This window comes from Streptomyces sp. NBRC 109706 (genome assembly GCF_000974485.1).
Classification (GTDB): Bacteria; Actinomycetota; Actinomycetes; order Streptomycetales; family Streptomycetaceae; genus Streptomyces.
Window position 1 is genome coordinate 1 of record NZ_BBOM01000016.1, and the last position, 115,343, is coordinate 115,343.

The 115,343-nt window shown below is 70.3% G+C and carries 22 protein-coding genes (1 of these 22 running past the window's edge); 16 read left to right on the forward strand and 6 right to left on the reverse strand.

The window, feature by feature from the left end:
- Nucleotides 1-10 precede the first annotated feature (10 nt).
- The 4 genes from AOM46_RS35735 (at nucleotide 11) to AOM46_RS30865 (ending at nucleotide 90,727) form a co-directional block, all read left to right on the forward strand.
- The gene (locus AOM46_RS35735) at nucleotides 11-28,147 is read left to right on the forward strand and encodes a type I polyketide synthase (protein ID WP_267887835.1); all 28,137 of its coding nucleotides are present in this window, start codon (nucleotides 11-13) and stop codon (nucleotides 28,145-28,147) included.
- 36 nt (nucleotides 28,148-28,183) lie between these two features.
- A complete protein-coding gene (locus tag AOM46_RS35740) occupies nucleotides 28,184-56,968 on the forward strand; it encodes a type I polyketide synthase (RefSeq protein WP_062218132.1) in 28,785 nt (9,594 codons plus the stop codon).
- Nucleotides 56,958-90,122: a type I polyketide synthase gene (locus tag AOM46_RS35745; protein ID WP_062218136.1), complete on the forward strand. Its 33,165-nt coding sequence runs from the start codon at nucleotides 56,958-56,960 to the stop codon at nucleotides 90,120-90,122. The genes AOM46_RS35740 and AOM46_RS35745 overlap by 11 nt, the downstream gene beginning before the upstream one ends.
- A 74-nt stretch (nucleotides 90,123-90,196) precedes the next feature.
- Nucleotides 90,197-90,727, forward strand: coding sequence for a DUF1707 domain-containing protein (locus tag AOM46_RS30865; RefSeq protein ID WP_062218140.1), 531 nt, complete (start codon nucleotides 90,197-90,199; stop codon nucleotides 90,725-90,727).
- A 28-nt stretch (nucleotides 90,728-90,755) separates the two neighbouring features.
- On the opposite strand, the gene AOM46_RS30870 is transcribed toward AOM46_RS30865, so the two are convergent.
- Nucleotides 90,756-91,520: an AfsR/SARP family transcriptional regulator gene (locus AOM46_RS30870; RefSeq protein WP_062218143.1), complete on the reverse strand. Its 765-nt coding sequence runs from the start codon at nucleotides 91,518-91,520 to the stop codon at nucleotides 90,756-90,758.
- A gap of 192 nt (nucleotides 91,521-91,712) precedes the next feature.
- Complete coding sequence (locus tag AOM46_RS30875; RefSeq protein ID WP_078857365.1) at nucleotides 91,713-93,353, reverse strand: acyl-CoA carboxylase subunit beta; 1,641 nt, start codon at nucleotides 93,351-93,353, stop codon at nucleotides 91,713-91,715.
- A 149-nt stretch (nucleotides 93,354-93,502) separates the two neighbouring features.
- Between AOM46_RS30875 and AOM46_RS30880 the strand changes: the two genes are divergently transcribed.
- From AOM46_RS30880 to AOM46_RS30890, 3 genes are read left to right on the forward strand one after another with little or no spacing between them, the layout of a single operon-like run.
- On the forward strand, nucleotides 93,503-94,507 hold the full coding sequence (locus AOM46_RS30880) for a beta-ketoacyl-ACP synthase III (protein WP_062218146.1): 1,005 nt from the start codon (nucleotides 93,503-93,505) through the stop codon (nucleotides 94,505-94,507).
- Between the two features lie 59 nt (nucleotides 94,508-94,566).
- Nucleotides 94,567-94,809, forward strand: coding sequence for an acyl carrier protein (locus tag AOM46_RS30885; RefSeq protein ID WP_062218148.1), 243 nt, complete (start codon nucleotides 94,567-94,569; stop codon nucleotides 94,807-94,809).
- Nucleotides 94,806-96,026 (forward strand): beta-ketoacyl synthase, encoded by a 1,221-nt coding sequence (locus AOM46_RS30890; protein WP_062218151.1) that lies wholly within the window; start codon nucleotides 94,806-94,808, stop codon nucleotides 96,024-96,026. The genes AOM46_RS30885 and AOM46_RS30890 overlap by 4 nt, the downstream gene beginning before the upstream one ends.
- Nucleotides 96,027-96,047: 21 nt before the next feature.
- Here AOM46_RS30890 and AOM46_RS30895 read toward each other — a convergent pair whose 3' ends face one another.
- Nucleotides 96,048-96,770 carry a TetR/AcrR family transcriptional regulator gene (locus AOM46_RS30895; RefSeq protein ID WP_107080231.1) on the reverse strand — a complete coding sequence of 241 codons (723 nt, stop codon included), beginning with the start codon at nucleotides 96,768-96,770 and terminating at the stop codon, nucleotides 96,048-96,050.
- Between the two features lie 266 nt (nucleotides 96,771-97,036).
- On the opposite strand from AOM46_RS30895, the gene AOM46_RS30900 reads away from it, so the two are divergent.
- Nucleotides 97,037-98,125: a zinc-binding dehydrogenase gene (locus tag AOM46_RS30900; protein WP_062218154.1), complete on the forward strand. Its 1,089-nt coding sequence runs from the start codon at nucleotides 97,037-97,039 to the stop codon at nucleotides 98,123-98,125.
- Nucleotides 98,126-98,197: 72 nt separating this feature from the next.
- On the opposite strand, the gene AOM46_RS35030 is transcribed toward AOM46_RS30900, so the two are convergent.
- From AOM46_RS35030 to AOM46_RS30915, 3 genes are all read right to left on the reverse strand, one after another.
- Nucleotides 98,198-99,718 (reverse strand): serine/threonine-protein kinase, encoded by a 1,521-nt coding sequence (locus tag AOM46_RS35030; RefSeq protein ID WP_062218156.1) that lies wholly within the window; start codon nucleotides 99,716-99,718, stop codon nucleotides 98,198-98,200.
- A gap of 126 nt (nucleotides 99,719-99,844) precedes the next feature.
- The gene (locus AOM46_RS30910) at nucleotides 99,845-101,242 is read right to left on the reverse strand and encodes a sulfatase (protein WP_062218158.1); all 1,398 of its coding nucleotides are present in this window, start codon (nucleotides 101,240-101,242) and stop codon (nucleotides 99,845-99,847) included.
- A 366-nt stretch (nucleotides 101,243-101,608) separates the two neighbouring features.
- Nucleotides 101,609-102,262, reverse strand: a complete 654-nt coding sequence (locus AOM46_RS30915) for a pyridoxal 5'-phosphate synthase (RefSeq protein WP_062218160.1) — start codon at nucleotides 102,260-102,262, stop codon at nucleotides 101,609-101,611.
- Nucleotides 102,263-102,848: 586 nt separating this feature from the next.
- Between AOM46_RS30915 and AOM46_RS30920 the strand changes: the two genes are divergently transcribed.
- The 8 genes from AOM46_RS30920 to AOM46_RS30955 form a co-directional block, all read left to right on the forward strand.
- Nucleotides 102,849-104,198: an SUMF1/EgtB/PvdO family nonheme iron enzyme gene (locus AOM46_RS30920; RefSeq protein ID WP_062218163.1), complete on the forward strand. Its 1,350-nt coding sequence runs from the start codon at nucleotides 102,849-102,851 to the stop codon at nucleotides 104,196-104,198.
- Nucleotides 104,195-104,959 (forward strand): class II aldolase/adducin family protein, encoded by a 765-nt coding sequence (locus AOM46_RS30925; protein ID WP_067226744.1) that lies wholly within the window; start codon nucleotides 104,195-104,197, stop codon nucleotides 104,957-104,959. The genes AOM46_RS30920 and AOM46_RS30925 overlap by 4 nt, the downstream gene beginning before the upstream one ends.
- Complete coding sequence (locus tag AOM46_RS30930; protein WP_062218166.1) at nucleotides 104,956-106,047, forward strand: LLM class flavin-dependent oxidoreductase; 1,092 nt, start codon at nucleotides 104,956-104,958, stop codon at nucleotides 106,045-106,047. Before AOM46_RS30925 ends, AOM46_RS30930 begins: the two co-directional genes overlap by 4 nt.
- Before the next feature lie 301 nt (nucleotides 106,048-106,348).
- A complete protein-coding gene (locus AOM46_RS30935) occupies nucleotides 106,349-107,086 on the forward strand; it encodes a bifunctional 2-polyprenyl-6-hydroxyphenol methylase/3-demethylubiquinol 3-O-methyltransferase UbiG (protein ID WP_062218170.1) in 738 nt (245 codons plus the stop codon).
- Between the two features lie 3 nt (nucleotides 107,087-107,089).
- The gene (locus AOM46_RS30940; RefSeq protein WP_062218173.1) at nucleotides 107,090-108,322 is read left to right on the forward strand and encodes a PLP-dependent aminotransferase family protein; all 1,233 of its coding nucleotides are present in this window, start codon (nucleotides 107,090-107,092) and stop codon (nucleotides 108,320-108,322) included.
- On the forward strand, nucleotides 108,319-108,819 hold the full coding sequence (locus AOM46_RS30945; protein ID WP_062218176.1) for a pyridoxamine 5'-phosphate oxidase family protein: 501 nt from the start codon (nucleotides 108,319-108,321) through the stop codon (nucleotides 108,817-108,819). Before AOM46_RS30940 ends, AOM46_RS30945 begins: the two co-directional genes overlap by 4 nt.
- Entirely contained in the window at nucleotides 108,816-110,078 is a 1,263-nt protein-coding gene (locus AOM46_RS30950; protein ID WP_062218179.1) for an MFS transporter, read from the forward strand. The genes AOM46_RS30945 and AOM46_RS30950 overlap by 4 nt, the downstream gene beginning before the upstream one ends.
- Nucleotides 110,079-110,117: 39 nt before the next feature.
- Nucleotides 110,118-115,343 carry the 5' portion of a non-ribosomal peptide synthetase gene (locus AOM46_RS30955; protein ID WP_062218182.1) on the forward strand. The gene runs 4,977 nt beyond the window's last position, so the window shows 5,226 of its 10,203 coding nt (coding positions 1-5,226); the start codon lies at nucleotides 110,118-110,120; its stop codon lies beyond the right edge, outside the window.

The following is a 115,343-nucleotide window of genomic DNA, read 5'->3' on the forward strand; positions in this document are numbered from 1 at the left end:
GTGGTCGTTGGTGGATGTGTTGCGGGGGGTGGAGGGTGCGCCGGGGTTGGATCGGGATGATGTGGTGCAGCCGGTTTTGTTTGCGGTGATGGTGTCGTTGGCGGCGTTGTGGCGTTCGGTGGGTGTGGTGCCGGTGGCGGTGGTGGGGCATTCGCAGGGTGAGGTTGCGGCGGCTTATGTGGCGGGTGGTTTGTCGTTGGTGGATGCGGCGCGGATTGTGGCGTTGCGGAGTCGGTTGGTGCGGGGGTTGGCGGGTTCGGGTGGGATGGTGTCGGTGGCGTTGCCGGTGGTGGATGTTGAGTTGCGTTTGGTGGGTTGGTCGGGTCGGGTTGGGGTTGCGGCGGTGAATGGTCCGTCGGCGACGATTGTTTCTGGTGATGTGGATGCGTTGGATGAGTTGTTGGCTGTTCTTGAGTCTGATGGGGTTCGGGCTCGTCGGCTTCCGGTTGGTTATGCGTCGCATTCGGCTCATGTGGATGTGTTGCGGGGGGAGTTGGTTGATGAGCTTGGGGGGATTGCGCCGAGGCGTTCTGGTGGGGTGGCGTTTTATTCGACGGTGACGGGTGGGTTGTTGGATACGGGGGAGTTGGATGCGGGGTATTGGTTCCGTAATTTGCGGGAGCCGGTGCGGTTTGAACCGGTGGTGCGGGCGTTGCGTGAGGCGGGGCATGGTGTGTTTTTGGAGGCCAGTGCTCATCCGGTGTTGACGACGGCCGTGACGGATACGTTGGAGTCGATGGGGCGGCCGGGTGCCGCGTTGGCAACGCTGCGTCGGGATCATGGTGATCACCGTCAGTTCGTCACCGCGATGGCGACGGCCTGGACGCATGGCGTTTCCGTCGACTGGACGAGCCTCTTCCCCGCACGGACCCGCCGCGTCCCGCTTCCCACCTACCCCTTCCAACGCGAGCGCTACTGGCTCCCCCCGACCCAGGCCGGCGCCGGCGCCGGTGCCCTCGGCGTGGACGGCACGGAGCATCCGCTGCTCGGCGCGATGGTCGACATCGCCGAGGACGGGACGCTCGTCCTCACCGGCCGGCTGGCGCCCGGGGCCCAGCCATGGCTGGCCGACCACGTGCTTCTCGGCCGCGTCGTGCTGCCCGGCTCCGCGCTGATCGACCTCGCGCTCTATGCCGGCCGCCAGTGCGGACACCCCTATATCGACGAACTCACGCTGCAGACACCGCTGGTCGTCCCCGAGCACGAGCCGCTCCAGCTACAGATCGTGGTACTGCCGCCCGACGACGCCGGCCGGCGGCCCCTCACCGTGCACTCCCGCCGCGTCACCGATGCCGAGCAACTGCCGTGGGCCTGGCATGCCACGGGTGCCCTCCGCATCACCGGCCCCGCCCGCACACCCCAGCCGGCCGCCACCACCTGGCCGCCCCCGGGCGCGACGGCGATCCCACTCGACGGCGCCTACGCCCGGCTAGCGGAGCTCGGCTACGCCTACGGCCCCGCGTTCCAGGGGCTGCGTGCCTGCTGGCGGCACGGCGACGAGCTGTACGCCGAGGCCGCCCTGCCCGACGCCGACCCGGCGGGGACCGCAGGATTCGAACTCCACCCGGCCCTGCTCGACGCCGCGTTGCACGCCCTGCTGCCCCTCGACGGCCGACGGACCGACGACACCCGGCTGGCGTTCAGCTTCAACGGCGTTCAGCTGTATGCGACCCGGGCGACCGTCGTCCGCGCCCATATCGGCGCCCCCGATCGCGACGGCGCGGTCACCGTCGAGCTCACCGACCCGTCGGGCGAGGCGGTGGCGACCATCGCATCGCTGGTGCTGCGCCCCGTCGATCCACGGCAGCTCGCCGACGCGGCGACCAGCCCCGACCCGCTATGGCGGCTGGAGTGGCTGACGCTCCCCGACACCGCGCCGGCCGCGCCCGGCGGCGAAAGGGCGTTCATCGGCGAACCCGCCGCCCCCGCACGGCACTACCGCGACCTCGCCACCCTGCGGGCCGCCCTCACCGCCGGCGAACCAGCCCCCGAAGCGGTCGCCCTGCACCTCACCGAAGACGACGGACAAGGGGACGGCGGCCCGGTCGCCGGCGCGCACCGCGCCGCCCGCGAGGCGCTGACCCTGATCCAGGACTGGCTCGCCGACCAGCACCTGACCGAAACCCGGCTCGTCCTCCTCACCCATGGCGCCGTCGCCGTCGACGGCGACGAGCACATCCACGATCTGCCCGCCGCCACGGCCCGCGGACTGATCCGCACCGCCCAGGCCGAACACCCCGGGCGGTTCACGCTCGTCGACATCGACGACGCCACCACCACCGACCGGGCCCTGGCCGCCGCGCTCACCCGGAACGAGCCGCAGCTCGCGCTGCGCGGCGACCGCGTGTTGGCCCCCCGCATCACCCGCGTCACCACCACCGCCACCCGGCCGAGCCCCGTCGATGCCGACGGCACCGTGCTGATCACCGGCGGCACCGGCGCCATCGGCCGGCTCATCGCCCGCCACCTCGTCGTCACACATGGCGCCCGCCACCTCGTGCTCGCCAGCCGCAGCGGCGCGGACGCCAACGGCATCGCCGACCTCACCGCCGAACTCGCCGCCCTGGGCGCCGATATCACCGTCGCCGTCTGCGATGTCGCCGACCCGCCGGCCCTCCGGGCGCTGCTCGACGCCATCCCCGCCGCGCACCCGCTGCGCGTGGTGATCCACGCCGCCGGCGTCGTCGACGACGCCCCGATCGACGCGCTCACCCCCGACCAGCTCGCCACCGTGCTGCGCCCCAAGGCCGACGCGGCCTGGCAGCTGCACCGACTCACCGCCGATCTCGACCTCGCGGCGTTTGTCCTCGTCTCCTCGCTGGCCAGCACCATCGGCACCCCGGGGCAGGGCAGCTATGGCGCGGCCAACACCTTCCTCGACGCGCTCGCCCAACACCGGCACGCCCTCGGCCTGCCCACGGTCTCGCTGCTGTCCGGGCTCTGGGACGACGCCGGCATGGGCGGCCGGCTCGGTGACGCCGACCGGGCCAGACTGGTGCGCACCGGACTCGCGCCCATGACCCCCGACCAGGCGCTGGCCCTCTTCGACGCGGCGCTGCCCGCCGGCGAACCGCTCCTCGCGCCCGCCCGGTTGAGCCTGCCGGAGCTACGCGCCGCCGCACAGAACCAACCGGACGCCGTCCCCGCGCCGCTGCGCGATCTCGTCCCCGCGCCGCAACGCAGGACCGCCGCCCCGGAGGCGCTGAGCGACCTCGGCCGCGACCTGGCGGCGCTACCGGCGGCGGAACGACACCGCACCCTGCTTGAGCTGGTCCTCGCCCATGCCGCCGCCGTGCTCAGCCGCGCCGACTCCCGCGCCCTGGACGCCGGCCGCGCCTTCAAGGACCTCGGCTTCGACTCCCTTATCGCCGTCGAGTTCCGCAACCGGATCAACGCCGCGACCGGCCTGCGGCTGCCCAGCACGATCGCCTTCGACTACCCCACGCCGGACGCCCTCGCCGAACAACTGGCCGCGCGGCTGCTGCACCGGCCGGCGGAGACCGCCGAGGCGGCCACGCCCACGACGACCCGCACCGACGAACCCATCGCCATCATCGCCATGGCCTGCCGCTACCCGGGCGGCGTCGCCTCGCCCGAAGACCTCTGGCGGCTCGTCACCGAGCAGGGCGACGTCATCTCGCCCCTGCCCGACAACCGCGGCTGGGACCTCGACGGCCTCTACCATCCCGACCCCGACGAACCCGGCAGCTCCTACGCCCGGGAGGGCGGATTCCTCGTCGACGCCGACCAGTTCGACCCGGCGTTCTTCGGCATCTCGCCGCGTGAGGCCCTGGCCATGGACCCGCAGCAGCGGGTGCTGCTGGAAACCGCCTGGGAGACGTTGGAACGGGCCGGTATCGACCCGACGACCCTGCGCGGCAGCCGCACCGGCGTCTTCGCCGGCGCCGCCACCCAGGAGTACGGCCCGCGCCTGGACCAGCCGCTGCCCGGCCACGAGGGGCACCGGCTGATCGGCGGCCTGGGCAGCGTCGCGTCCGGCCGCGTCGCCTATGCCCTCGGCCTTGAGGGCCCCGCGGTCACCATCGACACCGCCTGCTCCTCGTCGCTGGTCGCGACGCATCTGGCGACCCAGGCCCTGACCAACGGCGACTGCGATCTGGCGCTCGCCGGCGGCGTGACCGTGATGGCGGGCCCCGGGCTGTTTGTCGAGTTCAGCCGCCAGCGTGCCCTCTCCCAGGACGGCCGGTGCCGGGCGTTCGGCGCGGACGCCGACGGCTTCGGCCTCGGCGAGGGCGTCGGCCTGGTGCTGCTGGAGCGGCTTTCGGACGCACAACGCAACGGGCACCAGGTGCTGGCCGTGGTGCGCGGCAGCGCGGTGAACCAGGACGGCGCGTCCAACGGCCTGTCGGCGCCGAACGGCCCCTCGCAGCAGCGCGTCATCCAACAGGCCCTGGTCAACGCCCGGTTGACGACAGCGGATGTCGACGCGGTGGAGGCCCATGGCACGGGCACCCGCCTGGGCGACCCGATCGAGGCCCAGGCGCTGCTGGCGACCTATGGCCAGGAGCGGGGCGAGGACGGCGAGCCGCTGTGGATCGGGTCCATCAAGTCCAACATCGGGCACGCCCAGGCCGCTTCCGGCGTGGCCGGCGTCATCAAGATGGTGATGGCGCTGCGGCACGGCGCCCTGCCGGCGACCCTGCACGCCGACGAACCCTCGCCACAGGTGGACTGGTCGACAGGCGCGGTGGAGGTGCTGACGGGGTCCCGGGAGTGGCCCGAGGTGGACCGGCCGCGTAGGGCCGCCGTCTCATCCTTTGGGATCAGTGGGACCAACGCACATGTGATTTTGGAGCAGGGGCCGGAGGTTGCGGCGGTTGGTGGGGGCGGTGCTGTTGGGGGTGTGACGGCGTGGGTGGTGTCGGCGAAGTCGGAGGGGGCGTTGCGGGGGCAGTTGGAGCGGTTGCGGTCGTTTGTGGCCGAGAGGCCCGAGTTGAGTCCGGTGGATGTGGGGTGGTCGTTGGCGATGGGGCGGGCTGGGTTGGAGCATCGTGCGGTGGTGGTGGGTGCGGGGCGGGATGAGTTGTTGGCGGGGTTGTCGGGGGCTGCTGTTGGTGTTGCTGGTTCTGGTGGTGTGGTGTGGGTGTTTCCTGGTCAGGGTTCGCAGTGGGTGGGGATGGCGCGGGGGTTGTGGGAGTCCTCTGAGGTGTTTCGGGAGCGGTTGCTGGAGTGTGAGGCGGCGCTTTCTGAGCATGTGGACTGGTCGTTGTCCGAGGTGCTGCTCGACGGTGATGACGATGTGGTGCGGGTTGATGTGGTGCAGCCGGTGTTGTGGGCGGTGATGGTGTCGTTGGCCGAGGTGTGGCGTTCCGCCGGTGTGGTGCCTTCGGCAGTGGTGGGGCACTCACAGGGCGAGATCGCCGCGGCGTGCGTGGCCGGCTGGCTGTCGCTTGAGGACGCTGCCCGGGTGGTGGCATTGCGCTCCAAGGCGCTGGTGGCGGTTGCGGGTGGGGGTGGGATGGTGTCGGTGGCCGCCGGCCGGGAGACCGTCGACGACCTGACCGCAAACAGTCCAGGCCTCTCCGTTGCTGCGGTGAACGGGCCGTCGTCCACGGTGGTTTCGGGCGAGATCGAGGCCCTGGAGGCACTGCTGGTCGAATGCGAGGAGCGCGGGATCCGTGCCCGACGCATCGCCGTGGACTACGCCTCGCACTCCTCCCAGATGGAGCAGCTGCGCGAGCGGATCCTCACCGACCTCGCCCCCGTCTCCCCGTCCATCGGCCAGATCCCGATGCTCTCCACGTTGACCGGCGCCCCGGTCGACGGCGGCCTGGGCGCCGGGTACTGGTTCGACAATCTCCGCTCCACCGTTCGGTTCGAGGACGCCATCCGCACCCTGCTGGGACAGGGCGCCGGCACCTTTATCGAGGTCTCCGCCCACCCCGTACTGACCGTCGGCATCGAGGAGACCATCGACGACGTTCAGGCCGCCGCCGTCGCGCTCGGCACCCTGCGCCGCGACGAAGGAGGGAAGCGCCGCCTGCTGGCCTCCCTCGGCGAGGCATGGCAGGCAGGCGTCGACGTCGACTGGTCCACCGTCCTCACCGGCCGCCGGGTACCGCTGCCGACCTACGCCTTCCAACATCAGCGCTACTGGCTCGACGCGCCCGCCCCCTCGGCCCCCGGCGCCGCCCAGCCGGCCGACCCGACCGAGTCCAGGTTCTGGGACGCCGTCGAACGTGAAGACCTCGGCGAACTCGCCGACACCCTGCAACTCTCCGACGCACCACAGCTGTTGGGCTCGGTCGTGCCGGCGCTGGCGTCCTGGCGTCGGGAACGTCGTCAACGTTCCGTCATCGACACCTGGCGCTACCAGGTCACCTGGACGCCGTTGACCGATCTGCCGACGACGGGGTCGCTCTCCGGCAGCTGGCTCGTCGCCGTCCCCGCCGCCGACGCCGAGTCGGCGCGCTCCGTTGTCACCGCGCTCCGGCACGCCGGCGCCGAGGTCGTCGAACTGCCCATCGACCCCCGGGACACCGACCCCGTCGCGCTCGCCGCCCGCATCCGCGAAGCGTCCGAGCACACCCCGGCGGGCGTGCTCAACCTCACCGCGCTCGCCGACGAGGGGCTGCCGACGGCCGCGCTGCCGACCGGAGTCGCCGCCACCCTGACCCTGGTGCGGGCCCTCGACAGCGCGGGACTCGAAGCCCCCCTGTGGACCGCCACCCGCGCCGCCGTCTCCACCGGCCGCTCCGACCGGCCGGACGCCCCCGTACAGGCGCAGCTGTGGGGCCTGGGCCGGGTCGTCGCGCTTGAGCATCCGCGCCTGTGGGCCGGGCTGATCGACCTGCCCGGCACCGTCGACACACGGACCGGCGGCCGGCTCGCCGCGCTCCTCGCCGGCGGCACCCGCGAGGACCAGATCGCGCTGCGCGCCTCCGGCGCCTACGCCCGCCGGCTGCGGCGCGCGCCGCTGGGGGAGCGGACAGCGGAACGGTGGCAGCCGGGCGGCACCGTGCTGGTCACCGGGGCCGACGGCCAACTCGGCGCGCAGGCCGCCCGCTGGGCCGCCGACCGGCACCCGGCACGGCTGCTGCTGGCCAGCGACCACGGGCCGAACGACCCGGCCACGGCCCGACTCGCCGCCGAACTGGCCGGCATCGGCGTCCCCGTGTCGGCCGTCGCCTGCCGCCTGACGGACCCGCACGCCGTCGAGCGGCTGCTCGCCACGGCGACGGCCCAAGAGCCGCTGTCCGCCGTGGTGTTCACCGCCGATGTGCCGGCCACCGACCCCGTCGCCGAAACAGAGCCCGAAGCGTTCCACCAGGCCCTGGCGGGCCGGGTACTGGGCGCCACCAACCTGCACCACGCACTCGGCGACACCCCGTTGGACGCCTTTGTCCTCTTCTCCTCCGTCGCCGGCACCTGGGGCGGAGCCGGCCAGGGCGCCTACGCCGCCGCCAACGCCTACCTGGACGCGCTCGCCGAGTACCGCCGCTCCCGCGATCTGCCGGCCAGCAGCGTCGCCTGGGGCCCCTGGGACGACGGCGGCCCCGTGCCCGAAGGACACGGCCTCGACCATCTGCACCGGCGGGGACTGATCGCGATGCCACCCGCCATGGCGCGCGCCGCCCTGGATCGGGCCATCGACCACGCAGACGACCAGATCGCGGTCGTCGACATCGCCTGGCCCGCCTTCGTCGCCACCTTCACCTCGACCCGGCCCAGCCCCCTCCTCGCCGACCTGCCCGATCTGCGCCCCACACCGGAGCCGCGGCCCCGGCAGGCCGAGCCCGACCTGGCCCGCCGCGCCGCGTCGCTGACCGCCGCCGAACGCGAACACGAGATGCTCACCGTGGTCCGCGCCCAGGTCGCCGCCGTCCTGGGCCACTCCGACCCGGAAAGCATCGAACCGGGCCGCGCCTTCAAGGACCTCGGCTTCGACTCGCTGACCGCCGTCGAACTCGGCAAACGACTGCGCACCGCGACCGGCGTCCCGGTGCCCACCACTGCCGTCTTCGACTACCCGAGCGTGCGGATCCTGGCCCGCCATCTCGCGCGCGGCCTCACCGGCACCGCCGCCCCGACGGCCGTCGCCACCCCGCTCGACGACGACCCGATCGTCATCGTCGGCATGAGCTGCCGCTTCCCCGGCGGAGCCAACGACCCCAAGCGGCTGTGGCAGCTGCTGTGCGACGGCGACGACGCCATCACCGACTTCCCCGCCGACCGGGGCTGGGACATCGACGCCCTCTACGACCCCGACCCGGACCGGCAGGGCACCACCTACACCCGCCGGGGCGGATTCCTCACCGACGCCGGGGACTTCGACGCCGAACTCTTCGGCATCTCCCCCCGCGAAGCCCTGGCCATGGACCCGCAGCAGCGGCTGCTGCTGGAGGCCGCCTGGGAGGCGTTCGAAGACGTCGGCATCGACCCCGCCGCGATCAAGGGAGCCCCGGGCGGCGTCTTCATGGGCGTCACCGCCTCCGGCTACGGCCGCGCCACCCGGCTGCCCGACGGCATCGAAGGGCATGTCCTCACCGGCACCGCCACCAGCGTCGCGTCCGGCCGCCTCGCCTACACCTTCGGACTCGAAGGCCCGGCCGTCACCGTCGACACCGCCTGCTCCTCGTCCCTGGTCGCCATGCACCTCGCCAGCCAGGCGCTGCGCAACGGCGAATGCACCCTCGCCCTGGCCGGCGGCGCCACCGTGATGGCCACCCCCGACGCGTTCGTCGAGTTCAGCCGACAGCGCGGACTGGCCGTCGACGGACGCTGCAAACCGTTCTCCGCCTCGGCGGACGGCACCAGCTGGGCCGAAGGCGTCGGCGTCCTGGTGCTGGAACGCCTCTCCGACGCGCGCCGCCAGGGACACCGGATCTGGGCCACGCTGCGCGGCAGCGCCATCAACCAGGACGGCGCCTCCAACGGGCTCACCGCCCCCAACGGGCCGGCGCAGCAACGCGTCGTCATGCAGGCCCTGGCGAACGCCCGACTCGCCCCGAGCGATGTGGACGCCGTCGAGGCACACGGCACGGGCACCGCCCTCGGCGACCCGATCGAGGCCCAGGCGCTGCTCGCCACCTACGGCCAGGACCGGGGCGACGCCGAACCCCTGTGGCTCGGCTCCCTCAAGTCGAACATCGGCCACACCCAGGCCGCCGCCGGCGTCGCCGGCGTCATCAAGATGGTGCTGGCCATGCACCACGGCATGCTGCCCCGCACCCTCCACCTGCAGGAACCCACCGACCACGTCGACTGGTCCGCCGGCACCGTCGTGCCCCTGGCGGAGCACCGGGCCTGGCCCCCGAACGACCGGCCGCGCCGCGCCGGCGTGTCCTCGTTCGGCGTCAGCGGCACCAACGCCCACATCATCCTCGAACAGGCCCCACCCACCCCCGCCGGCACCGGCCCCGCGCCCGCCGCCGATCACGAGACGACCCCCTGGCTGGTCTCCGCGGCCGGCCCCGCCGCGCTCCGCGCCCAGGCCGCCAGGCTCCACGCGTTCGCCGCCGACAACGACCAACCACCCCACGGCGACCGCGACATCCACGACATCGCCTACTCGCTGGCCGCCACCCGCACCGGACTCGCCCACCGCGCCGTCGTACTCGCCGACGACCGGGACACCCTGCTCGCCGGCCTCGACGCGATCGCCACCGGCCGACCCGACCCCACCGTCGTCACCGGTACCACCGGACACGGCCGACTGGCCCTGCTGTTCTCCGGTCAGGGCTCCCAACGCCCCGGCATGGGCCGCGAACTGTACCGGGCGTTCCCCGTCTTCGCCGACGCGCTCGACGCCGTCTGCGCCCGCATCGACCCGCACCTCGGCCACCCGCTGCGCGAGGTCCTGTTCGCCGAACCGGGCGACGAGGCGGCGACCCTGCTCGACCAGACCGCCTACACCCAGACCGCGCTGTTCGCCCTCGAAGTCGCGCTCTTCCGGCTGCTGGAATCCTGGGGCATCCGCCCCGACTACCTCCTCGGCCACTCCATCGGCGAACTCGCCGCCGCCCATGTCGCCGACGTCCTCTCACTCGACGACGCCTGCACCCTGGTCACCGCCCGCAGCCAACTGATGGCCGACCTGCCGCCCGGCGGCGCCATGCTCGCCGTCGCCGCCTCCGAAGCCGAAGCGGCCGAAGCCCTCGCCGCCTACGAGGGACGCGTCGACATCGCCGCCCTCAACGGCCCGTCCGCCCTGGTGATGTCCGGCGACGAGGACGCCATCGCCGAACTCGCCGCCCGCTGGACCCTCTCCGGCCGCAAGGCGACCCGGCTGCGGGTCTCACACGCCTTCCACTCCGCCCGGATGAACCCGATGCTCGAACGGTTCGCCGAGGTCGCCTCCACCGTGACCTTCGGACCACCGAGCATCCCCATCGTGTCCAACCTGACCGGCGCCCCCGTCTCCGTCGAGGAGATCCGCTCCACCGCCTACTGGGTGCGGCACGTACGGCACGCCGTCCGGTTCGCCGACGGCGTGTCCTGGCTCGCCGGACACGGCACCACCCGGTTCCTGGAGATCGGGCCCAGCGCCGTGCTGAGCGCCATGGCCCAACACACCCTCGCCGAACGCGCCGACACCGACACCGAAACCGACGGCGTGATCGTCGCCCCCGCCCTGCGCGGCGACCGGCCTGAGGTCACCGCCCTGCTGCACGCCGTCGCGACCGGCTGGACCCACGGCACCGAACTCGACTGGGCCACGGTCCTCGCCGACCGGGGCGGCGCCCGCGTCGACCTCCCCTCCTACGCGTTCCAACGCGACCGCTACTGGCTGCGGCCCGCCCCCACCACCGGCACACCGGGACAGCTGGCCACCGGCCACGCCCTGCTCGCCGGAGCCGTCCCCCTGGCCGACGACGACGGCCTGGTCCTCACCGGCGACCTGTCCCTGTCCGCCCAACCCTGGCTCGACGACCACCGGGTCCTCGACACCGCGATCCTGCCCGGCACCGGATTCGTCGAACTCGCCCTGCGCGCCGCTCGCGAGGCCGGCAGCGGCACCATCAGCGAACTGACCCTGCAGGCACCCCTGCCCATCCCCGCGACCGGCCGCGTCCGCATCCAGGTCCGGGTCAGCCGCCCCACCGACACCGGCGACCGCGAAGTGTCGATCCACTCCCAACCCGACAACGGCGACGGCAACTGGCTGCGCCACGCCACCGGCCAGCTCACCACCGAAACCGAAGCGGCCCCCTTCGACCTGTCGGCCTGGCCACCGCCCGACGCCCAACCCGTCGACCTCGACGGCTACTACGACACCACCCTCACCGGCGCCGGCTACCACTACGGACCGGTGTTCCGCGGCCTGCGCCGCGCCTGGCGCGCCACCGACGCCGTCTACGCCGAGGTCGCCCTGCCGGCGAGCGCCGCACCCGACGCCGCCGGATTCGACCTGCACCCCGCGCTTCTCGACGCCGCCATGCACGCCACAACCATCGGCGGCTTCCTCGACGAAACCGGGCCCACCCCCCTGCCGTTCCTGTGGTCCGGCATCACCCTCCTCGCCACCGGCGCCTCCGCACTCCGCGTACGACTGACCGGCGCCGGACCCGACGCCCTGTCCATCCAGGCCGCCGACAGCACCGGCCGCCCCGTAGCCGACGTGCGGTCCCTCACCCTGCGCCCCGCACAAACCCACCGGCCGGCCACCGGCCACGCCACCAACCCGTCGCTGTTCACCGTCGAATGGACCACCCTCCCCACCGGCAACGGCACACCGGCCGACGTGACGCTCCTGCCCGAAGGACCGGCCACCAAGGACCTCGACGAGACCACCGCCGACCTCGTCGTCTGCCGCATCGACCCGATCGACGGCGACCCCGCCGCCGACGTGCACACGACCACCGCCGCCGTCCTCGGACTGATCCAGCGCTGGCTCGCCACCGCACCGCCGGCCACCTCCCGGCTGGTCCTCGCCACCCGAGGCGCCATGGCCACCGGACCCGGCGACCACGGCACCGACCTCGTCGGCGCCACCATCTGGGGACTGGCCCGCACCGCACAGTCCGAGAACCCCGAACGCCTCGTCCTCCTCGACACCGAAGACCCCGTCGACGACCAGCTCGACTGGGCCGCCGTCCGCGCCGCCGTCGACCACGGCGAACACCAACTCGCCCTGCGCGGCGGCGAACTGCGCGCCCCTCGACTGCACCGCGCACCCGCCCCCGACGGACTGCCGCTCCCCGCCGGCGCACCGGCCTGGCGCCTGGACACCACCGGGCCCGGCACCCTGGAGAACCTGGCCCTGCTGCCCGCCGACACCCTGCCGCTGGAACCCGACCAGGTCCGCGTCGCCGTCCGCGCGGCCGGCCTCAACTTCCGCGACGTCCTCATCGGCCTGGGCATGTACCCGGAACCCGCCCCCATGGGCGCCGAAGCGGCCGGCATCGTCACCGACGTCGGCCCCGACGTCACCGACCTCGCCCCCGGCGACCGCGTCTTCGGCCTCTTCCCCGCCGGCCTCGGCAACCTCGCCACCACCCCACGGGCCCAACTCGCCCGCATCCCCCACGGCTGGACCTTCACCCAGGCCGCGACCGTGCCCGTCGCCTTTGTCACCGCTTACTACGGGCTGGTCGACATCGCCGCCGCCCAGGCCGGCGAGAAGGTCCTCGTCCACGCCGCGACCGGCGGCGTCGGCACCGCCGCCGTCCAACTCGCCCACCACCTCGGGCTTGAGGTCTTCGGCACCGCCAGCCCCACCAAATGGGACGCACTCCGCGCCGCCGGCCTCGACGACCACCACATCGCGTCCTCCCGCACCACCGACTTCGAAGCCACGTTCCGCACCGCCACCGCCCAACGCGGCGTCGACATCGTCCTCAACTCGCTCACCGGCGACTTCCTCGACGCCTCCCTCCGCCTGCTCGCCCCCGGCGGCCGATTCGCCGAAATCGGCAAGGCCGACCCACGCGACCCCGACCAGGTAGCCGCCGACCACCCCGGCGTCCGCTACCGTTCCTTCGACCCCTCCGAGGCCGGCCCCCAACGCCTCGGCCAGATCCTCACCGAAATCCTCGCCCTCTTCGACCGAGGCGCCCTACGACTGCCCCCGGCCACGGCCTGGGACATCCGCGACGCCGTCGCCGCGTTCCGCCACATCAGCCAGGCCCGCCACATCGGCAAGAACGTCGTCACCATCCCCACCACCCCCGACCCCGACGGCACCATCCTCATCACCGGCGGCACCGGCACCCTCGGCGCCCAACTCGCCCGCCACCTCGCGACCCGACACGGCGCCCGCCACCTGCTGCTCCTCAGCCGACGCGGCCCCGCCACCCCCGGCGCGACCCAACTCGTCGACGACCTCGCCCAACTCGGCGCCCACACCACCGTCAAGGCCGTCGACACCGCCGACCGCACCGCCCTCGCCGCCGCCCTCGCCGACATCCCGACCGCCCACCCCCTCACCGCCGTGGTCCACGCCGCCGGCGTCGCCGAGGACGGCGTCCTCGAAACACTCGACGCCCAACGGCTGCACAGCGCCCTGCGCCCCAAGGTCGACGCCGCCATCAACCTGCACGAACTCACCGCAGGACACGACCTCGCCGCGTTCGTGCTCTACTCCTCCGTAGCCGCCCAACTCGGCCCCGCCGGCCAGGGCGGCTACACCGCCGCCAACAGCTTCCTCGACGCCCTCGCCCGACACCGACGCGCCCACGGACTACCCGCCGTGGCACTCGCCTGGGGCCTGTGGGCCGACGCCAGCGGCGTCACCAGCCGCATGACCGACGTCGACCTCACCCGCGCCGCCCGCCTCGGCGCCCCCCTGTCCGCCGAACGCGGCCTCACCCTCTTCGACGAGGCCAGCACCACCCACCGACCCCATATCGTCCCCGCCAACCTCGACGTCAAAGCCCTCAACTCCACGGCCACCCCCGTCCCCCCGATCCTGACCGACCTGGCCGGCCCCACCCCACGACGCGCCGTCAACACCCCGGCCACCGACGCCCCGTCCCTCACCCACCGCCTCGCCGGCCTCCCACGCGACGAACAGATCCCGCTGATCGTCGACGTCATCCGCGCCCAGGTCGCGTTCGTCCTCGGCCACGCCTCCGCCGAGGCGATCGAACCCCGCCGCGCCTTCAAGGACCTCGGCTTCGACTCCCTCACCTCCGTCGAACTCCGCAACCGCCTCGCCGCCGCCACGGGCCTGCGGCTCCCCGCCACCCTCGTCTTCGACCATCCGGCCCCGGCCGTCCTCGCCGAACACCTCCTCGGCGAACTCGTCGGCCGCCTCGCCACCACGGCGACACCAGCCACCCCGACGACGACACCCGCGAAGCCCGGAGTGGCCGACGACCCCATCGCCATCGTCGGCATGAGCTGCCGCTACCCCGGCCACGCGGACAGCGCCGAACAACTGTGGCAACTCCTCGCCGGCGGCACCGACGCGATGACCGCGTTCCCCACCGACCGAGGCTGGGAAGCGGCCATCGCCGACGCCCGCTTCGCCCTGCGCGGCGGCTTCCTCGACACGGCGACCCGCTTCGACGCCGGCCTGTTCGGCATCAGCCCCCACGAGGCCCTGGCCATGGACCCGCAACAACGCCTGGCCCTCGAAACCGTCTGGGAAGCCTTCGAGGACGCGGGCATCGACTCCACCACCCTCTGGGGCACACCGGCCGGCGTGTTCCTCGGCGCCGGCTCCAGCCACTACGGCGTCGGCACCGACCTCCCGCCCGAGGCCGCCGGACATCTCGTCTCCGGCTCCGCCACCAGCGTCATCTCCGGCCGCGTCGCCTACACCTTCGGCCTTGAGGGCCCGGCGGTGACCGTGGACACGGCATGCTCGTCGTCCCTGGTCGCCATGCACCTGGCCGCGCAGGCGCTGCGTGCCGGGGAGTGCGAACTGGCCGTCGCCGGCGGCGTCACGGTCCTGACCACCCCGGATATCTTCACCGAGTTCCAGGTGCTGGGCGGCGTCGCCGCCGACGGGCGCTGCAAGTCCTTCGCGGCGGCAGCCGACGGAACGGGCTGGTCCGAGGGCGCCGGCATGCTGGTCCTGGAACGCCTCTCGGACGCGCGCCGCAACGGTCACCAGGTGCTTGCCGTGGTGCGCGGCAGCGCGATCAACCAGGATGGCGCGTCCAACGGCCTGACGGCCCCGAGCGGCCCCTCGCAGCAGCGCGTCATCCGACAGGCCCTGGCCAACGCTCAGTTGACGACGGCGGATGTCGACGCGGTGGAGGCGCATGGGACGGGGACGCGGCTCGGTGACCCGATCGAGGCGCAGGCGCTGCTGGCGACGTATGGGCAGGGGCGGGACCAGGACAGCCCGCTGTGGTTGGGGTCGATCAAGTCGAACATCGGTCATACGCAGGCGGCTGCGGGTGTGGCGGGTGTGATCAAGATGGTGATGGCGCTGCGGCACGGGATGCTGCCCGCCACGGTGCATGTGGATGAGCCGTCGCCGCAGGTGGACTGGTCGGCGGGTGCGGTGTCGTTGTTGACGGGGGCTCGGGAGTGGCCCGAGGTTGATCGGCCCCGGCGCGCGGCTGTGTCGTCGTTTGGGATGTCCGGCACCAATGCGCATGTGATCTTGGAGCAGGGGCCGGAGGTTGCGGCGGTTGATGGCGGTGGTGCTGTTGGGGGTGTGACGGCGTGGGTGGTGTCGGCGAAGTCGGAGGGGGCGTTGCGGGGGCAGTTGGAGCGGTTGCGGTCGTTTGTGGCCGAGAGGCCTGAGTTGAGTCCTGTGGATGTGGGGTGGTCGTTGGCGATGGGGCGGGCTGGGTTGGAGCATCGTGCGGTGGTGGTGGGTGCGGGGCGGGATGAGTTGTTGGCGGGGTTGTCGGGGGCTTCTTCGGTGGCGGCGGGTTCGGGTGGTGTGGTGTGGGTGTTTCCTGGTCAGGGTTCGCAGTGGGTGGGGATGGCGCGGGGGTTGTGGGAGTCCTCGGAGGTGTTCCGGGAGCGGCTGATCGAGTGCGAGGCGGCGTTGGCGCCGTTTGTGGACTGGTCGTTGACCGGGGTGCTGCTCGACGGTGATGACGGTGTGGTGCGGGTTGATGTGGTGCAGCCGGTGTTGTGGGCGGTGATGGTGTCGTTGGCCGAGGTGTGGCGTTCCGCCGGTGTGGTGCCTTCGGCGGTGGTGGGGCATTCGCAGGGGGAGATCGCCGCGGCGTGTGTGGCCGGTTGGTTGTCGCTTGGGGACGCTGCGCGGGTGGTGGCGTTGCGGTCGCGGGCGTTGGTGGCGGTTGCGGGTGGTGGTGGGATGGTGTCGGTGGCCGCCGGCAGGGAGACCGTCGACGACCTGACCGCAAACAGTCCAGGCCTCTCCGTTGCGGCGGTGAACGGGCCGTCGTCCACGGTGGTTTCGGGCGAAGTGGAGGCCCTGGAGGCACTGCTGGCCGAGTGCGAGGAGCGCGGGATCCGTGCCCGCCGCATCGCCGTGGACTATGCCTCGCACTCGGCGCAGATGGAGCAGCTGCGCGAGCGGATCCTCACCGACCTCGCCCCCGTCTCCCCGTCCATCGGCCAGATCCCGATGCTCTCCACCCTCACCGGCGCCCCCGTCGACGGCGGCCTGGATGCCGCCTACTGGTTCGACAATCTGCGTTCCACGGTTCGGTTCGAGGACGCCATCCGCACTCTGCTGGGACAGGGCGCCGGCACCTTTATCGAGGTCTCCGCCCACCCCGTGCTGACCGTCGGCATCGAGGAGACCATCGACGACGTTCAGGCCGCCGCCGTCGCGCTCGGCACCCTGCGCCGCGGCGAAGGCGGAATGCGCCAACTGCTGGCCTCGCTCGGCGAGGCATGGCAGGCCGGGGTCGACGTCGACTGGTCCACCGTCCTCACCGGCCGCCGGGTACCGCTGCCGACCTACGCCTTCCAACATCAGCACTACTGGCTCCGCCCCCGCACCGGCCCCGGAGACGTCACAGCGGCCGGCCTGATCGGAGCGGACCACCCCCTGCTGGGCGCGTCCGTCACCCTGGCAACCGCCGAAGACCTGGTGCTCACCGGCAGGCTCTCCCTGGCCGCGCAGCCCTGGCTGGCCGACCACACACTCCACGGCCGCGTGGTGGTCCCCGGAACCGCCTTCGTCGAACTCGCCCTCCGCGCCGGACACGAGGTCGGCTACCGCGAACTCCGTGAACTGACCCTGCACCAGCCCCTGTTGCCGTCCCCGACCGGCGGCACCCGGATCCAGGTACGCGTCGAAGCCCCCGGACCCGACGGGGATCGCGGCGTCTCCATCCACGCCCAGCAGGACACCGCCGACAGCTGGACCCTGCACGCCGACGGCGTTCTCGCCCATCCTGTTGACGTCGCCGCCCCCGAAGCCCCGACCCGTGACGTGCTCGACCTCGCCACCTGGCCGCCGCCCAACGCCGCACCGATCGATCTCGACGGGTTCTACCCGTCGCTGACCGAAGCCGGCTACGGCTATGGACCGACCTTCCAGGGCCTGCACCGGGCCTGGCACGCCGGAGACGACATCCTCGCCGAGGTGCGACTGCCCGCCACCGCCAGCGCGGACGCCGCCCGCTTCGGACTGCACCCCGCCCTGCTGGACGCCGCACTCCATGTACTCGGCATCGGCGGCCTCCTCCAGGACCCGCATGCCACACCCGTACCGTTCTCCTGGTCAGGAGTGTCCCTCCAGGCAACCGGCGCATCCGTCCTGCGCGTCAGGCTGTCGGCCACCGGCCCCGACACCGTGTCACTCGGGATCGCCGACGGCACCGGCGCACCCCTGGCGCGGATCCGCTCGCTGACCGTGCGCCCCTCGACCACCGCAGACACCGGGCCCACCATCGGCGACGCACTCTTCGCCATCGCCTGGCAACCCCTCCCGACCAGCCACGCCACCGCCAGCGACACCCGCTGGCAGCTCGAAGACCTCACCGCCTCCGACCCGGCCGCCCCCGCCTCGACCGCCGACCGCGCCCGCACCCTGACCGTCCGCGCGTTGGGCGTCATCCAGCAGCGGCTCCGCGACGAAAACGCGCAGTCCACCCCACTGATCCTGCTGACCCACTCCGCCGTGGCCACCGGCAGCGGCGACGCACCGACCGACCCGGCCGCCGCCGCCGTATGGGGCCTGACGCGGAGCGCGGTGACCGAACACCCCGGCCGCTTCGTTCTGCTCGACACCGACGACCCGGCCGCGCCACTGCCCGACCGGGAACGAATCGCCCACGCCCTGGCGGATGGCGAAACCCAACTGGCCGTGCGCGGCGGCGAGATCCTCGTACCGCGCGTGGTCCGCACGACACCGGCCGAACGCCAGGCCGCGCCAGGACCCGAAGGTCTCCGGGGAACCGTCCTGATCACCGGCGGCACCGGCGTCCTCGGCAGCCTGGTGGCAAAGCGACTCGCACGCGACCCCGCGGCACCGCGACTCCTCCTGCTCAGCCGCCGGGGCCCCGACGCCCCCGGCGCGGCCGACCTCGCGGCCACCCTCCGCGAAACCGGCACCGACGTCTCCATCGTGGCCTGCGATGTCGCCGACCGGGCCGCCCTGGCCGACGCGCTGGCCGCCATCCCGCACGACGCCCCACTGACCGGGGTGATCCACACCGCCGGAACACTCGACGACGGCACGATCGAATCGCTGACCCCACAGCGCGTCGAGACCGCACTGCGCGCCAAGGCCGACGGCGCGCTCAACCTCCACGAACTCACCGCCGACGCCGACCTCGGCCTGTTCGTCCTCTACTCGTCCGCCGCCGCCACCTTCGGCGCCGCAGGCCAGGCCGGCTACGCAGCCGCGAACGCGTTCCTGGACGCCCTCGCCCACCGACGCCACGCCGAAGGCCGCCCCGGCATAGCGCTCGCCTGGGGGCTGTGGCAGCAGGCCACCGGCCTGACCGGACACCTGACCGCCAGCGAAGCGGCCAAGGCGGCCGAACTGACCGGCGCGCTGTCCACCGAGGACGGCATGGCACTCTTCGACGTCGCCCGCGCCTCGAACCGCCCACACCTGCTGCCCATCCGGCTGAACACGGCGGCCACCGACGACGTCGACACACCGCCTCTGCTCCGCGCCCTCACCCCCCGCCGACTGCGCCGCGCCACCGACGCCGCCACAGCCGACACCTGGACCCGGCGGTTGGCCGAACTCCCCGACGCCGAACGCACCCGAGCCGTCCTCGAACTCGTCCGGACCGAAATCGCCGGAGTCCTCGGCCACTCCGGGCCCCAGGACGTCGAACCCGGACGCCCCTTCAAGGAACTCGGCTTCGACTCACTCCTCGCCGTACGCCTGCGGAACCGCCTCCAAGCCGCGACCGGCCTGCGTCTGCCGGCCACCCTCGTGTTCGACCACCCCACCGCCCTGGTCCTCGCCGAACACCTGACCAGCCAGATCGTCGGCAACCGGCCCACCGCGGCGGCCCCCACCACCGCCGCCGCCACCACCGACGATCAGATCGCCATCGTCGGCATGGCCTGCCGCCTCCCCGGCGGAGTCACCTCAGCCGACGACCTGTGGCAACTGGTAAGCGGCGGCACCGACGCGATGTCCCCGTTCCCCACCGACCGAGGCTGGGACGAAGCCCTGCGGCGCGCACCGTTCACCCCCGTCGGCGGATTCGTCCCCGACGCCGACCGGTTCGACGCCGAACTCTTCGGCATCTCCCCCCGCGAAGCCCTCGCCATGGACCCCCAGCAGCGGCTGCTCCTGGAAACCGCCTGGGAGACGCTGGAATCGGCCGGCATCGATCCCACCTCCCTGCGCGGCAGCCAGACCGGCGTCTACGCCGGCGTGATGTACCACGACTACGCCGCCGCCGGCATGGGCCGATTCCCGGACGGCGTCGAAACCTTCCTCGGCACCGGCAACGCGGGCAGCGTGCTCTCCGGCCGCGTCGCCTACGCCTTCGGCCTCGAAGGACCGGCGATCACGGTCGACACGGCATGCTCCTCCTCGCTCGTGGCCCTCCACTCGGCGATCCAGGCACTGCGCGCCGGAGAATGCTCACTGGCCCTCGCCGGCGGCGTGACCGTCCTGGCGACGCCCGAGATCTTCACCGAGTTCGACCGACAGGACAACCTCGCCTCGGACGGCCGCTGCAAGTCCTTCGCCGCCTCGGCGGACGGCACCGGCATGTCCGAGGGCGTCGGCCTGCTGTTGGTGGAGCGGCTTTCGGACGCGCGGCGGAACGGCCACCAGGTGCTGGCGGTGGTGCGGGGTTCGGCGGTGAATCAGGACGGCGCGTCGAACGGTTTGACGGCGCCGAATGGTCCCTCCCAACAGCGGGTGATTCGGCAGGCGTTGGCGAATGCGCGGTTGACGGGTGCGGATGTGGATGTGGTGGAGGCGCATGGGACGGGGACGCGTCTTGGGGATCCGATTGAGGCGCAGGCGTTGTTGGCGACGTATGGGCAGGATCGGGGTGAGGGTGGGGAACCGTTGTGGTTGGGGTCGGTGAAGTCGAACATCGGTCATACGCAGGCGGCTGCGGGTGTGGCGGGTGTGATCAAGATGGTGTTGGCGTTGCGGCATGGGGTGTTGCCGGCGACGTTGCATGTGGACGAGCCCTCGCCGCAGGTGGACTGGTCCGAGGGCGATGTTGCGTTGTTGACGGAGGCGCGTTCCTGGCCCGAGGTGGGTCGCCCGCGGCGGGCGGCGGTGTCGTCGTTCGGGATCAGCGGGACCAATGCGCACGTCATTCTGGAGCAGGCGCCGCAGCCCGAACCCGAGCCGGTTACCGAATCCGCGGTTGGTTGGCCGGGGTTGGTGCCGTGGGTGGTGTCGGCGAAGTCCGAGGCCGGGTTGCGGGCTCAGGTGGCCCGGTTGCGGTCGTTCGTCGCCGAGCGTCCCGAGCTGGACGCGGTGGATGTGGGTTGGACGTTGGCGACAAGGCGGGCTGGGCTGGAGCATCGGGTCGTCCTGGCCGGCGATGGAGACGTGCTCGCCACCGGCACCGCAAGCGAAGGCCGCACCGCGTTCCTCTTCACCGGCCAGGGATCACAACGCGCGGGGATGGGCCTGGGCCTTTATGAGGCGTTCCCGGTCTACGCCGAGGCGTTCGACGCGGTCTGCGCCCGGTTGGACGCGCGGTTGGAGCGTTCGCTGCGTGAGGTCCTGACCGATGGGGTGGGGCTGGATCAGACAGGCTGGGCGCAGGCGGGCCTGTTCGCTCTCGAAGTCGCGCTCTATCGCCTGGTCGAGTCCTGGGGCGTGACCCCGGATGTGTTGCTGGGCCACTCGTTGGGTGAGATCACGGCCGCGCATGTGTCCGGGGTTCTGTCGCTGGACGATGCGTGTGTGTTGGTTGCCGAGCGCGGTCGGTTGATGCAGGCCCTGCCCGCCGGTGGTGGAATGCTCGCCGTCCAGGCCACCGAGGCCGATGTTGCCGACTCCGGGCTTGACCTCGCCGCCGTCAACGGCCCGAACTCCGTGGTGCTTTCGGGTGCTGTTGAGGCGATTCGGGTGTGTGTGGCGAGGTGTTTGGAGCGGGGGTGGCGGATCAGTGTTCTGTCGGTGTCGCATGCGTTCCATTCGGCGTTGATGGAGCCGATGTTGGATGAGTTCGCCGCTGTTTTGGCTGGGTTGACGTTTAACCCGGCTCGGATTCCGATCGTTTCGAATCTGACGGGGGCGGTTGCTGAGTCTGGGCAGCTGCAACAGCCCGAGTACTGGCTGAGGCAGGTGCGTGAGACGGTTCGTTTCGCCGATGGGGCCGCGACGCTCGACGCCATGGGGGTGACGCGGTATGTGGAGCTGGGGCCCGCCGGAGTGCTGTCGGGGATGGCCCAGGAGACTGTTGCGGATGCGGTGTTCGTGCCCGTGCTGCGTAAGGATCGGGATGAGGTGGATGCTGCTCTGACTGCGGTAAGTCGGTTGTGGGCGGTGGGTGTTGGGGTGGATTGGTCGGCGTTGTTGGTTGGTGGTCGTGGGGTGGGTCTGCCGACGTATGCGTTCCAGCGTGAGCGGTTCTGGCCGGAGTCGGCTTCCGGGTCCCTTGGCGGCGGTTTGGTTGATGCGGCGTTCTGGGATGCGGTGGAGCGTGGGGACACGCGGGAGTTGGCCGGTTTGGAGTCGGCGTTGCCGGCGTTGTCCGCCTGGCGTCAACGTCATCAGGAACAGACGGCGTTGGACTCGTGGCGTTACCGGATCACCTGGAAACCGTTGGACGGTCTTCCCCCATCGTCAACGTTGACCGGCGTATGGGCGCTGGTGGGTTCGGACGATGCCGAGGTGTCGGCCGCGCTGACCGGTGCGGGCGCGACGGTGGTGAGTGTCCCGGCCGAGGAGGTGTCGGTGCTGCCCGAGGTGGTGGGCGTGGTGTTGGTGGCTGGTGATGTGGCTGAGGTGTTGGGCGTGGTGCAGGTGTTGGGTGGGGTGTCGGCGCCGTTGTGGGTGGTGACGCGGGGTGCGGTGTCGGTGGGTGGTTCGGATCGGTTGGCCAATCCCGACCAGGCGGGGGTGTGGGGTCTGGGCCGGGTCGCGGCCCTGGAAATGCCCGGCCGTTGGGGCGGTTTGGTCGATCTGCCGGCCGAGCGGGACGCGCGGGCCGGTGCTCGTCTTGTCGGCGTCCTGGCTGCGGGCGTCGCCGGTGAGGACCAGGTCGCGGTGCGTGCGGCCGGAGTGTATGGCCGCCGTCTGGTTCAGGCGATGCCGGCCGAGGCCGTGGACGAGGCATGGAACCCGGCCCCCTCCGGGACGGTTCTGATCACCGGTGGTACCGGGGCCCTGGGCTCGGAAGTGGCGCGGTGGTTGGCGGGTCGGGGTGTGCCGCATCTGGTGTTGACCGGTCGCCGGGGTGTTGCGCCGGAGGGGTTGGTTGAGGAGTTGGCTGAACTTGGTACTCGGACGACGGTCGTTGCGTGTGATGTTGCGGACCGGGACGCTCTTGCCGCAGCGATCGACGGTATTCCGGCGGAGTGGCCGTTGAGTGGTGTCGTGCATGCGGCCGGGGTGTTGGATGATGCGATGTTGGATGGTTTGTCGGGGGAGCGGTTGGCGTCGGTGTGGGGGCCGAAGGTCGGTGGGTTGCGCAATTTGGATGCGTTGACGGTCGGGCTTCCTGTTGAGTGGTTGGTGGTGTTCTCCTCGATGGCGGGCACGGTGGGGAGTGCGGGGCAGGGGAACTATGCGGCGGCGAATGCGGCGGTCGATGCGTGGGTGCAGGAGCGGCGTCAGCGTGGTCTGCCGGCGGTGTCGATCGCTTGGGGCCCGTGGGCCGAGGGAGGAATGGCAACAGACGATGTGGTGATGCGTCGCCTCCGGCGCGGTGGCGTACGGCCGTTGGATGTCGAGTTGGCGCTGCGGGTCTTTGCCGAGGCTGTTCGGCATGGTGGTGTGGATATGACGGTGGCGGATATCGACTGGGAACGGTTCGCCCCGGCCTTTGCCTCCGCGCGCCCCAGCCGTCTGCTGGCCGAACTCCCGGCAGCCGCAATGGTGTCGTCGGCGCTGCTCGCAGAAAACGGCGAGGAGTCGGGACTGCGACAGCGGCTTGCGTCAATTCCGGTCGGGCAGTGGCAGCAGGTTCTGTTTGATGTGGTGCGGGAGCAGGCTGCTTCGGTTTTGGGGCATGGGAGTGGGCAGGTTGTTGAGCCGGGGCGGGCGTTTCGGGATCTGGGTTTTGATTCGTTGATGGCTGTGGAGTTGCGTAATCTTCTGTCGGCGCGGACGGGGCTGGGGTTGCCGACGTCGCTGGTTTTTGATTATCCGACGCCTATGGTGTTGGCCGCTTATTTGTCGGCGGAGCTGGCGGGCGATGTTGGTGTTGGTGTTGTGGTGGCGTCCGAGGTGGGGGTTTCGGCCGCCGTGGCTGTGGATGAGCCGTTGGCGATTGTGGGGATGGCGTGCCGGTTCCCGGGTGGGGTTGGGTCGCCGGAGGAGTTGTGGGATCTGGTGGATGGCGCGGTGGATGGTATGTCGGTGTTCCCGACGGATCGCGGCTGGCCGGCGGATGTTCCCGGTGGTGTGGGCGCGTTTATTGCGGACGTGGATGGCTTCGATGCGGGGTTGTTTGGGATTTCGCCGCGTGAGGCTCTGTCGATGGATCCGCAGCAGCGGCTACTGCTGGAGGCGGCGTGGGAGGCGTTTGAGTCGGCGGGGATGGATCCGCGTTCGTTGCGGGGTCGGAGTGTGGGGGTTTTCGCGGGGACAAATGGTCAGGACTATACGCACCTGTTGGCTGCGTCTGGGGAGCGGGGTGAGGGGCATGCGGCCACGGGTAATGCGGCGGCGGTGTTGTCCGGCCGGGTCTCCTATGCGTTCGGGTTGGAAGGTCCTGCGGTGACGGTGGATACGGCGTGTTCGTCGTCGTTGGTCGCGTTGCATTGGGCGGGGCAGGCATTGCGGTCGGGTGAGTGCGAACTCGCTCTGGCCGGCGGGGTGACGGTGATGGCGACGCCTGGTGCGTTTGTGGAGTTCGATCGCCAGGACGGGTTGGCCGGGGACGGTCGGTGCAAGGCGTTCGCGGCGGCGGCGGATGGCACGGGGTGGGGTGAGGGTGTCGGGATGCTGCTGGTGGAACGGCTGTCGGACGCGCGCCGTAATGGGCACCAGGTGCTTGCGGTGGTGCGGGGGAGTGCGGTGAACCAGGACGGCGCGTCGAATGGTCTGACCGCGCCGAACGGCCCCTCCCAACAGCGCGTCATCCGCCAGGCGTTGGCGAACGCCCGCCTCACCAGCGCCGATGTGGACGCGGTCGAGGCCCATGGCACGGGGACCCGGCTTGGTGACCCGATCGAGGCGCAGGCGTTGTTGGCGACCTATGGGCAGGATCGGGACCAGGACAGTCCGCTCTGGCTCGGTTCCATCAAGTCGAACATCGGTCATACGCAGGCGGCCGCGGGTGTGGCGGGTGTGATCAAGATGGTGTTGGCGTTGCGGCATGGGGTGTTGCCGGCGACGTTGCATGTGGATGAGCCGTCCCCGCAGGTGGATTGGTCGGCGGGCGCCGTGGAACTGCTGACGCGGGCGCGTGCGTGGCCGGAGGTGGATCGGCCGCGTCGGGCGGGTGTGTCGTCGTTCGGGATCAGTGGGACGAACGCGCACGTCATCCTGGAGCAGGCGCCCGAGCCGGAACCGGTTACCGAACTCACGCGTCAGCGGCCGGGGTTGGTGCCGTGGGTGGTGTCGGCGAAGTCCGAGGCCGGGTTGCGGGCGCAGGTCGCACGGTTGCGGTCGTTCGTCGACGCGCGGCCCGAGCTGAACGCGGTCGACATCGGCTGGTCGTTGGCGACGACCCGGGCCGCTTTGGAGCATCGCACGGTACTGTCCGGCGACGGGGATGTGCTGGCTTCCGGAGCCACGACCGAGGGCCGAACCGCGTTCCTCTTCACCGGCCAGGGATCCCAACGCCCCGGCATGGGCCTCGGCCTGTACGAGACGTTCCCGGTGTTCGCCGAGGCGTTTGACGCGGTCTGCGCGCGGTTCGACGTTCGGCAGAGCCGTCCCCTGCGTGCGGTGCTGACCGATGGCGCCGATCTGGACCAGACCGCATGGGCCCAGACCGGCCTGTTCGCCCTCGAAGTCGCCCTCTACCGCCTGGTCGAATCCTGGGGCGTCATCCCCGACGTCCTCCTGGGCCACTCGTTGGGTGAGATCACGGCCGCGCACGTCGCCGGGATCCTGTCCCTGGACGATGCCTGCACGTTGGTCGCGGAGCGCGGACGGTTGATGCAGGCGCTGCCCGCTGGTGGTGGGATGCTCGCCGTCGAGGCGACCGAGGCCGATGTCACCGACTCGGGCCTGGATATCGCCGCCGTCAACGGCCCGAACTCCGTGGTCCTCTCCGGCGATATCGACGCGATCAACCACTACGCGGTCGAATGCGCCCAGCACGAGCGGCGGTTCAACATCCTGACCGTGTCGCACGCGTTCCATTCCGCCCTGATGGAACCGATGCTGGAGGAGTTCGCCACTGTCCTGACCGGGTTGACGTTCAACCCGGCCCGCATTCCGATCGTTTCCAACCTGACCGGCGCCATAGCCGAGCCCGGCGCCATAGCCGAGCCCGGCGCCATAGCCGAGCCCGGCGCCATGCAGCAGCCCGAGTACTGGCTCCAGCAGGTCCGTGGGACGGTCCGTTTCGCCGACGGCGTCGCCGCCACGGCTGAGTTGGGCGTGACCCGTTACCTCGAACTCGGCCCGGACGGTGTGCTGTCCGGTATGGCCCAGGACACCGTCACCGACGCCACCTTCGCCGCCCTCCTGCGCAAGGACCGCGACGAGACCGACACCGCCCTCACCGCCCTCAGTCGCCTGTGGACCACCGGCGCCGCCATCGACTGGCCAGCCATGTTCACCGGCTGGGGCGGCCGCCGGGTCAGCCTGCCGACCTACGCCTTCCAACACGAACGCTACTGGCCCCAGCTGCCGATGCGGGAAGTCCAGGATGCGTGGCGTTACCGGATTACCTGGAAGCTGTTGGCCGAGCTGCCGTCGGCGAGGTTGTCGGGTACGTGGGCAGTGGTCGGTTCGGGGGACGCCGAAGTGACTGCGGCGTTGGCGGATGCCGGTGCGACGGTGGTGAGTGTTTCGGTTGAGGAGGTGTTGGGGCTGCCCGAGGTGGTGGGCGTGGTGTTGGTGGCTGGTGATGTGGCTGAGGTGTTGGGCGTGGTCCAGGTGTTGGGTGGGGTGTCGGCGCCGTTGTGGGTGGTGACGCGGGGTGCGGTGTCGGTGGGTGGTTCGGATCGGTTGGTCAATCCTGACCTGGCGGGGGTGTGGGGTCTGGGTCGGGTTGCGGCGTTGGAGGTGCCGGATCGTTGGGGCGGCTTGGTCGATCTGCCGGCCGAGTTGGATGGGCGGGTGGGTGCTCGGTTTGTTGGGGTTCTGGCTGCGGGCGTCGCCGGTGAGGACCAGGTCGCGGTGCGTGGGGCTGGAGTGTATGGCCGCCGTCTGGTTCAGGCGATGCCGGCCGAGGCCGTGGACGAGTCATGGAACCCGGCTCCCTCCGGGACGGTTCTGATCACCGGGGGTACCGGGGCCCTGGGCTCCGAGGTGGCGCGGTGGTTGGCGGGTCGGGGTGTGCCGCATTTGGTGTTGACCGGTCGCCGGGGTGTTGCGCCGGAGGGGTTGGTTGAGGAGTTGGCTGAACTTGGTACTCGGACGACGGTTGTTGCTTGTGATGTTGCGGACCGGGACGCTCTTGCCGCAGCGATCGACGGTATTCCGGCGGAGTGGCCGTTGAGTGGTGTCGTGCATGCGGCTGGGGTGTTGGATGATGCGATGTTGGATGGTTTGTCGGGGGAGCGGTTGGCGTCGGTGTGGGGGCCGAAGGTTGATGGGTTGCGCAATTTGGATGTGTTGACGGTCGGGCTTCCTGTTGAGTGGTTGGTGGTGTTCTCCTCGATGGCGGGCACGGTGGGCAATCCCGGGCAGGGGAACTATGCGGCGGCGAATGCGGCGGTCGATGCGTGGGTGCAGGAGCGGCGTCAGCGTGGTCTGCCGGCGGTGTCGATCGCTTGGGGCCCGTGGGCGGAGGGCATGGCCGGGGATGCCTCGGTCGTGCAACGCCTACAGCGCGGTGGCATACGACCGTTGGACGCCGAGTTGGCGCTGCGGGTCTTCGCCGAGGCGGTTCGGCATGGTGGTGTGGATATGACGGTGGCGGATATCGACTGGGAACGGTTCGCCCCGGCCTTTGCCTCCGCACGCCCCAGCCGTCTACTGGCCGAACTCCCCGAAGCCACCCTCACACCGGAGACCCCGGGCCAGGGCACCGAAGCCGGGCTGCGCGCACAACTGGCCGCACTCCCGGTCGGGCAGTGGCAGCAGCTTCTGCTGGATCTGGTCCGGACGGAGGCCGCCTCGTTGCTCGGCCACACCGGAGTGCAGGCCGTCGAACCGGGCCGCGCGTTCAGGGAGTTGGGCTTTGACTCGTTGATGGCGGTCGAACTGCGCAACCTGCTGGCCGCCCAGACCGGGCTGTCCTTGCCGGCCTCGCTCGTCTTCGACTACCCCACGCCCGATTCCCTCGTCGACCATCTCCGCGCGGAGCTGACCCCCGACGAAACGCGGCCGACGGCCTCGATAGCCGAGGAACTCGACCGCCTTGAAACCAGCCTGCTGATGTTGTCCCGCGCCGAAGGCGAACGGGTTGATGTCGCGGGTCGGTTGCAGACCCTTCTGGCGACCTGGCGGAAGGGCACGGCCACCGATGACGAGGAAGCAGTTGCCGACGACGCGCTGGACCAGGCGGCCAGCGCCGACGAAGTGCTGCAGCTGATCCAGAAGGAATTCGGGGGCCCGCAGTGAACAGCGTCCAGACACCTCCCGTGAAGGGTGACGGCCATGGTGGATGAGGCACAGCTCCTCAAGCAGCTGAAGTGGATGACCACCGAACTGCGCCAGGCCCAGCGCTCGTTGCGGCAGGCCGAGGAACGCGACCACGAGCCGATCGCCATCGTCGGCGTCAGCTGCCGCTTCCCTGGCGGTGTCCAAACCCCGGACGAGCTGTGGCAGTTGGTCCGTGACGGTGTCGACGGCATCGGGGACTTCCCGACCAATCGAGGCTGGAGCGACGAATTCGACGGCGACTTCGCCCGCCAGGGCGGATTCCTCCACGACGCCGACCGGTTCGACGCGGCGCTGTTCGGGATCTCGCCGCGCGAGGCGCTTGCCATGGACCCGCAACAGCGTCTGTTGATGGAGTCGGCCTGGGAGGTCATCGAGTCCGCCGGGATCGACCCACAGTCGTTGCGGCGCACCCGGACCGGGGTGTACGTCGGCACCAACGGCCAGGACTACGCGACCCTGGCGAACGCCGACGATATGGACGGATACGGCGCCACCGGAGCCAGCGCCAGCGTGATCTCCGGCCGTGTGGCGTATGCCTTCGGTCTTGAGGGCCCGGCGGTGACGGTGGACACGGCGTGCTCGTCGTCCCTGGTGGCACTGCATCTGGCCGCGCAGGCGCTGCGCGCCGGGGAGTGCGAGCTGGCGCTGGTCGGCGGTGTGACGGTGATGACCACCCCGGCGGCGTTCACGGAGTTCGCCCGCCAGGACGGGCTGGCCGGCGACGGCCGTTGCAAGGCGTTCTCAGCCTCGGCCGACGGCACGGGCTGGGGCGAGGGCATCGGCCTGCTGCTGGTCGAGCGGCTTTCGGACGCGCAGCGCAATGGTCACCAGGTGCTGGCCGTGGTGCGCGGCAGCGCGGTGAACCAGGATGGCGCGTCCAACGGTTTGACGGCGCCGAACGGTCCCTCGCAGCAGCGCGTCATCCGGCAGGCGCTGACCAACGCTCGCCTCACCACCGCCGATGTGGACGCGGTGGAGGCGCATGGGACGGGGACGCGGCTCGGTGATCCGATCGAGGCGCAGGCGTTGTTGGCGACGTATGGGCAGGGGCGGGGTGAGGGTGGCGAGCCGTTGTGGTTGGGGTCGGTGAAGTCGAACATTGGTCATACGCAGGCGGCTGCGGGTGTGGCGGGTGTGATCAAGATGGTGTTGGCGTTGCGGCATGGGGTGTTGCCGGCGACGTTGCATGTGGATGATCCTTCGCCGCAGGTGGACTGGTCGGCGGGCGCGGTCGCGTTGTTGACGGGGTCCCGGGACTGGCCTGAGGTGGACCGGCCGCGTAGGGCCGCCGTCTCATCCTTTGGGATCAGTGGGACCAATGCGCATGTGATTTTGGAGCAGGGCCCGGAGGTTGCGGCGGTTGGTGGGGGCGGTGCTGGTGGGGGTGTGACGGCGTGGGTGGTGTCGGCGAAGTCGGAGGGTGCGTTGCGGGGGCAGTTGGAGCGGTTGCGGTCGTTTGTGGCCGAGAGGCCCGAGTTGAGTCCTGTGGATGTGGGGTGGTCGTTGGCGATGGGGCGGGCTGGGTTGGAGCATCGTGCGGTGGTGGTGGGTGCGGGGCGGGATGAGTTGTTGGCGGGGTTGTCGGGGGCTTCTTCGGTGGCGGCGGGTTCTGGTGGTGTGGTGTGGGTGTTTCCTGGTCAGGGTTCGCAGTGGGTGGGGATGGCGCGGGGGTTGTGGGAGTCCTCTGAGGTGTTCCGGGAGCGGTTGCTGGAGTGTGAGGCGGCGCTTTCTGAGCATGTGGACTGGTCGTTGTCCGAGGTGTTGTTGAGCGGTGACGACGATGTGGTGCGGGTTGATGTGGTGCAGCCGGTGTTGTGGGCGGTGATGGTGTCGTTGGCCGAGGTGTGGCGTTCCGCCGGTGTGGTGCCTTCGGCGGTGGTGGGGCATTCGCAGGGCGAGATCGCGGCGGCGTGCGTGGGGGGTTGGTTGTCGCTTGAGGACGCTGCGCGGGTGGTGGCGTTGCGGTCGCGGGCGTTGGTGGCGGTTGCGGGTGGTGGTGGGATGGTGTCGGTGGCCGCCGGCCGGGAGACCGTCGACGACCTGACTGCGGACAGTTCTGGGCTTTCCGTTGCGGCGGTGAACGGGCCGTCGTCCACGGTGGTTTCGGGCGAGGTGGAGGCCCTGGAGGCACTGCTGGCGGAGTGCGAGGTGCGCGGGATCCGTGCCCGCCGCATCGCCGTGGACTACGCCTCGCACTCGGCGCAGATGGAGCAGCTGCGGGAGCGGATCCTCACCGATCTCGCGCCCGTTTCCCCGTCCATCGGCCAGATCCCGATGCTCTCCACGTTGACCGGCGCCCCCGTCGACGGTGGCCTGGATGCCGGGTACTGGTTCGACAATCTCCGCTCGACCGTTCGGTTCGAGGACGCCATCCGCACCCTGCTGACCCAGGGCGCGCGCACCTTTATCGAGGTCTCCGCCCACCCCGTGCTGACCGTCGGCATCGAGGAGACCATCGACGATGTTCAGGCCGCCGCCGTCGCGCTCGGCACCCTGCGCCGCGACGAAGGAGGGAAGCGTCGCCTGCTGGCATCCTTCGGCGAGGCATGGCAGGCAGGCGTCGACGTCGACTGGTCCACCGTCCTCACCGGCCGCCGGGTACCGCTGCCGACCTACGCCTTCCAGCGGGAGCGGTTCTGGCCACGATCGTTGCCGGGCGGGGGCGGCGAGTTCGGCATCGGGCATGCGTTGCTGGGGACGGCTGTCTCGTTGGCCGAGGGCGATGGGGCGGTGTTGACCGGCCGGTTGTCGGTGAACGGGCAGCCGTGGCTGGCCGATCATATGGTGTCCGGGCGGCTGGTGGTGCCGGGCACGGCGTTGGTGGAGATGGTGTTGCGGGCGGGCCAGGAGGTCGGTTGCGGTCTGCTCCGCGAGCTGGTGTTGCGGGCGCCACTGGTGTTGCCGGAGGCCGGCGGGGTGCAGGTGCAGGTGCGTGTCGAGGGCCCGGACGGGGCCGGCGACCGGCCGGTCCACGTTCATGCGCGGATCGACGGCACGGAAGAGTGGGTGCTGCACGCGTCCGGGCAACTGGCGGCCTCGGAGGCCGAGTCGGCCGACTTCGACCTGACCGTATGGCCGCCACAGGGCGCGGCCGCGCTGGACGTCGACGGGTTCTATGACGAACTGGCCGGCGCGGGATTCGGCTATGGCCCGATGTTCCAGGGCGTGCGCGCGGCCTGGCGCGACGAGTCCGGTGTGTACGCGGAAATCGACTTCTCCGAATCGGTCGACGGCTTCGGCATTCACCCGGCCTTGCTGGACGCGGCGTTGCACCCGGCCAACCTCCTGGCCGACGGGTCCGGTGCGTCCGATGAGCCGGCGGCGCAGGGGCCACGGTTGCCATTCGCCTGGTCGGGCGTGGAACTGTTCGCGGTCGGGGCGACGGTGTTGCGGGTGGCGATCCGCACGGAGGGCGAGGGCATCGTCGTGCGGGCGGCCGACGGTGCGGGTGCGCCGGTGGCGATCGTCCGCTCGCTGGTCTCCCGGCCGGTGTCCGCAGAGCAGTTGTCGTCGGCCGGGCGTGGCGACGATGCGCTGTTCTCGATCGAGTGGACCGCGTTGCCGCCCCGCGCCGCCTCTGCCGACGAGGCCGAGTTCGCCACCCTGCTGGCCGGCGAGGGTCCGGTGGAGCGGGTGCTGGGCGAGGTGCTGCGCGGGGTGCAGGAGTGGTTGGCGGACGAGAGTTCGTTCGGTTCGCGGCTGGCCGTGGTGACCCGGGGCGCGGTCCCAGCGAGCCCCGGCGGTGCAGTCGACGTCGTGGGCGCGGCGGTATGGGGTCTGGTGCGCTCCGCGCAGTCGGAACATCCGGACCGGATCGTGCTGGTGGACGCCGACCCCACGACCGACGACCCGGACCTGGCCCTGCTGGCCGGCGTGGACGAACCGCAGGTCGCGATCCGTGGCGGCGAGGTGCTGGTGCCCCGGCTGACCCGGGCGGTGAGCGGCGGGTTGACGCTGCCGTCGCGGAACTGGCAACTGCTGCCGGGCGCGGACGGCACCCTGGAGTCCCTGCATGTCGAGACCGCCGATGAGCCGCCGCTGGAGGCCGGACAGGTACGGGTCGCCGTTCGGGCGGCCGGGGTGAACTTCCGCGATGTGCTTCTCGGGCTGGGGATGTATCCGGAGCCGGGCGTGATGGGTGCGGAAGCCGCCGGCGTCGTCGTGGAGGTCGGCCAGGACGTTGCCGATCTGAACGTCGGGGACCGGGTCTTCGGGTTCTTCAACGGTGGGTTCGCCGCCCAGGCGGTGACCGATCGACGTCTGCTGGTGCGGGTGCCGGCCGGCTGGTCCTGGGCGCAGGCCGCGTCGCTGCCGGTGGTGTTCGCCACGGCCTGGTACGGGCTGCGCGACCTGGCCGGCACTACCACGGGCGAGTCGGTGCTGATCCATGCGGCGGCCGGTGGCGTGGGCATGGCAGCGGTGCAGCTGGCCCGGCACTGGGGCCTGGAGATCTACGCCACGGCCAGCCCCGGCAAATGGCCCACCGTGATCGACAACGGCGTCGACCCGGCACGGATCGCGTCCTCCCGCGACCTCGCCTTCGAGGAACAGATCCGCGCGGCGACCGGCGGCCGGGGCGTGGACGTCGTCCTCAACTCCCTGGCCGGCGAGTTCGTCGACGCGTCACTGCGACTGCTGCGGCCGGGCGGGCGCTTCGTCGAAATGGGCAAGACCGATGTGCGCACAGATCTTGAGGTGCCGTACTTCGCCTTCGCCCTGCCCGACGCCGGCCCGGAGCGCATGGGCCGGATCCTGGCCGAGGTCGTGGCGCTGTTCGAGCGCGGCGTCCTGGAGCCGCTGCCCTTGACGGCGTGGGATGTCCGCGAAGCCGTCGCGGCCTGGCGGTTCATGGCCCAGGCCAGACACGTGGGCAAGAACGTTCTGTCCGTTCCGGCGCCCCCGAACCGGGACGGCACGGTGCTGATCACCGGCGGCACCGGAACCCTCGGTGGCCTCCTGGCCCGCCACCTCGCCGCCGAACACGGCGTCCGCCGCCTGCTGTTGCTCTCCCGACAGGGCCCGGACGCCCCCGGCGCCACGGATCTCACCGCCGAACTCGCCACCCTGGGCGCGGCCGCGCAGGTCGTGGCCTGCGACGCCGCCGATCGCGACGCCCTGGCCGCGGTACTCACGGACATCCCCGACGACGCGCCGTTGACGGGCGTGGTCCACGCCGCCGGCGTGCTGGACGACGGCGTGTTCACCGCCCTCACCCCGCAGCGCCTGGAGACGGTGCTGCGGGCGAAGGCCACCGCCGCGGTCAACCTGGACGAGTTGACGCGCGACGCGGACCTCGCCCTGTTTGTGCTCTACTCGTCGGCCACGGCGACGTTCGGCACGCCGGGCCAGGCGAACTACGCGGCGGCGAACGCGTTCCTTGACGCCCTGGCCGCCCGGCGCCGCGCGGCGGGCCTGCCTGGTCTCTCCCTGGCCTGGGACATGTGGCAGCAGGCCAGCACGATGACCGGTCATCTGCAGGATGACCGGCTCGCGCGAGGGCTGTCGACGGAGCAGGGCCTCGCGCTGTTCGACGCGGCCCTCACCCGTCCGGCGGCACATCTGGTGCCGATCAACCTCGACCTGGCCTCGTTGCGGACGGCCGGCGAGGTGCCGGCGCTGCTACGCGGCCTGGTCACCGGCCGGGTGCGGCGCGGCATCGCGCAGACGTCGGGGACTGGCCTGGCCCTGGCGCAGCGGCTGCGGGCGGCCCCCGAGGCGCAACGTGCGCAGATGCTGCTCGAACTGGTGCGGAGCAGCGCGGCGACGGTGCTCGGACATGTCTCGGCCGACGCGGTCGGTGAGCGGCAGGCGTTCAAGGAGCTGGGCTTCGACTCACTCACCGCCGTCGAACTGCGCAACCGACTCAATACCGCGACCGGGCTGCGGCTTCCCGCGACGCTGGTCTTCGACTACCCCAACCCCACCGCCCTCACCGACCACCTGCTGTCGCAGTTCTTCGGCGAGTCCGAGGCGCTGCCGGAATCGCCCCGCCCCGTCACCACCGCCGGAACCGACGAGCCGATCGCGATCGTCGCGATGGCCTGCCGATTCCCCGGCGGCGTCGCCAACCCCGACCAGCTGTGGGAGCTGGTCGCCGACGGAGTCGACACCATGGTGCCGTTCCCCACGGATCGGGGCTGGCCCACCAACCTCGCCAGCCAGGTCGCCGGGGTGGGCGGATTCGTTCACGAAGCGGACGGGTTCGACGCCGATCTGTTCGGGATCTCGCCGCGCGAGGCCCTGGCCATGGATCCGCAGCAGCGGCTGGCGCTGGAATCGGCCTGGGAGACATTCGAGGCGGCGGGCCTGGACCCCCGGTCGTTGCGGGGCCGGAGCATCGGCGTCTTCGCCGGCGCGGCCTCGTCGGGATACGGCATGAACGCGCGGCTGCCAGAGGGCGCCGACGGTCACCAGGTGACCGGCAGCACGACAAGCGTGATCTCCGGCCGCATCGCCTACTCCTTCGGGCTCGAAGGCCCGGCGGTGACGGTGGACACGGCGTGCTCGTCGTCGCTGGTGGCCATGCATCTTGCCGCGCAGGCGCTGCGCGCGGGGGAGTGCGAGCTGGCGTTGGCCGGCGCCGTGACGGTGATGGTTACGCCGGGCATGATCGCGGAGTTCGACCGGCAGGACGGGCTGGCCGCCGACGGCCGCTGCAAGGCGTTCGCCGCCTCGGCGGACGGTACGGGTTGGGGCGAGGGCGTCGGTCTGGTGCTGCTGGAGCGGCTTTCGGACGCGCGCCGCAACGGGCACCAGGTGTTGGCGGTGGTGCGGGGTTCGGCCATCAACCAGGATGGCGCGTCCAATGGTTTGACGGCGCCGAACGGTCCCTCGCAGCAGCGGGTGATTCGCCAGGCATTGGCGAATGCGCGGTTGACGGGTGCGGACGTTGACGTGGTGGAGGCGCATGGGACGGGGACGCGGCTCGGTGATCCGATCGAGGCGCAGGCGTTGTTGGCGACGTATGGGCAGGGGCGGGGTGAGGGGGGGGAACCGTTGTGGTTGGGGTCGGTGAAGTCGAACATCGGTCATACGCAGGCGGCTGCGGGTGTGGCGGGTGTGATCAAGATGGTGTTGGCGTTGCGGCATGGGGTGTTGCCGGCGACGTTGCATGTGGATGAGCCGTCGCCGCAGGTGGACTGGTCGGCGGGTGCGGTGTCGTTGTTGACGGGGTCCCGGGCGTGGCCCGAGGTGGACCGGCCTCGGCGGGCGGGGGTGTCGTCGTTTGGGATCAGTGGGACCAACGCGCATGTGATTTTGGAGCAGGCGCCTGAGGTCGCGGTGGTGGATGAGGAGCGGCCTGTTGGGGGTGTGACGGCGTGGGTGGTGTCGGCGAAGTCCGAGGGGGCGTTGCGGGGGCAGTTGGAGCGGTTGCGGTCGTTTGTGGGCGCAAAGCCCGAGTTGAGTCCGGTGGATGTGGGGTGGTCGTTGGCGATGGGGCGGGCTGGGTTGGAGCATCGTGCGGTGGTGGTGGGTGCGGGGCGGGATGAGTTGTTGGCGGGGTTGTCGGGGGCTGCTGTTGGTGTTGCTGGTTCGGGTGGTGTGGTGTGGGTGTTTCCTGGTCAGGGTTCGCAGTGGGTGGGGATGGCGCGGGGGTTGTGGGAGTCCTCTGAGGTGTTTCGGGAGCGGCTGATCGAGTGCGAGGCGGCGCTGTCCGAACATGTGGACTGGTCGTTGACCGGGGTGCTGCTCGACGGTGACGACGATGTGGTGCGGGTTGATGTGGTGCAGCCGGTGTTGTGGGCGGTGATGGTGTCGTTGGCCGAGGTGTGGCGTTCCGCCGGTGTGGTGCCTTCGGCGGTGGTGGGGCATTCGCAGGGCGAGATCGCCGCGGCGTGTGTGGCCGGTTGGCTGTCGCTTGAGGACGCTGCCCGGGTGGTGGCGTTGCGCTCCAAGGCGTTGGTGGCGGTTGCGGGTGGGGGTGGTGGTGGGATGGTGTCGGTGGCCGCCGGCCGGGAGACCGTCGACGACCTGACCTCGGGCAGTCCTGGGCTTTCCGTCGCTGCGGTGAACGGGCCGTCGTCCACGGTGGTTTCGGGCGAGGTCGATGCCCTGGAGGCACTGCTGGTCGAGTGCGAGCGGCGCGGGATCCGTGCCCGCCGCATCGCCGTGGACTATGCCTCGCACTCCTCCCAGATGGAGCAGCTGCGGGAGCGGATCCTCACCGACCTCGCCCCTGTTTCCCCGTCCATCGGCCGGATTCCGATGCTCTCCACGTTGACCGGCGCCCCGGTCGATGGTGGTTTGGGCGCCGGGTACTGGTTCGACAATCTGCGCTCGACCGTTCGGTTCGAGGACGCCATCCGCACTCTGCTGGGACAGGGCGCGCGCACCTTTATCGAGGTCTCCGCCCACCCCGTGCTGACCGTCGGTATCGAGGAGACCGCCCAGGCGTCCGACACCCGTGCCGTCGTCCTGGGCACGCTGCGCCGTGACGAGGGTGGGATGCGCCGCCTGCTGGCCTCCTTCGGCGAGGCGTGGCAGGCCGGGGTCGACGTCGACTGGTCCACCGTCCTGACCGGCCGCCGGGTTCCGTTGCCGACCTACGCCTTCCAGCATCAGCGCTACTGGCTGGAGGCCCCGGCTCCCGGCACCGTGCAGGAGGTGGATGTGGTCGAGTCCCGGTTCTGGGACGCGGTCGAGCGTGAAGACCTCGGCGAACTCGCCGACACCCTGCAACTCTCCGACGCCCCACAGCTGTTGGGTTCGGTGGTGCCGGCGTTGGCGTCCTGGCGGCGGGAACGACGTCAACGTTCCGTTATCGATGCCTGGCGCTACCGGGTGGTGTGGAAGCCACTGCAGACACCGCCCCCAGCGTCGCTTGAAGGCACCTGGCTGATGGCCGGCGGCGTCGACGAGGATGTGGTCACGGCCCTGGCCGAGGCGGGCGCCCGGACGGTGACCCTCCCGACCGACACGGCCTGGGATCGCGCCGGCCTTGTGGAGCGGATCGCCGCCCTGCCCGAGGTGCGCGGTGTGGTGGCGATGCCCGCCGACAGCACGGGGGTGGTGGATCGACTCGCGGCCCTGGTGGGGTTGGTGCGGGCGCTGGGCGATGCCGAGGTGGACGCGCCGTTGTGGCTGCTCACCCGGGGCGCGATATCGGTGGGTGCCTCCGACCGCCTCACCGACCCGACGGCGGCGGCGCTATGGGGTCTGGGCCGGGTGGCCGCTCTGGAGTATCCACGCCGCTGGGGCGGCATGATCGACCTGCCCACCGAGTTGGACGCCCGCACGGCCGCACGACTGGCCGGAATCCTCACCGCCCGAGACGACAGTGGCGGGGAGGACCAGATCGCGGTACGCGGTTCCGGCCTCTACGGCCGACGGATGGTCCGCGCCCTACCGACCACCGTCGAGCCCGAACCATGGCAACCGTCCGGCACGGTCCTGATCACCGGCGGCACCGGCGCCTTGGGCACGGTAGTAGCCCGCTGGCTGGCCGGCCGCGGGGTACCGCATCTGGTCCTGACCAGCCGCTCCGGGACAGCACCCGACGGACTCGTCACCGAGCTGGAAACGCTGGGCACCCAGGTCACCGTGACCGCCTGCGATGTCACCGACCGCACCACCCTCGCCACCGTCATCGCCGACATCCCCGAGCAATGGCCACTACACGGCATCGTCCACGCCGCCGGCATCGGCGACGCACAACTGCTGGAACACACCGACCGGGAGAGCGTTACTGCGATTGCGGGTGCGAAGATCGAGGGCACGCTGAACCTTGATCAGTTGACCGCCGAGCTGCCGCTGGAGCTTTTCCTGGTGTTCTCCTCGGGCGCCGCCGTATGGGGCGGCGCCGGTCAGGGCGCCTACGCCGCCGGCAACGCGTTCCTGGACGCCTGGATCCAGCACCGCCACGACAGGGGCCTGCCCGGCACCTCCATCGCCTGGGGCCCCTGGGATGACGCCGGCCTGGCTGTCCAGGGTGACACCCAGGAGGTGCTGCGCCGGCGCGGACTGTCGCCCATGGAACCGGCGTTGGCCATCCAGACGCTTGCGATCGCGATCGACGCCGGAGAGTCGGGCCTGGCGGTCGCGGACGTCGAGTGGTCGACGTTCGCGAACTCGTTCACCGCCGTCCGGTCGAGCCCACTGCTCGCCGAACTACCGGAAGCACAGAGCGCGTTGGCGGCGGCCGGGGACGACGACGCCGGCTCGGCGGGACTGCCTCAGCAGCTCGCGACGGTGCCGGCGACCGAGCGGCGGCATCTGCTGCTCGATGTGGTGCGCACCCATGCGGCGGCGGTGCTGGGGCACGCGGGCGCTGACGCCGTCGAGCCGGGCCGGGCGTTCCGGGAGCTGGGCTTTGACTCGTTGATGGCCGTTGAGGTACGCAACCGTTTGCAAACGGCTACCGGCCTACGTCTCCCGACCACGCTGGTGTTCGACCACCCGACGCCGCTCGCGATGGTGGACTTCCTCCTGGCCGAGCTGTCGGACGGTGAACTCGACGACGCACCGTCGGAGGCGGAGTCGACCCCCGTCGCTGTCGACGAGCCGATCGCGATCGTCGGCATGGCCTGCCGCTTCCCCGGCGGAGTGACCTCGCCGGAGACCCTGTGGGAACTGGTGGACGTGGCGGCGGACGCCGTCGGGCCTTTCCCGGACGATCGCGGGTGGCCCCGGTCGATGGCCGGCTGGGGCGGGTTCCTGCCGAACGCGGACGAGTTCGACGCCGATCTGTTCGGGATCTCGCCGCGTGAGGCGTTGGCGATGGATCCGCAGCAGCGGCTGCTGCTGGAGGCCGCATGGGAGACGTTCGAGTCCGCCGCCGTTGATCCGCGCGCGCTGCGTGGATCGACCACGGGCGTGTTCGTGGGCGGCAGCGTGTCCGGATACGGCACCGGCACGCAAGCCCCGGACGATGGCGACGGGCATCTGCTGACCGGGAACGCGACAAGCGTGATGTCGGGCCGAGTGGCCTATACGTTCGGTCTCGAAGGACCGGCGGTCACCGTCGACACGGCATGTTCGTCGTCGCTGGTGGCGCTGCATCTGGCGGCCCAGGCCCTGCGGTCCGGCGAGTGCGAGCTGGCGTTGGCCGGCGGAGTGACGGTGATGGCGACGCCGGGCGCGTTCGCGGAGTTCGAGCGGCAAGGCGGACTGGCGTCGGACGGCCGCTGCAAGTCCTTCGCGGCGGCGGCGGACGGCATGGGCTGGGGCGAGGGCATCGGCCTGCTGCTGGTCGAGCGGCTTTCGGACGCGCAGCGCAACGGTCACCAGGTGCTGGCCGTGGTGCGCGGCAGCGCCGTCAACCAGGACGGCGCGTCGAACGGACTGACGGCGCCCAGCAGCCCGTCCCAGCAGCGGGTGATCCGCCAGGCCCTGGCCAACGCCCGGCTGACGACCGCGGATGTCGACGCGGTGGAAGCCCATGGCACCGGGACGCGGCTCGGTGATCCGATCGAGGCGCAGGCGCTGTTGGCGACCTATGGCCAGGGGCGTGGCGAGGATGGCGAGCCGCTGTGGTTGGGGTCCATTAAGTCGAACATTGGTCATACGCAGGCGGCTGCGGGTGTGGCGGGTGTGATCAAGATGGTGTTGGCGTTGCGGCATGGGGTGTTGCCGGCGACGTTGCATGTGGATGAGCCGTCGCCGCAGGTGGACTGGTCGGCGGGTGCGGTGTCGTTGTTGACGGGGTCCCGGGAGTGGCCTGAGGTGGGTCGGCCTCGGCGGGCGGCGGTGTCGTCGTTCGGGATCAGTGGGACGAATGCGCATGTGATTCTGGAGCAGGCGCCCGAGTCTGAGCCTGTCACTGAACTCGCGGTTGGTTGGTCGGGGTTGGTGCCGTGGGTGGTGTCGGCGAAGTCCGAGGCCGGGCTGCGGGGGCAGGTCGCGCGGTTGCGGTCGTTTGTCGCCGACCGCCCGGAGTTGGACGCGGTGGATGTGGGGTGGTCGCTGGCCACGACGCGGGCCGCGTTGGAGCATCGAGTCGTCCTGTCGGGCGACGGGGATGTTCTCGCGACAGGTGCGGTGACCGAGGGTCGGACGGCGTTCCTCTTCACGGGGCAGGGTTCGCAACGCGCCGGCATGGGCCTGGGGTTGTATGCGGCGTTCCCGGTGTTTGCCGAGGCGTTTGACGCGGTGTGTGCGCGGTTGGATATGCGGTGGGAGCGTCCGCTGCGTGAGGTTCTGACCGATGGTGTTGGCCTTGACGAGACGGGGTGGGCGCAGGCGGGTCTGTTCGCTCTCGAAGTCGCCGCGTTCCGGCTGGTGGAGTCCTGGGGGGTGGTCCCGGATGTGTTGCTGGGGCACTCGTTGGGTGAGATCGTGGCCGCCCATGCCGCGGGGGTCCTTGATCTGGATGATGCGTGTGTGTTGGTGGCGGAGCGCGGTCGGTTGATGCAGGCGTTGCCGTCGGGTGGCGGGATGCTGGCCGTCCAGGCCACCGAGGCCGATGTCGCCGACTCAGGGCTTGACCTCGCCGCCGTCAACGGCCCGAACTCCGTGGTGCTCTCCGGCAACAGCGACGCGATCGAGCGCTACGCCGCCGAATGCGCCGAGCGCGGCTGGCGGTTCACCATCCTGACCGTCTCGCACGCGTTCCACTCGGCCCTGATGGAACCGATGCTGGACGAATTCGCTTCGGTCCTCAACGGCCTGACGTTCAACCCCGCGCGCATTCCGATCGTTTCGAACCTGACCGGCACCGTCGCCGAACCTGGACAGTTGCAGCAGCCGGAGTACTGGCTGCGCCAGGTCCGTCACACGGTCCGCTTCGCCGACGCGGCCGCCGCCACGGCGGAGCTTGGGGCGACCCGTTACCTCGAACTGGGCCCCGACGGTGTGCTGTCCGGCATGGTCCAGGAGACCGTTGCCGACGCGACGTTCGCTCCACTCCTCCGCAGGGACCGGGACGAGACCGACACCGCCGTCACCGCGCTCGGGCGCCTGTGGACGGCCGGCGTCAATGTCAACTGGCTTGGGCTGTTCGAGGGTTGGGGCGGGCGGATCGTCCAGCTGCCGACCTATGCGTTCCAGCGGGAGCGTTACTGGCCGGAGTCCCTGAACGCCGCCGCCACAGGTGGCGACTCGGTCGACTCGGCGTTCTGGGATGCGGTGGAACGCGGGGACACAGAAGAGCTGGCCGGGCTTGAGTCGGCGTTGCCGGCGTTGTCCGCGTGGCGGCGGCGTCACCGGGAGCAGTCGACGCTGGATTCATGGCGCTACCGGATCGTGTGGAAGCCGCTGGACGGCCTGCCTTCGTCGTCGTTGACCGGTGTGTGGGCGGTGGTGGGCTCGGGAGACGCGGAGGTGTCGGCGGCGTTGTCCGCCGCGGGCGCCACCGTGGCGAACGTTCCGGCCGAGGAGGTTTCTTCTCTGCCCGAGGTGGCGGGCGTGGTGTTGGTCGCCTCCGGGTGGGTGGAGACCTTGGCGGTGGTCCAGGCGTTGGGCGAGGTGTCGGCGCCGCTGTGGGTGCTGACACGCGGCGCGGTATCCGTGGGCGGTTCGGACCGGTTGGCGGACCCGGAGCTGGCGTTGGTCTGGGGCCTGGGCCGGGTCGCGGCGCTGGAGCTCCCGGGGCGCTGGGGCGGACTCGTCGACGTCCCGGCCGAGTTGGACGCTCGCGCGGCTGCCCGACTCGCCAATGTCCTCGCCGCTGGTGTTGAGGATCAGGTGGCGGTGCGTGGGTCGGGGGTTTATGGGCGGCGTTTGGTTGGGGCGTTGCCTGTTGTGGTGGGTGGGGAGTGGCGGTCGTCGGGGACGGTGTTGGTGACGGGTGGTACGGGGGCGTTGGGTGGTCGGGTGGCGCGGTGGTTGGCGGGGCGGGGTGTTTCTCATGTGGTGTTGACGAGTCGGAGTGGTGTGGCGCCGCATGGTCTGGTCGAGGAGCTGGCCGAACTGGGCTGCCGGGCTACGGTCGTTGCTTGCGATGTTGCCGACCGGGATGCTCTTGCCGTGGTGATCGCGGGTATCCCTGCCCGGTGGCCGTTGACGGGTGTGGTGCATGCGGCTGGTCTTGATGTTCCGGGGCCGTTGGAGGAGGCGACGCCTGAGGCGTTCGCCTCGGTGTTGCGGGCCAAGGTGGATGGGACGAGGTATCTGGACGAGTTGACGGCGGGGCTGTCGCTCGATCTCTTTGTGGTGTTCTCCTCGATCGCCGCGACCTGGGGGAGTGGCGGTCAGGGCGCCTACGCCGCCGGTAACGCGTTCCTTGATGCCTGGGTGCAGCACCGTCGGGACCGTGGTCTCGCCGGCACCTCGGTTGCCTGGGGTCCGTGGGCCGAGGCCGGGATGGTGACCCTGGGCGACGCGGAGGCATATCTGCGCCGGCGCGGACTGATCCCGATGGACCCGGCCATGGCGATCCGCGCCCTGGCCCAGGCGGTCGACGGCCGGGAAACCTGCGTCACCGTCGCCGATACGGACTGGTCGGTCTTCACCTCGGCCTTCACCTCGGTACGTCCCAGCCCTCTGCTGTCCGACCTCCCCGAGGCGCCGGACACCCTCAAGACCACCTCGAACAGCGATGCCGGGTCCGGGCTGGGCCAGCAGCTCCTGGACTCTCCCGCCCCCGAACGAGCCCGCGTTCTGCTGGATCTGGTACGCGAGCAGGCCGCCTCGGTGCTCGGCCATTCCGGTGCGGAGTCAGTCGAAGCCGGCCGGGCGTTCCGGGACCTGGGGTTCGACTCGCTGATGGCCGTCGAACTGCGCAACCTGCTCACCGCGCACACCGGTCTGACGCTGCCGGCGACGCTGGTCTTCGACTACCCGACGCCGCGAGTCCTGACCGACTATCTGCTGTCGCAACTGCTCGGTGCGGTGCGGCCGGCGAGCCTGCTGCCGGCCCGGGCGGGCGGCGCCACCGATGAGCCGATCGCCATCGTCGGCATGGCCTGCCGCTACCCCGGCGGAGTGACCTCGCCGGAACAGCTGTGGGACCTGGTCGCCCACGGGATGGACGGGGTGTCCGCGTTCCCGACGGATCGCGACTGGCCGGCGGATGTCGCCGGAATCGCGGGCGGCCTGGGCGGATTCATCCATGACGCGGACGAGTTCGACGCGGCCCTCTTCGGGATCTCGCCGCGTGAGGCGCTGGCCATGGATCCGCAGCAGCGCCTGCTGCTGGAGGCGGCCTGGGAGACCTTCGAATCGGCCGGCATGGATCCGCAGTCGCTACGCGGCAGCAGCATGGGTGTGTTCGCCGGCGCCTCCTCGTCCGGATATGGACACGGTGGTGTGGCGGGTTCCGACGGTCATCTGCTGACCGGCATGGCCAGCAGCGTGATCTCAGGGCGCCTCGCCTATGTCTTCGGCCTTGAGGGCCCGGCGGTCACCGTCGATACCGCCTGCTCGTCCTCGCTGGTGGCGCTGCATCTGGCCGCGCAGGCCCTGCGTTCGGGCGAATGTGATCTGGCGTTGGCCGGTGGCGTCACCGTGATGGTCACCCCGGGCGCGTTCGCCGAGTTCGACCGTCAGGACGGGCTGGCCCCCGACGGCCGCTGCAAGTCCTTCGCGGCAGCGGCCGACGGCACCGGCTGGGCCGAGGGCGTCGGCCTGCTGCTGGTGGAACGGCTCTCCGAAGCGCAGCGCAACGGGCACCGGGTGCTGGCCGTGGTGCGCGGCAGCGCGGTCAACCAGGACGGTGCGTCGAACGGTTTGACCGCGCCGAACGGGCCCTCCCAGCAGCGGGTGATCCGCCAGGCCCTGGCCAACGCCCAGCTGACGACCACGGATGTCGATGTCGTGGAGGCCCATGGGACCGGAACGCGGCTGGGCGATCCGATCGAGGCACAGGCACTGTTGGCCACCTACGGTCAAACCCGGGACCAGGACGATCCGTTGTGGCTCGGTTCCATCAAGTCGAACATCGGCCACACGCAGGCCGCCGCCGGCGTGGCCGGCATCATCAAGATGGTGCTGGCCATGCGGCACGGTCTGATGCCCCCCACCCTGCATGTGGACGAGCCTTCGCCGGCGGTGGACTGGTCGGCGGGTGCGGTTGCGTTGTTGAGGGAGGCGCGGGAGTGGCCTGAGGTGGGTCGGCCTCGGCGGGCGGCGGTGTCGTCGTTCGGGATCAGTGGGACGAACGCGCATGTGATTCTGGAGCAGGCGCCTGAGCCTGAGCCTGTCAGTGAACTCTCGGTTGGTTGGCCGGGGTTGGTGCCGTGGGTGGTGTCGGCGAAGTCGGCGGCTGGGGTGCGGGGGCAGGTGGCGCGGTTGCGGTCGTTTGTCGCCGAGCGGCCGGCGTTGGACGCGGTGGATGTGGGGTGGTCGTTGGCGACGACGCGGGCCGCGTTGGAGCATCGGGTTGTGCTGGCGGGTGATGGGGATGTGCTGGCCACGGGTGTGGCGGGCGAGGGTCGGACGGCGTTCCTGTTTACGGGTCAGGGTGCGCAACGCGCCGGCATGGGCCTGGGGTTGTATGCGGCGTTCCCGGTGTTTGCCGAGGCGTTTGACGCGGTGTGTGCGCGGTTGGATATGCGGTGGGAGCGTCCGCTGCGTGAGGTTCTGACCGATGGTGTTGGCCTTGACGAGACGGGGTGGGCGCAGGCGGGTCTGTTCGCTCTCGAAGTCGCCGCGTTCCGGTTGGTGGAGTCGTGGGGTGTCACGCCGGATGTGTTGTTGGGGCACTCGTTGGGTGAGATCACCGCCGCCCATGTCGCGGGGGTCCTTGATCTGGACGATGCGTGTGTGCTGGTCGCGGAGCGCGGTCGGCTGATGCAGGCGTTGCCGTCGGGTGGCGGGATGGTGGCGGTCCAGGCCACGGAGGCCGAGGTCGTCGACTCGGGGCTGGACCTCGCCGCCGTCAATGGCCCGAACTCCGTGGTGCTCTCCGGTGCCAGCGAGGCGATCGAGCGCTACGCCGCCGAATGCGCCGGCCGGGGCCGGCGGTTCAACGTTCTGACCGTCTCGCATGCGTTCCATTCGGCCCTGATGGAACCGATGCTGGACGAATTCGCTTCGGTCCTGAACGGCCTGACGTTCAACCCGGCCCGGATTCCGATCGTTTCGAACCTGACCGGCACCGTCGCCGAGCCAGGCCAGCTGCAGCAGCCCGAGTACTGGCTCAGGCAGGTCCGTGAAACGGTCCGGTTCGCCGACGCGGCCGCCGCCACCGCCGAACTGAGCGTGACCCGCTACCTCGAACTCGGCCCCGACGGCGTGCTGTCCGGCATGGTCCAGGAGACCGTTGCCGACGCCACGTTCGCCCCCCTCCTCCGCAAGGACCGGGACGAGACCGACACCGCCCTGACCGCTATCAGTCGCCTCTGGGCCACCGGCGTCCACATCGACTGGCCGGCCGTGTTCGCCAACTGGGGTGGCCGGGCCGTCGAGTTGCCGACGTATGCCTTCCAACGTGCGCGGTACTGGCCGGAGCCGGCCGCCGAGACCGTCGGTGGCGATATGACCGAGACCAGGTTCTGGGACGCGGTCGAACGCGAAGACCTCGAACAGCTGGCCACCGAGCTGGAACTACGCGAAGCCCCGCCCGCGCTCGGCGATATGCTCCCGGTGCTGTCGACCTGGCGACGACGGCGACGTGAGCGCTCCGAGGTCGACTCCTGGCGCTACCAGGTCACTTGGAAGCCGCTCACCGATCTTCCGCCCACCAGGTCCCTGTCGGGGACCTGGGCCGTGGTCGGTGCGGAAGGGACGGATGTGGTCGCGGCGCTGACCGGCGCCGGCGCCTCCGTGATCGGCGTGCCCCTCGATGGCGACTGGACCGGGGGACAGGCGGTAGCGGAACGCCTTGCCGGCGGCGTCGAAGACCTGTCCGGTGTTCTGCTGCTGACCGACGAGGCCGAGGCCCTGCCGCCGACACCCCACGGGATCCCGGCGCCCCTCGCGGTCGTGTGGTCGCTGCTGCGGGCCCTGAACGGTTTCGCCGACCGCACTGTTCCGCTCTGGGTGACGACCCGAGGCGGTGTGTCGGTCGGGCGGTGGGACCCGCTGCGGAGCCCGATCCAGGCGGCGGTATGGGGTCTGGGCCGGGCCGCGGCGCTCGAAGTACCGGGCCGCTGGGGAGGCATGATCGACCTACCGGCCGAACTGGACACCAGGGCCGGGACCCGCCTGGCCGGACTGCTCGCCGCTGGTGTTGAGGATCAGGTGGCGGTGCGTGGGTCGGGGGTCTATGGGCGGCGTTTGGTTGGGGCGTTGCCTGTTGTGGTGGGTGGGGAGTGGCGGTCGTCGGGGACGGTGTTGGTGACGGGTGGTACGGGGGCGTTGGGTGGTCGGGTGGCGCGGTGGTTGGCGGGGCGGGGTGTTTCTCATGTGGTGTTGACGAGTCGGAGTGGTGTGGCGCCGCATGGTCTGGTCGAGGAGCTGGCCGAACTGGGCTGCCGGGCTACGGTCGTTGCTTGCGATGTTGCCGACCGGGATGCTCTTGCCGTGGTGATCGCGGGTATCCCTGCCCGGTGGCCGTTGTCGGGTGTGGTGCATGCGGCTGGTCTTGATGTTCCGGGGCCGTTGGAGGAGGCGACGCCTGAGGCGTTCGCCTCGGTGTTGCGGGCCAAGGTGGATGGGACGAGGTATCTGGACGAGTTGACGGAGGGGCTGTCGCTCGATCTCTTTGTGGTGTTCTCCTCGATCGCCGCCGTATGGGGCGGCGCGGGACAGAGCGCCTACGCCGCGGGCAACGCGTTCCTGGACGCATGGGTGCAGCAACGCCGCGACCGTGGTCTCGCCGGCACCTCGGTTGCCTGGGGTCCGTGGGCCGAGGCCGGGATGGTGACCCTGGGCGACGCGGAGGCATATCTCCGCCGGCGCGGACTGAACCCGATGGACCCGGCGCTTGCGATGCGGGCGCTGGCGGAAGCCGTCGACGGAGGGCTTGACCCCCTGACGGTGGCGGACGTGGACTGGCCCACCTTTGTCTCCGCGTTCACCTCGGCCCGCGCCAGTCGGCTCTTCGCCGAGCTGCCCGAGACCGAGCGGACCGACGAGCCCGTCGGCGATTCCGCCGACGAGGCCCAGCCCTGGCGCGCCGAACTGGCGGCCGCGTCCGAGACGCGCCAACAGGAGATCCTGCTGGATCTGGTACGCGAGCAGGCCGCCTCGGTGCTCGGCCATTCCGGTGCGGAGTCAGTCGAAGCCGGCCGGGCGTTCCGGGACCTGGGGTTCGACTCGCTGATGGCCGTCGAACTGCGCAACATGCTCACCGCCCGCACCGGTCTGACGCTGCCCGCGACGCTGGTCTTCGACTACCCCACGCCCCGAGCCCTGGCCGGGTACTTCCGCTCACAGCTGCTCGGTGCGGCGCGGCCGGCGAGCCTGCTGCCGGCCCGGGTGGGCGCTGCCACCGATGAGCCGATCGCGATCGTCGGGATGGCCTGCCGCTACCCGGGCGGGGCCGGATCGCCGGAGCAGCTGTGGGACCTGGTCGCCGACGGAGTGGACGGCATGTCGGCGTTCCCGACGGATCGCGGCTGGCCGGCGGATGTCGCCGCGATCGCCGGTGGCCTGGGCGGATTCATCCATGACGCGGACGAGTTCGACGCGGCCCTCTTCGGGATCTCGCCGCGTGAGGCGCTGGCCATGGATCCGCAGCAGCGGCTGCTGCTGGAGGCCGCGTGGGAGACCTTCGAATCGGCCGGCATGGATCCGCAGTCGCTACGCGGCCGGAACGTGGGTGTGTTCGCCGGCGCCTCCTCGTCCGGATACGGGCTGGGCGGCGTGCCGGGCTCCGACGGTCATCTGCTGACCGGCATGGCCAGCAGTGTGATCTCGGGCCGCCTCGCCTATGTCTTCGGCCTTGAGGGCCCCGCCGTCACGGTCGACACCGCCTGCTCCTCGTCGCTGGTCGCGATGCACCTGGCCGCACAGGCCCTGCACACCGGCGAGTGCGATATGGCGCTGGCCGGTGGCGTCACCGTGATGGCCACGCCGGGGGCGTTCCTTGAGTTCGACCGGCAGGGCGGCGTGGCCGGCGACGGCCGGTGCAAGGCGTTCGCGGCGTCGGCCGACGGCACCGGCTGGGCCGAGGGCGTCGGCGTGCTGATCCTGGAGCGGCTGTCGGACGCGCGACGTAACGGGCACCAGGTGCTGGCGGTGATGCGGGGCAGCGCGATCAACCAGGACGGCGCGTCCAACGGACTGACCGCGCCGAACGGCCCCTCGCAGCAACGCGTGATCCAGCAGGCGCTCGCCAACGCCCGGTTGACGGGCGCCGATGTCGACGCGGTGGAGGCGCATGGGACGGGCACCAGTCTCGGGGATCCGATCGAGGCACAGGCGCTGTTGGCGACCTATGGGCAGGAGCGCGGCGAGGACGGCGAGTCCCTGTGGTTGGGGTCGGTGAAGTCGAACATCGGTCATACGCAGGCGGCCGCGGGTGTGGCCGGGGTGATCAAGATGATCATGGCGATGCGGCACGGAGTGCTGCCGGCGACCCTGCATGTGGACGAGCCCTCCCCCCAGGTGGACTGGTCGACGGGGGCGGTCGCGTTGTTGACGGAGGCCCGGGAGTGGCCTGAGGTGGATCGTCCACGGCGCGCTGCGGTGTCGTCGTTCGGGATGTCCGGTACGAACGCGCATGTGATTCTGGAGCAGCCGCCGGCGGTCTCGCCGGATGCCGAGGCGCCGCCTGTCGGGGATACGACGGCGTGGGTGGTGTCGGCGAAGTCCGCTGAGGGCCTACGGGAGCAGCTGGAGCGGTTGCGGTCGTTCGCGGCTGAGAACCCCGAGCTGAGCCCGGCGGATGTGGGGTGGTCGCTGGCGACGGGGCGGGCCGCGTTGGAGCACCGTGCGGTGGTGGTGGGTGCGGATCGGGACGAGCTGCTGGCCGGGCTGTCCGGGGCTTCCGGGGTGGCGGCGGGTTCCGGCGGTGTGGTGTGGGTGTTCCCTGGTCAGGGCTCCCAGTGGGCGGGGATGGCACGGGAGTTGTGGGACTCCTCCGAGGCGTTCCGGGCGCGGCTCGCCGAGTGCGAGGCGGCGTTGTCCCTGTATGTGGACTGGTCGCTGACCGAGGTGCTGCTCAACGACGGGGACCTGGCACGGGTTGACGTGGTGCAGCCGGTGCTGTGGGCGGTGATGGTGGCGCTGGCCGAGGTGTGGCGTTCCGCCGGTGTGGTGCCGTCGGCGGTGGTCGGCCATTCACAGGGCGAGATCGCGGCGGCCTGTGTGGCCGGCTGGCTGTCGCTTGAGGACGCTGCCCGGGTGGTCGCCCTGCGCTCCAAGGCGTTGCTGGCGGTCGCGGGCGGCGGCGGGATGGTGTCGGTGGCCGCCGGCCGGGAGACGGTCGAGGAGCTGACGGCCGACAGTCCCGGGCTTTCCGTCGCTGCGGTCAACGGCCCGTCGTCCACGGTGGTTTCGGGGGACGGCGATGCCCTGGACGCGCTGATCGCCGAGTGCCGTCGGCGCGGGATCCGCGCCCGAAGGATCGCGGTGGACTATGCCTCGCACTCCCCCCAGATGGAGGAGTTGCGCGAGCGAATCCTCACCGATCTCGCGCCGCTGTCCCCGGCCACCGGCACGATCCCGATGCTCTCGACACTCACCGGCGTCCCCGTCGACGGCGGACTGAACGCCGCGTACTGGTTCGACAACCTGCGCTCGACGGTGCGGTTCGAGGACGCCGTCCGCTCCCTGCTGGACCAGGGGATGCGCACGTTTATCGAGGTGAGCGCGCATCCGGTGCTGACGGTCGGTGTCGAGGAGACCATCGAGGCCGTTCAGGCCGAGGCCGTCGCGTTCGGCACGTTGCGGCGTGACGAGGGCGGGCTGCGTCGGGTACTCGCCTCCTTCGGCGAGGCGTGGAAGGCCGGCGTCGACGTCGACTGGTCGACGGTACTCACCGGCCGCCGGGTCCCGTTGCCGACCTATGCGTTCCAACACCGGCGCTACTGGCCGCAGTCGCTGCCCGGCGGGGGCGGTGAGTTCGGCACCGGGCATGCGCTGCTGGGTTCGGTGGTGGCGCTGGCCGAGGGCGATGCGGTGGTGTTGACGGGACGGCTGTCGACGGACGCGCAGCCGTGGCTGGCCGATCATGTGGTGCTGGACCATGTCGTGGTCCCGGGCACGGCGTTGGTGGAGATGGCGTTGCGGGCGGGCCAGGAGGTCGGCTGCGGTCTGCTGCGCGAGCTGGTGCTGCAGACGCCCATGGTGCTGTCGGACCCCGGCGGGGTGCGGGTGCAGGTGCGTGTCGAGGGCGTGGACGATGCGGGTGATCGGCCGGTGTATGTCCATGCCCGCGCCGAGGGCACCGACGAGTGGCAGCTGCACGCGACGGGTTCGCTGGCGGAGCAGATCACCTCGGAGGCGGACTTCGACCTGAGCGTCTGGCCGCCGCAGGGCGCGGTCGCCATCGACGTCGACGGGTTCTATGACGCCTTGGCGGACGACGCGGGCGTCGGCTACGGCCCGATGTTCCAGGGGGTGCGGGCGGCCTGGCGTGACGAGTCGGGGGTGTATGCCGATGTGCTGCTGCCGGATTCCGGCGTGGGCGCGGTGGACGCCTTCGGTATCCATCCGGCGTTGCTCGACGCCGCGCTTCATCCGGCGGGGTTCGTTCTTGGGGACGTTGAGGTTTCCGGGCCGAGGTTGCCGTTCGCGTGGTCGGGTGTGGAGTTGTTTGCGGTGGGGGCGACGGTGTTGCGGGTGGCGATTCGTTCGGTGGGTGAGGGTGTTGTTGTGGAGGCGGCGGATGGTGCTGGTGTTCCGGTGGCGGTGGTGCGTTCGTTGATGTTGCGGTCGGTGTCGGCGGGGCAGCTGTCGTCGGCCGGGCGGGTCGATGATGCGCTGTTCGCGGTGGAGTGGAGTGCGTTGCCCTCGGTCGTTGTTCATGCCGAGCCGACGGACTTCTCCCTGCTGGTGGTGGGTGATGGTTCGGTGGAGCAGGTGCTTGGTGGGGTGTTGCGTGGGGTGCAGGAGTGGTTGGTGGACGAGGGGTCGTTTGGTTCGCGGTTGGCGGTGGTGACGCGGGGTGCCGTGGCTGTGGGGTCGGATGAGGTTGGGGATGTGGTGGGTGCGGCGGTGTGGGGTTTGGTGCGGTCGGCGCAGTCGGAGCATCCGGATCGGATTGTGTTGGTGGATGCTGATCCGGCGGCTACCGAGGACTTCGATCTGGCGTTGTTGGCCGGTTTGGATGAGCCTCAGGTCGCTGTTCGTGGTGGGCAGGTGTGGGTGCCGAGGTTGGCCCGAGCGGTGGGTGTGGAACACGCGGTGCCGTCGGTTGTGGGTGGCACGGTGTTGATTACCGGTGGGACGGGGACGTTGGGTGGTCTGCTGGCGCGGCATCTGGTGGTCGAGCATGGGGTGCGGCATCTGTTGTTGTTGTCGCGTCAGGGCCCGGATGCTCCGGGGGCCATGGATCTGGTCGGCGAGTTGGAGGGGCTGGGCGCGCGGGTGCGGGTGGTGGCGTGTGATGCCGCCGACCGTGACGCTCTGGCGGCCGTCCTCGACGGGATCCCCGTCGACGCGCCCCTGACCGGTGTGGTCCATGCGGCGGGTGTGCTTGACGACGGTGTCTTCACCGCGCTGACCGGGGAGCGGTTGAACAGGGTGTTGCGGGCGAAGGTGACCGCGGCCGTCAATCTGGACGAGCTGACGCGCGCCGCTGATCTCGCGCTCTTCGTTCTGTATTCGTCGGCGTCGGCGACGTTCGGCACGCCGGGGCAGGCGAACTACGCGGCGGCGAACGCGTTCCTCGACGGTCTGGCCGCGCGTCGCCGCGCGGAGGGGCTGCCGGGCCTGTCCCTGGGCTGGGACATGTGGCAGCAGGCCAGCACCATGACCGGACATCTGCGGGATCGGCTCGCCCGGGGGCTGTCGACGGAGCAGGGGCTCGCCCTGTTCGATGCGGGATTGTCGCGCTCGGCGGCGCACCTGGTGGCGATCAATCTTGACGTGGCGGCGGCGCGGGCGGCGGGTGAGGTGCCGGCGTTGCTGCGGGGCCTGGTCGCCGACCGGGTGCGGCGTGGGGTCGCCCAGGCATCGGGTGCCGGTTTGGCGCTGGCACAGCGACTGCGGTCGATGCCCGAGGCCCAGCGGCGGCAGATGCTGCTGGAACTGGTCCGGGGCAGCGCGGCAGCCGTACTGGGGCATGGCTCGGCCGAAGCGGTCGGCGAACGCCAGGCGTTCAAGGATCTCGGCTTTGACTCCCTCACCGCCGTCGAACTGCGCAACCGGCTGAACACCGCCACGGGCCTGAGGTTGCCGGCCACGATGGTGTTCGACTATCCGAGCCCGACCGTGCTCAGCGACTATCTGCTGTCACAGTTCTTCGGCGCGCACGAGCTGGTGCCGGCGGCACCGACGCAGCTCGCTCCCCTCGACGAGCCGCTGGCGATCGTGGGGATGGCGTGCCGCTTCCCGGGCGGGGTCACATCGCCGGAGCAGTTGTGGGATCTGGTCGACGGCGCGGTCGACGGCATGTCGGCGTTCCCGACGGATCGCGGCTGGCCGGCCGAGATACCCGGTGGGGCCACCGGCGTCGGCGGATTCGTCTACGACGCGGACCGGTTCGACGCCGCCCTGTTCAATATCTCGCCGCGTGAGGCCGTGGCCATGGATCCGCAGCAGCGGTTGCTGCTGGAGACGGCCTGGGAGACCTTCGAATCGGCCGGGGTCGACCCGCGTTCGCTGCGCGGCCGCAGCGTGGGCGTCTTCGCGGGAGCGTCACCGTCCGGATACAACGTCGCCGGCGCGCCGACCGCCGACGGGCACACGCTGACCGGCAACGCGCTGAGCGTGCTCTCCGGCCGCCTTGCCTATGTGTTCGGCCTTGAAGGCCCCGCCGTGACGGTGGACACGGCCTGCTCCTCGTCGCTGGTCGCGTTGCACTGGGCCGGGCAGGCGTTGCGGTCCGGGGAATGTGAGCTGGCGCTGGCCGGCGGGGTGACGGTGATGGCGACGCCGACCGCGTTTGTCGAGTTCGACCGCCAGGACGGGCTGGCCGGCGATGGCCGGTGCAAGGCGTTCGCGGCGTCCGCCGATGGCACCGGGTGGGGTGAGGGCGTCGGAATGCTGCTGGTGGAGCGGCTTTCGGACGCGCGGCGCAATGGCCACCAGATCCTTGCCGTGGTGCGGGGCAGCGCCGTCAACCAGGACGGCGCGTCCAACGGCCTGACCGCGCCGAACGGTCCCTCCCAACAGCGCGTCATCCGGCAGGCGTTGGCCAATGCCCGTCTCACCACCGCCGATGTGGACGCGGTGGAAGCTCATGGCACGGGCACCCGGCTGGGTGACCCGATCGAGGCGCAGGCGCTCCTGGCCACCTATGGCCAGGACCGGGGCGACGACGCCGAGCCGTTGTGGCTGGGGTCGGTGAAGTCGAACATCGGCCATACCCAGGCGGCCGCAGGCGTGACGGGAGTGATCAAAATGATCATGGCCCTGCGCCATGGAGCGCTGCCGGCCACCCTGCATGTGGACGAGCCCTCGCCTCAGGTCGACTGGTCGGCGGGCGCGGTGGAACTGCTGACGGAGGCCCGTGCGTGGCCCCAGGTGAACCGACCGCGCCGCGCGGGAGTGTCGGCCTTCGGCATCAGCGGCACCAACGCGCATGTGATTCTGGAACAGGCCCCCGAGCCCGAGCCGGTCACCGAAACCACGGTGCGCCGGCCGGGGTTGGTGCCCTGGGTGGTGTCGGCGAAGTCCGAGGCCGCGCTGCGGGCGCAGGTCGCCCGGCTGCGGTCCTTCGTCGCCGAGCGGCCGCGGCTCGACGCGGTGGACATCGGCTGGTCGCTGGCCACGACCCGGGCCGCCTTGGAACATCGGGTCGTCCTGGCCGGCGACGGGGACGTGCTCGCCACCGGCACCGCGAGCGAAGGCCGCACCGCGTTCCTCTTCACCGGCCAGGGCTCCCAACGCGCCGGCATGGGCCAGGGCCTCTACGAGACATTCCCCGTCTTCGCCGAAGCCTTTGACGCGGTCTGCGAACAACTCGACGCGCGAACGAAGCGCCCCCTGCGCGAAGTCCTGACCGATGGCGTGGGGTTGAATCAGACGGCATGGGCACAGGCCGGCCTGTTCGCCCTCGAAGTCGCCCTGTTCCGCCTCGTCGAATCCTGGGGAGTGACCCCCGATGTCCTGCTGGGCCACTCCCTCGGCGAGATCACGGCCGCCCATGTCGCCGGAATCCTCGATCTGGACGACGCATGTGTGCTGGTCGCCGAACGGGGACGCCTGATGCAGGCCCTGCCCGCCGGCGGCGGAATGCTCGCCGTCCAGGCCACCGAGGCCGACGTCACCGACTCGGGTCTTGACCTCGCGGCGGTGAACGGCCCGAACTCCGTGGTGCTCTCCGGCGACCTCGACGCGATCCACCGCTACGCCGCCGAATGCGCCGAGCACGGCTGGCGGTTCAACGTTCTGACCGTCTCGCACGCGTTCCATTCGGTCTTGATGGAACCGATGCTGGACGAATTCGCTTCGGTCCTGGCCGGGTTGACATTTAACCCCGCCCGCATTCCGATCGTTTCGAACCTGACCGGCGCCGTCGCCGAACCGGGGCTGCTGCAGGAGCCGGAGTACTGGCTCAAGCAGGTCAGGGGAGCGGTCCGCTTCGCCGACGGCGTCGCGGCCACGGCGGATCTCGGCGTGACCCGCTACCTCGAACTCGGCCCGGACGGCGTGCTGTCCGGCATGGCCCGGGAGACCGTCGACGACGCGGTGTTCGCGCCGGTGCTGCGCAAGGACCGCGACGAGACCGACACCGCGCTCTCCGCCGTCAGCCGACTCTGGACGGCCGGGACCGACGTCGACTGGCGCAGCGTCTTCGCCGGCTGGGGCGGCCATCCGATCGACCTGCCGACCTACGCGTTCCAACGTGAAAGGTTCTGGCCGGAGCCACGACCGGAAACGATCGACGGTGACGCGCTGGACACCGTTTTCTGGGACGCGGTGGAGCGCGGCGACACCCGGGAACTGCCCGGCCTGGAATCGGCACTGCCGGCGCTGTCCGCATGGCGGGAACGCCATCAGGAGCGCTCGGCGCTGGAGTCCTGGCGCTACCGGATCGGGTGGGAGCCACTGACCCAGCTCGCCCCGGCGACCCTGGCCGGCATCTGGGCCGTCGTCGGGCACGAGGACGCGGAGGTGTCCACGGCCCTGTCCGCCGCCGGCGCCACAATCGTCAGCGTCCCCGCCGAGGAGGTGCCGGGCCTGCCCGGCGTGGCGGGCGTGCTGCTCCTCGCCTCCGGATGGGCCGAGACCTTGACGGCGGTCCAGGCACTGGACGAGGTCTCGGCGCCGCTGTGGGTACTGACCCGGGGCGCGGTCTCGGTCAGCGATTCGGACCGGTTGGCGAACCCCGACCTGGCCACGGTATGGGGCCTGGGCCGGGTCGCGGCACTGGAGTTCCCCCAGCGCTGGGGCGGCCTCGTCGACCTCCCCGAGGCGGTGGACGCGGCGGCCGGCGAACGACTCGCCCAGGTTCTCGCCGGCGGCCTCGAAGACCAGCTCGCCATCCGGCGGTCCGGGGTGTTCGCCCGACGCCTGACCCGGGCGATATCGACCGCAGCCCCGACCGCCGCATGGGATCCCAGCCGGTCCGGAACCGTGTTGGTCACCGGCGGCACCGGCGCCCTGGGCGCCGAGGCGGCCCGCTGGCTGGCCGGCCGCGGGGTGCCACATCTGGTGCTGACCAGCCGGTCCGGGGTGGCGCCCGACGGCCTGGTCGACGAACTGTCCCGGCTCGGCGCGCGAACGACCGTCGTCGCATGCGACGTGGCCGATCGGGACGCCCTGGCCGAGATGATCGCGAACATACCGGAACAGTGGCCCCTGACCGGCGTGATGCATGCGGCCGGAGTCGACGACCCCCAGCAGCTCACCGCGACCACACCGGAGGCCATGACTTCGGTGCTGCGCGCCAAGGTCGACGGGACACGCCATCTGGACGCCCTGACACGGGAGTTGCCGGTCGACCTCTTTGTGGTGTTCTCCTCGATCGCCGCGACCTGGGGCAGCGGCGGCCAGGCCGCCTACGCGGCGGGCAACGCGTTCCTCGACGCATGGATACGGCATCGGCGCGACCAGGGCCTGCCCGGCACCTCGGTGGCCTGGGGACCATGGGACGGCGCCGGCATGGCAGCGGACGCCGAGGCATCCCAGGGCCTGCGCCGCCGCGGCCTGACACCGATGGACCCGCAACGGGCCATCCGCGCCCTGGCCCAGGCGATCGACCAGAACGACAGCGATCTCACGGTGGCCGACGTCGACTGGCCCCGCTTCACCGAGGCATTCACGCTGCTGCGCCCCAGCCCTCTGCTGCACGCGTTCACCGAACCCGCCGAAACCCCCACCGAAGGACCGGACGCGGCCGCCGAACCGGAAGCAAACGCCGGCGCCGAGCTACGGCGACAACTCGCGGACGCTCCCCACGCGCAGCGGCTACGGATCCTGCTGGACCTGGTCCGGGCCACCGCCGCCACCGTCCTGCAACGCCGCGACCCGCACGCGATCGGAGCCGGAGAAGCCTTCAAGGACCTCGGCTTCGACTCCCTGATGGCCGTCGAGTTCCGCGACCAGCTCAACCGTCGGACCGGCCTGAAGTTCCCCGTCAGCCTCGTCTTCAACTTCCGCTCGCCGCAGGCGGTCGCCGAACTGCTCCTCGGCGAACTCGCACCGGAACAGACCACCCGAGACGACTCCGACCCCCGCGACGCCGAGATCCGCGGCGCCCTCGCCGCGATCCCGATCGAGCGGCTGCGGGAGGCCGGACTCGTGGACACACTCCTGAAACTGGCGGAACCCAACGGCAGCACCATCGAGCCGGCCTCGCCCGAGAGGCACGACCCGCTGGACGACCTGGACGCCGAAGCCCTCATCGAAATCGCGCTCGACGCCGCCCGGCACGACGCCAGCCCTGGAGAAGGTAATGACCGCTGACTCGGCCTCCCGAATCGTCGAAGCGCTGCGGACCTCCTTGAAGGAGGCCGAACGGCTGCGCGCCAAGAACCGGGAGATCCTGGCGGCGAACAGCGAACCCATCGCCATCGTCGCCATGAGCTGCCGCCTCCCCGGAGACGTCGCGAACCCCGACGACTTCTGGCAGCTGGTGAGCACCGGCACCGACGCCATCACGGACTTCCCCGCCAACCGAGGCTGGGAACAACCCGAGCGCGACCAGGGACCCGACACCTACGCCCCCAGGGGCGGCTTCGTCCATGACGCCGACCTCTTCGACGCGGACCTCTTCGGCATCTCGCCCCGTGAGGCGTTGGCCATGGATCCGCAGCAGCGGTTGCTGCTGGAAGCGGCGTGGGAGACATTCGAGTCGGCCGGACTGGACCCGCGCTCGCTCGCCGGCACCGCCACCGGCGTCTTCATCGGGGCATCCCCCTCCGGCTATGGCCTCATCGACCAGGGCTCCGAGGACGTCGAGGCATTCGCCCTGACCGGCGGCGCCAGCAGCGTCCTGTCCGGCCGGGTGTCCTATGTCTTCGGCCTCGAAGGCCCCGCGGTGACGGTGGACACGGCGTGCTCCTCCTCGCTGGTGGCGCTGCACCTCGCCGCACAGGCCCTCCGCCAGGGCGAGTGCCGGATGGCGCTCGTCGGCGGAGTCACCGTGATGGCGACGCCCGGCTCGTTCAGCGCGTTCGCCAAACAGGGCGGCCTGGCGGGCGATGGCCGGTGCAAGTCGTTCGCGGCTGCGGCGGACGGGACCGGGTGGTCCGAGGGTGTGGGTGTGCTGTTGGTGGAGCGGCTGTCGGACGCGCGGCGCAACGGGCACCGGGTGCTTGCGGTGGTGCGGGGTTCGGCCATCAACCAGGACGGTGCGTCGAACGGTTTGACGGCGCCGAACGGTCCCGCGCAACAGCGGGTGATCGAGCAGGCGTTGGCCAATGCGCGGTTGACCGGTGCCGATGTGGATGTGGTGGAGGCGCATGGCACGGGGACGCGGCTTGGTGACCCGATCGAGGCGGAGGCGTTGTTGGCGACGTATGGGCAGGGGCGGGGTGCGGGTGGGGAGCCGTTGTGGTTGGGGTCGGTGAAGTCGAATATCGGTCATACGCAGGCGGCTGCGGGTGTGGCGGGTGTGATCAAGATGGTGTTGGCGTTGCGGCGGGGGGTGTTGCCGGAGACGTTGCATGTGGATGAGCCCTCGCCGGCGGTGGACTGGTCGGCGGGTGCGGTTGCGTTGTTGAGGGAGGCGCGGGAGTGGCCTGAGGTGGGTCGTCCGCGGCGGGCGGCGGTGTCGTCGTTTGGGATCAGTGGGACGAACGCGCATGTGATTTTGGAGGAGGCGCCTGGGCTTGAGTCTGAGCCGGTTGTTGGGTCGCGGCGGGTGCCGGGGTTGGTGCCGTGGGTGGTGTCGGGTAAGTCGGCGGAGGCGGTGCGGGGGCAGGTTGGGCGGTTGCGGTCGTTTGTGGACGGGCGGCCGGAGTTGGATGCGGTGGATGTGGGGTGGTCCCTGGCCACGACGCGGGCGGCGTTGGAGCACCGGGTGGTGCTCCACGGCGATACGGAGTTGGCGTCGGGTGCGGCCGGGGAGGGTCGGGTCGCGTTTCTGTTTACGGGGCAGGGGTCGCAGCGCGCGGGGATGGGGTTGGGGTTGTATGGGGCGTTCCCCGTCTATGCCAATGCTTTTGATGCGGTCTGCGCGCGTCTCGACGTGCGGTTGGAGCGTCCGCTGCGCGAGGTTCTGACCGATGGCGTGGGGTTGGATCAGACGGGGTGGGCGCAGGCGGGATTGTTCGCTCTCGATGTCGCCGCGTTCCGGCTGGTGGAGTCCTGGGGTGTGATTCCGGATGTGTTGTTGGGGCACTCGTTGGGTGAGATCGTCGCGGCGCATGTGGCGGGGGTTCTTGATCTGGATGACGCGTGTGTGTTGGTGGCGGAGCGGGGTCGGTTGATGCAGGCGCTGCCGTCGGGTGGCGGGATGCTGGCGGTCCAGGCGAGCGAGGCCGACGTCGCCGACTCGGGGCTTGACCTGGCCGCCGTCAACGGTCCGAACTCCGTGGTGTTGTCCGGCAGCAGCGAAGCCATCGAGCGCTATGCCGGCGAATGCGCCAAGCGGGGTTGGCGGTTCAACGTTCTGTCGGTGTCGCATGCGTTCCACTCGGCGTTGATGGAGCCGATGCTGGACGAATTCGCTTCGGTGTTGGCCGGGTTGACGTTCAATCCAGCGCGGATTCCGATCGTTTCGAACCTGACCGGTGCGGTGGCCGAGCCGGGGTTGTTGCAGGAGCCGGAGTACTGGCTCAAGCAGGTCCGTGAAACGGTCCGCTTCGCCGACGGTGCCGCCGCAACGGCGGAGCTTGGGGTGACCTGCTATCTGGAGTTGGGCCCCGACGGGGTGCTGTCCGGCATGGCCCAGGAGACCGTTGTCGATGGGGTGTTCACGCCGCTGCTGCGTAAGGAGCGGGCGGAGGCCGATACCGCGCTGACCGCGATCGGTCGTTTGTGGACGGCCGGCGTCAATGTCAACTGGTCCGCTATGTTTGCCGGTTGGGGTGGGCGGGTTGTTGATCTGCCGACGTATGCGTTTCAGCGGGAACGGTTCTGGCCGGAGTTTTCGGTGCCGGTGGGTGTGGGTGAGGGTTTGGTTGATTCGGTGTTCTGGGATGCGGTGGAGCGTGGGGATCTGGAGGAGTTGGCGGGTCTTGAGTCGGCGTTGCCGGCGTTGTCGGCGTGGCGGCGGCGTCACCAGGAACGTTCCACACTCGACTCCTGGCGCTATGAGATCGCTTGGAGGCCGTTGACGGGGTTGGTTCCGGCGGTGTTGTCGGGTGTGTGGGCGGTGGTGGGTTTGGAGGATGTGGAGGTGTCGGCGGCGTTGTCGGCTGCCGGGGCGACGGTGGTGGGGGTTGCGGCGGAGGAGGTGGCGGGTCTGCCTGAGGTGGCGGGTGTGGTGTTGGTGGCGTCGGGGTGGGTGGAGACGTTGGGGGTGGTGCAGGCGTTGGGTGCGGTGTCGGCGCCGTTGTGGGTGGTGACGCGGGGTGCGGTGTCGATCGGGCGGTCGGATCGGTTGACGGATCCGGAGTTGGCGGTGGTGTGGGGTCTGGGTCGGGTCGCGGCGTTGGAGTTCCCGGGGCGTTGGGGTGGGTTGGTTGATGTTCCGGTCGGGTTGGACGCGCGGGCGGGTGCCCGGCTGGTCAGTGTCCTGGCCGGTAGGGGTGATGGTGGTGAGGATCAGGTCGCGGTGCGGGGGTCTGGTGTGTACGGGCGGCGGTTGGTGCGGGCGGTGCCGGCGGCCGTGGCGGGCGCGGGCTGGGGGCCTTCGGGATCGGTGTTGGTCACCGGTGGCACGGGCGCGTTGGGCGCGGAAGTCGCCCGCTGGCTCGCGGGACGCGGTGTGCCACATCTGGTGCTCACCAGCCGTGGCGGCATCGCGCCGGAGGGGCTGGTCGAGGAACTGGCCGAACTCGGCGCCCGCACCACGGTCGTGGCCTGCGATGTAGCCGACCGCGACGCCCTGGCCGAGGTGATCGCGGGTGTTCCGGATCTGACGGGTGTGGTGCACGCTGCCGGGGTCGACAACCCCGAAGCGCTGGCATGGACCACCACCGAGGCCGTGGCCGACGTGCTGCGGCCCAAGGTCGACGGGACCAGGCACCTGGACGAACTCACCCGGGATCTCCCCCTCGATCTGTTTGTGGTGTTCTCGTCGATTTCCGCGACCTGGGGCAGCGGCACCCAAGGCGCCTACGCCGCCGGGAACACCTTCCTCGACGCCTGGGTACAGCACCGCCACGACCGTGGCCTGCCGGGCACGGCGGTGGCCTGGGGCCCCTGGGCCGGCGGCGGTATGGCCGCCCAAGGCGAAGCCGAACAGGAGTTGCGCCGGCGCGGGTTGGCACCGATCGACCCCACCCTCGCCATCCAGGCCTTGGCTCAGGCCGTCGACGGCCAGGAGTCGCATGTCACGGTCGCCGACGTCGACTGGTCCGTCTTCGCGCCGGCCTTCACCTCGGCCCGTCCCAGCCCGCTGCTGTCCGAACTCCCGGAAGCCGCCGACACCCTCCAGAGCACCGCACGGGGCGGCGGTGCCGAGTCGGAGCTGCGTCAACGGCTTGTCACGGCCACCGTCGCGCAGCGGCACCCGATGGTGCTGGACCTGGTCCGCGCCCAGGCCGCCGTGGTGCTGGGGCACACCGCAGGCGCGGACGCCATCGAACCGGGACGGGCGTTCCGCGACCTGGGCTTCGACTCCCTGATGGCCGTGGAACTGCGCAACCTGCTCACCACCCACACCGGGCTCTCCCTCCCGGCCACCCTGGTTTTCGACCACCCCAACCCGACCGCACTGACCGACCACCTCCTGCCGCAGCTGATCGGAGACGCCCAACAGAACACCGGGCTACCGGTGTTGGCCACCGGCATGGCGGTGGATGAGCCGATCGCCATCGTCGGCATGGCCTGCCGCTACCCCGGCGGTGTCACCACACCGGAGCAGCTCTGGGAGCTGGTCGAGAGCGCAACGGACGGCATCACCCCCTTCCCGACGGATCGCGGCTGGCCGGCCGGCATGACCGAGGTCGGCGGCGGCCTGGGCGGATTCGTCCATGACGCGGACGAGTTCGACGCCGACCTGTTCGGCATCTCGCCGCGCGAGGCCCTGGCCATGGATCCGCAGCAACGGCTGCTGCTGGAGGCGGCCTGGGAGACCTTCGAAGCGGCTGAAATGGACCCGCGTTCGCTGCGCGGCCGGGGCGTCGGGGTGTTCGCCGGCGCGTCGTCCTCGGGGTACGGCAGCAAGGGCGTGCCCGGCGCCGAGGGACATCTGTTGACCGGCACGGCGAACAGCGTGCTCTCCGGCCGTCTCGCCTATGTCTTCGGCCTTGAGGGGCCGGCGGTCACCGTCGATACCGCCTGCTCGTCATCACTGGTCGCGCTGCATCTGGCCGCGCAGGCCCTGCGGGCGGGTGAATGCGATCTGGCATTGGCCGGTGGTGTGACGGTGATGGTGACCTCCGGGATGTTTGCCGAGTTCGACCGTCAGGATGGGCTGGCCTCCGATGGTCGCTGCAAGTCCTTCGCCGCTGCGGCGGACGGGACCGGCTGGGCCGAGGGCGTCGGCATGCTGCTGGTGGAACGACTGTCCGATGCCCAGCGCAACGGACACCAGGTGCTGGCCGTGGTGCGCGGGAGTGCGGTGAACCAGGACGGTGCTTCCAACGGCCTCACCGCCCCGAACGGTCCCTCCCAGCAACGCGTCATCCGCCAGGCTCTGGCCAATGCCCACCTCACCAGCGCGGACATCGACACCGTGGAAGCGCACGGGACGGGCACCCGTCTTGGCGACCCGATCGAAGCCCAGGCATTGCTGGCCACCTACGGTCAAGACCGGGCGGCGGGCGAACCGTTGTGGCTGGGTTCGATCAAGTCGAACATCGGCCACACCCAGGCGGCCGCGGGCGTCGCCGGTGTGATCAAGATGATCATGGCCATGAGGCATGGGGTGTTGCCGACCACCTTGCATGTGGACGAGCCATCGCCGGCGGTCGACTGGTCGACCGGCGCGGTCGCGTTGCTCACCGAGGCACGGGAATGGCCCGACGTCGACCGCCCCCGGCGCGCGGCGGTGTCCTCCTTCGGCCTGAGTGGCACCAATGCGCATGTGATTCTGGAACAGGCTCCTGAGCCGGAGACCGCGCCGGTTGTGGCGACGCGGCAGGTGCCGGGGCTGGTGCCATGGGTGGTGTCGGCGAAGTCCGAGACCGCGTTGCGGGCGCAGGTTTCGCGGTTGCGATCTTTTGTCGCCGCGCATTCGGAGTTGGACCTGGTGGATGTGGCGTGGTCGTTGGCCACGACCAGGGCCGGGCTTGAGCATCGCGCTGTCCTTCACGGCGATGAGCAGCTGGCCGCTGGCGTCGCCATCGAGGGCCGAACCGCCTTTCTGTTCACGGGGCAGGGTGCGCAACGTGCGGGCATGGGCCTGGGGTTGTACGAGGCATTCCCCGTCTACGCGGAGGCTTTCGACGCGGTCTGCGCCCGGTTGGATACGCGGTTGGACCGTCCGCTGCACGAGGTTCTGACCGATGGCGTTGACCTTGACGAGACCGGGTGGGCGCAGGCGGGCTTGTTCGCCCTCGAAGTCGCCGCGTTCCGGTTGGTGGAGTCCTGGGGTGTCACGCCGGATGTGTTGTTGGGCCACTCGTTGGGCGAGATCGTGGCCGCGCATGTCGCGGGGGTGTTGTCGCTGGACGATGCGTGCATTCTGGTGGCGGAGCGCGGACGCCTGATGCAGGCGCTGCCGACCGGCGGCGGAATGCTCGCCGTCCAGGCCACCGAGGCCGATGTCGCCGATTCAGGGCTTGACGTTGCGGCGGTGAACGGTCCGAACTCCGTGGTGCTTTCCGGCAGCAGCGACGCCATCGAGCGCTATGCCGCCGAATGTGCCGAGCGCGGTTGGCGGTTCACCATTCTGACCGTCTCACATGCGTTCCACTCCGCCCTGATGGAGCCGATGCTGGAGGAATTCGCTTCGGTTCTGGCCGGGTTGACGTTCAACCCCGCTCGCATTCCGATCGTTTCCAACCTGACCGGTGCCATAGCCGAACCCGGGCAGATGCAACAGCCGGAGTACTGGCTGAAGCAGGTCCGTGGGACGGTCCGCTTCGCCGACGGAGTCACCGCGCTCGAAGCCATGGGTGTGACCCGTTACCTCGAACTGGGCCCCGACGGAGTCCTGTCCGGCATGGCCCAGGAAACCACCGTCGCCGACGCGACGTTCGTGCCCGTCGTCCGCAAGGACCGCGAGGAGACGGACACCGCCATCACCGCCATCAGCCGTCTGTGGACGGCCGGCGTCAACGTCAACTGGTCGGCTGTGTTCGCTGGTTGGGGCGGCCGGGCGATTCCGCTGCCGACGTACGCCTTCCAGCGGCAGCGGTTCTGGCCGCAGCCGGGTGTGATCACTGGGGATGCGGGTGCGCTCGGCTTGACGGGCGCCGGGCATGGGCTGTTGGGCGCTGTGGTGGCGCTTGCCGAGGGCGATGGGCTGCTGCTGACGGGGGTGTTGTCGACAAGTGCCCAGTCCTGGCTGGCCGACCATGTCGTACTGGGCCGGGTGGTGGTGCCGGGTGCGGCGTTGGTGGAGATGGTGTTGCGGGCCGGCCAGGAGGTTGGTTGCGGTCTGGTTCGTGAGTTGGTGTTGCAGGCGCCGTTGGTGTTGCCGGAGTCGGGTGGGACACAGGTTCAGGTGCGGGTGGAGGGGCCGGACGGGGCGGGCGATCGGCTGGTTCATGTCCATGCTCGCGCCGAGGGCTCCGAGGAGTGGGTCCTGCACGCGTCGGGTTTCCTCGCCGTCTCCGAGCCCGAAGCGTCTGGGGTCGATCTGTCCGCGTGGCCGCCGCAGGGTGCGGTCGCGGTGGATGTTGCGGGGTTCTACGAGGCGTTGGCCGACGCCGGCTTTGCCTACGGGCCGATGTTCCAGGGTGTGCGGGCGGCCTGGCGTGACGAGTCCGGCGTCTATGCCGAGGTGGCGTTGCCCAACGCGGACGGGGTCGAGGGGCTGGGCATTCACCCTGCGCTGCTGGACAGCGCGTTGCATCCCTCTGGTCTGCTGGCCGGTGATGGCGAGGTCTCCGGGCCTCGGTTGCCGTTCGCCTGGTCGGGCGTGGAGCTCTTCGCGGTCGGCGCGACGGCGTTGCGGGTGGCGATCGTTCCCGAGGGGGAAGGCGTCCAGGTGCGGGCGGCCGACGGCCATGGGCTGCCGGTCATGCGAGTGGGTTCGTTGATATCGCGGACCGTCTCCCGCGAGCAGCTGACCGTCGCCGCAGCGCGAGACGATTCGCTGTTCGCGGTCGACTGGATCCCGTCTTCGTCCCCTGCCACCGCTGCCCATGAGGACAGGGCGGACGCCTCGGAGTGGACGACCCTGGTGGCCGGTGATGGCCCGCTGGAGCAGGTGCTCGGCGACGTACTGCGTGGAATACAGGGGTGGTTGGCGGACGAGGGGGCGTTGGGGTCGCGTCTGGCCGTGGTGACGCGGGGTGCGGTCCCCGCCACTCCCGACGATGCCGTCGATCCGGTGGGCGCGGCGGTGTGGGGCCTGGTGCGGTCGGCGCAGTCGGAACATCCGGACCGGATCGTGTTGCTGGACGCCGACCCGGCCGGCGCCGAGGACTTCGATCTGTCGCTGCTGGCCGGTGTGGACGAACCGCAGATCGCCGTTCGTGGCGAGCGGGTGTTGGTCCCCCGGTTGGCTCGGGTGACGACCGATGTGGAGCGGGCGGTGCCATCGGTTGGCGATGGCACGGTGTTGATCACCGGCGGGACGGGGGCTCTGGGCGGTCTGTTGGCCCGGCACCTGGTGACCGAACACGGCGTCCGTCACCTGTTGTTGTTGTCCCGTCGGGGTTCGGATGCTGCGGGGGTTGGGGACCTTACCGCCGAACTCGGCGCGTTGGGCGCGGATGTGCGGGTTGTGGCGTGTGATGCGGCCGATCGTGACGCTCTGGCGGCGGTGTTGGCGCGGGAGGTGCCGGTGGAGGCTCCGTTGACCGGTGTCGTTCACGCTGCGGGTGTGTTGGACGACGGCGTTTTCACGGCGTTGACGCAGGAGCGTCTGGAGACGGTGTTGCGGGCGAAGGCCACCGCCGCCGTCAACCTGGACGAACTCACCCGCGACGTCGATCTGTCGATGTTTGTGCTCTACTCCTCCGTCGCCGCGACCCTTGGCACCCCGGGGCAGGGCAACTACGCGGCGGCTAACGCGTTCCTGGACGGTCTGGCGGCGCGGCGTCGTGCGCAGGGGCGGCCGGGGTTGTCGTTGGGTTGGGGGTTGTGGGAGCGGGTCAGTGGGATGACGGGACATCTGCAGGATCGTGCGTCTCGTCTTGGCTCCGGGTTGTCGGACGAGCAGGGGCTGGCCCTGTTCGATGCCGCGCTGGGGGTGGACCGTTCGGGCGTAGTGGCGATGCTGCTGGATGTGGGCGCCCTGAGATCGTGGGGTTCGGCTGGTCCGGTGCCGGCGTTGTTGCGTGGGTTTGTGCCTGCCGCTGTGGTGCGCCGGGCCGGGCGTGTGGCCGGGGGCGAGCCGCAGTTGTTGCGGCAGTTGGCGGGCCTGTCGCCAGCGGAGCGGCGCGGGTTGTTGCAGGACCTGGTGTTGGCGGAGGTGGCGCGGGTGTTGGGGCATGCGTCGGCGGACGCCATCAGCGAGCGGCAGGCGTTCAAGGACCTGGGTTTTGATTCGTTGACCGCTGTGGAGTTCCGCAACCGTCTCAACACGGTTGCCGGGTTGCGGCTGCCCGCGACGCTGGTGTTCGACTACCCGAGTATCCAGGTGTTGGTGGACCACCTGGCCGGTCTGCTGTCGGACACCGGCACGCCGACTCCCGTGCGGTCCGCGCGGCCTGTGCGTTCGGCTGTGGTGGATGAGCCGATTGCGATTGTGGGGATGTCGTGTCGTCTGCCGGGTGGTGTGGTTTCGCCGGCTGGGTTGTGGGATCTGGTCATGGCGGGTCGGGACGGGATCACGGACTTTCCCGATGACCGTGGGTGGGAGGTGGCCTGGAGCGAGGTCTCCGGCGTGGGTGGCTTTGTCACCGGCGCGGGTGAGTTCGACGCCGCGATGTTCGGGATCTCCCCGCGTGAGGCCCTGGCCATGGACCCACAACAACGCCTCCTCCTGGAAAGCGTCTGGGAAGCCTTCGAATCCGCCGGCCTCGACCCCCACTCCCTGCGCGGCTCCGCGACCGGCGTCTACGCCGGGGTGATGTACCACGACTACGCCCAAAGCCTCGGCACCGTCCCCGAAGGCGTGGAAGCGTTCCTGGGCACCGGCAACGCCGGCAGCGTCCTGTCCGGACGCGCCGCCTACACCTTCGGCCTCGAAGGCCCCGCCGTCACCGTCGACACCGCCTGCTCCTCCTCCCTGGTCGCCCTCCACCTGGCCTCACAGGCACTACGGTCGGGCGAATGCGACCTGGCGGTGGCCGGCGGCGTGACCGTGCTGTCCACCCCAGGAGTCTTCGTCGACTTCGCCCGCCAGGGTGGGTTGGCCGCGGATGGCCGCTGCAAATCCTTCGCCGCCGCAGCCGACGGCACCGGCTGGTCCGAAGGCGCAGCCATCCTGGTCGTCGAACGCCTGGCCGACGCCCAACGCAACAACCACCCCATCCTCGCCATCGTCCGCGGCACCTCCGTCAACCAAGACGGCGCCTCCAACGGACTGACCGCCCCCAACGGACCCTCCCAACAACGCGTCATCCAACAAGCCCTCGCCAACGCCCACCTCACCGCCGCCGACATCGACATCGTCGAAGCCCACGGCACCGGCACCCGCCTGGGCGACCCCATCGAAGCCCAAGCACTCATCGCCACCTACGGCCAACACCGCGCCCAAAACGACGAACCCCTGTGGCTGGGCTCGATCAAATCCAACATCGGCCACACCCAAGCAGCCGCCGGAGCCGCCGGCATCATCAAAATGGTCATGTCCATGCGCCACGGCATACTCCCGGCAACCCTGCACGTGGACGAACCCTCACCCCAGATCGACTGGTCAGCCGGCGCGGTAAAACTCCTCACCCACCCACGAGAATGGCCCCAAACCGACCGACCCCGCCGCGCAGCCGTCTCCTCCTTCGGCATCAGCGGCACCAACGCCCACGTCATCCTCGAACAAGCCCCCACACCCAAACCACACACCCCACGCACGACCCGGCAAGCCCCCGGCCTGGTGCCCTGGCCCATATCCGCCAAAACCCAAACCGCACTCCAAGCACAGGTCACACGACTACAAACCTTCCTCGCCGAACGACCCCAGTCGAACGCGATCGACATCGGCTTCTCACTCGCCACCACACGAGCCGCCCTGGAACACCGAATCGTCCTCACCGACACCACAGACATCCTCGCGACAGGCACGGTAACCGAAGGCCGCACCGCATTCCTCTTCACCGGCCAGGGCTCCCAACGCCCCGGTATGGGACAGGAGCTGTATGAAGCGTTCCCGGTCTACGCCGAAGCCTTCGACACGATCTGCGCACGCCTCGACACGCACCTGGAACGCCCCCTGCATGAGGTCCTGACCGACGGGGCCGACCTCGACCAGACGGCATGGGCCCAAGCCGGCCTCTTCGCCCTCGAAGTCGCCCTCTATCGCGTGGTGGAGTCCTGGGGCGTGATCCCCGACGTGCTGTTGGGCCACTCCCTGGGCGAGATTACCGCCGCGCATGTGTCCGGGGTTCTGTCGCTGGATGATGCGTGCACCCTGGTGGCAGAGCGCGGACGCCTGATGCAGGCGCTGCCGAGCGGCGGCGGAATGCTCGCCGTCCAAGCCACCGAGGCCGATGTCGCCGACTCCGGGCTTGACCTCGCCGCCGTCAATGGTCCGCAGTCCGTGGTGCTCTCCGGGGACGTTGCGGCTATCGAGCGCTACGCGGCCGAATGCGCTGACCAGGGCCGGCGGTTCACCGTTCTGTCGGTGTCGCATGCGTTCCATTCGGCGTTGATGGAGCCGATGCTGGACGAGTTCGCTTCTGTCCTGAACAACCTGACGTTCAACCCCACCCGCATCCCCATCGTCTCCAACCTCACCGGAGCCATAGCCGAACCCGGCCAAATACAGCAGCCCGAATACTGGCTGAAGCAGGTCCGTGGGACGGTCCGCTTCGCCGACGGAGTCACCGCGCTTGAAGCGATGGGCGTGACCCGTTACCTCGAAATCGGCCCCGACGCCGTCCTGACCGGAATGGCCCAAGAGACCATTGCCGAAGCGACGTTCGTGCCAGTGCTCCGGAAGGACCGCGACGAGACCGACACTGCGCTGACCGCCGCGAGCCGACTGTGGACGGTTGGGGCTGAGATCAACTGGCCAGCCGTCTTCACCAACTGGGGTGGTCGGGTTGTTGAGTTGCCGACGTATGCCTTTCAGCGTGAGCGTTATTGGCCGCGTCCGAATGTGGGTGTGGGTGATTTGGGTGTTGTTGGTTTGGTGGGTGCTGAGCATGCGTTGTTGGGTTCTGTGGTGGCGTTGGCTGATGGTGATGCGGTGGTGTTGACGGGGCGGTTGTCGGTGGGTGTGCAGTCGTGGCTGGGTGATCATGTGGTGTTGGGTGAGGTGGTGGTGCCGGGGGCGGCGTTGGTGGAGATGGTGTTGCGGGCGGGGCAGGAGGTTGGTTGTGGTTTGGTGCGTGAGTTGGTGTTGCAGGCTCCGTTGGTGTTGTCGGAGTCGGGTGGGGTTCAGGTTCAGGTGCGTGTCGAGGGCGTGGACGATGCGGGTGATCGGCCGGTGTATGTCCATGCCCGTGCTGAGGGTGCCGATGAGTGGGTTGTTCATGCGTCGGGTCTCCTCGCTGTGTCTGAACGGGAGGCCGGTGACTTTGATTTGGGTGTGTGGCCGCCGGAGGGTGCGGTGGCGGTGGATGTTGAGGGGTTGTATGGGGCTTTGGCGGGGGCGGGTCTTGGTTATGGTCCGGTGTTTCGGGGGGTGCGGGCGGTTTGGCGTGATGAGTTGGGGGTGTATGCGGATGTGGTGTTGCCGGAGTCTGGTGTGGCTGGGGTTGATGCGTTTGGTATTCATCCGGCGTTGCTTGATGCCGCGCTTCATTCTTCGGGGTTTGTTCTAGGGGATGCTGAGACTGCTGGCGGGCCGAGGTTGCCGTTCGCGTGGTCGGGTGTGGAGTTGTTCGCGGTGGGGGCGAGGGTGTTGCGGGTGGCGATCCGTTCGGTGGGCGAGGGCGTTGTTGTGGAGGCGGCGGATGGTGCTGGTGTTCCGGTGGCGGTGGTGCGTTCGTTGATGTTGCGGTCGGTATCGGCGGAGCAGCTGTCGTCGGCCGGGCGGGTCGATGATGCGCTGTTCGCGGTGGAGTGGAGTGCGTTGCCCCCGGTCGTTGTTCATGCCGAGCCGACGGACTTCTCCCTGCTGGTGGTGGGCGATGGTTCGGTGGAGCAGGTGCTCGGTGGGGTGTTGCGTGGGGTGCAGGAGTGGTTGGCGGATGAGGGGTCGTTTGGTTCGCGTCTGGCGGTGGTGACGCGGGGTGCGGTTCCGGCGACTTCCGGTGGTGTGGTGGATGTGGTGGGTGCGGCGGTGTGGGGTTTGGTGCGGTCGGCGCAGTCGGAGCATCCGGATCGGATCGTGTTGGTGGACGCTGATCCGGCGGCTACCGAGGACTTCGACCTGGCGTTGTTGGCCGGTTTGGATGAGCCTCAGGTCGCCGTTCGTGGTGGGCAGGTGTGGGTGCCGAGGTTGGCCCGAGCGGTGGGTGTGGAACACGCGGTGCCGTCGGTTGTGGGTGGCACGGTGTTGATTACCGGTGGGACGGGGACGTTGGGTGGTGTGCTGGCGCGGCATCTGGTGGTCGAGCATGGGGTGCGGCATCTGTTGTTGTTGTCGCGTCAGGGCCCGGACGCTCCGGGGGCCATGGATCTGGTCGGCGAGTTGGAGGGGCTGGGCGCGCGGGCGCGGGTGGTGGCGTGTGATGCCGCCGACCGTGACGCTCTGGCGGCGGTCCTCGACGGGATCCCCGCCGACGCGCCGCTGACCGGCGTTGTCCATGCGGCCGGTGTGCTTGACGACGGGGTGTTCACCGCCCTCACCCCGGAGCGGTTGAACAGGGTGTTGCGGGCGAAGGTGACCGCGGCCGTCAACCTGGACGAGCTGACGCGCGCCGCTGATCTCGCGCTCTTCGTTCTGTATTCGTCGGCGTCGGCGACGTTCGGTACGCCGGGGCAGGCGAACTACGCGGCGGCGAACGCGTTCCTCGACGGTCTGGCCGCGCGTCGCCGCGTGGAGGGGCTGCCGGGTCTGTCGCTGGGCTGGGGCCTGTGGGAGCAGGCCAGCACCATGACGGGCAAGCTCGCCGAGACCGACCGGGCCCGGGCGACCAGCGCCGGCATGGCCCTGTCCACCGAGCAGGGGCTTGCCCTGTTCGACGCGGCATTGTCGCGTTCGGTGGCGCAGTTGTTGCCCATCAACCTTGACCTGACGGTGGTGCGGTCGGCCGACGAGGTGCCGGCGTTGCTGCGGGGCCTGGTTTCCGGTCGGGTGCGGCGTGGGGTGGCGCAGGTTTCGGGTGCCGGTTTGGCGTTGGTGCAGCGGTTGCGTTCGGTGCCTGAGGCCCAGCAGCGGCAGATGCTGTTGGAGTTGGTGCGGGGCAGCGCGGCGGCCGTACTGGGGCATGGTTCGGCCGATGCGGTCGGCGAACGCCAGGCATTTAAGGACCTGGGCTTTGACTCTCTCACCGCGATCGAGCTGCGTAATCGGTTGAATTCGGCGACGGGGCTTCGGTTGCCGGCCACGCTGGTCTTTGACTATCCCAGCCCGACGCTGCTCGCTGATTACCTGGCCGAGCAGTTCTTCGGTGTGCTTGAGTCGGCGTCGCCGCTGGCGCCGGCGATGGCCGGGAAGGCTGTTTCGCTGGATGAGCCGTTGGCGATTGTGGGGATGGCGTGTCGGTTCCCGGGTGGGGTTGGGTCGCCGGGGGAGTTGTGGGATTTGGTGGATGGTGGGGTGGATGGTATGTCGGTTTTTCCGGTGGATCGTGGTTGGCCGGTGGATTTGGCGGGTCGGGTTGGTGGTGTGGGTGGGTTTGTGGATGGTGCGGATGGGTTTGATGCGGGGTTGTTTGGGATTTCGCCGCGTGAGGCTTTGTCGATGGATCCGCAGCAGCGGTTGTTGTTGGAGGCTGCGTGGGAGGTGTTTGAGTCGGCTGGGTTGGATCCGCGTTCGTTGCGGGGTGGGAGTGTGGGGGTGTTTGCGGGGGCGTTGTCGTCGGGGTATGTGGCTGTTGGTTCTGAGGGGCATGTGTTGTCGGGTGCTGCGAATAGTGTGATTTCGGGTCGGGTGTCTTATGTGTTTGGGTTGGAGGGGCCTGCGGTGACGGTGGATACGGCGTGTTCGTCGTCGTTGGTGGCGTTGCATTTGGCGGGGCAGGCGTTGCGGTCGGGTGAGTGTGATATGGCGTTGGCTGGTGGTGTGACGGTGATGGTGACGCCGACGGCGTTTGCGGAGTTTGATCAGCAGGATGGGTTGGCGTCGGATGGTCGGTGTAAGTCGTTTGCTGCGTCGGCGGATGGGACGGGGTGGGCTGAGGGTGTGGGGTTGTTGTTGGTGGAGCGGTTGTCGGATGCGCGGCGGAAGGGGCATGAGGTTCTTGCGGTGGTGCGGGGTTCGGCGGTGAATCAGGATGGTGCGTCGAATGGTTTGACGGCGCCGAATGGTCCCTCCCAACAGCGGGTGATTCGGCAGGCGTTGGCGAATGCGCGGTTGACGGGTGCGGATGTGGATGTGGTGGAAGCCCATGGGACGGGGACGCGTCTTGGTGATCCGATTGAGGCGCAGGCGTTGTTGGCGACGTATGGGCAGGATCGGGGTGAGGGTGGCGAGCCGTTGTGGTTGGGGTCGATCAAATCGAACATCGGTCATACGCAGGCGGCTGCGGGTGTGGCGGGTGTGATCAAGATGGTGCTGGCCATGCGCCACGGTCTGATGCCGGCGACCCTGCACGTGGATGAGCCCTCGCCGCAGGTGGACTGGTCCGAGGGCGAGGTTGCGTTGTTGACGGAGGCGCGTGCGTGGCCCGAGGTGGGTCGCCCGCGGCGGGCGGCGGTGTCGTCGTTCGGGATCAGCGGCACCAACGCGCACGTCATTCTGGAGCAGGCGCCGCAGCCCGAACCCGAGCCGGTTACCGAACTCGCGGTTGGTTGGCCGGGGTTGGTGCCGTGGGTGGTGTCGGCGAAGTCCGAGGCCGGGTTGCGGGCTCAGGTGGCCCGGTTGCGGTCGTTCGTCGCCGAGCGTCCCGAGTTGGACGCGGTCGATGTCGGCTGGTCGTTGGCCACGACACGGGCCGCGTTGGAGCATCGAGTCGTCCTGGCGGGCGATGGAGACGTGCTCGCCACCGGCACCGCAAGCGAAGGCCGCACCGCGTTCCTCTTCACCGGCCAGGGATCACAACGCGCCGCCATGGGCCAGGGTCTGTATGAGGCATTCCCGGTCTATGCCGAGGCCTTCGACGCGGTCTGCGAACACCTCGACACCCACCTGGAACGCCCCCTACGAGAAGTCCTGACCGATGGGGCCGACCTCGATCAAACGGGCTGGGCTCAGGCGGGCCTGTTCGCTCTCGAAGTCGCCCTCTATCGCGTGGTGGAGTCCTGGGGCGTGATCCCCGACGTGCTGTTGGGCCACTCCCTGGGCGAGATTACCGCCGCGCATGTGTCCGGGGTTCTGTCGTTGGATGATGCGTGCATTCTGGTGGCGGAGCGCGGACGCCTGATGCAGGCGCTGCCGAGCGGCGGCGGGATGCTCGCCGTCCAGGCCACCGAGGCCGATGTCGCCGACTCCGAGCTTGACCTCGCCGCCGTCAATGGTCCGCAGTCCGTGGTGCTCTCTGGGGACGTTGCGGCTATCGAGCGCTACGCGGCCGAATGCGCCGACCAAGGCCGGCGGTTCACCGTTCTGTCGGTGTCGCATGCGTTCCATTCGGCGTTGATGGAACCCATGCTTGACGAATTCGCTTCTGTCCTGAACAACCTGACGTTTAACCCCGCTCGCATTCCGATCGTGTCCAATCTGACCGGCGCCGTGGCCGAACCCGGGCAGATGCAACAGCCGGAGTACTGGCTGAAGCAGGTCCGTGGGACGGTCCGCTTTGCCGATGGTGTCACTGCGCTTGAGGCGATGGGCGTGACTCGTTACCTCGAACTGGGCCCCGACGGTGTGTTGTCCGGCATGGCCCAGGAGACGGCCGCCGAAGCGACGTTCACCCCCGTCCTCCGGAAGGACCGCGACGAGACCGACACTGCGCTGACCGCCGCGAGCCGCCTCTGGGCCGCTGGCGTCAACGTCGATTGGTCGGCTGTGTTTGGCGGTTGGGGTGGTCGGGTTGTCGAGTTGCCGACGTATGCCTTTCAGCGTGAGCGTTATTGGCCGCGTCCGAATGTGGGTGTGGGTGATTTGGGTGCTGTTGGTTTGGTGGGTGCTGAGCATGCGTTGTTGGGTTCTGTGGTGGCGTTGGCTGATGGTGATGCGGTGGTGTTGACGGGGCGGTTGTCGGTGGGTGTGCAGTCGTGGCTGGGTGATCATGTGGTGTTGGGTGAGGTGGTGGTGCCGGGGGCGGCGTTGGTGGAGATGGTGTTGCGGGCGGGGCAGGAGGTTGGTTGTGCTTTGGTGCGTGAGTTGGTGTTGCAGGCTCCGTTGGTGTTGTCGGAGTCGGGTGGGGTTCAGGTTCAGGTGCGTGTCGAGGGCGTGGACGATGCGGGTGATCGGCCGGTGTATGTCCATGCCCGTGCTGAGGGTGCCGATGAGTGGGTTGTTCATGCGTCGGGTCTCCTCGCTGTGTCTGAACGGGAGGCCGGTGACTTTGATTTGGGTGTGTGGCCGCCGGAGGGTGCGGTGGCGGTGGATGTTGAGGGGTTGTATGGGGCTTTGGCGGGGGCGGGTCTTGGTTATGGTCCGGTGTTTCGGGGGGTGCGGGCGGTTTGGCGTGATGAGTTGGGGGTGTATGCGGATGTGGTGTTGCCGGAGTCTGGTGTGGCTGGGGTTGATGCGTTTGGTATTCATCCGGCGTTGCTTGATGCCGCGCTTCACTCTTCGGGGTTTGTTCTAGGGGAGGCTGAGACTGCTGGCGGGCCGAGGTTGCCGTTTGCCTGGTCGGGTGTGGAACTCTTCGCGGTGGGGGCGAGGGTGTTGCGGGTGGCGATTCGTTCGGTGGGTGAGGGTGTTGTTGTGGAGGCGGCGGATGGTGCTGGTGTTCCGGTGGCGGTGGTGCGTTCGTTGATGTTGCGGTCGGTGTCGGCGGAGCAGTTGTCGTCGGGTGGACGGGTCGATGATGCGTTGTTCGCTGTCGATTGGATCGCTCTGTCTTCGGGGGTTGGTTCTTCTGATGGGGCTGGGTTCTCCACGTTGGTGGTGGGTGATGGTTCGGTGGAGCAGGTGCTTGGTGGGGTGTTGCGTGGGGTGCAGGAGTGGTTGGTGGACGAGGGGTCGTTTGGTTCGCGGTTGGCGGTGGTGACGCGGGGTGCCGTGGCTGTGGGGCCGGATGAGGTTGGGGATGTGGTGGGTGCGGCGGTGTGGGGTTTGGTGCGGTCGGCGCAGTCGGAGCATCCGGATCGGATTGTGTTGGTGGATGCTGATCCGGCGGCTACCGAGGACTTCGACCTGGCGTTGTTGGCCGGTCTTGATGAGCCTCAGGTCGCCGTTCGTGACGGGCAGGTGTGGGTGCCGAGGCTGGCCCGAGCGGTGGGTGTGGAACACGCGGTGCCGTCGGTGGTGGGCGGCACGGTGTTGATCACCGGTGGGACGGGGACGTTGGGTGGTCTGCTGGCCCGGCATCTGGTCGTCGAGCATGGGGTGCGGCATCTGTTGTTGTTGTCGCGTCAGGGCCCGGACGCTCCGGGGGCCATGGATCTGGTCGGCGAGTTGGAGGAGCTGGGCGCGCGGGTGCGGGTGGTGGCCTGTGACGCTGCCGACCGCGATGCTCTGGCGGCCGTCCTCGACGGGATCCCCGCCGACGCGCCCCTGACCGGCGTTGTCCATGCGGCCGGTGTGCTTGACGATGGAGTGTTCACCGCCCTCACTCCAGAACGGTTGAACAGGGTGTTGCGGGCGAAGGTGACCGCGGCCGTCAACCTGGACGAGCTGACGCGCGCCGCTGATCTCGCGCTCTTCGTTCTGTATTCGTCGGCGTCGGCGACGTTCGGTACGCCGGGGCAGGCGAACTACGCGGCGGCGAACGCGTTCCTGGACGGTCTGGCCGCGCGTCGCCGCGTGGAGGGGCTGCCGGGTCTGTCGCTGGGCTGGGGCTTGTGGGAGCAGGCCAGCGCCATGACGGAGCATCTGCGGGGCCAGCTTGGGCATGGGCTGTCGACGGAGCGGGGGCTCGCTCTGTTCGACGCGGCGCTGTCGCGTTCGGTGGCGCACCTGGTGGCGGTCAATCTTGACGTGGCGGCGGTGCGGGCGGCGGGTGAGGTGCCGGCGTTGCTGCGGGGCCTGGTCGCCGGCCGGGTGCGGCGTGGGGTGGCGCAGGCATCGGGTGCCGGTTTGGCGCTGGCACAGCGACTGCGGTCGATGCCCGAAGCTCAGCAGCGGCAGATGCTGTTGGAGTTGGTGCGGAGCGGTGCGGCGGCCGTACTGGGGCATGGTTCGGCCGATGCGGTCGGCGAACGCCAGGCATTTAAGGACCTGGGCTTTGACTCCCTCACCGCGATCGAGCTGCGTAATCGGTTGAATACGGCGACGGGGCTTCGGTTGCCGGCCACGCTGGTCTTCGACTATCCCAACCCGACCGTTCTCAGCGATCAACTCCTGTCGCAGTTCCTCGGCACGCCCGAGGCGCAGCCGGACGTACTGCGGCGGCCGGCGCTCACTACGGGGACCGACGAGCCGTTGGCGATTGTGGGGATGGCGTGTCGGTTCCCGGGTGGGGTTGGGTCGCCGGGGGAGTTGTGGGATTTGGTGGATGGTGGGGTGGATGGTATGTCGGTGTTTCCGGTGGATCGTGGTTGGCCGGTGGATTTGGCGGGTCGGGTTGGTGGTGTGGGTGGGTTTGTGGATGGTGCGGATGGGTTTGATGCGGGGTTGTTTGGGATTTCGCCGCGTGAGGCTTTGTCGATGGATCCGCAGCAGCGGTTGTTGTTGGAGGCTGCGTGGGAGGTGTTTGAGTCGGCTGGGTTGGATCCGCGTTCGTTGCGGGGTGGGAGTGTGGGGGTGTTTGCGGGGGCGTTGTCGTCGGGGTATGTGGCTGTTGGTTCTGAGGGGCATGTGTTGTCGGGTGCTGCGAATAGTGTGATTTCGGGTCGGGTGTCTTATGTGTTTGGGTTGGAGGGGCCTGCGGTGACGGTGGATACGGCGTGTTCGTCGTCGTTGGTGGCGTTGCATTTGGCGGGGCAGGCGTTGCGGTCGGGTGAGTGTGATATGGCGTTGGCTGGTGGTGTGACGGTGATGGTGACGCCGACGGCGTTTGCGGAGTTTGATCAGCAGGATGGTTTGGCGTCGGATGGTCGGTGTAAGTCGTTTGCTGCGTCGGCGGATGGGACGGGGTGGGCTGAGGGTGTGGGTTTGTTGTTGGTGGAGCGGTTGTCGGATGCGCGGTGGAACGGCCACCAGGTGTTGGCCGTGGTGCGGGGTTCGGCGGTGAATCAGGATGGTGCGTCGAATGGTTTGACGGCGCCGAATGGTCCCTCCCAGCAGCGGGTGATTCGGCAGGCGTTGGCGAATGCGCGGTTGACGGGTGCGGATGTGGATGTGGTGGAGGCGCATGGGACGGGGACGCGTCTTGGGGATCCGATTGAGGCGCAGGCGTTGTTGGCGACGTATGGGCAGGATCGGGGTGAGGGTGGCGAGCCGTTGTGGTTGGGGTCGATCAAGTCGAATATCGGGCACACGCAGGCGGCTGCGGGTGTGGCTGGTGTGATCAAGATGGTGCTGGCCATGCGCCACGGTCTGATGCCGGCGACCCTGCACGTGGACGAGCCCTCCCCGCAGGTGGACTGGTCGGCGGGTGAGGTTGCGTTGTTGACGCAGGCGCGGGCGTGGCCCGAGGTGGGCCGGCCGCGGCGGGCGGCGGTGTCGTCGTTCGGGATCAGTGGGACGAATGCGCATGTGATTTTGGAGCAGGCGCCTGAGCCTGAGCCGGTTACCGAATCCGCGGTTGGTTGGCCGGGGTTGGTGCCGTGGGTGGTGTCGGCGAAGTCCGAGGCCGGGTTGCGGGCGCAGGTGGCCCGGTTGCGGTCGTTCGTCGCCGAGCGTCCGGAGTTGGACGCGGTCGACGTCGGCTGGTCGCTCGCGACAACGCGGGCCGCGTTGGAGCATCGGGTCGTCCTGGCCGGCGATGGAGACGTGCTCGCGACCGGCACCGCAAGCGAAGGCCGCACCGCGTTCCTGTTCACCGGCCAGGGATCACAACGCGCGGGGATGGGCCTGGGCCTGTATGAGGCATTCCCGGTCTACGCCGAAGCCTTCGACGCGGTCTGCGAACACCTCGACGCGCGGCTGGAACGCCCCCTACGCGAAGTCCTCACCGACGGGGCCGACCTCGATCAAACGGGCTGGGCTCAGGCCGGCCTCTTCGCTCTCGAAGTCGCGCTCTACCGCCTGGTGGAGTCCTGGGGCGTGGTCCCCGACGTGCTGTTGGGTCATTCCCTGGGCGAGATCACGGCCGCCCATGTCGCCGGGATCCTCAGCCTTGATGACGCCTGCACCCTGGTCGCCGAGCGCGGTCGGTTGATGCAGGCCCTGCCCGCCGGCGGTGGAATGCTCGCCGTCCAGGCCACCGAGGCCGATGTCGCCGATTCAGGGCTTGACCTCGCCGCCGTCAACGGCCCGAACTCCGTGGTCCTCTCCGGCCCAACCGAAGCCATCGAACGCTACGCCGCCGAATGCGCCAGCCAAGGCCGGCGGTTCAACATCCTCACCGTCTCGCACGCGTTCCACTCCGCCCTGATGGAACCCATGCTGGACGCATTCGCTTCGGTCCTGAACAACCTGACGTTCAACCCCGCTCGCATTCCGATCGTTTCCAACCTCACCGGTGCCATAGCCGAACCCGGGCAGATGCAACAGCCCGAGTACTGGCTCCAGCAGGTCCGCCAAACCGTCCGCTTCGCCGAGGGAGTTACCGCCCTCGGCAGCATGAACGTGACCCGCTACCTCGAACTCGGCCCCGACGGGGTGCTGTCCGGCATGGCCCAGGAGACGGCCGCCGACGCCACGTTCGCCCCCGTCCTCCGCAAGGACCGCGACGAGACCGACACCGCCCTCACCGCCCTCAGCCGCCTCTGGACCATCGGCGTCAACGTCAACTGGCCGGCGGCGTTCGCCGGTTGGGGCGGTCGAGGTGTCGAGTTGCCGACCTATGCGTTCCAGCGGGAGCGGTACTGGCCACGGTCGTTGCCGGGCGGCAGCGGTGCGTTCGGCGCCGGGCATGCGTTGCTGGAGACGGTCGTCTCGTTGGCCGAGGGCGACGGGGTGGTGCTGAGCGGCCTGTTGTCGGTGGGCGCGCAGCCGTGGCTGGCCGATCATGTGGTGTCCGGGCATGTGATGGTGCCGGGTGCGGCGTTGGTGGAGATGGTGCTGCGTGCCGGCCAGGAGGTCGGTTGCGGTCTCGTCCGCGAGCTGGTGCTGCAGTCGCCGCTGGTGCTGCCGGCGTCCGGCGGGGTGCGGGTTCAGGTACGCGTCGAGGGCCCGGACGAGTCCGGTGACCGCCCGACGCACGTCCATGCCCGCGCCGAGGGCAGCGAGGAATGGGTCCTGCACGGGACGGGCTTCCTCGCCGTCTCCGAGCCCGAAACGTCCGCTTTCGATCTGGCTGTGTGGCCGCCGCAGGGCGCGGCCGCGGTGGATGTCGAGGGGTTCTACGAGACGTTGGTCGACGCGGGCTTCGAGTACGGACCGAAGTTCCAAGGCGTGCGGGCGGCCTGGCGTGATGCGTCGGGTGTGTACGCGGACATCGCGCTCTCCGAGCCGGTCGACGGTTTCGGTATCCATCCGGCGCTGTTGGACGCGGCGTTGCATCCGGCGCACCTCCTGTCCGGTGGGCCTGACCAGGCTTCCGGACCGAGGTTGCCGTTCGCGTGGTCGGGTGTGGAGCTGTTCGCGGTCGAGGCGACCACATTGCGGGTGGCGATTCGCTCCGAGGGCGAGGCAGTCGTCGTGCGGGCGGCCGACGGTGCCGGTCTGCCGGTGGCGGTGGTGCGTTCGTTGATCTCGCGGGCGGTGTCGACGGACCAGTTGTCGTCGGCCGGACGTGGTGGCGATGACGCGCTGTTCGCGATCGACTGGAGCGCGCTGCCCGCAGCCGTTCCGGCCGAGCCGACGGAGTTCTCCTTGCTGGTGGCCGGCGATGGCCCGCTGGAGCAGGTGCTCGGCGAGGTGTTGCGTGGGGTGCAGGAGTGGTTGGCGGACGAGGCGTCGTTCGGGTCGCGGTTGGCGGTGGTGACGCGGGGCGCCGTGGCGGTGGGGTCGGATGAGGTTGTGGATGTGGTGGGTGCGGCGGTGTGGGGTCTGGTGCGGTCGGCGCAGTCGGAGCATCCGGACCGGATCGTCCTGGTGGACGCCGACCCGGCCGACACCGAGGACGCGGATCTGACGTTGTTGGCCGGTGTGGATGAGCCGCAGGTCGCTGTCCGTGATGGGCAGGTGTGGGTGCCGAGGTTGGCCCGAGCGGTGGCGGGTGTGGAACACGCGGTGCCGTCGGTTGTGGGCGGTACCGTGTTGATCACCGGTGGCACGGGAACTCTGGGTGGTCTGCTGGCCCGGCATCTGGTGGTCGAACATGGGACGCGACACCTGTTGCTGTTGTCGCGGCGAGGCATGGAGGCCCCGGGAGCGGCAGAACTTACGGCCGAACTCGCCGCGTTGGGTGCGGACGCGCGGGTGGCGGCGTGTGATGCCGCCGACCGCGATGCTCTGGCGGCGGTCCTTGACGGTATCCCCGCCGACGCACCGCTCACCGGCGTCGTTCATGCCGCGGGTGTGCTCGATGACGGTGTCTTCACCGCGTTGACCCCCGAGCGCCTGGAGACGGTGCTGCGGGTGAAGGCGACCGCTGCGGTGAACCTGGATGAGCTGACGCGTGATGCGGATCTGAGTCTGTTCGTTCTGTACTCCTCGGCGTCGGCGACGTTCGGTACGCCGGGGCAGGCGAACTACGCGGCGGCCAATGCGTTCCTCGACGGTCTGGCCGTCCGGCGTCGGGCGGAGGGGCTACCGGGTCTGTCGCTGGGCTGGGGCTTGTGGGAGCAGGCCAGTGATATGACCGGGCATCTGCGGGGCCAGCTTGGGCAGGGGCTGTCGACGGAGCGGGGGCTCGCTCTGTTCGACGCGGCGCTGTCGCGTTCGGTGGCGCACCTGGTGGCGGTCAATCTTGACCTGGCGGCGGTGCGGTCGGCGGGTGAGGTGCCGGCGTTGCTGCGGGGCTTGGTTTCTGGTCGGGTGCGGCGTGGGGTGGCGCAGGCTTCGGGTGCGGGTTTGGCGTTGGTGCAGCGGCTGCGTTCGGTACCTGAGGCCCAGCAGCGGCAGATGCTGTTGGAGTTGGTGCGGAGCGGTGCGGCTGCGGTTTTGGGGCATGGCTCGGCCGATGCGGTGGGCGAGCGGCAGGCGTTCAAGGATTTGGGCTTTGACTCCCTCACCGCCGTCGAGCTGCGGAATCGGTTGAATTCGGCGACGGGGCTTCGGTTGCCGGCCACGCTGGTCTTTGACTATCCCAACCCGACGGTGCTCGGTGAGTACCTGGCGCGGGAGTTGTTCGGCGCGCTGGAGTCTGCGCCGGCGGCCGCGAGGGTGGTTCCGCTGGATGAGCCGTTGGCGATTGTGGGGATGGCGTGTCGGTTCCCGGGTGGGGTTGGGTCGCCGGGGGAGTTGTGGGATTTGGTGGATGGTGGGGTGGATGGTATGTCGGTTTTTCCGGTGGATCGTGGTTGGCCGGTGGATTTGGCGGGTCGGGTTGGTGGTGTGGGTGGGTTTGTGGATGGTGCGGATGGGTTTGATGCGGGGTTGTTTGGGATTTCGCCGCGTGAGGCTTTGTCGATGGATCCGCAGCAGCGGTTGTTGTTGGAGGCTGCGTGGGAGGTGTTTGAGTCGGCGGGGTTGGATCCGCGTTCGTTGCGGGGTGGGAGTGTGGGGGTGTTTGCGGGGGCGTTGTCGTCGGGGTATGTGGCTGTTGGTTCTGAGGGGCATGTGTTGTCGGGTGCTGCGAATAGTGTGATTTCTGGTCGGGTGTCTTATGTGTTTGGGTTGGAGGGGCCTGCGGTGACGGTGGATACGGCGTGTTCGTCGTCGTTGGTGGCGTTGCATTTGGCGGGGCAGGCGTTGCGGTCGGGTGAGTGTGATATGGCGTTGGCTGGTGGTGTGACGGTGATGGTGACGCCGACGGCGTTTGCGGAGTTTGATCAGCAGGATGGGTTGGCGTCGGATGGTCGGTGTAAGTCGTTTGCTGCGTCGGCGGATGGGACGGGGTGGGCTGAGGGTGTGGGTTTGTTGTTGGTGGAGCGGTTGTCGGATGCGCGGCGGAACGGGCATGAGGTTCTTGCGGTGGTGCGGGGTTCGGCGGTGAATCAGGATGGTGCGTCGAATGGTTTGACGGCGCCGAATGGTCCCTCGCAACAGCGGGTGATTCGCCAGGCCCTCGCCAACGCCCGTCTGACGGGCGCCGATATCGACGTGGTGGAGGCGCATGGGACGGGGACGCGTCTTGGGGATCCGATTGAGGCGCAGGCGTTGTTGGCGACGTATGGGCAGGATCGGGGTGAGGGTGGGGAGCCGTTGTGGTTGGGGTCGATCAAGTCGAACATCGGCCACACCCAGGCGGCTGCGGGTGTGGCGGGTGTGATCAAGATGGTGCTGGCCATGCGCCACGGGATGATGCCAGCGACCCTGCACGTGGACGAACCCTCCCCCCAGGTGGACTGGTCCGAGGGCGAGGTTGCGTTGTTGACGCAGGCGCGTGCGTGGCCCGAGGTGGGCCGGCCTCGGCGGGCGGCGGTGTCGTCGTTCGGGATCAGCGGGACCAATGCGCATGTGATTTTGGAGCAGGCGCCTGAGCCTGAGCCGGTTACCGAATCCACGGTTCGTTGGCCGGGGTTGGTGCCGTGGGTGGTGTCGGCGAAGTCCGAGGCCGCGCTGCGGGCACAGGTGGCCCGGTTGCGGTCGTTCGTCGCCGAACGTCCGGAGTTGGACGCGATCGACATCGGCTGGTCGCTCGCGACAACGCGGGCCGCGTTGGAGCATCGGGTCGTCCTGGCCGGCGATGGAGACGTGCTCGCGACCGGCACCGCAAGCGAAGGCCGCACCGCGTTCCTGTTCACCGGCCAGGGATCACAACGCGCCGCCATGGGCCAGGGCCTGTATGAGGCATTCCCGGTCTATGCCGAGGCCTTCGACGCGGTCTGCGAACGCCTCGACACCCACCTGGAACGCCCCCTACGCGAGGTCCTGACCGATGGGGCCGACCTCGATCAGACGGTATGGGCCCAGGCCGGCCTGTTCGCTCTCGAAGTCGCGCTCTACCGCCTGGTGGAGTCCTGGGGCGTGACCCCCGACGTGCTGCTGGGCCATTCCCTGGGCGAGATCGTCGCCGCCCATGTCGCCGGGGTTCTGTCGCTGGATGATGCGTGCACCCTGGTCGCCCAGCGCGGTCGGCTGATGCAGGCCCTGCCGTCCGGCGGCGGAATGCTCGCCGTCCAGGCCACCGAGGCCGATGTCGCCGACTCCGGTCTGGATATCGCTGCGGTCAATGGGTCGCAGTCGGTGGTGCTTTCGGGTGCTGTTGAGGCGATTCGGGTGTATGTGGCGAGGTGTTTGGAGCGGGGGTGGCGGATCAGTGTTCTGTCGGTTTCGCATGCGTTCCATTCGGCGTTGATGGAGCCGATGTTGGATGAGTTCGCCGCTGTTTTGGCTGGGGTGACGTTTAACCCGGCTCGGATTCCGATCGTTTCGAATCTGACGGGGGCGGTTGCTGAGCCTGGGCAGCTGCAACAGCCGGAGTACTGGCTGAGGCAGGTGCGTGAGACGGTTCGTTTCGCCGATGGGGTTGCCGCCACGGCGGAGCTGGGTGTGACCCGTTACATCGAATTGGGCCCCGATGGGGTGCTGTCGGGGATGGCCCAGGAGACTGTTGCGGATGCGGTGTTCGTGCCCGTGCTGCGTAAGGATCGGGATGAGGTGGATGCTGCTCTGACTGCGGTAAGTCGGTTGTGGGCGGTGGGTGTTGGGGTGGATTGGTCGGCGTTGTTGGTTGGTGGTCGTGGGGTGGGTCTGCCGACGTATGCGTTCCAGCGTGAGCGGTTCTGGCCGGAGTCGGTTTCCGAGCCTCTTGGTGGCGGTTTGGTTGATGCGGCGTTCTGGGATGCGGTGGAGCGTGGGGACACGCGGGAGTTGGCCGGTTTGGAGTCGGCGTTGCCGGCGTTGTCCGCCTGGCGTCAACGTCATCAGGAGCAGACGGCGTTGGACTCGTGGCGTTACCGGATCACTTGGAAGCCGTTGGCCGAGCCGCCGCCGGCGAGGTTGTCGGGTACCTGGGCGGTGGTTGGTTCCGAAGACCTTGATGTCTCTTCGGCGTTGGCGGATGCCGGTGCGACGGTGGTGAGTGTCCCGGCCGAGGAGGTGTTGGGGCTGCCCGAGGTGGTGGGCGTGGTGTTGGTGGCTGGTGATGTGGCTGAGGTGTTGGGCGTGGTGCAGGTGTTGGGTGGGGTGGTGGCGCCGTTGTGGGTGGTGACGCGGGGTGCGGTGTCGGTGGGTGGTTCGGATCGGTTGGTCAATCCCGACCAGGCGGGGGTGTGGGGTCTGGGCCGGGTTGCGGCGTTGGAGGTGCCGGATCGTTGGGGTGGTTTGGTTGACTTGCCGGTTGAGTTGGACGCGCGTGCTGGTGCTCGGTTTGTGGGGGTTTTGGCTGCGGGCGTCGCTGGTGAGGATCAGGTGGCGGTGCGTGGGGCTGGTGTTTATGGTCGGCGTTTGACGCGTGTGGTTTCGGCGGGTTCGGTTGATGAGGGTTGGCGGCCGTTGGGCACGGTGCTGGTTACGGGTGGTACGGGGGCGTTGGGTGTGGTGGTGGCGCGGTGGTTGGCGGGTCGGGGTGTGCCGCATCTGGTGTTGACCGGTCGCCGGGGTGTTGCGCCCGAGGGGTTGGTTGAGGAGTTGGCTGAACTTGGTACTCGGACGACGGTCGTTGCGTGTGATGTCGCGGACCGGGACGCTCTTGCCGCAGCGATCGACGGTATTCCGGCGGAGTGGCCGTTGAGTGGTGTCGTGCATGCGGCCGGGGTGTTGGATGATGCGATGTTGGATGGTTTGTCGGGGGAGCGGTTGGCGTCGGTGTGGGGGCCGAAGGTCGGTGGGTTGCGGAATCTGGATGTGTTGACGGTCGGGCTTCCTGTTGAGTGGTTGGTGGTGTTCTCCTCGATGGCGGGCACGGTGGGGAGTGCGGGCCAGGGGAACTATGCGGCGGCGAATGCGGCGGTCGATGCGTGGGTGCAGGAGCGGCGTCAGCGTGGTCTGCCGGCGGTGTCGATCGCTTGGGGGCCGTGGGCGGAGGGCATGGCCGGGGATGCTTCGGTCGTGCAACGCCTACAGCGCGGTGGCGTACGGCCGTTGGATGCCGAGTTGGCGCTGCGGGTCTTCGCCGAGGCTGTTCGGCATGGTGGTGTGGATATGACGGTGGCGGATATCGACTGGGAACGGTTCGCCCCGGCCTTTGCCTCCGCGCGCCCCAGCCGTCTGCTGGCCGAACTCCCCGAAGCCGCCCTCACACCGGAGACCCCGGGTCAGGGCACCGAGGCCGGGCTGCGCGCACAACTGGCCGCACTTCCGGTCGGGCAGTGGCAGCAGGTTTTGTTTGATGTGGTGCGGGAGCAGGCTGCTTCGGTTTTGGGGCATGGGAGTGGGCAGGTTGTTGAGCCGGGGCGGGCGTTTCGGGATCTGGGTTTTGATTCGTTGATGGCTGTGGAGTTGCGTAATCTTCTGTCGGCGCGGACGGGGCTGGGGTTGCCGACGTCGCTGGTTTTTGATTATCCGACGCCTATGGTGTTGGCCGCTTATTTGTCGGCGGAGCTGGCGGGCGACGCTGGTGCTGGTGTTGTGGTGGCGTCCGAGGTGGGGGCTTCGGGCACGGCGGCTGTGGCTGTGGATGAGCCGTTGGCGATTGTGGGGATGGCGTGCCGGTTCCCGGGTGGGGTTGGGTCGCCGGAGGAGTTGTGGGATCTGGTGGATGGTGCGGTGGATGGTATGTCGGTGTTCCCGACGGATCGCGGCTGGCCGGCCGAGATGCTGGGAGGAGTCGGGGCGTTTATTGCCGATGCGGGTGGGTTTGATGCGGGGTTGTTTGGGATTTCGCCGCGTGAGGCTGTGGCGATGGATCCGCAGCAGCGGTTGTTGTTGGAGGCGGCGTGGGAGGTGTTTGAGTCGGCGGGGTTGGATCCGCGTTCGTTGCGGGGGCGGAGTGTGGGGGTGTTCGCGGGGACTAATGGTCAGGACTATATGCATGTGTTGGCTGCTTCTGGGGAGCGGGGTGAGGGGCATGCGGCTACGGGTAATGCGGCGGCGGTGTTGTCCGGTCGGGTGTCTTATGTGTTTGGGTTGGAGGGGCCTGCGGTGACGGTGGATACGGCGTGTTCGTCGTCGTTGGTGGCGTTGCATTGGGCGGGTCAGGCGTTGCGGTCGGGTGAGTGTGAACTGGCTTTGGCTGGTGGGGTGACGGTGATGGCGACGCCGGGTGCGTTTGTGGAGTTTGATCGTCAGGATGGGTTGGCGTCGGATGGTCGGTGTAAGGCGTTTGCTGCGTCGGCGGATGGGACGGGGTGGGGTGAGGGTGTGGGTTTGTTGTTGGTGGAGCGGTTGTCGGATGCGCGGCGGAACGGTCATGAGGTGTTGGCGGTGGTGCGGGGTTCGGCGGTGAATCAGGATGGTGCGTCGAATGGTTTGACGGCGCCGAATGGTCCCTCGCAACAGCGGGTGATTCGCCAGGCCCTGGCCAATGCCCGCCTCACCACTGCTGATGTGGATGCGGTGGAGGCGCATGGGACGGGCACGCGGCTTGGTGATCCGATCGAGGCGCAGGCGTTGTTGGCGACCTATGGGCAGGGCCGGGATCAGGACAGTCCGTTGTGGTTGGGGTCGATCAAGTCGAACATCGGTCACACTCAGGCGGCTGCGGGTGTGGCGGGTGTGATCAAGATGGTGTTGGCGTTGCGGCGGGGGGTGTTGCCGGCGACGTTGCATGTGGATGAGCCGTCGCCGCAGGTGGATTGGTCGGCGGGTGCGGTTGCGTTGTTGACGGAGGCGCGGGCGTGGCCTGAGGTGGATCGTCCGCGGCGGGCGGGGGTCTCCTCGTTCGGGATCAGCGGCACCAATGCGCATGTGATTTTGGAGCAGGCGCCGCAGCCCGAACCCGAGCCGGTTGGCGAACCCACTGGTCAGCGGCCTGGTTTGGTGCCGTGGGTGGTGTCGGCGCGGTCGGAGGCCGGGTTGCGGGCTCAGGTCGCACGGTTGCGGTCGTTCGTTGCTGAGCGGCCCGGGTTGGGCGCGGTGGATGTGGGGTGGTCCCTGGCCACGACACGGGCTGCTTTGGAACATCGCACAGTGTTGGCCGGTGACGGGGATGTGCTGGCCACGGGTACGGCGACCGAGGGGCGGACCGCATTCCTCTTCACCGGCCAGGGATCCCAACGCTCCGGCATGGGCCTCGGCTTGTATGAGATGTTTCCGGTGTTTGCGGAGGCGTTTGACGCGGTCTGTGCGCGGTTGGATGTTCGGCAGAGCCGGCCGTTGCGTGCGGTCCTGACCGATGGCGTGGACTTGGATCAGACGGGGTGGGCGCAGACCGGCTTGTTCGCTCTCGAAGTCGCGCTCTACCGGCTGGTGGAGTCCTGGGGGGTGGTCCCTGACGTGTTGCTCGGCCATTCGTTGGGTGAGATCACGGCCGCCCATGTCGCCGGCGTTCTCGACCTGGACGACGCGTGCACCCTGGTCGCGGAGCGCGGACGCCTGATGCAGGCCCTGCCCTCCGGTGGCGGGATGCTCGCCGTCGAAGCGACCGAAACGGACGTCACCGACTCAGGGTTGGATGTCGCCGCCGTCAACGGCCCGAACTCCGTAGTCCTCTCCGGCGACATCGACGCGATCAACCACTACGCGACCGAATGCGCCAAGCAAGGCCGGCGGTTCAACATTCTGACGGTGTCGCATGCGTTCCACTCGGCCCTGATGGAGCCGATGCTGGACGAATTCGCTTCGGTCCTGAACAACCTGACGTTCAACCCCGCCCGGATCCCGATCGTTTCCAACCTCACCGGAGCTATAGCCGAACCCGGGCAGATGCAACAGCCCGAGTACTGGCTCCAGCAGGTCCGTGGGACGGTCCGCTTCGCCGACGCCGTCGCCGCAACGGCTGAGCTGGGCGTGACCCGTTACCTCGAACTCGGCCCGGACGGTGTCCTGTCCGGTATGGCCCAGGAGACCACCGTCGCCGACGCCACCTTCGCCACCCTCCTTCGCAAGGACCGCGACGAGACCGACACCGCCCTCACCGCCCTCAGCCGCCTGTGGACCACCGGCGCCACCATCGACTGGCCAGCCCTGTTCACCGGCTGGGGCGGCCGCCAGGTCAGCCTGCCGACCTACGCCTTCCAACACGAACGCTACTGGCCCGAGCCCTCCGCAGAGTCTGAAGCGGGCGAGGGGCTGGTGGACTCCGCGTTCTGGGGCGCGGTGGAGCGCGGTGACCTGGAGGAACTGGCCGGGCTTGAGTCCGCGTTGCCCGCGCTGTCCGCCTGGCGCCAGCGGCACCAGGAACGCTCCACACTCGACTCCTGGCGCTACCGCATCACCTGGCAACCACTGACCGACCTCCCCGCACCGGCGCTCTCCGGCACCTGGGTGATCGCCGGAACCGAGGACGAGGACATCTCCACCGCCCTCGCCACCGCAGGCGCCACCGTCGTCAACCTCCCCATCGACGAAATCGCCCAACTCCCCGACACAGCCGGCATCATCCTCACCCCCGAAAGCTGGACCGACACCCTCACCACCATCCAGACCCTCACCGACATCCCGGCACCCCTCTGGGTCCTCACCCGAGGCGCCCAAGCCATCGGCCGCTCCGACCGACTGACAAACCCGGAGCTGGCCACGGTGTGGGGTCTGGGACGCGTCGCGGCCCTGGAACTCCCGCAGCGCTGGGGCGGGTTGGTCGACATCCCCGAGGTGGTGGATGCGGCGGCCGGTGAGCGACTGGTCCAGGTGCTCGCCGGCGAGGTGGAGGACCAGATCGCGATTCGCGGGGCGGAGGTGTACGGCCGGCGACTGACGCGGGCGATTCCGGCGGCCATGACCGATACGGAGTGGCGGCCCACGGGCACCGTGCTGATCACCGGCGGCACCGGCGCCCTCGGGGCGGAGGTGGCGAGGTGGCTGGCCGGTCGCGGTGCGCCGCATCTCGTGCTGACCAGCCGGAGCGGCGTCGCGCCCCACGGCCTGGTCGAGGAACTGGCCGAACTCGGCTGCCAGGCAACGGTCGTTGCCTGCGATGTCGCCGACCGCGACGCCCTTGCCGCGGCCATCGCCGGTATCCCCGCCCAGTGGCCGCTGGTCGGCGTCGTCCATGCGGCCGGGGTGGACGTCCCGCAACAGTTGGCGGTGGCCACTCCGGATGCGGTGGCCGCGGTGTTGCGGGCCAAGGTCGACGGGACGAGGCATCTGGACGAGTTGACGGCTGGCCTGTCGCTCGACCTCTTTGTGGTGTTCTCCTCGATCGCGGCGACCTGGGGCAGCGGCGGCCAGGCGGCGTATGCGGCGGCCAACGCGTTCCTGGACGCATGGGTGTCGCACCGTCGGGAGCGTGGCCTGGCCGGCACCTCGGTGGCCTGGGGGCCGTGGGGCGCGGCCGGGATGGCGGCGGATCCCGAGGCGGCCCGGAGCCTGCGGCGACGCGGCCTGGCGCCGATGGAGCCGGACCTGGCGGTCCGGGCCCTGGCGCAGGCGATCGACCAGGGAGACAGTGGCCTGACGGTGGCCGATGTCGACTGGAGCCGCTTCACCGAGGCGTTCACGTTGCTGCGGCCCAGCCCGCTGCTGCACGAGTTCACCGAGACGGCCGCCACCCCCGACGAGCCCCAGGAAGCGGACGACGGGGCCAGGGCCGCCGAACTGCGTGCCCGACTGGCTCGGATGAGCCCGGAGGAGCAGGAGGGGGCCATGCTGGAGCTGATCCACCGGGGCATCGGCACCGTGCTCGACTACAAGTCGACGGAGGACGTGGACGGGCGGACGTTCCGCGATCTCGGGTTCGACTCGCTGACGGCGGTCGAGTTCCGCAAGGTGCTGTCGAAGGACACCGGGCTGCCCCTCACCTCGACGATGGTGTTCGACTACCCGACCCCGGTCGTGCTCGCCCGTCATCTGCTCGACGAGCTGGGTGAGGGCGGCGGGGACGTGGTCGAGCCCGTGCTCAGCGCGCTGGACGAACTGGAGGCGGCATTCGCGGCCGGCCGGTCCGACGGGCTGGTTCGGGCGCGGGTGACGGTGCGGCTGCAGGCGTTCCTGGCGAAGTGGACTGCGGACGAGGCCGACGGCGGCGATGCGTTGGCCGACCGGCTGGACGCGGCCGGCGACGACGAACTCATCGCTCTCATCCAGAAGGAGCTCGGCGACGATGCCGAATAGGTCCCGGCCGGGCGGCCGAAGGGGCTCCGGCCGTGCCGGGTCCAAGGCTCCCGGGCTTTGCTACGGTGGGCGGCATGCCCAGTGAACTGCCCGAGCTGCGGGCGTCGCACGAGGATCGTGACCGAGTCGTGGACGCCCTGCGGCTCGCCGGCGGTGACGGTCGGATCACCCCGGAGGAGCTGGAAAGCCGGGTGGAGCGCGCGCTGTTGGCCAGGACGCAGGACGAACTGACCGTCCTGGTCGCCGACCTGCCGGCCGTGCCCGAGGCGCAGGACGTGCTGGTGGTCGAGCAGCGCGGCGGGAAGTGGGCGCGGGCCGGGCACTGGGTGGTGCCCGGCCGTATCGAGCTGCGGACGCAGATGTGTCAGGTCACGCTCGATTTCAGCGAAGCGGCGATCACTTCGCGGACATTGCGTATCGACACGGAGATGGAGCAGGGCAAGCTGGTCATCGTCGGCGGTCCCGATATCGCGATCGACGCCGTCGGGCTCAGCCTCACGTTCTCCAGGACCAAGCTCCGCTCGGATCGCGACGCCGACCCCAGGCTCCGTATCGAGCTGGTCGGAACGCTCAAGCATGCGAGGGTCGTCGAGCGGCGGCCCTGACGCCGGGCCCGCCCGGCCCGTCGCGCCGCTAGAGGGCGCGCAGCGGGGTGGTGAGCGCCGGGTCCTGGTCGAGGATGGCGCGGTAGCGGCGCTGGACCTGCGGGCCGGGTTGCAGTCCCAGGTCGTCGCGGAGGCGTTGCCGCAGCCGGTGGAACACCTCGATCGCGTCGGCCTGCCGGTCGGCCCGGTAGAGGGCGAGCATCAGCAGATCGTGCAGCCCCTCGCGCAGCGGGTGTTGGGCGGCCAGGCTCTCCAACTCGGGGGCCACGGCGCGTTCCTCGCCGAGGGCCAGCCGGGCGGCCATCAGGTTCTCGTGCGCGGCGACGCGGCTGTCGTTGAGCCAGAGCGTCGCGGACCGGCAGCGGGCGCCCGGGCCGGCGTCGAGCAGGACGGGACCCCGCCACAACCCCAGCGCCTGTTCCAGGTGGTCGACGGCGGTCCGCGGGTCGTCGGCGATGCGTTGGGCGCCGCTGGAGGCGAGACGGTGGAAACGTTCCGCGTCGATCGCCTCGGGGCTCAGATCCAGGAGGTATCCCTGGTTCACCGTTTGCAGCGCGTCGGGTCGGCCGGCGTCGTCCAACAGGCGGCGCAGTCGGGAGATATGGGCCTGCAGGGTGTTCTTGGTGGTGCGCGGCGGGCGGTCGTCCCACAGTTCGTCCGCCAGATCCTGACAGGACACGACGGAGCCGACATTGAGGGCCAGCAGGGCGAGAATGGCGCGCACCTTGGTGCCGCCCACGGGGAGACGACGTCTCCCGATCACCGTCAGCGGGCCGAGAACTGCTATTTCCATGAGGACTCTCCGCCTGGCCGTTGTTGCCGGTGGTACGCCGACGAATGATCGGGCGGCCCCCATGCTTGCCGGAACCATACGGCGCCGTCAAGCAACGATTGACGCGCGTATCCAGCGGCAATCCGTCGGTAACGGCGGCCGGTGGCGCCCGATTTCGGGCTTCCGTACGTTTCCCCGGTGTTATCCCGCTCTCTACAGTGGGATATTGCTGTGCTTGCGGGGCGGCAGCGTCACCCGCTTGTTCCGCAGCGCCCTGAGCGCGCGCAGCACGGCCACCCGGGTCTCCGACGGCAGGATCACATCGTCGAGGCTGCCGCGTTCGGCCGCCATATAGGGGGTCAGCACCGTGTCCTCGTACTCCTCGATCAGCTCCTCGCGCAGCTCGTCGGGATCGTCGGCGGCGCTCAGTTCGCGGTGGCACAGCATGTCGACGGCGGTGGCGGCGCCGATCACGCCGATCCGCGCGGTGGGCCAGGCGAAGCTCATGTCGGCGCCGAGCTCCTTGGAGCCCATCACCGCGTAGCCGCCGCCGAACGCCTTTCGGACGATGACGGTCACCTTCGGCACCGTCGCCTCCATATAGGCGAAGCCGAGCTTGGCGCCGCGCCGGATGATGCCCTGGTGTTCCTGGGCCGTGCCGGGCAGGAAGCCGGGGACGTCCACCAGCGTCACGATGGGGATGTTGAACGTGTCGCAGAACCGTACGAAGCGTGCGCCCTTCTCGGCCGCCGCGATGTCCAGGGCGCCGGCCAACTGCTGGGGCTGGTTGGCCACGACGCCGACGGTGCGTCCCTCGATCCGGCCGAAGCCGCAGATGATGTTCGGCGCGAACGCCGGGTGCACCTCCAGCAGATCGCCGTCGTCGACCAGCCGCGCGATCACCTCGGCCATGTCGAACGCCTCGCGCTGCGCGTCGGGCAGGATCGTGTCGAGTGCCAGATCGTCCGCGGTGACGTCCGGGGCGGCCGGGGTCGGGTATGTCGGTGCCTCGTCCAGGTTGTTGGACGGCAGGAACGACAGCAGGTCCCGCGCGTAGTCGAGCGCCTCGGCCTCGCTGGCCGCCGTGTAGTGCGCGTTGCCGGTGACGGTGGCGTGCACCTGTCCGCCCCCGAGGTCCTCCATCCGGACCGGCTCGCCGGTGACCTCCCGGATGACGTCCGGTCCTGTGACGAACATGTGCGAGGTACGGTCGACCATCACGACGAAGTCGGTGCAGGCCGGCACATAGACGGCGCCGCCCGCGCAGGGGCCCATGATCAGGGAGATCTGCGGGATGACGCCGGAGGCGGTGACCACCTTGGTGGCGATGCGGCCGTACGCGGCGAGCGACAGCACGCCCTCGGCGACGCGCGCGCCGCTGGAGTCGTTGATCGCGATGACCGGGCAGCCGGTGCGCAGAGCGAGGTCGAGCAGTTTGCCGACCTTCTCGCCGAAGACCTCGCCGACGCTGCCGCCCAGCGTCAGGGCGTCCTGGGCGTAGACACACACCTGGCGCCCGTCGACGGTGCCGTAGCCGGTGATGACGCCGTCGCCGCTCGGCCGCGCCGTGTCGGCGGCGAAGCCGGTGGAGCGGTGGCGGGCGAGCAGGTCGGTCTCCACGAACGAGCCCGGGTCGAGCAGATGCGCCAGACGGTCCCTGGCCGTCATCCGGCCGAACTTGGCGAGGCGGCGGACCGTGCGGTCCGGGACCTGCCGGGCCGCATCGCGCCTGGCGCGCAGGTCGGCGACCTTGTCGGCGGTGGTGCGCGGGGCCTTCGGGCTCCCGGTCACCGGCCGGTCGGGGACGTGCCGTTCCCCGGCGGCCCGCGCCCGGCGCTGCCCGGATTCGTCCATCGTCGTCTCCTCGCCCACCCCGTCATGCTCGCTCACCTCACCGACCAAGCCCTGACCAGCCGTTGAAGAACCGCTGAAAGAACACTGAAAGGCGTCGGCTGTCAGGGATTCGTCAGTCAACTTTCAGCGCCCGCTGACATCCTTGGCGCATGACGCGTGCGGCGGTCATCAGTGGCCTGGGGGGCTGGTTGCCTCCCCGGGTGGTGACGAACGACGACCTGCCCGCCGAGCTCGACACCTCCGACCGGTGGATCCGTACCCGCACCGGCATCGCGCGTCGCCACTTCGCCGCACGCGGCTCCGCGACCTCCGATCTCGCCGTCGAGGCGGGCAGGCGGGCCCTGGCCTCCTTCGGGGAGCCGAACGTGGACGCCGTGGTGCTGGCCACGACCACGCCCGACCGGACCTGCCCGGGCACCGCGCCCGAGGTCGCGACCCGACTGGGCCTGGAAGACGCCGCCGCCTTCGACGTCAACGCCGCCTGCGCCGGGTTCCTTTACGGGCTCGCCTGCGCCACCGGGCTGATCACCACCGGCGTCGCCGACCGGGTGCTGCTCATCGGGGCCGAGACCTACTCCAGCATTCTCGATCCGCTCGACCGCGGGACGGCCCCCATCTTCGGCGACGGGGCCGGCGCGGTGGTCCTGCGGGCCGGCGCCCCCGACGAGCCGGGCGCGATCGGCCCCATCGACCTGGGCAGCGACGGCACCGGCGCCGAACTCATCAGGGCCGACGGCGGCGGCTCCCGGCAACGGCTGGCCGAGGGCCGGGAGCGGGACGGCGAGCACTATCTGACGATGGCGGGCCGCGAGGTGTTCAAACACGCCGTGGTGCGGATGGCCGCCTCCTGCCAGACCGTGTTGGAGCGCGCCGCCGTGGGCGTCGCCGATATCGACCGGCTGGTGGCCCACCAGGCCAATATCCGCATCGTCCGCCAGCTCGCCGACGAGTTGGGCATTGAACGTGATCGCGTTGTGACCAATATCGACCGTGTCGGCAACACCGCGGCCGCCTCCGTCCCGTTGGCGCTGCTGCACGGCGTCGCCGACGGCACGCTGCGGCCCGGCCAGCGGACCCTGCTCACCGCGTTCGGTGCCGGCCTCACCTGGGGCTCGACGTTGCTGACCTGGCCCGATCTCGTGCTCCGCGACTAGCCGAGCCCCCGTTGCCCCTGCCGAATGCCGAATGCCCGTTGCTGATGAGGAGCCATCCGATGAAGAGCACCTATGACCGGCTCACCGACATACTGGTCAACCAGTTCGAGGCGCGGCCCGAGGAGATCCGCCCGGACATCACCTTCGAGGAACTCGAACTGGACTCGCTGTTCCTGGTGGAACTCGGCCTGGTCATCAGGCGGGACCTCAATGTGGAGATCGGCGAGGACGACGCGACCCCGCGCAGCACGGTGGCCGATGTCGTGAAGCTGATCGAAGACCAGCTCAACCCGGCGTCATGACCGCCGGTGTCGTCGTCACCGGCTTGGGGCTGGTGACCGCCGCTGGCGTCGGCACCGAACCGACCTGGCGCGGGGTGTGCGCCGGGGCGGCCACCGCCGCCACCGACCCGGCGCTGGCCGGGCTGCCGGTCGACTTCTCGTGCCGGGTCCCCGAGTTCGACGTCCGGGCACTGCTCGGCCGACGCGCGACCCTGCAGTACGACCGGTTCACGCAGCTGGGGCTCATCGCCGCGCAGGAGGCCGTCGCTGACGCCGGTCTTGACCCGGCCACCTGGGACGGCACCCGGGTCGGCGTCGTCGTCGGCAACGGCGTCGGCGGCGCGGGCACCTGGGAGACCCAGCACGAGCAGTTCCGCGACAACGGGCCCGAGATGGTGTCGTCGCTGCTGATGCCGATGCTGATCCCCAACATGGTCGCGGGCCACATGGGCATCCGCTTCAAGGCGACAGGACCGAACCTGGTGACCGCCACGGCGTGCGCTTCGGGGGCCACCGCCATCGGCGTGGCCCGCGACATGCTGCGCCAGGGCGTCTGCGACATCGTGCTGACGGGCGGCACCGAGGCCGCGGTGGTACCGCTCATCGTCACCGGCTTCAGCCGGATGCGCGCCCTGTCCAACCGGACGGAATCCCCGGCGTCGGCGTCGCGCCCGTTCGACGCGGGACGCGACGGATTCGTCATCGGCGAGGGCAGCGGCATCCTGGTCCTCGAACGGGAGGAGCACGCCCGGGCGCGCGGCGCCCGCGTCCGGGCCCGGCTCGTCGGCTACGGAGCCTCGGCCGACGCCTACCACGCGACCGCCCCCGACCCCGCCGGCACCAGCGTGGAGCGGGCCGTCCGCACCGCGCTCGCCGACGCCGACGCCGCGCCGTCCGATGTGGACCATGTCAACGCCCATGGCACATCGACGCCGTTGAACGATCTGGCCGAGGCCACGGTCCTGACCCGCTGCCTCGGCGCCGGCCCCGCGGTCACCTCCACCAAGGGCGTCCTCGGGCACACGCTCGGCGCGGCCGGGGCGATCGAGGCGGCGCTGACGGTGCTGACGATCGAGAACGGGCTGATCCCGCCGACGGCGAACCTCGAAAGCCAGGACCCGGAGATCGACCTCGACATCGTCGCCAAGGAGGCCAGACGCGGCCGAGTCGACCTGGCGCTCAGCAACTCCTTCGGATTCGGCGGGCAGAACGTCGTCCTCGCCTTCGCGGCGGGCTGAACACCCGCGGGAAGCCGACGTTCAGCCCGCCGGGGAGCGGCCGTTCAACCACGGGGGCAGCGCGGTGGCCGCCGCCGAGACGAAGAGACGACGGTCGCGCGGGGCCGGCCGGGACAGCCACGCCTCGACGAGGCCGGCCTCACCGTGCGCGACGAAACTGCTGTGCGCCTCGATCCGCCACTCCCTCGACCCCTCGCCGTCCGGGAGCAGTTCGGGGTCGCGAGCGAGGAACGCGCGCACCGAGACGGCGAAGTGGTCCACGAGAAGGTGGTGGAGGATCGCGCTGCGCCGGCCCACGAGGCCGGCCGTGTAGACCGCGTCATGGCGTTCCAGATGGTCGATCAGGGCGCCGGACGCGCGCTCCCAGGTCGCCTCGATCGGCAGCGTTGCCGCCGCGGCGTCGGCGATCCAGCCGGCCCTGACCTGGTCCAGTTCGGCGTAGAGCACCCGCTCCAGAACGGCCGCCGGACTCGTGGCGTGCTTGTAGAACGTCGTGCGATTGACGCGGGCGGCACGCACCAGGTCGGCCACGGAGATGTCCTCCACCGGCCGCTCCGACGCCAGGCGCAGCACCGCCTCGCGTAGCCGCGCCCGGGTACGGCGGGCGCGGACATCGAGTTCCCCGTCCCCCGCGGCCTCCGAAACCCCGGCAGTCGGGGCAGCCGGGGCAGCCGGGGGAGCAGTGGCGTCGGGGGTGGGGTCCTGGCCGTGCTGGGGGACGGTGGGATGTTCCTTGCCTGGCATTGCGCGATCCTACTGCGACGCCGAGGTACCAGCCTCTGAACAGCACTGTTCAACATGTGTCGCTTTTCTTTTCGGGTGTTCGGTGCCAGAATCGGACATGCGGCAGGAACAACGACGGCCCCCGCCGGGGCCTCTGCCGCGACCGCGCCCGCCGCACCATGCCGACCCGAGTCGACCGAGTCGAGCCCACCGGCCCCGCGCGGCCTCCCTTCGGCCGGGGCGCACCACGGCGGCGTCGACGGCCAGTCATGGAAAGGAGCCGCATCATGAAGGCATCCCTCACCAAAGGTCTGGGTCAGGGCTTTGTCGTCGAGGAGGTGGACCTGGCCGAGCCCATCGGGCACGAGGTCCGCGTCGAGGTCAGGGCATCGGGGCTGTGCCACTCCGACCTGAGCGTCGCCACCTTCATCGGCGAGGAGTTCCCCGTCGTCCTCGGCCACGAGGTGGCAGGGGTGGTGACCGAGGTCGGGCCCCTCGTCACCCAGACCAAGGTCGGCGACCATGTCGTCGGCAGCCTGATCCAGTACTGCGGCGCCTGCACCAACTGCCTCAGCGGCCGCACCCATGTCTGCCTGCGGCCCGAGGCGACGCTTCGCACCGCCGACCAGGGGCCCAGGATCAGCTGGGACGGGGCCCCCGTCGCACAGGGCATGGGCCTGGGCGGCTTCGCCCAGGAGGCGCTGATCCACGAGAACCAGCTCGCCGTCGTACCCGACGAGATGCCCTGGGCCCCCGCCGCGCTCATCGGCTGCGGCGTCCTCACCGGCGCCGGCGCCGTGCTGAACAGCGCCCGGGTCCAGCACGGCGAGACCGTCGTCATCATCGGCGCCGGCGGCGTCGGCATGAACGCCGTCAGCGGCGCCCGCATCGCCGGCGCGGAGACGATCATCGTCACCGATATCGAGGACGGCAAGCTGGAGCGAGCCCGGGCCTTCGGCGCCACCCATGTCGTCAACTCCCGCACCGTCGACCCGGTCGAAGCGGTGCGGGAGATCACCGGACACGGCGCCGACCACGTCTTCGACTTCGTCGGCGCCCGCCCCGTCACCGCGCAGGGCCTCCAGATGGTCGCCAAGGGCGGCGGTCTGTATCTGATCGGCGTTTCCAGCGGCGACGCCGGAGTCGAGGTCAACTCGATCGCGACGCTGAGCGGTTCGCAGCGGGTGCAGGGCGTCTACATGGGCTCATCGAACCTCAAGCGGGACATCCCCCTGTACGCCTCCCTCTACCTCCAGGGCCGCATGAACCTCGACGACCTGGTGTCCAAGGAGATCGGCCTGGCCGACATATCCGCCGGATACGAGGCGCTGAAGGACGGCACCACGGCCCGCGTCGTCGTCACCGACCTCTCCTGACGCGCGCACCCCACGGCGCGCGAGCGTCCGCGCGCCGTGGGATCGCGGCACGGCCGCACCAGGAGAGGCGACTCAACCCGCGTGCCGCCGGTGGGTGACGGTCGCCGCCACCCCGGCCACCTTGACCTCCACCACCACCTTGCCGCGCGTCCAGCGGGTGGTGTGGCCGTCCGGGGCGCCCAGGGTCTCCAACACCGCGACGGGAAGCCGGTCGCGGTCCTCCACCTCCGGGTAGAAGGCGACCAGACCGAGGCCACCGCCGGGACCGAACGCGTACTGGGCGTCCATGGTCACCCCGCAGAACCGCTCCGGGCCCTCGCCGGTGACCCACCAGTCGCCGTTCTCCTGCCGGCCGTCGGGGAAGAGAGCCAGGAAATCGGCCGTGGTCGCCCCCCACTCCAGCCCGTTCCACCCCGTGGCGATGGACGATTCGCCGTCCCCGTCCCCGTCCCCGCCCCCGTTCCCGTCCCGGAATCCGTTCCCGGACGCGGGGGGCGTCCGCAGGCTGTTCCTGAGCCGCGAGAACCAGCCCCTGGAGCGCGGCTCGGGCCGGCCGGCCGAGGGCGTCACAGGCACCCCGCCCGTCGCCCGGGGCACCGGGGGATCGTCGGGGTCGTCGCCGGGGTCCTCGTCGGGGGGATCGACGCTTCTGGTGGTCTCGACGGACCGTTGCCGCAGCGGTTCCGTCTCCAGCTCCGAGGCCGCGTCCTGGGCGGCCCCCACCAGGTCGACGACGGTGGCCGGCAGCCAGTTCGGGCTCGCCCAGTGCTCCGGCCGGTCCCCGCTGTCCTCCGGGCCGCTGAGCAGGCCGATCAACTCGGCCGGCGTCGGGCGGTCGGCGGGGTCCTTCGCCAGGCAGGCCCGCACCACGCCCCTCAACCAGGCGTCCAGCGTGGCCAGTTCGGGCTCCTCCTGGACCACCTGGAAGAGCACGGCCGCCGGATGCCCGCCGGCGAAGGGCGCTGCGCCCGTGGCGGCGAAGGCCAGCACCGAGCCCAGCGCGAACACGTCCGACGCCGGGCCGATATCGGCGGCGCCGCGCGCCTGCTCGGGCGACATATAGGCGGGCGTCCCCGTGATCACCCCGCTCACCGTCCGGGTGGTCGCCTCCAGCGCCCGGGCGATGCCGAAGTCGATGACGCGCGGACCGTCCGAGGCGAGCACCACATTGCCCGGCTTCAGATCCCGGTGCACCAGATCGCAGCGGTGGATGGCCACCAGCCCCTCGGCGAGGCCCGCGCCCAGCACCCGCACCGTCGCCAGCGGCAGCGGACCGTGCTCGGCGACCGCCCGCTCCAGCGAGGGGCCGGCGATATAGGCGCTGACCAGCCACGGCAGCTCAGCGTCCGGATCGGCGTCCACGACCTGCGCGGTGAAGAACCCGCCGACCCGCCGCGCCGCCTCCACCTCGCGGGCGAAGCTCCTGCGGAACCCGGGATCCGCACCGTACTCGGGACGGATCACCTTCACCGCCACCGGCCGGCCGCCCGCCGACCGGCCCAGGAAGACCTGCCCCATGCCGCCCGAGCCGAGCCGCCCCACCAACCGGTAGTCGCCTATCCGCGCCGGATCCTCCGGCCGTAACCTGTCCATCCAACCTCGATTCCCAGTGCCGTCACCCGTACACCACGCGTCGGGCTCGGCCGGAGGTTCCCGCCACGCCCCGCCCGGCGGATCCCGCTGGACCCACGGGGGAGGGCGGCGGATCGGGTGGTCGGATCAGCTCGTCGGATAGGGCAGCAGCTCGGCGTCGATCCGCTCCCAGGCGGTCCGCAACTCGGCCAGCAACTCCGGGCGGCTCGCGGCGAGATCGGCCCGCTCCCTGGCGTCGGCCGACAGGTCGTAGAGGTGTTCCGTGCCGTTCCTGTCCTGGTGGTACTTCCAACTACCGCGCCGCAGCGCCCGGTTGCCCCGCACCCGCCAGAACAGGTCGCGCTCCGGCAGCCGCTCCCCGCGCAACAGATAGCCGGCCAGGCTGTGCCCGTCCAACGGGTAGGCGGGATCGGGCCGGGCGCCGCCCAACTCCAGCAGGGTCGCCGTCCAGTCGGGGGAGTAGACCGGCACCCGGCTGACCTGGCGGTCGTCGACGGCGGCCGGCCAGCGCAGAATCGTCGGGATCCGGATCCCGCCCTCCAACAGCTCGGACTTCGCGCCGCTGAGCGGCCACTGGTAGGAGAAGCGCTCGCCGCCGTTGTCACTGGCGAAGACGACGACGGTGTTCTCCTCCTGGCCTGACCGGCGCAGCGCGTCCAACACCTCGCCGACAGCGGCGTCCAGATCCTCCACCATCTCCCGGTACTTCTCCACCGAGCCGCCGTCGTTGTGCAGGAGCGCGCCCAGCACGTTCCCCGAACGGATCTTCTCGGCGATCTCCGCGCCCGTCTCCTCGTCGTCCTCCGTCAGCCACGGCCAGTGCGGGGTGGTGTAGTTGAGGTTGAGCAGCCACGGCCGGTCATGGTCACGACGGACATAGTCGACGGCACGCTCGGTGAGCACCGTCGTGTAGTAGCGCAGGTCCTGGTAGGTGGCGTCGCCCTCGTAGAGGTCGTAGTCGCCGAGCTGGCCCAGCTTGGAGAAGTACTCGAGGGCGCCGCCGAAGTTGCCGAAGAACTCGTCCCATCCCGACCTGGTCGGGCTGTAGTCCGGCAACCAGCCGCAGTGCCACTTGCCGATCAGGGCGGTGGCGTAGCCGGCCCCCTTCAGCAGGGAGGCCAGCGTCGGGTGGTCGGGGTCCAGGCCCTGGCTGCGGTTGCCGATGGGCTCGGCCAACCCGCCCGGGGTGCGCCCCGGATAGCGGCCCGTGTAGAGGCTGAACCTGGTCGGGGAGCAGGTCGCCGACCCCGAGTAGGCGTCGGTGAACCGCACCCCGCGCGCCGCGAGTCGATCCAGGTTCGGGGTCCTGATATGGGGCGCGCCATAGGCGGACAGATCCGCCCAGCCCAGGTCGTCGGCGAGGACGAACAGGATGTTGGGGCGCCGGCGCGGCCGGTCGGAGGCGGGACGCGCGTGGAAGGGGCGCTCGGCGGGAGCGGCCGCGGCGGCGGAGGCACCGGCGACGGTGGTCACCGCTCCGCCACCGACCAGGCCACCGAAGACACGGCGGGATATCTCGGGCATGGGTGATCGGTCCTGAGGAGAGTGGGGCTGCGTCAGGGACAGGGAGACAAGGACCGCGGATCGGTGGCGGCGGCCGCCTCAACTGAGGGAGAGGGCGACACGACGCCGCTCGACAAGCGTCGTGTCGCCCCCACCGGCAGACGGCTGTGGCCGTCATGACCAGCGACTTTGCCAGCAGCACCCGGCCGGGGCAAGGAAACCGCCCACGAGTTCACGAGTTTGCAAAGCGCCGTGACATCCCGCCGAGCCCACCGCCGGGCCACCGCCTCAAAGGCACCCGGCAGGTTCTGCGGCTGCTCGTGGAAGGGGCGGCCCCGGAGGGGCAACCGGCCGTCCTGTCGGGGGTGTTCCGCGGCTACGCGCGGTTCAGGGCCACAGCAGTTCGCGGTGCCAGGCGGAGTTCTCCCTGCGGTAGGAGATCCGGTGGTGGACGCGGTCGACACTCGCCTCCCAGAACTCCACCTCGGTCGGCGTGATGGCGAAGAGTGTCCAACTCGGCGGAGCCGGCACCTCGTCCGGGTACTTCTCGGCCAGCCGCTCGAACTCGTCGAGGGCGGCGGCCCGGTCGGGGAGCGGCCCTGGCTGGTGCAGATGTGCGGCCAGCTGCGCGTCGTGGCCCCGTTCGGCGAAATCGGCCTCCGACGCGCCGCGACCCACGGGCGCCGCCGTCCCCACGATCCGCACCTGACGGCCGACGACGGGCCAGTGGAAGTGCGCCGCCACCCGGGGGTTGGCCGCGATCTCACGGCCCTTGCGGCTGTCGGCGCCGGTGGCGAAGAACAGTCCTTCGCCGTCGATGTCCTTGACGATCAGCACCCGACTGGACGGGACGCCCGACCGGTCGACGGTGGAGAGGCTGATCGCGTGCGGCTCCGGTTGTCCCGCCGCATGGGCGGCCAACAGCCAATCGGCGATCAACGGCAGGGGGTTGTCCGGAAGTACCCGCTCCTCGGCTTCGGTTTCTCGCACGTTCTCGAAGACCGGAATCGCCCTGAGCCTGTCCCGCATCGCCTCGTTCACATCCCGGGAGTTTACCGCTCGGCGGTCTCCCTCCCCGGCCCCGGGGGCCCGGACCGCACCATGGAACGCGGGTATTTACTCCTGTCTCCGTCGTCACTTCCGTCAGCGGCCGAGAACCGTCATATCCCAAGTGAATATTTCACGGAGGAAGCGTGACTGTTATGGGTTCTCATGATCAAAGCGAACCCGGCGGCGAACCCCCATTCCCTGGGAAATCCTTGTCAACGCATGACCTGATGTGAGATGGGTCACAGTGGGTCGAGATCTTTTTGGTGCTAGCCCTTGCGCAAGTTATGGATGGCCCTGAATGATTGAAGCGTTCCGTCGGCGGTCCTTTGTTGCGCCCCGTGTTTTGGGGCCCATGTTCGCCGCACAACACACCCTTCCATCTCTGGGAGTGCCGTGTTGTCCGGAATGAGTAAGGGGGTGAACAGCCATGACGAGCCAGGACTTCCTTGCGTCCCGTGACGCCGGTGAGAGCGCCACCAAGTGGTGATGACCGCATAAGCGCGATGTGTAACGCTGGCCGCCTCCCCCTGGGGGTGGCGGCCAGTTTGCTCGCCATTTTCAAACGGGGAGTGTGAAGATGCTGGAAGAGCTGACAAACGAGTTAACTTTGGCCAGTCTCGACAAGGCCGCATACCGCACCCGTATCGATGAGATCGAAAAGGCGGTGTTCGCCGCCGAAGACACCCCGGAACTCGCGGCAACCATGGCTTCGATGGCCGTATCGCATCGGGACTGGAATGTGCGGAGAATCGCGGTATCGGCTCTTGCCAAGCGATTCGTCGATTCGCCCGCGGCGCGTTCGGCGATCTGCGAGGCCACTCATGACGACGTCGACTGGGTCGCCTTCACGGCGATCGAGGCGGTACGGGAGACCGGAATCCCCGAGGCCGTCGAGCATCTGATCCGCATCTCCGGATGGCCCAGCAACTTCAGCCGGCCCGGCTACGCCCGCAAGCCCGTCGGCTGCGGGGCCGCGTTCACCAAACAGGCACTCTGGGCCTTCTTCGGCACCAAGGACCCCGAGCGGCTGCGGCAGTTGGAGGACGAGCACTTCGCCCCGCTGCACGCCGAGGTCGCCGCCAGCCGCAGGGAGCCGGACCTGGGGGACACCGTGCTGATCCCCGGTGGCCCCTGTGTGCTGGGCGCCACCTCGTCGACGATCGGCCCGTTCCAGATGGACGACACCGACAACCCGCTGCGCGCCGTCGACATCCCCGCGTTCCGTATCGACCGCGTCACGGTGACCAACCGGCGCTACGCCGAGTTCCTCCAGGACGTGGGCACCTCCGGGGAGTTCGCGCATCCGGACGAACCGCTGGACAAGGACTACACGCCGGCGCACTGGCGCGAGGCGCGGTTCTCCGATCCCGACCAGCCGGTGGTGGGCGTCGACTGGTACGACGCCTATGCCTTCGCCCGCTGGGCCGGCGGCCGGCTGCCGAGCGAGGACCAGTGGGAGAAGGCGGCGCGGGGCACCGACGGGCGGGTCTACCCCTGGGGCAACGACTGGGACCCGGACCGGGCCAACGGGGTCCACCGCGCGTACGGCACGAGCCCGGAGAACCTGGCGGAGCTGGAGGCGCTGCTCGTCAGGACCTCGATGGAGTGGCCCGCCGACCCGGTGCTGCCGGCCGACTCCCTGCCGGCGGGGGCGAGCCCCTACGGCGCTCTCCACATGGCGGGCAACGTCTGGGAGTTGACCCGCAGCAACTTCTTCACCCGGGAGGACATGTCGCCGTTCTTCCGGGGGCGGCGCAGCGCCGAGTTCATGAACCGTCCGGAGGCGTTCCATGTGCTCAAGGGCGGCACCTGGACGTCTCCCGCGGTCTGTATGACGACGTTCTACCGAGGGCGTGACCTGCTCACCGACCGACACAACGAGGTCGGGTTCCGGTGCGTCTACGACGTGCGGCAGGAGGCCGAATGAACGACCGGGACGAGGGCGTCGCCGCCCGTCGGGAGCAGCAGCTGAGCCTGCTCCGCGGACTGCGGCTGTTGGCGGCGCTGGGATACACGGAGGGAATCGCCGGACATATCACGGTCCGCGACCCGATTCTTCCGGATCACTACTGGGTCAATCCGTTCGGTATGGACTTCGGTGCGATCACCATCGATCACCTGCAACTCCTGGGCCCGGACGGCGATATTGCGCTGGGCGGTGGAAGACTCAATCCGTCCGTGCACCCTTTGCACGGGGAACTGCATCGGGCTCGCCCCGATCGCGCGTCGTTCGTCCACTCCCACTCGATGTACGGGAAGACCTGGTCGGCCTTGGGAAGGACGCTCGACCCCATTACCCAGGACGCGTGTGCGATCTATCGCCGGCATGGCGTGTACCGCAATTTCCGGGGTCTTATCTCCGAAGTCGAGGAGGGCAAGGAGATCGCCGCCGCCTATGGCGACAACATCGGACTCATTCTCGTCAACCACGGATTCCTCGCGGGTGGCGGAAGTGTCGCCGAGGCCGTCTGGTGGTTTGTCGTCATGGAACGGTGCGCGCAATCCCAGCTGATGGCGGAGGCGATCGGTGCTCCCCTTCTGATAGCGGAGGAGGTGGCCCGGGCGACGGGCGATATTCTCGCCTCGCGGGAATACGCCGAGATCCAGTTCGACAATCTGTACCGGTCGTTCCATGTTCCGGCGGCGCCGCTGGACGCGGTTGATGTGGCGGAAGTGGTGGACACGTGAAGCTGGGACTGAACTTCCTGCCGACCGTCGGCGCCGAAGTGGTCGACGGTGCCCGGTACTACGAAGAGGTCCTGGATCTGTGCGCCGCGGCGGACCAGTGGGGCTTCAGCCATGTGAAGGCCGTGGAGCACTACTTCTACGCGTGGGGCGGCTACAGCCCCGACCCGGTCGCGTTTCTCTCCGCCGTGGCGATGAGAACCCGCCAGGTGCGGTTGGTCACCGGCGCCGTCGTGCCCGCCTTCTCGCACCCCGTGCGGCAGGCCGCCTCGCTCGCGCTGCTCGACAACCTGTCGGGCGGCCGCCTGGACGCCGGGTTCGCACGGGCCTTCCTGCCCGCCGAGTTCGAGATGTTCGAGGTCCCACTGTCCGAGAGCCGGGCGCGCTTCGAGGAGGGCGTCACGGCGGTGGAACGGCTCTGGCGGGACGAACGGTTCCGCTTCGAGGGCACCTTCCACCGCTTCGGCCCGCTGCCGCCCCTGCTGCCCCGGCCCGTGCAGCGGCCGGGACCGCCGGTGTTCGTGGCCGCGACCAGCTCCCCCGAATCGTTCACCTGGGCCGGACGCAACGGCTACCACCTGATGATCATTCCGCTGGTGGCCAACCACGCACGCCTCTCCGGTCTGCTGGCGGAGTACCGCCGGGCCAGGGCGGAGGCCGGGCACCGGTCGGCACCACGGATGCATGTCAGCTACCACCTCTATGTCGCGCCGGACCCGGTCGAGGCGAGGGAACGGGCCGCCGCACACTACGAGGCGTACCGGGAGCTGCAGATCGAGGCGTACTCCAGTTGGGAGGGAGTGGAGTCCGCCCAGTACCCGGGCTACGAGAAGATGCTGGACGCCGTCCGCTCGGCGACGTTCGACGATCTCCACGCGGCCGGCAAGGTGATCGCCGGCGATGTCGACGAGGTCACCGACCAACTCGCCGAGATCACCCGCCTCTACCCGGGCGCCGAGGTCAGCGTCCACCTGCGCTACGGGAGCACCACCCACGAGGAGGCCCTGCGCTCCGTGACGCTGCTGGGCGAACGCGTCCTGCCCCGGCTGGCCGGGACGCCCACGACGACGGGGGACCCGGGTGCGGGCTGACGAGGCCACCGGGCCGCGGTTCGCCGCCGTGGCCCGCCGGCACCTCGCCCGGCTCGCACCCGTCGGCGACCAGCGCACCGTGACCCACGGCCAACTCGACGCCATGACACAGGACATCAGCCGACGGCCGGACGAGTGCCCCCTCGATCCCCTCGCGCCGGTCGCCGTGCGCGGTTCGTTCGGGGCGCGCGTCCCCTCAAGGCGGTGTTCGACAGCACGACCTTCCACGAGTTCGTCACGTACGCGGCCCGCTCGGTCGACGAGGCGGACGGCGACGTGCCCACGAAAGGCGTTCCCAACGATGCGTGACTACGGCACCGCGACCTACGGCGACAAGCTGGCGGCCGACTTCGACACCTTCCTCGGCGGCGGCGGCGATCCGGAGCCCGCCGTGCGGTTCCTCACCGATCGGGTCCCCGAGGGCGACGCGCTGGAACTGGGCGTCGGCAACGGCCGCGTCGCCATCCCCCTCGCGGGGCGTGGCCTGAACGTGGTCGGCATCGACTCCTCCCCGGCCATGCTCAAGGAGATGCGCGACAAGCCCGGTGGCGACCAAGTGGAGCCGATCCTGGGGGACTTCACCGACCCGGCGCCGGGCCGCGCCTTCGACCTGGTCTACGCCCTGCGCAGCACCTTCTACTTCCTGGTCTCCCAGGAGGCGCAGCTGACGTGCCTGCGCAACGTCAGCGCCCTGCTCAGGCCCGGCGGTCACCTCGTGCTCGAACTGGGCGCCCCACCGTACCGGCGGATGAACGAACGGCAGTACGTGGACGCCCTGCAGGTGGAGGTGGAGGAGGCCGCGTTCTTCCTCACCCTGCACGACCCGATCGCCCAGCGCATCGACCGGCAGATGATCGTGATGGGCGAGTCCAGGACCCGGCTGCAGCCCATCAGGTTCCGCTATATCTGGCCCTCGGAGCTCGATCTGATGGCCGCGCTCGCCGGGCTGACCACGGTGTCGCGGCAAGCGGGCTGGGCGGGTGGGGAGTTCACCGGCACGGGGCGTCATGTCTCCGTCTTCCGCAAGGAGATGGAGTAGCCGATGGTGGGGGCGACCAACGCGGCGGAGCGTCCCGTGCTGGCCAGGCGCATGGCGACGATGGCACCGTCGGCCATCGGTTCCGTGCTGCGGCTCGGCGACAGCACGGGCGTGCTGTCCCTGGCCGGCGGGTTGCCGGCCGACGAGGGGCTGGCGAGCCCCGAGATCACCGCCGTCGTGGGCGAGGTGCTGGCGGGCGCGTCCCCCGGCCTGCAGTACGGCGTCACCCACGGGTCACCGGCGCTGTGCGCGTGGATCGCCGCACGACTGCGCGCGGATCTCGGGGTGACCGTGGACGGCGAGGAACTGATCATCACCCAGGGCTCGCAGCAGGGCATCGACCTCGTCTGCAAGGCCCTGCTCGACCCGGGCGACATCGTGGTGACCGACAGCCCCAGCTATATCGGGGCGCTCCAGGTGTTCCGGCTCTTCGAGGCCGACGTGCGGCCCGTCCCGCTGGCGGCTGACCCGGAGTTGACGGAGCTGGCCGACCGGCTCGCCGCCGGCCTGCGCCCCCGTCTGGTCTACGTCGTGCCCAACTACTCCAACCCCACGGGGGCGACGCTCGACGAGCGGCAGCGCCGCCGTCTGGCGGACCTCGCCGACCGTTACGGATTCCATCTGGTGGAGGACGACCCCTACCGCGACATCTGGCTGTCCGACCGGCCGCCCGAGGCCGCGTCGCTGGCCGGCCTCAGCGACCGGGCGCTGCATCTGGGCAGCTTCTCCAAGGTGCTGTTCCCCGGCTGCCGCGTGGGCTATCTGACGGCGCCACCGGCGCTGCTCCCGGCGCTGCGGGTGGTGCGGCAGGCCGCCGACCTGGGGAACTCGGAACTGCTCCAGCGGGTCGTCCACGCCCTGCTCGACCGGGAAGGGTTCTTCGACCGACGGCTGACCCGCCTGCGCGCCCTCTACCGGCGGCGGCGCTCCGCCCTGACCGGGGAACTTCGCCACCAACTGCCGGAGGCACGCTTCGAGACCCCCCAGGGCGGGTTCTTCGTATGGGCGCGGCTGGGCCCCCGGCTGGACACCGCCGCGCTGCTGCCCGTCGCGCTGCGGCACGGCGTCTCCTATGTGCCGGGCGCCGAGTTCTACCCGGCCGACCCCGATCGCACCACGGCCAGGCTGGCCTTCTCCTGCCTCCCGCCGGAACGGGCCGGCGAGGCCGCCGCCCGGCTGGCCGCCGCCGTGCGGGAGGCATCCGGGAGCGGACGGGAGGCGGGGAACCACCGATGAGAGTGGAACGGGTCGACGACCGCATCCGGTTCCCCGAGGGCGCGCCCTTCGACGTCGAGGAACTGCTGGCCCAGCCCCTGGTGGCGCGCGTCGCCACCAGAGGACCGGTGGTGCGGCCCGTCTGGTACCTGTGGGAGGACAGCGCCTTCTGGGTGTTCGTCGGGCCCTGGTCCCGACTGATGCGCCAACTGCCCGACGACCCCGTCTTCGACCTGGTCGTGGACGTCTGCGAGGTGCACAGCGGGCTGGTGCGCCAGGTACGGGCGCACGGGACGGGCACCGTCGAGCCGTTCGACGTCCCCCGGGCGCGGCGCAAACTCGTCCGCTACCTGGGGCGGCACGAGGAACGGTGGGATCCGCGTTTCTCACTGGCCGGCGATCCCCAGGCACGTGAGCTGCGACTGGCGCGGCTGGCCCCCGACGTCATGAGCGCGCACGACATGACGTTCCGCCCGTCCCTGCCGGACGGGTCCCCGGGGGAGGGAGATCGGGCATGAACCCGCTGCGTCCGTACCGTGTCGTCGTCCGGCACGGACGGCTCGCCTACCTGCTCGCCGGGGACTTCGTGTCCAAGATCGGGGACGGGATGCTGCTGGTGGCCCTGCCGCTGCTGGCGATCCGCGTCCACGAACCCCTCAGCGCGGCGCTGGCGGTGTCCCTGGTGGTGGCGGCGCCGCACCTCATCTCGCTGCCCCTGGGGCTGCGCATGGGGTTGGGCAGGACCCGGCTGGACCCGGTCACGGTCATCGCGGTCGACTGCGCCCTGCGTTGCTCCGTCTCCACCGCCCTCGCCGTGCTCGCCGTGTTGGACGCCCTGACGCTCTGGCCGCTGTTCGTGATGCTGCTGTTCGGGTCCTCGCTGCGTGCCGTCGCCGGGGCCTCCCGCCGGGTCCTGGTCACCGGAATGGTCGGCAAGGAGGACCGGCTCCCCGTCAACAGCGTCCTGGCCCTCAACGACAGCACCGCGCTCTACATCCTGGGGCCGAGCCTCGGCGGACTCCTCGTCCTGTGGGCCGGGCCCTGGCTGCCGCTCCTCTTCGACGGGGTGTCCTTCGTCGCGCTCGCCGCCGGACTCGTCGGCCTGCGGGCGGGCCGTCAGCCGGCCGCCAGGGCCGGGCGCAGATCCGGCTGGCAGATCCTCAAGAACACCGGCGGGCTGTGGCCCATGTTCTGCGTGGCCTTCGGCTTCAACCTGCTGTGGGGGCCGATCTCGGTCTCGATGCCGCTCTTCGTCCAGAACGACCTGCACGCCGACGAGGCCGCGTACGGACTGCTCATGACCGGGCTCGGCATCGGCGCCGTGGCCGGCTCGCTCGCCAGCGGCTTCCTCAAGACCCTGCCGGCCCACCGGGTGCTGACCGTCCTCATCGCCAGTTGGGCCGGCGCCCTGTGCCTCGTCTCGTTCGCCCCCAACGTCTATCTGGCCGCGGCCGCCCTCTCCGTCGGCGGGCTGGTCTGGGCCCCGTTCGTCCCCGTCATGTACACCGCCGTCCAAGGCCGACTCGACGACGAGGACCACCAACCCGTACTCACCTTCTGGAGCGCCGGATACAACACCGCCGGCCCCCTTGGCGTGCTCCTGGGCGCGCCCCTGCTCGCGCTCACCGGAACACGTGCGGGCATGGTCGTCTCCGCCGGCCTCACGGCCGCCCTGGCCGTGCCCGCGCTCGTCGCCGGACGCCGCCTGACCGCCGGCGCGCGGCGGGAGGCGGAGGATCCGCCGCCGGAGAAGGCGCCGACCGGACGCCCGGAGTGACGCCCTCCCGGCCGTGACCACACCCACGAGGGGACCCCGATGACCGTCTCCACCCAACGGACCGCCCAGCCGAGCGTCGACCCCCCGCCGGCGCACCCGCTGTCCACCGCGCAGCGGCGCATGTGGTTCGCGTCGAGCTACGCGCCGGACAGCGCCGCCTACAACCAGCCGTATGTGCTGCGGCTGAGCGGTCCGTTGGACGCGACCGCGCTGGTCGACGCCCTGCGCGACCTGGTCGCCGCCCACCCGGTGCTGCGCGGCCTCGTCGAGGAACGGGACGGGGAGCCGTACGCGGTGTTCCAGCCGGTGGACCGGGTCCCGATCGCGGTCGTCGACGGCTGGGACGAGTCGGCGGCGGAGGCCGAGGCGAGGCGCCCGTTCGATCTGCGGACCGAGGTGCCGACGCGGGCGACCCTGTACCGGCTGCGGGACACCTCCCATGTGCTGGCGCTGACCTTCCACCACATCGCGTTGGACGCCTGGTCGTACCGGCTGCTGCGCCAGGACCTCGCCGTCCGCTACCTGGCCCGCCTCGGCGAGGGCCGGGCGCCCGGGCAACCGGCGGTGGACTACGCCGAGTTCGTGGCATGGGAGCGGGAACGGGACATCTCGGCGGGACTGGAGTGGTGGGCCGAACGGTTGGCCGGTCTGGAGCCGCCCCCGCACCTTCCGCACGACCGGCCCCGCTCGCCCGACGGGCCCGCCACCGAGGGCTCCCTGTCGTTCGAACTCCCCACCGCGTTGACCCGGGCGGTCCGCGCCCTCGCCCGCGCGTCCAGGTGCACGCCTTTCACGGTGTTGGTCACGGCCTTCCAGACCCTGCTGGCGACGGCCTCGGGCCGCGAGGACATCGCGGTGGCCGTCCCCGCCTGGGGCCGGGACGACCCGAGGTTCGAACAGACGGTGGGCAGCTTCGTCAACACGGTCGTCGTGCGCACCGACCTCGGCGGGGAGCCGTCCACGCCCGACGCGCTGCACCGGGTGCGGGACGGGCTGCTGGCGGCGCTGGAGCACTCCGGGGTCCCCTTCGAACGGGTGGTGCGCCGACTGGCGCTCGAACGAGCCGCCGGCGCCATGCCGTTGGTCGACGCGTTGGTGAACCTCACGACGGCGGAGGGCCCCACCACCTGGGCCGACGGGCTGACCGTCGAAACCGGCGAGATCAGGAACGGGGCGGTCAAGTTCGACCTGGCGCTCTATCTGAGCGATGCGCGCACCACGATCCACGGCCGATTCGCCTACCACGCCGGCCTGTTCGACGCCGCGACGGTGGCCCGTTGGCGCGACGGGTACCTCGCCCTGCTGACCGGGATGACGGAACATCCCGAGCGGCCCGTCACCCGGATACCGGTCGGGCCCGCCGAGGGCCGGACGCTGGCCGGGCCCCGCGCGCGGATCCCCAGCGGGCTGCTGCACCCGCTCATCGACCGCTGGGTGACGCGGACACCGGAGGCGATCGCCGCCGTCGGCCCCGACGGGCCGCTCAGCTACGGCCGGCTCGGCTCCCGCGCCGCACGCCTGGCCAGGCGGCTGCGCGCCGCCGGCGTCGCCCCCGACCAGCCGGTCGCCGTCCACTGCGACCGCCGCACCGACCTGGTCACCGCGATGCTCGGGGTGTTACGGGCCGGCGGTTGCTATCTGCCGGTGGACGAGACGCTGCCCGCCGGCCGACTCGCCACCCTGCTGGACACCGCCGGCGTCCGGGTGGTGCTCACCACCCGGCGTCTGGCGCCCGGCCTGCCGGCCGGCGAACGACTGGTGCTGCCCCTCGACGACCTCGAAGACGCGGACGGCTTCGAAGATGCCGACGACCTCGAAGACGCCGGCGCCCGGCCCGAGGCCGAGGGGGTCCTGCCCCCGGTGACGCCCGCCTCGCTCGCCTACACCATCTTCACCTCGGGCTCCACCGGCACCCCCAAGGGGGTCGGCGTCGAACACCGGCACATCACCCACTACCTGCACGCGGTACGCCCGGCGATGGAGTCCTCGGCGCCCGGCATCCGCTCCTTCGCCCTGCTCTCGACGCACGCCGCCGACCTCGGCCTCACCTCCCTCCTCGGGGCCCTCACCACCGGCCGCACCGTGCATCTGGTGGACGCCGAGACCGGCAACGACCCGGAACGGCTGGGCCACTACCTCCGCACGCATCCGGTGGACGCGGTCAAATGCGTGCCCAGCCAGCTGGAGATGCTCGCCGGCGACGCGGAACTCGGCCCCCTGCTCCCGCGCCGCCTGCTGGTGCTGGGCGGCGAGGCATGCTCCTGGGAGTTGGTCCGCCGCATCCGCCGGGCCGCACCGGAACTGGTGGTGCAGACGTCCTACGGGCCGACGGAGACCACCGTCTCCGTGCTCACCTGCGATGTGGCCGAGATCGCCGAGGAACTGCGGCACGGCGTCGTCCCGTTGGGGCGGCCCCTGGCCAACGTCGACTGCCAGGTGACCGACCCGTCGGGCCGGCCGGTGCCGCCCGGCACCCCGGGTGAGCTGTGGATCGGCGGCCCCACGGTGGCCCGGGGCTACCTCGGGGACGAGGAGGGGACCGCCGCGCGTTTCCGCGTCGGGCCCGAAGGCCGACGCCGCTACCGGACCGGCGACCGGGTCCGCCAACGGCCCGACGGCGTCCTGGAGTTCCTGGGCCGCCTCGACGACCAGGTGAAGATCCGCGGCCACCGCGTCGAACCCGGCGAGGTCGCCACCGCCCTGCGCGGCATGCCGGGGGTGGCCGCCGCCCATGTCCTGCCGGTCGGCGCGGGCCACACCCGGCAGCTGAGGGCCTGGGTCACCCCGGAGCCGGGAGCCTCCCCGGACGGGGCGGGACTGCGGGTCGCACTGCGCAGACGGATGCCGCACCATCTGGTCCCCGCGCGGATCGCCGTGCTCGACCGGCTGCCCCTCACCCGAAACGGCAAGGTGGACCGGGGCGCGCTGCTGGCCGGGGCCCCGCCCGAGCGGCCCGGCGCACGGGGCCCGCGCTCCGAACGGGAACACATCCTGTGCGGGCTGTTCTCCGAGGTGCTGGGCGTCCCCACGGTGGGCATCGACGACGACTTCTTCGCCCTCGGCGGCCACTCGCTGCTCGCCGCCAGGCTCGCGGCGCGGATCCGCGCCGCGCTGGGCGTCGGCATCGGGGTCAGGGCCCTCTTCGACGCCCCGACGGTGGCCGAGTTGGCGCCGGCGCTCACCGGGGCGAGCGGCCACCCACCGGTCCGGCCCGCCGCGCGCCGCCCCGAGCTGGTGCCGCTCTCCGGCGGACAACGGGCCCTGTGGTTCCTCCACCAGATGGACGGCGCCGACACCGGCTACAACCAGTGCTATCCCTGGCGCCTCACCGGACCGCTCGACATCCCCGCCCTCGAACAGGCCATCCACGATGTCGTCGAACGCCACGACATCCTGCGCACCGTGTTCCAGGAACGCGACGGCGAGCCGTACCAGCGGGTGCTGCCCCGGGACACCGGCGCCCCGACGCTCGCCGTGGCCACCGTCGACGAGGCCGACCTGGCCGAACGCCTCGCCACCCGCGCCAGGTCGGCGTTCGACCTGGCGACGGGGACTCCGCTGCGCACCGATCTCCTCAGCCTCGGACCGCAGGACCATGTCCTCGTCTGGACCATGCACCATATCGCCGGGGACGGCTGGTCGGCGGGCATCATCCGGCGCGATCTGGCCCGGGCGTACCGCTCCCGCCGAGAGGGGCGGCCACCGGCCTGGGAACCACTGCCGCTGCGCTATGCCGACTACGCGCTGTGGGAGCACGCGCTGCTGGCGGACGCAACCGACCCCCAAGCCCCGCTGGGACGGCAACTCGCCTACTGGACAACACGGTTGGCCGGACTGCCGGACCGTCTCACGCTGCCCTGGGACCGGCCCCCCGGGCCCACAGCGAGCTTCTCCGGTGCCTCGGTCGCGTTCCGCTTCGACGCCGAACTGCACCGAGGTCTGGGCGAGTTGGCGAGGAAACACCATGTCACCCTCTTCATGGTCCTGCAGGCCGGGCTCGCGGCACTGCTGACCCGGCTGGGCGCCGGCACCGACATCCCCGTCGGGACCCCGGTCGCCGGCCGCCCCGACGAGTCCCTGCACGACCTCGTCGGCTTCTTCGCCAACACCCTGGTGCTGCGCACCGACACCTCGGGCGCACCGACGTTCACCGAACTGCTCGCCCGCGTCAGGGAAGGCGACCTGGCCGCCTACGACCACCAGGAACTGCCCTTCGAACGGCTGGTCGACGAGATCAACCCCGCCCGCTCGATGGCGCACAACCCGCTCTTCCAGGTCCTGCTGGTCCTCCAGAACAATGATCCCGAGGATCTGCGGCTCCCGGGTCTGGACGCCACCCGCGTCCCGTTCGAGCACCGCGTCGCCAAGTTCGACCTGAGCGTCCAGTTCGTGGAACACCTCGACGACAACGGAGCGCCGGCGGGGCTGGCCGGCGACGCGGAGTTCAGCACCGACCTGTTCGACACCGCCACCGTCGTCTCGCTGACCCGCCGACTGGAGCGCCTGCTGCGCGCCGTGGTCGCCGACCCCGACGCCCGTATCACCCGCCCCAACCTCCTCAGCGCCCGCGAACGCCGGGCCCTGCCGACCGCCGACCACCGTCCCGCGCCCGAAACCGGCCGTTCCGTACCGGAGTTGTTCCGCGCCCAGGCGGCCCGCGCGCCGGGGGCGGTGGCCGTGGAACACGGCGACGCGCTCCTCACCTACGCGGAACTCGACGCCCGCAGCGACGCGTTGGCCACCGTCCTGCGGGAACGGGGCGGCGTGCGGCGCGGGGAGCGCGTGGCGCTGCTCTGCGCACCAGGGGCACCCGCCGTGGTGGCCGCCCTCGCGGTGCTCAAGTGCGCGGCGACGCTCGTCCCCCGAGACCCCGCCGACCTCGCCGATCCCGCCGATCCCGCCGACCCCGGCGACCCCGGCGACCCCGGCGACGCTGTGCGCGAGGTGGCCGCCTCGGCCCGCCTGGTGCTCGTCGACCGGGCCACCACCGGCATCCCCGGGGCACTGCCGATCCAGGACGCCCCGGCGGCCGACGGCTGGATCGACGCCCCTGTCGGGCCCCCGATCCACCCCGACCAACCGGCCTGTCTGCTCTCGCCCGGCGGAGCGGAGCAGGCCGGGGAGGTCACCGTCTCCCACCGCTCCCTGGTCCGGCTGGCGCTGGCCGCCCGGGCGACCGCCGCCGGCTCGCGGGAGCGAGTGCTGCTGCACTCCCGCCCGGACGCCGAGACCTCCCTGTACGAGCTGTGGTTCCCGCTGCTGACG

Coding starts and splice junctions, on each gene's coding strand:
- AOM46_RS30870 (WP_062218143.1), bottom strand. CDS start 91,520: ATGGAAATAGCAGTTCTCGGCCCGCTGACGGTGATCGGGAGACGTCGT.
- AOM46_RS30920 (WP_062218163.1), top strand. CDS start 102,849: ATGCTGGAAGAGCTGACAAACGAGTTAACTTTGGCCAGTCTCGACAAG.
- AOM46_RS30940 (WP_062218173.1), top strand. CDS start 107,090: ATGGTGGGGGCGACCAACGCGGCGGAGCGTCCCGTGCTGGCCAGGCGC.
- AOM46_RS30865 (WP_062218140.1), top strand. CDS start 90,197: ATGCCCAGTGAACTGCCCGAGCTGCGGGCGTCGCACGAGGATCGTGAC.
- AOM46_RS30950 (WP_062218179.1), top strand. CDS start 108,816: ATGAACCCGCTGCGTCCGTACCGTGTCGTCGTCCGGCACGGACGGCTC.
- AOM46_RS30900 (WP_062218154.1), top strand. CDS start 97,037: ATGAAGGCATCCCTCACCAAAGGTCTGGGTCAGGGCTTTGTCGTCGAG.
- AOM46_RS30875 (WP_078857365.1), bottom strand. CDS start 93,353: ATGGACGAATCCGGGCAGCGCCGGGCGCGGGCCGCCGGGGAACGGCAC.
- AOM46_RS30925 (WP_067226744.1), top strand. CDS start 104,195: ATGAACGACCGGGACGAGGGCGTCGCCGCCCGTCGGGAGCAGCAGCTG.
- AOM46_RS30880 (WP_062218146.1), top strand. CDS start 93,503: ATGACGCGTGCGGCGGTCATCAGTGGCCTGGGGGGCTGGTTGCCTCCC.
- AOM46_RS35030 (WP_062218156.1), bottom strand. CDS start 99,718: ATGGACAGGTTACGGCCGGAGGATCCGGCGCGGATAGGCGACTACCGG.
- AOM46_RS30910 (WP_062218158.1), bottom strand. CDS start 101,242: ATGCCCGAGATATCCCGCCGTGTCTTCGGTGGCCTGGTCGGTGGCGGA.
- AOM46_RS30890 (WP_062218151.1), top strand. CDS start 94,806: ATGACCGCCGGTGTCGTCGTCACCGGCTTGGGGCTGGTGACCGCCGCT.
- AOM46_RS30945 (WP_062218176.1), top strand. CDS start 108,319: ATGAGAGTGGAACGGGTCGACGACCGCATCCGGTTCCCCGAGGGCGCG.
- AOM46_RS35740 (WP_062218132.1), top strand. CDS start 28,184: ATGGTGGATGAGGCACAGCTCCTCAAGCAGCTGAAGTGGATGACCACC.
- AOM46_RS30935 (WP_062218170.1), top strand. CDS start 106,349: ATGCGTGACTACGGCACCGCGACCTACGGCGACAAGCTGGCGGCCGAC.
- AOM46_RS30885 (WP_062218148.1), top strand. CDS start 94,567: ATGAAGAGCACCTATGACCGGCTCACCGACATACTGGTCAACCAGTTC.
- AOM46_RS35745 (WP_062218136.1), top strand. CDS start 56,958: ATGACCGCTGACTCGGCCTCCCGAATCGTCGAAGCGCTGCGGACCTCC.
- AOM46_RS30895 (WP_107080231.1), bottom strand. CDS start 96,770: ATGCCAGGCAAGGAACATCCCACCGTCCCCCAGCACGGCCAGGACCCC.